The sequence below is a fragment of the Micromonospora sp. NPDC049102 genome, assembly GCF_043197485.1.
In the GTDB taxonomy this organism is placed as follows: domain Bacteria; phylum Actinomycetota; class Actinomycetes; order Mycobacteriales; family Micromonosporaceae; genus Micromonospora.
Window position 1 is genome coordinate 426,783 of sequence record NZ_JBICTE010000001.1, and the last position, 112,353, is coordinate 539,135.

Below are 112,353 nucleotides of genomic sequence, written 5' to 3' on the forward strand. Positions count from 1 at the left end.
CTGTCGCGTGCTCGGCGACGAGATGACGAGCCGGCAGCACCAGGACGAAGTCGGCGGCACCCGGGGCGACAATTCGTCCCCCGCCATCGATGGGCAGGGTTCTGTTGTTCCCCGCGAAAGTATTTCCTGGCATGCGCACCGGTAGGCGCAGGGTGTCCGCACGCGTGGTCGCCGCGGCCAGATCGAGAGCGGTGGCGACCGAGGCCGACGGAGACTCCACCATTCGCGCAACCACACCCAGCGGCTGCGCCAACAGCGTGGCGGCTGCGACTGCGGAGCCGAACAGGTCTGCGGCGACGTGGACCATGTGCAGTCCGGGCACCCGCTCAGCGACACAGACCTCGGCAGCCATCAGGGCTGCGGGCCCAACATACTCGCCAGAGGGCACCCACGTCCTGACGAACTCGGGACATGCGGACGGCGTCAACTCGGTTTCGGACGCGAGGCGGGGCGACACAGAAGATTTATATGCCTGGATTGCGGTATGAGGCTATGGAGTACCGGACGATGACCGGCGGGTATCCGATTGCCGGGTGACCCGCAGCACTCGAAAGCCCTTCTGGCTGGCGTGCCGCTCGACCTGCCAGCCCTGGTCGGTTAGCCAGCGTTGGAGCGAGTCGCCGCCGAGGTGCCGGGCGACGACCAGCCACCCCACGCCGTCCGGGGCGAGTCGGGGCAGCCAGCGCAGCAGCAGCTCGTGCAGCTCGTCCTTTCCGATGCGGATGGGTGGGTTGGACCACAGCTCGGCGAACGTCAGGTCCGCCGGTACGTCGTCCGGCGCGCTCACCCGGACCCGGTCGCCGGCACCGATCCTCGCCGCGTTGGCGGTGGTGAGGTCGCGGGCGCGGGCGTTGACGTCGACCGCCCAGACGGTGCTCGCCGGTGCCACGTCGGCCAGGACGCACGCGATGGGGCCGAACCCACAGCCGAGGTCGAGCAGGTCGCCGGTGGTGTCGGCGGCGGGCAGGTCGGCCTTGCGCAGGAGTACGGCGGTGCCGGGGTCGAGACGGCTGGCGGAGAAGACACCACCGGCCGAGACGAGCCGGTAGTCGCGGTCGGCGACGGAGAATTCGACCTCGCGCGCCGGTGCGTCGCTGGCGGGCTGCGCGGTGAAGTAGTGGTCGCCGGTCACGCGGCAATTCTCGCACCGGCTCCGGCGGGTCACGACACTGCCCACACCTACATTTCCCCAATATTATCCCCTAAAGGGACAATCACTCCTACTCTGGGCGACATGGTGTATCGGTACGAGTCCGAAGAGGACGCATTCGAGGACCCCGAGCCCGGGTCCGACCTGGACGTGCTCGGCGCCGGTCCGCCCCCGCCGGCCGGCCCCTCACCGTCGCGGTTCCCCGCGCCGTCGCTGCCCCGACCCAACCAGTTGGTGCTGCCGTCGACCCAACCGCCGCCGCCCGCCCGCGTCAGCGCCCCGATCGCGGCTCCCCGCAGCCAGGTCTACACGTCCGCCCAACCGGTGGAGACGCCCGCGCGGCGCAGCGGCGGCAGACTCTGGCAGGTACTGGTCGGCGGCGCAGCCGTCCTCGTGCTCCTCGCGCTCTGCGGTCTGGGCGCCGCCGCGCTCCTGGCGGATCGCGATCCGGCCCCTCAGCCCACCCCGACATACCAGCCGGACGCCGCCGCGTCCGCTCCCGCCCAGCGGCAGGATCTGGACTCGCGGGACACCGACCAGGCGCCGCTCACCGCGAAGGAACTCTTTCCCGGCAAGGAGCTGAAGCTCGCCGACGGACAGGCCGCCTACCAGGTGCTCAAGACCCAGTCCAGCGGCAGTTGCGCCGTCGCCGCCACCGACGAGGTCGCCAACCTGCTGACCCTGCTCGGTTGCAACCAGGCCGTCCGGGCGACGCTGCGGTCCCCCGGTGGCGACCACCTGATCACCACCGGCCTGTTCAACCTCACCGACAAGGTCAGCGCCGAGCGGGCCCGGGACCGTATCCGGCAGATCCTCGACGACCGCCGGGGCCGGTTCCGTGGGCTCACCGCCGGCACCGACACCGACGCGCTCACCAGCGCCCCGGCACGCGTCGGCTGGCAGGTCCGGGGCCACTACCTGGCGTACGCGCTGGTGGTCCGCGCCGACGGCACCGCGGTCAGGTCCGGCGACACCAAGATCCGGGAAATCCTGTTCGACATGATCGAGGTACACCTGAGCCGCGGGGTCCTGCAACGGCGAGCCGAGACCGGCACGGCCGAGCAGCCGACGCCAGCGCCCACCCAGGGCAGCGGCAGCCAGAACGGCAGCGGGGACGACGAACTGCCCGGCGACTGATCCGTCACCGCGTCTCAACGGGTGTGCCGCCGAGAAGGTGGCACACCCGTCGTCGTCCCGGCCCGGCCTGCGCGGTCCCGGTGCCGATCGGATGCGACAGTCGTCAGCCCTCGACCGGTACGCGCAGCCGACGCGTCAGGTCCGCGCGTCGGGCGTAGTCGGCCGGGTCGTCGGGGTAGCCGACCGCCACCAGCGTCAACCCGTGCGCCGGAGCCACCGTCACCTCGCTGGATCGCTCCTGCCGGTCGAGCAGACTGCCCGGCCACCGCACCGGCCGGCGACCGTCGCCGGCCGCGAGCATCGCCCCCACGAGACTGCGCACCATCGCCTGGCAGAACGCGTCGGCCTGCACGGTGGCGACCAGGACGCCGTCCGGGTCACGCCGCCAGTCCAGTCGGGTCACCTCGCGCAGCGTCGTCGCGTTCTCCTTGCGCCGGCAGTACGCGGCGAAGTCGTGCTCACCCACCAGACCCTCGGCAGCGGTGTTCAGGGCCGCCAGGTCCAGCGCGCGCGGCCAGGCCAACACCTCGTGCCGGCGCAGCGGCTCCGCGCCGTACGGGGCGTCGGTCACCCGGTACTCGTACCGTCGGAAGGTGGCCGAGAAGCGGGCGTCGAAGTCCGTGGGCACCTCGGTCATCGCCCGCACCCGCACGTCGGTGGGGAGCAGCCGCGCCAGCCGGCGCAGCAGCCGTCCCTCGTGCTCCCGCCACACCTCGACGGGCAGGTCCAGGTGGCAGACCTGACCGGAGGCGTGCACCCCGGCATCGGTCCGACCCGCGACGGTCAGACCGGTCGCGGTGCCCGCTCCCAGGACCAGATCCAGGGTCTCGACGAGCACCCCGGCGACGGTCCGCCGCGTTGGCTGGGGCGCCCAGCCGGAGAAACCCGCGCCGTCGTACGAGACGTCCAGCCGCAGCCGGATCCGCTCGTCCACCTCGTACCTCCTGTTACGGGTCGGGCCCGACACCCCCGAAAGGGGTGCCGGGCCCGCACTGATGCCCGAGGTCAGGCCTTGTTCTCCTCGGTGGCGAGGTCGCTGTCCTCGCGCGCCTCGGCGGTGTCACCGGAGGCCGACACCGGCGCCTCGGAGTCCTGGTCGACGTCGGCCGACTTCGGAGCCTCCTCGGCCGGGGCGAGCGCCTCGACCTTGTCCTGCTGCGCGGCCTTGCGGGCGGCGGTCTTCTTGTTCGCCTTCGGCTCGGCGACCTGAAGCTCCTCCACCAGCTCGATGATGGCCATCGGCGCGTTGTCACCCTTGCGCGGACCGGTCTTCACGATCCGGGTGTAACCGCCGGGGCGGTTGGAGTACCGGGGCGCGATCTGGTCGAACAGGGCGTAGACGACGTCCTTGTCCTTGACGACACCCAGCACCCGCCGCCGCGAGGCGAGGTCGCCGCGCTTGGCCTTGGTGATGAGCTGCTCGGCCAGCGGACGCAGCCGCCGGGCCTTCGTCTCGGTGGTCTGGATCTTGCCGTGCTGGAACAGCGCGGTGGCCAGGTTGGCGAGCATCAGCCGCTCGTGCGAGGGGCTGCCGCCGAGGCGGGGGCCCTTGGTGGGCGTGGGCATTTTTGGTGCTCCTCAGTTGTGGCGGCAGCGCGGACTAGAGCTGCTCGGTCTCGCGGTAGTCGTCGGTGTCGTAGTCGGCCTCGCCGAAGGTGTCCACGACGTGCGCCGGGTCGAAGTTCGGAGCCGAGTCCTTCAGCCCGAGACCCATCCCGGCGAGCTTCATCTTGACCTCGTCGATCGACTTCTGACCGAAGTTGCGGATATCGAGGAGGTCGGCCTCGGTACGCCCGATGAGCTCACCAACGGAGTTGATGCCCTCGCGCTTGAGGCAGTTGTAGGAGCGGACGGTCAGGTCCAGCTCCTCGATCGGCAGAGCGAGGTCAGCCGCCAGCTGGGCGTCCTGCGGGGACGGCCCGATGTCGATGCCCTCGGCCGTCTCGTCCAGCTCACGGGCCAGCCCGAACAGCTCCACCAGCGTCGAACCGGCGGAGGCCAGCGCGGTACGCGGGCCCATCGACGGCTTGGTCTCGACGTCGATGATGAGCCGGTCGAAGTCGGTGCGCTGCTCGACGCGGGTCGCCTCGACGCGGTAGGTCACCTTCAGCACCGGCGAGTAGATCGAGTCCACCGGGATGCGGCCGATCTCGGCACCGGACTGCTTGTTCTGTGCGGCCGTCACGTAGCCCCGGCCCCGCTCGACGGTCAGCTCCATGTCGAGCCGGCCCTTGCCGTTCAGGGTCGCGAGCTTGAGGTCCGGGTTGTGCACCGAGACGCCGGCCGGGGGCTGGATGTCGCCCGCCGTCACGTCGCCCGGGCCCTGCTTGCGCAGGTACATGCTGACCGGCTCGTCGTGCTCGGAGCTGACGCACAGCTCCTTGATGTTCATGACGAGCTCGACCACGTCCTCCTTGACACCGGGGATCGTGGTGAACTCGTGCAGCACGCCGTCGATCTTGATCGAGGTGACCGCCGCACCCGGGATCGACGACAGCAGCGTGCGCCGCAGCGAGTTGCCCAGGGTGTAGCCGAAGCCCGGCTCGAGCGGCTCGATGGCGAACCGCGACCGGGTCTCGTTGATCGACTCCTCGGAGAGGGAGGGTCGCTGGCTGATGAGCATGTTGTCTCTTCTCTTCCGGGACGCCCGCTATTTGACGTCCGCGACACAAACTGTTCCGGTGGCCCGCCCCGAAGGGCGGACCACCGCAACGAGCCCGACTACTTGGAGTAGAGCTCGACGATCAGCTGCTCCTGGACCTGCGTGTCGATGACCTGCCGGGCCGGGAGGGAGTGCACGAGCACCTTCATCTGGCTGGGGATTGCCTCCAGCCAGGCCGGCACCGTCTTCGAACCGGCCTGAGCCTGCGCCACCACGAACGGGGTGAGCTCCTTGCTCTTACCCCGGACCTCGATGATGTCGTGCTCCTTGACGCGGTACGACGGGATGTCGACCTTCTTGCCGTTCACCGTGAAGTGACCGTGCTTGACCAGCTGGCGGGCCATGTCCCGCGAGTGGGCGTAGCCGGCCCGGTAAACGACGTTGTCCAGCCGCGACTCGAGGATCTGCAGGAGGACCTCACCGGTCTTGGCCTGCTTGCCGACGGCTTCCTCGTAGTAGCCACGGAACTGCTTCTCCAGCACGCCGTAGACGCGGCGGGCCTTCTGCTTCTCGCGGAGCTGGAGCAGGTACTCCGTCTCCTTGGTGCGGCCTCGGCCGTGCTGCCCGGGCGGGAACGGCCGGGACTCGAACGGGCACTTCGGACCATCGCACTTGCTGCCCTTGAGGAACAGCTTCATCTTCTCCCGCCGGCAACGGCGGCAGTCAGCACCGGTGTAACGAGCCATCTCTCTCTACCTCTCAGACCCGGCGACGCTTCGGCGGACGGCACCCGTTGTGCGGCTGCGGGGTGACGTCGGCGATCTGGCCGACCTCGAGGCCCACGGCCTGCAGCGAACGGATGGCGGTCTCCCGGCCGGAGCCGGGGCCCTTGACGAACACGTCGACCTTGCGCATGCCGTGCTCCATGGCGCGACGCGCGGCGGCCTCGGCGGCCAGCTGCGCGGCGAACGGAGTCGACTTGCGGGAGCCCTTGAAGCCCACCTGGCCAGCGGAGGCCCAGGAGATGACCGCACCGGTCGGGTCCGTGATGGACACGATGGTGTTGTTGAACGTGCTCTTGATGTGCGCCTGCCCGTGGGCGACGTTCTTGCGTTCCTTGCGCCGGACCTTCTTTACTGCGGCTCCGGCACGAGCCTTCGGTGGCATAAGTCTGTGCGCTCCTAGTTGACTTTCCGGACTGGGTTGCGGCCTGGCCCGCCTCGACGGCGGCCGACCCCGTCATCCGGGTAAGAACTACTTCTTGCCGGGCTTCTTCTTGCCGGCGACGGTCCGCTTCGGGCCCTTGCGGGTCCGCGCGTTGGTCTTGGTCCGCTGGCCACGCACGGGCAGGCCCCGGCGGTGCCGGATGCCGGCGTAGCAGCCGATCTCAACCTTGCGGCGGATGTCAGCGGCGACCTCGCGGCGCAGGTCGCCTTCAACCTTGTAGTTGCCCTCGATGTGGTCGCGGAGCTGCACGAGCTCCTCGTCCGTGAGGTCCCGAGCGCGCTTGTCCGGCGAGATGCCGGTAGCGGCGAGTGTCTCCAGGGCGCGGGTGCGACCGACCCCGAAGATGTAGGTGAGCGCGATCTCCATCCGCTTCTCGCGGGGGAGATCCACGCCGACTAGACGTGCCATGTGCGGGCGTACTCCTCGTGATGTGTGGCGGAGGTGTGGACCCGTCCCACCCCGCTACCGGCCGTCCCGTCCTTCCGACGCTGTCAGCGCCGGCGACCGGGATCGGTCGCTGCCCAAGCGGGCCCCGGCCTCCGACCGGGGGTCAACCACGACTGAGTACGCGCTGCGTACCGCTCGCGGCTGGGACGAGCATGTGCTGTGCTGCCTGGATCTGCGGCCGGGACCGATCCGACCGGCCGTATCACGGCCGGTGGGACTGAGTCAGCCCTGGCGCTGCTTGTGGCGCGGGTCGCTGCAGATGACCATGACCCGGCCGTGCCGGCGGATAACCCGGCACTTGTTGCAGATCCTCTTGACGCTCGGCTTGACCTTCACGGTTGCCTTACTTCCCATCTGGCCCGGCAACGCGCCATGCGCGAGACCGGACGTCGAAGACGGACACGGGACTTCCCGGCCGCCGTCAGGACTACTTGTAGCGGTAGACGATGCGCCCGCGGGTCAGGTCGTACGGCGAGAGTTCGACGACGACTCGGTCCTCCGGCAGGATGCGGATGTAGTGCTGCCGCATCTTGCCACTGATGTGAGCCAACACCTTGTGGCCGTTCGCGAGCTCCACCCGGAACATGGCGTTCGGCAGGGGCTCGATGACCCGACCCTCGATCTCAATGGCTCCGTCTTTTTTCGGCATGTCCTCCGCTGTCCTGACGTCGATTGCTCCGGGCGGCCCACAACGTCTTACACGGAAATCTGACCAAAATCAGAAGCCCGCGCCAGCCGCGGCTCCAGCTCCCACCGAAGCGCAGGGTGGGCATGCCGGAGTGGACGCTGTGCGCCGATCTGAAAGTGTACGCCCGCCTGCGGGCCGTAGCAAAACCGGCCACCCCACCCGCGTTCCACCGCGCCACCAACCCGCGTTGATCATGAAGTTGTTGCCCTCAATCACGGCGTGTCGCGACAACAACTTCATGATCGACCGTGGGGGCGGCGCTCCCGCTCGATGGCCGCACGTCGTGGCTCGCCCCGGGTCAGGCCCGCGACCGTGCGGACCGCCAGCACCGCCCCCCACGGCCCAGCCACCCAGATCGGCCAGAAGTACAGCAGCTCGCCACTGAGCAGGGAGGTCGCCGCCCAGACGGTCACCACGACGGCAATCACCCGCAGGTACGGCAACCAGACGTCAGCCAACCACCGGGCGGTCACCGTGCGCACCACACCGGCGGCCGGCTCGTCGGGACTGCCGACCGGCACACCGGCGGCCGGCACCGCCTCCAGGGCGGACCGCTGCTTCGGCGTCACCGGCGGCAGATCGGTCAGCAGCGCGTCCAACTCGCCGTACGTGCGCGCGGCAAACGCCCGTTGCAGCCGCTCGTCGTACTCGTGCAGGTCCAGACGGCCCTCGTTGAGCGCTACCCGCAACCGCTCGGCCACCGTCTCCCGGTCCGCGTCCGCCGCCCGCATCTCGTCGCGCCCGCCCATGCCGGCAAGCATGCCACCGCCGCGCCAGCGGTGCCCGACCCGCCGGTCGGCCCCGGGACCGAGGGCAGATGATCCACTCCACATCGCCGATCTCGGGGTGATCCAGCGATCTGATGCCGCCACAGCGGCGATACGGAGTCGATCGACACGCTGCCGCTGGCGTCACGCGGCGAGGGTCGCTGGCGCGGCCGGAGGTCAGGAGGTCGTCGACTCGGCGGGCTGGCGGGCCGTCACGAGGTCACCCAGGCGGGCTCGGCCCCCGTCGAAGGCGGTGAGCACCCAGACGCCGTCGGGCAACAGCGCCATCGAGTGCTCGACGTGCGCCGCGATCGACCCGTCCCGCGTGACGACCGTCCAGCCATCGGCCAGTTCGACCGTGCGCGGCGAGGCCATGGTGATCATCGGCTCGATCGCCAGCGCCATGCCGGGGACCAGACGCGGCCCCTTGCCCGGCCGGCCATGGTTGAGCACGTGCGGATCCTGGTGCATCTCAGTGCCGATGCCGTGCCCGCCGTAGCCGTCGACGATGCCGTAACGGCCGCCCTTGCGAACGGCGGTCTCCACAGCGTGCGAGATGTCGGTGAGGCGGCCCTTGCCGTTGGCCGCACCGCGGGCGGCGGCGGCGATGCCGGCCCACATGGCGTCCTCGGCGACCTCGGCCATCTTCAGCAGCGCCGGGTCGACGTCACCGACCCCGACCGTGATCGCGGAGTCGCCGTGCCAACCGTTCAGCACCGCGCCGCAGTCGATCGAGATGAGATCGCCGTCGGCCAGAACCTGGTTCGGCGAGGGGATCGCGTGCACGATCTGCTCGTTCACTGAGGAACAGATCGACGCCGGGAAGCCGTGGTACCCCTTGAACGACGGGACGGCACCCGCCTCCCGGATCGTCGACTCGGCGATGGCATCCAGATCGGCAGTGCTCACGCCCGGCGCCACCGCCTCGCGCATGCGACGCAGGGCCTCGGCGACCACCAGACCGGCCGCGCGCATCTTCTCGATCTGGTCAGGGGTCTTCAGCTGGATGTCCAGCTGGGGACGACGCATGGAGCGGTTACCTTTCGTTGCCGAAACAGCGGGGCACGTCTCGCGTACCCCGCTGTTCGCACTCTATCCGCCGCGATGCGGCGGGACCTCAGCCGCCGTACGACCGCAGCGCGTCTATGGCCCGGGTGGTGACGTCCTCCACGGGGCCCGTGGCGTCGATCCCGACCAGCTTGCCCTGGGCGCCGTAGTAGTCGACCAGGGGGGCGGTCTTCTCGCTGTACTCCCGCAGGCGGGTCGAGATGGTCTCCGGCTTGTCGTCGTCGCGCTGGAACAGCTCGGCGCCACACCGGTCACAGATGCCCGGACGGGTGGTCGCGTCGAACTCGACGTGCCAGATCTTGCCGCATCCCCGGCAGGTACGCCGGCCGGAGAGCCGCCGGATCACCTCGTCGTCGTCGACCACCAGCTCCAGGACCAGATCCAGCGCGGTGCCCAGGTCAGCGAGGAGCTTGTCCAGAGCGGCAGCCTGCGGAGTGGTCCGCGGGAAGCCGTCGAGCAGAAAGCCCTCGCTGGCGTCGGGCTCGGCCAGCCGATCTCGGACCATGTTGATGGTGACCTCGTCCGGGACCAGCTCGCCAGCGTCCATGTAGCGCTTTGCCTCGACACCGAGTGGCGTGCCCTGAGTGACGTTCGACCGGAAGATGTCCCCGGTCGAGATCTTGGGCACCGAGAGGTGTGCGGCGATGAACTCGGCCTGTGTGCCTTTGCCCGCGCCGGGCGGGCCAACCAGAACGAGTCTCATCTACCGCAGGAACCCTTCGTAGTTCCGCTGCATCAGTTGGCTCTCGATCTGCTTCACGGTCTCCAGACCGACGCCGACCATGATGAGCACAGCGGTGCCACCGAACGGGAAGTTCTGGTACTGCTGGTTGTCCAGCCAGATGAAGAAGAAGTTCGGCAGGATCGAGATGACGCCCAGGTAGAGCGCACCCGGCAGGGTGATCCGGCTGAGGATGAAGTCCAGGTAGTCGGCGGTCGGCTTGCCCGGACGGATGCCCGGCACGAACCCGCCGTACTTCTTCATGTTGTCCGCGACCTCGGTCGGGTTGAACGTGATCGACACGTAGAAGTACGTGAAGAAGATGATCAACAGGAAGTAGACCGTGATGTAGATCGGGCTGTCCGGGGCGACCAGGTTGTTCTGGATCCAGGCCTGGACCTTGCCCGGGTCGTTCTGGTCGAAGAACTGGAGAGCCAGCTGCGGCAGGTAGAGAAGCGACGAGCCGAAGATGACCGGGATCACGCCCGCCTGGTTGACCTTGAGCGGAATGTAGGTCGAGGTGCCGCCGTACATCCGCCGGCCGATCATCCGCTTGGCGTACTGCACCGGAATCCGGCGCTGCGCCTGCTCGATGAAGGTGACCGCGGTGATGACCACGAGGACCAGCGCGATGACCAGGGCGAACATGTCCCAGCCCTTGCTGGTCTTGATCTGCCAGCCCTCGCTGGGCAGCCGGGCCGCGATCGAGGTGAAGATCAGGACCGACATGCCGTTGCCGACGCCGCGGTCGGTGATCAGCTCGCCGAGCCACATGACCATGCCGGTACCGGCGGTCATGGTGATCACCAGGATGGACAGCGTCAGCCAGTCCGGGATGCCGGTGCCCTCGGGGATGATCGGGAACTGGTCACAGCGGTTCTGGAACAGCTGGCCGGAACGGGCCAGGGCCACGAACGCCGACGCCTGGAGCACACCGAGGCCCAGGGTCAGGTAGCGGGTGTACTGCGTGATCTTCGCCTGGCCGGCCTGGCCCTCCTTGCGGAGCTGCTCGAGGCGCGGGATCACGACGGTCAGCAGCTGCAGGATGATCGACGCGGTGATGTAGGGCATGATGCCCAGCGCGAAGACCGAGAGCTGGAGCAGCGCCCCGCCGGAGAAGAGGTTGAGCAGATTCAGCGGGCCCGTCGTATCGCCCGAGATGGAGTCGAGGCACTTCTGCACGTTGCCGTACGAGACGCCCGGGCTGGGCAGCGTGGCACCCAGCCGGTAGACCGCAATGATGCCTACTGTGAACAGCAGCTTCTTGCGCAGGTCAGGCGTACGGAACGCACTGAGAAAGGCGGACAGCAACTTCTTCCTCCTGCGCGAGGCGGGCCGCCGGTGATCCCTGGCGGGTCGGGGTGCATCCCGGGCGAGTGCCCGGAATCCATGGCTGGGATGGGACTCTAACAGCCCTGTCCCGCTCCGGGCAGGTGCGCCCGGCTACATAAACCGATTCCGATATTACCGGGCGCATGGGCCCCAGGCAGACCTAGGCGCCCGCCAGTTGCTCGCAACTGGACGGGCGCCGAGGTCGTACGCCTTACAGCTCGGTGACGGAGCCACCGGCGGCGGCGATCTTCTCCTTGGCCGACGCGCTGAACGCGTGCGCCGACACCTGGAGCGCCACCCCGCCAAGGTCCCCGGTGCCGAGAACCTTGACCGGCTGGCCCTTGCGGACCGCGCCGGCCTCGACCAGCTCGAGCGGGCCGACCTGGCCGCCGTTCGGGAACAGTTCGGCGAGCCGGTCCAGGTTGACCACCTGGAAGACCACCTTGAACCTGTTCTTGAAGCCCTTCGTCTTCGGCAGACGCATGTGGATGGGCATCTGCCCACCCTCGAACGCCGCCGAGATGTTCTTGCGGGCCTTGGAGCCCTTGGTACCGCGACCGGCGGTCTTGCCCTTGGAACCCTCACCGCGACCCACACGGGTCTTCGCGGTCTTGGAACCGGGCGCCGGGCGCAGGTGGTGCACCTTGATCGTCATTACTCGACCTCCTCGACCTTCACGAGGTGGTTGACCGTGAAGATCATGCCGCGGATCTCGGGCCGGTCCTCCTTGACCACCACGTCGTTGATCCGCTTGAGACCGAGCGAACGCAGCGAATCACGCTGGTTCTGCTTGGTCCCGATACCGGACCGGAGCTGGGTGACCTTCAGGCGTGCCATCAGCGCGCCACCCCCGCACGCGACGCCAGCATGGCGGCCGGCGCGACGTCCTCCACCGGCAGACCACGACGCGCCGCGACCTGCTCGGGGGACTCAAGCCCCTTCAGGGCCGCCACGGTGGCGTGCACGATGTTGATCGGGTTGGACGAGCCGAGGCTCTTGGAGAGCACGTCGTGGATACCCGCGCACTCCAGCACGGCACGCACCGGACCACCGGCGATGACACCCGTACCGGCCGAGGCCGGCTTGAGCAGCACCACGCCGGCCGCGTCCTCACCCGTCACCGGGTGCGGGATCGACTGGCCGATCCGCGGAACCTTGAAGAAGTGCTTCTTGGCCTCCTCGACACCCTTGGCGATCGCCGCGGGCACCTCCTTGGCCTTTCCGTAGCCCACGCCGACCGTGCCGTCGCCGTCGCCCACGATCACCAGGGCGGTGAAGCTGAAGCGACGACCACCCTTCACGACCTTGGCGACGCGGTTGATCGCGACGACCCGCTCAAGGTGCGGGGTCTTCTCGACGGGCGCGTTTCCACGGCCGCCCTCACGGCGGTTGTCGCGGCGACCACCCTCGTTGCCACCGGACCCGCCGCCACGGCGCTGTTGACCTGGCATCAGCAGCCTTCCTTATCTCTCGTGACGGGGTTGTTAGAACTCGAGCCCGGCTTCGCGGGCAGCGTCGGCAAGCGCGGCGACTCGCCCCGCGTACCGGTTGCCACCGCGGTCGAAGACGACCTTGGAGACGCCGGCGGCCTTGGCCCGCTCGGCGAGCAGGGAGCCCACCTTGCCGGCGAGGGCGCTCTTGTCGCCCTCCGCACCGCGCAGCGAGGCGTCCAGGGTCGACGCCGACGCCAGGGTGTGACCCTTGGTGTCGTCGACGATCTGGGCGACCATGTGCCGCAGCGAACGGGTGACGACCAGGCGCGGACGCTCGGCCGTACCGCTGACGTTCTTGCGGACGCGGAAGTGCCGACGCGCACGCCCAACGGCGCGCTTGGCGGCGACGCCGCGGCGGCGCTTGAGCAGCGTGGCGCTCACTTCTTACCTGCCTTTCCAGCCTTGCGGCGGATGACCTCGCCCTGGTACTTGACGCCCTTGCCCTTGTAGGGCTCCGGCGGGCGGATCTTCCGGATGTTGGCGGCGACCTCACCGACCTGCTGCTTGTCGATGCCGGCCACGTGGAACAGGGTCGGCCGCTCCACCGTGAAGGTGATGCCCGCCGGGGCGGGGACGACCACCGGGTGCGAGAACCCGAGCGCGAACTCGAGGTCCGAGCCCTTGGCAGTGACCCGGTAACCGGTGCCGGCGATCTCCAGGCTCTTACGGTAACCCTCGGTCACGCCGACGATCATGTTGGCGACCAGGGTACGGCTCAGGCCGTGCAGTTCCTTGGCCTTGCGCTCGTCGTTCGGGCGGCTGACGTTCAGCTGCCCGTCCTCCGCGCGCTCGACCGTGATCGGCTCCGCGATGGTGTGCTGGAGCTCGCCCTTCGGGCCCTTGACCTTGACGGTCTGCCCGTCGATCGTGATGTCGACGCCGGATGGCACCGGGATCGACTTACGTCCAATTCGCGACATTTCTACCAGTCTCCCGTTACCAGACGAAGGCGAGGACTTCCCCGCCAACACTCCGCTTGCGGGCCTGCCGGTCGGTCAGCAGCCCCTGGGACGTCGAAATGATCGCCACGCCCAGCCCACCGAGCACCCGCGGGAGCCCGTCCGACTTGGCGTACACCCGGAGACCGGGCTTGGACACGCGCTTGATGCCGGCCAGGCTCCGCTCCCGGTTCTGGCCGTACTTCAGCTCGACGACCAGTCGCTTGCCGACGGCGCCCTCCTCGGGCTCCTCGACCGACCAGGTGGCGATGTAACCCTCGGCCTTCAGGACCTCGGCGATGTTCGCCTTGATCTTGGAGTAGGGCATCTTCACCTGATCGTGGTACGCCTGGTTGGCGTTACGCAGACGCGTGAGCATGTCTGCGATCGGGTCGGTCATCGTCATGGATTTCGTCAGCCTTTCTCGCCGGGGTTCCCGGGGCATCAGCCCCGGGCCTACGGCGAAGAGCAATACCTAATCGGTACAGGAGTTCCCGGCCGGAGCCGGGAAGCGGTCGCCCTTACCAGGAAGCCTTGGACACACCCGGCAGCTCACCGCGGTGGGCCATCTCCCGGATGCAGACCCGGCAGAGCCCGAACTTGCGGTAGACCGCCTTCGGACGCCCGCACCGCTGGCAGCGGGTGTACGCGCGAACCGAGAACTTCGGCTTCGCGGCCGCCTTGAGGATCAGCGCCTTCTTGGCCATCTCAGTTCTCCTTGAACGGGAAGCCCAGGAGCTTGAGCAGCGCCCGACCCTCGTCGTCAGTCGTGGCGGTGGTGACCACCGTGATGTCCATGCCCCGCTGGCGATCGATCCTGTCCTGGTCGATCTCGTGGAACACCGACTGCTCGGTCAGACCGAACGTGTAGTTGCCGTGCCCGTCGAGCTTGCGCCCGTCCAGACCGCGGAAGTCACGGATACGCGGCAGCGCGATGGACAGCAGCCGGTCCAGGAACTCCCACATACGGTCGCCGCGGAGGGTCACCTTCGCGCCGATCGGCATGCCCTCGCGGAGCTTGAACTGCGCGATGGACTTGGTCGCCCGCCGCACCTGCGGCTTCTGGCCGGTGATCGTGGCGAGGTCACGGACCGCGCCGTCGATCAGCTTGGCGTCGCGAGCAGCCTCGCCGACACCCATGTTGACGACGATCTTGACCAGCCGCGGCACCTGCATGGGGTTGCCGTAGCTGTTCTGCTCACGCAGCTGGGCCACGATCTCGTTGCGGTACCGCTCCTTGAGGCGCGGCATGGTCTTTTCGGTAGCCGTGGTCATCACAGGTCCTTACCGGTGCTACGCGCGATGCGGACCTTCTGGCCGTTGTCGTCGAACCGGTAACCGACGCGGGTCGGCTTGCCGTCGGAGTCCAGGACCTGCACGTTCGAGACGTGGATCGGGGCCTCCTGAGTGACGATGCCGCCGGTCTTGGCGCCACGCTGGGTGGTGCTGATTCGGGTGTGCTTCTTGACCCGGTTCACGCCCTCGACCAGGACCTTGTCCTGCCGCGGGTAGGCCGCGATGACCTTGCCCTTGGCACCCTTGTCCTTGCCGGCGATGACGACGACCGTGTCGCCCTTCTTGACCTTCACGGTCACAACACCTCCGGCGCGAGGGAAATAATCTTCATGAACCGCTTGTCCCGCAGCTCCCGACCCACCGGGCCGAAGATGCGGGTACCGCGCGGGTCCCCACCGTCCTTGATGATGACGGCGGCGTTCTCGTCGAAGCGGATGTACGAGCCGTCCGGCCGCCGCCTCTCCTTGGCCGTGCGAACGACGACAGCCTTGACGACGTCGCCCTTCTTCACACCGGCACCCGGGATCGCGTCCTTGACCGTGGCCACGATGACGTCGCCGATGCTCGCGTAGCGCCGACCCGAGCCACCGAGAACCCGGATGCACAGGATCTCCCGAGCACCCGTGTTGTCGGCGACGCGCAGTCGCGACTCCTGCTGAATCACGTCTATCTCCTATGTCTGCCGGTTCTCCGGCCGCCGGAGCGGCCGGAGCCTGGCGGAACCTACGCCCGACGCAGCGCCGGGCTCGAGCCTTCGCTACTTGGCCTTTTCCAGGATCTCCACGATCCGCCAACGCTTGGTGGCGCTCAGCGGCCGGGTCTCCATAATGAGAACCCGGTCACCGGTGCCAGCGGCGTTCTGCTCGTCGTGCACCTTCAGCTTGGCCGTCCGGCGCATGATCTTGCCGTACAGCGCGTGCCGAACCCGGTCCTCGACCTCGACAACGACGGTCTTGTCCATCTTGTCGCTGGTCACCAGGCCCTCGCGGACCTTGCGGCGCGACCGCGCGGCGGCGGTGGCAGTCTCTTCGGTCATGATGCAGTCACCTCAGTCGGCGCGGCCGAGAGCCCCAGCTCGCGCTCACGCATGATCGTGTAGATCCGGGCGATCTCCCGACGGATGACCTGCAACCGCCGGTTGTTGTCCAGCTGCCCGGTTGCGGCCTGCACGCGGAGGTTGAACAGCTCCGCCTTGGCCTCCCGCAGCTTCGTGACCAGCTCCTCTTCGGAGAGCTCACGCAGCTCGGTCGCCTTAACGCCCGCTGCCATCAGGATTCACCCACTTCGCGCGTAACAATGCGGCACTTCATCGGGAGCTTGTGGATCGCGCGACGCATGGCCTCTCGCGCGGTCTGCTCGTTGGGGAAGGACATCTCGAAGAGAACCCGCCCCGGCTTGACGTTGGCGACCCACCACTCGGGGGAACCCTTACCGGAACCCATCCGGGTCTCGGCAGGCTTCTTGGTGAGGGCCTGGTCCGGGAAGATCGTGATCCAGACCTTGCCACCACGCTTGATGTGGCGAGTCATCGCGATACGTGCCGACTCGATCTGCCGGTTCGTCACGTACGCCGGCTCGAGAGCCTGGATCCCGAACTCGCCGAACACCACCCGGTTACCACCCTTGGACGCGCCACTGCGGTCCGGGTGGTGCGGCTTGCGGAAGCCCTTCGGGGGCTTGCGCGGCATCAGCATCTGTCAGCCCTCCTGCTGCGTCTCTGCCGGAGCAGCAGCGGCGGCGACAGCAGCGCTGTCGACCGGCTCGCCGCTCGGCGTCTCGGCCTGCTGCGCGATGGTGGTCGCAGCAGCGCGACCGGCCTCGGTGCCACCAGCCGTGGTGCCGGACGAACCCGACCGACCACGGCGCGGACGCTCGGGACGGTCGCCGCGCTCACCACGACGCGGGCGGGACGGACCGGCCTCGGCCGGAGCCTCCCGGCCCGGGACGGCGTCGCCCTTGTAGATCCAGACCTTCACACCGATCCGACCGAACGTGGTACGAGCCTCGAAGAAGCCGTACTCGATGTTGGCCCGCAGCGTGTGCAGCGGAACCCGGCCCTCACGGTAGAACTCGGTCCGGCTCATCTCGGCGCCGCCGAGGCGACCCGAAACCTGAACCCGGATGCCCTTGCAGACCGGGTTCTTCATCGCCGACTGCATGGCCTTGCGCATCGCCCGGCGGAAGCTGACCCGGCTGGACAGCTGCTCGGCCACGCCCTGCGCGACGAGCTGAGCGTCCGACTCGGGGTTCTTCACCTCGATGATGTTGAGCTGGACCTGCTTGCCGGTGAGCTTCTCCAGCTCGCCGCGGATCCGGTCGGCCTCCGCACCCTTACGGCCGATGACGATGCCCGGCCGGGCGGTGTGGATGTCGACCCGGACGCGGTCGCGGGTGCGCTCGATGTCGACCTTGGAAATCCCGGCACGCTCGAGGCCCTTGGACATCATGCGGCGGATCTTGACATCCTCGCCGATGTAGTCCTTGTAGAGCTTGTCCGCGAACCAGCGGGACTTCCAGTCGGTCGAAATGCCGAGCCGGAACCCAGTGGGGTGAACCTTCTGACCCATTACTCGGCATCCTCCGTCTTGCTCTGCGCTTCGGCCGGTGCGGCCTCCGTGGCCGGAGCGGCCTTCTTGGCCGCGGCCTTCCTCGGCGCTGCCGGCGCGACCGCCTCGACCGCCACGGTGATGTGGCAGGTGCGCTTGCGGATCCGGTACGCCCGACCCTGCGCCCGCGGCTGGAACCGCTTCATCGTCGGGCCCTCGTCCACGAACGCCTCGCTGACGAGCAGCGCGTCGGGGTCCAGCCGCTCGTTGTTCTCCGCGTTGGCGATCGCGCTAGCGAGCACCTTGTACACCTGCTCGCTCGCAGCCTGCGGCGCGAACTGCAGCACCGTGAGCGCCTCCTTCGCGGGCAGGCCGCGGACGAGGTTGACCACCCGGCGCGCCTTCATCGGCGAGATGCGCACGTGCCGCGCAACCGCCCGCGCGCCCGGAAGCACCGGAGCGTCGCCCTTTCCTGGCATCGCTGTAACCCCTTGTTCCCTCTATCCGTATGCCTGGCGGCGTCAGCGCCGACGGCTCTTCCGGTCGTCCTTCTCGTGACCCTTGAAGGTGCGGGTCAGCGCGAACTCGCCGAGCTTGTGCCCGACCATCGCCTCGGTCACGAACACCGGGACGTGCTTGCGTCCGTCGTGCACGGCGATCGTGTGCCCGAGCATCTCGGGGATGATCGTCGAGCGCCGCGACCAGGTCTTGATCACGTTCTTGGAGCCCTTGTCGTTCTGAACTTCCACCTTCTTGAGCAGGTGGTCGTCGACGAACGGGCCCTTCTTCAGGCTGCGAGGCATGTCTTATCTCCCTCAGCCGCGCTTACGCGTGGCGTAGCGGCGGCGGACGATCAGCTTGTCGCTCGCCTGGCCCTTACGGCGGGTGCGGCCCTCGGGCTTACCCTGCGGGTTGACCGGGTGGCGACCACCGGAGGTCTTACCTTCACCACCACCGTGCGGGTGGTCGACCGGGTTCATGGCGACACCACGGACGGTCGGGCGCTTGCCCTTCCACCGCATACGGCCAGCCTTACCCCAGTTGATGTTCGACTGGTCGGCGTTGCCGATCTCGCCGACGCTGGCCCGGCAGCGCACGTCCACACGCCGGATCTCGCCGGACGGCATACGCAGGGTCGCGTACGCGCCCTCACGGCCGAGCAGCTGGATGCCGACGCCGGCCGAGCGGGCCAGCTTGGCCCCGCCACCCGGACGCAGCTCCACGTTGTGGATCGTCGTACCGACCGGGATGTTGCGCAGCGGCAGGTTGTTACCCGGCTTGATGTCGGCGCCCGGACCGGACTCGACGCGGTCGCCCTGCTTCATGTCCTTCGGCGCGAGGATGTACCGCTTCTCGCCGTCGGCGTAGTGCAGCAGCGCGATGCGCGCCGTGCGGTTCGGGTCGTACTCGATGTGAGCGACCTTCGCCGGCACGCCGTCCTTGTCGACCCGCTTGAAGTCGATCAGACGGTACTGGCGCTTGTGACCGCCACCGTGGTGCCGCGTGGTGATCCGGCCGTGGGCGTTACGCCCGCCCTTCTTCGGCAACGGAGCCAGCAGCGACTTCTCCGGCGTGGACCGGGTGATCTCGGCGAAGTCGGCGACGCTGGAGCCACGACGGCCCGGCGTCGTCGGCTTGTACTTACGGATAGCCATTGTCTACACCCCTCAGCTGACCGGGCCGCCGAAGGCCTCGATACGGTCACCGTCAGCCAGCTTCACGATCGCCCGCTTGGTCGCCTTGCGCTGACCGAAGCCGGTCTTGGTGCGCTTGCGCTTGCCCTGGCGGTTGAGCGTGTTGACCGTCAGGACGCGGACGTCGAAGATCTGCTGGATAGCGATCTTGATCTCGGTCTTGTTCGCGTCCGGGTGCACCAGGAAGGTGTACCAGTTCCGGTTCAGCTCGCTGTAGCTCTTCTCCGAGACGACCGGCGCCACGATGATGTCGCGCGGGTCGGCGATCGTGCTCACTTGCCACCCTCCTCGGTGGTCTCGGCGGGCACGCCCAGGAACTCGTCCAGGGCGTCCTTGGTGAAGACCACGTCGTCGGCCACGAGCACGTCGTACGTGTTCAGCTGGCCGGACTCGATCAGGTGCACCCGCGGCTCGTTGCGCAGCGACACCCAGTTCAGCTCGTCGGTGCTGCTCAGCACGACCAGGACCCGACGGGCCTCGGTGAGCTTGGTCAGCGTGGCCAGAGCGGCCTTGGTCGACGGCTTCTCGCCCGAGACGAACGCCTCGACGACGTGCACCTGCCCGGCGCGGGCCCGGTCGGAGAGGGCACCCCGCAGCGCGGCGGCCTTCATCTTCTTCGGGGTCCGCTGGGTGTAGTCGCGCGGCACGGGACCGTGCACCACGCCACCGCCGGCGAACTGCGGCGCGCGGATCGAGCCCTGCCGGGCGCGACCGGTGCCCTTCTGCTTGTACGGCTTCTTGCCGCCACCGGCGACCTCGCCGCGGGTCTTGGCCTTGTGCGTGCCCTGTCGGGCCGCCGCGAGCTGGGCCACCACGACCTGGTGCATCAGCGCGACGTTGGCCTGCACGTCGAAGATGTCCGCCGGCAGCTCCACGGAGCCGCTGGTGGTGCCCTCAACGGTGCGCACGTCAACGGTGGTCACTTGGCCGCACCGCCCTTCTTCACCTTGCTCTTGGCCGCGGTACGGACCAGAACCAGCGCGCCCTTGGGACCAGGAATGGCACCCCGGACGAGCAGCAGGTTGTTCTCGGTGTCGACCGCCTGGACGGTGAGGTTCTGCACGGTGTAGCGCACGCCACCCATGCGGCCGGCCATCCGGGTGCCCTTGAAGACACGGCCCGGGGTGGCGCAGGCGCCGATGGAACCGGGCGAGCGGTGCTTGCGCTCGACACCGTGGCTGGCGCGCAGACCGTGGAAGCCGTGCCGCTTCATCGGGCCGGCGTAGCCCTTGCCCTTGGTCTTGCCGGTGACGTCGATGGTGACGCCGACCGGGAACTCCTCGACCGTGACCTCCTGGCCCAGCGAGTATTCCCCGGCGTCCGTGGTGCGCAGCTCGACGATGTGCCGGCGCGGCGCCACGTCCGCCTTCGCGTAGTGTCCGCTGACCGGCTTCTTGACCTTGCGCGGGTCGATCGTGCCGTAGGCGAGCTGGACCGCGGAGTAACCGTCCTTCTCGGCGCTACGAACCTGGCTGATGACGCACGGGCCGGCCTCGACCACGGTCACGGGAACAACTTTGTTGTTGTCCCAGACCTGGGTCATGCCGAGCTTGGCGCCCAGGATCCCCTTGACTTGCCTGTCCATTTGTCCGGTCCCTACAGCTTGATCTCGATGTCGACGCCAGCCGGCAGGTCGAGGCGCATGAGCGAGTCGACCGTCTTCGGGGTCGGGTCGATGATGTCGATCAGCCGCTTGTGCGTGCGCATCTCGAAGTGCTCGCGCGAGTCCTTGTACTTGTGCGGCGAGCGGATAACGCAGAAACGGTTGATCTCCGTGGGCAGCGGCACCGGGCCCGCGACCTGCGCCCCGGTGCGCGTCACCGTCTCGACGATCTTCCGAGCCGAGGAGTCGACGACCTCGTGGTCATAGGCCTTGAGCCGGATGCGGATCTTCTGTCCCGCCATGGTGGCTTCTGTTCCTTCTCTCGATGCCGCTGTGTTGCGGGCGCCTGTACCGGCTGGCACAGGCCCACTTCGCCGACCCCCGCGGTCGGGCGTGTCGCGCCCTCGGGCCAGGCTCCGCCCCGTGGTTCCGGAGCGGTGCTGACCGCGCGGTGGGTCAAGGCGCCGATCGCACTACCGCGACCTGAACGCCGTGCGAGGGTGGTTGGCGACTGGGCCGCCAACCACCCTACGCTCGACTGTTTCGTCACCCGGAGGTTCAGCGCAAGCCGAACACAGGCGACGAACTGTCGTTACGCAACCTGACTAGTATGCCGCACGACCGGCGGCGGGCCTAATCGGGGTTACCCAGGTCACTTCTGGATCTTGGTGACGAACCCGGCGCCGACGGTGCGGCCACCCTCGCGGATCGCGAACTTGAGGTTCTCCTCCATGGCGATGGGCTGGATCAGCTTCACCGACATGGTGGTGTTGTCACCCGGCATGACCATCTCGGTGCCCTCGGGGAGGGTGACGACACCGGTGACGTCCGTGGTCCGGAAGTAGAACTGCGGGCGGTAGTTCTGGAAGAACGGGGTGTGGCGGCCACCCTCCTCCTTGGAGAGGATGTAGACCGTCGCCTCGAACTCCGTGTGCGGGGTGTTCGAGCCCGGCTTCACGACGACCATGCCGCGCTCGACCTCGTCGCGCTTGGTGCCACGCAGCAGCAGGCCGACGTTCTCGCCTGCGCGGGCGTCGTCCAGGGTCTTGCGGAACATCTCGATCGCGGTGACCTTGGTCTTGAAGCTCTTCTCCTTGATACCGACGAGCTCAACATCCTCGTTCGGCAGGAGAACGCCGCGCTCCACGCGACCGGTGACGACGGTGCCACGACCGGTGATCGTGAAGACGTCCTCGACCGGCATCAGGAACGGCTTGTCGACCTCGCGCTCCGGCTGCGGAATCGAGGTGTCGACAGCGGTCATCAGGTCCAGCAGCTTGCCGGTCCACTCGGGGTCACCCTCGAGGGCCTTCAGCGCCGAGACCCGGACGACCGGCAGGTCGTCACCCGGGTACTCCTGCGAGGAGAGCAGCTCGCGGACCTCGAGCTCGACGAGCTCCAGGAGCTCCTCGTCGTCGACCATGTCGCTCTTGTTGAGCGCCACGACGATGTACGGCACGCCAACCTGACGCGCGAGCAGCACGTGCTCACGGGTCTGCGGCATCGGGCCGTCGGTCGCCGCGACCACCAGGATCGCGCCGTCCATCTGCGCGGCACCGGTGATCATGTTCTTGATGTAGTCCGCGTGGCCGGGGCAGTCCACGTGCGCGTAGTGCCGCGACTCGGTCTGGTACTCGACGTGCGCGATCGAGATCGTGATGCCGCGGGCCTTCTCCTCCGGCGCCTTGTCGATCTCGTCGAACGGCGTGTAGGGGTTCAGGTCCGGGTACTGGTCGTGCAGGACCTTGGTGATGGCCGCCGTCAGCGTCGTCTTACCGTGGTCGATGTGACCAATGGTGCCGATGTTGACGTGCGGCTTAGTCCGCTCGAACTTAGCCTTCGCCACTGGTGTCCTCCTGTGGACTTCTTGGTTCGTACGCCCGGCGCGCCGGTCGGCGCTTAGGACTCTGTCGACAGCCTTTCCGGCCTGACGGCCGGAGAGCCATTGTGGGTTCTGCGGCGATGAAGCCTACAGGCCCGGTCTCACGCGATCCGATCGTGGTGGCCGCGGGCGGGAAAACCACCCGCGACCGACCACGAATCACCTGCTCGGGGAAGTTACTCGCCCGTCGCCTTTGCGATGATCTCCTTCGCGACGCTCTGCGGAACCTCGGCGTAGGAGTCGAACTGCATGCTGTAGCTAGCCCGGCCCTGGGTCTTCGACCGCAGGTCGCCGACGTAGCCGAACATCTCCGACAACGGCACCAGAGCCCTCACGATGCGGGCGCCGCTGCGCTCCTCCATCGCCTGGATGATGCCGCGGCGGGAGTTGAGGTCGCCGATGACGTCACCCATGTTCTCCTCCGGAGTGGTGACCTCAACGGCCATCATCGGCTCGAGCAACGCGGGGTCGGCCTTGCGGGCCGCGTCCTTCATCACCATCGAGCCGGCGATCTTGAATGCCATTTCCGACGAGTCGACCTCGTGGTACTGACCGTCCAGCAGCGTCAGCTTCACACCGACGAGCGGGAAGCCCGCGAGGATGCCGTACTGCATGGCGTCCTGCGCACCGGCGTCGACCGACGGGATGAACTCCCGCGGGATGCGACCACCGCTGACGGCGTTGGCGAACTCGTAGGTCGGCGAGTCGTTGTCCAGCGGCAGCGGCTCGACGCTCACGATGACGCGGGCGTACTGGCCGGAACCACCGGTCTGCTTCTTGTGGGTGTACTCGACCTTGTCCACCTTGCGGCGGATGGTCTCGCGGTACGCCACCTGCGGCTTGCCGACGTTGGCCTCGACGTTGAACTCGCGGCGCATCCGGTCGACCAGGATGTCCAGGTGCAGCTCACCCATGCCGGAGATGACCGTCTGACCGGTCTCCTCGTCCAGCTGGACGCGGAAGGTCGGGTCCTCCTCGGCCAGGCGCTGGATGGCCGTGCCCAGCTTCTCCTGGTCGGACTTGGTCTTCGGCTCGATCGCCACCGAGATGACCGGCTCCGGGAAGGTCATCGACTCGAGGATGACCGGGTTCGCCGGGTCCGAGAGCGTGTCGCCGGTGGTGGTCTGCTTGAGACCCTGCACGGCGATGATGTCGCCGGCCTGCGCCGACGGACGCTCTTCACGCTTGTTGGCGTGCATCTGGTAGATCTTGCCGATCCGCTCCTTGCGGTCCTTGGTGGAGTTGACCACCTGGGAGCCGGAGTCGAGCGTGCCGGAGTAGACGCGCACGTAGGTGAGCTTACCGAGGTGCTTGTCCGTCTGGATCTTGAAGGCCAGACCGGAGAAGGGCTCCGAGTTGGACGGCTTGCGCAGCAGCGGGGTCTCACCGTCGGTGGCCGTACCCTCGATCGCCGGAACGTCCAGCGGCGACGGCAGGAAGTCGACCACGGCGTCGAGCATGGGCTGGACGCCCTTGTTCTTGAACGCCGAGCCGCACAGCACCGGGTTGGCCTTGCCAGCGATGGTGGCACGCCGGATGGCGGCCTTGATCTCCTCGACGGAGACCTCCTCGCCCTCCAGGTACTTCTCCATCACCGAGTCGTCGACGTCGGCGAGGGTCTCCATCAGCTTCTCGCGCCACTCGGCCGCGGAGTCGGCCAGCTCAGCCGGGATCTCCTCGATCGCGTAGTCATCACCCTTCTGGGTCTCCCCGCGCCAGGTGAGGGCGCGCATGCCGACCAGGTCGACGACACCGATGTGGTCACCCTCGAGCCCGATCGGGATCTGGAGAACCAGCGGGGTGGCGTTCAGCCGGTCGATCATCATCTGCACGCAGCGGAAGAAGTCAGCACCGGTCCGGTCGAGCTTGTTGACGAAGCACATGCGCGGGACGTTGTACTTGTCGGCCTGCCGCCAGACGTTCTCCGTCTGCGGCTCCACGCCGGCGACACCGTCGTAGACCGCGACCGCACCATCCAGGACACGCAGCGACCGCTCGACCTCGACCGTGAAGTCGACGTGGCCAGGCGTGTCGATGATCTGGATCGTGTGGCCCTTCCACTCACACTTGGTGGCAGCGGAGGTGATGGTGATACCACGCTCCTGCTCCTGCTCCATCCAGTCCATGACGGCGGCGCCCTCGTGGACCTCACCGATCTTGTACGTGATGCCGGTGTAGAACAGGATTCGCTCGGTGGTCGTGGTCTTACCGGCATCGATGTGCGCCATGATGCCGATGTTGCGTACGTTGGCGAGCGCGTCTGCGGCGGCCACTTCAATCCCTACTTATCGTCGTCTCGACTCAACTGGTGGCGGTTCCGGCGCCCGGGGGACGCCGGAACCTCAGGTGTTACCAGCGGTAGTGCGCGAAGGCCTTGTTGGACTCGGCCATCTTGTGCGTGTCCTCGCGCCGCTTGACGGCGGCACCGAGGCCGTTGCTCGCGTCCAGCAGCTCGTTCATCAGCCGCTCGACCATGGTCTTCTCGCGGCGGGCGCGGGAGTAGGTCACCAGCCAGCGCAGGCCCAGGGTGGTCGCCCGGGTGGGACGGACCTCGACCGGAACCTGGTAGGTGGCGCCACCGACTCGACGGCTGCGCACCTCGAGGGTCGGCTTGACGTTGTCCATCGCCCGCTTGAGGGTGACGACCGGGTCGGTGCCGGACTTCTCGCGGCAGCCCTCGAGGGCCGCGTACACGATCGTCTCGGCGAGCTGACGCTTGCCGCGCAGCAGGATCTTGTTCACCAGCTGGGTGACCAGCGGCGAGTTGTACACCGGGTCAGCGACCAGTGGCCGCCGCGGAGCGGGTCCCTTACGCGGCATGTCAGCTCTTCTCCTTCTTCGCGCCGTAACGGCTGCGCGCCTGCTTGCGGTTGCGGACACCCTGGGTGTCCAGCGAGCCGCGGACGATCTTGTAACGCACGCCGGGGAGGTCCTTCACACGGCCGCCACGCACGAGCACGATCGAGTGCTCCTGCAGGTTGTGGCCGACACCCGGGATGTACGCGGTTACCTCGATCTGGCTGCTGAGCTTGACACGAGCGACCTTGCGCAGCGCCGAGTTCGGCTTCTTCGGGGTGGTGGTGTACACGCGGGTGCACACGCCGCGCCGCTGGGGAGACCCCTTGAGCGCAGGGGTCTTGGTCTTGGTCGTCTTGGCCTGACGGCCCTTTCGGACCAGCTGCTGAATGGTGGGCACCGGGTTTCTCCGCTCCCTTCGGCCGCTGTCCGCGGCCGCGCCGTCTGCTCGTTAGCCAGCCTGATGACCGGCTCTCCTACATTCCGGCCAGGGTCACCTTGCGGAGGCCCCGGCACCCGCGGTCGGGCGTGTCGCCCAACTCACGGTTCCGGTACGGACGCTGTCGCGGGCGTACCGGGTTTCTGTCACCGGCACGCGGATCGCCCCGCTCCGGATCTTTGGCTTGTCGTGCCGCCGTCCGGACTCCGGAACCAGCGCACGCACGAGTTGCCCGGGCACGCCCGGGCACAAGGGGAAAGAGTACCTACCACAGCCGCCGAGGTCAAAACGGAATGGGTCGGCGAACGTCTTACACTCGCCGGCCGGATCGCGTCCCGCCTCGTCGCCCGCGATGGGCACCTACCGATACAAGTGTACCGGCTTCCCCACCGAAGCACCCGTCGCCCCCGGGCAGGCACCCAGGGCCCGCGCCCCCACCGGCGCCACGGCTGCGGTCCGGTGGCCCGAAGTCACGTCAGGCTGATCAGCAACCCCAGCCCCAGACCCAACAGGCTGAGCAGCGCGCCCGCCGCGCCACAGCTGACGCCGGCCACCGCGAGCCCTCGGCCGGTGAACCGCACCGCCGACGGGGCAGCCGGCCGGCGGATCTGCCGCCGACCGAGCAGACCGGTGACGATCGCCGCCACCCCCGCCAGCACCCCCAGCACCGTGAAGGCACCGGAGACCCACACACCACCGTCGGCCCCGAAGGCCACACCGATGCAGATCACCAGCAGCGAGACCAGGATCGAGGCGATGCCGGCCACCAGCGACCCGGTCGCCAACCCGGCGGTGACCGGCGGCACGTCCAGGTGCACCACGCCGAACGGGGTGCCGGGCACCGATTCCACCCGCTTCGGCGGCCGCCGCTGATCGTCGGTGGGCGGCGGCACCGGCCGCGCCACGGCCGTACCCCAACCCGGGAACTGCCCCGGCGCCGGCTGCCCCCAGGCGCCGGGCGTGCCCGGCCCGGACGACGGCGGGCCCCAGCCGTGCGGCACGGCGGGCTGCGACGGCGGGTGCCCCCAACCGGCGGGCGCACCGGGCCCCGGCCACGGCTGGCCCCAGCCGGGCGGCACGGCCGGTTGCGACGGTGGCTGGGCCCAGCCGTACGGCGGCGGTGTTCCGGGGGCGGGATGGGGCTGCCCGTAACCGGGCGGATAGACCCCGCCCCACTGGGCCGTGGGCGGACCCCACGCCGGCGAGGGCGGCGGGCCCCATCCCGAGGGCGGCGCATCCGGAGCCGGCGCAGAGGGAGTCGCGTCCGGAGCCGGCGTGCCGGAAGCCGCGTCCGGAGCCGGCTCGCCAGGATGCCCGGCTGGTTCGTCCGCCGGGGGCCGCGCCGGTTCCGTCACGAAATTCTCCTGTCGAGAGGGCCGCCAGCGCGCGCGGCGGACACCGGCCAGGCTACCGCCGGAGACGGCGCCGTCCGCGCCGGGCGCGGTCGCCGGATGGTCAGTCCATGTTCGCCGGGTAGTCATGGCCCAACGGCGCGCCGGCCAGCCGGACCACGCCGATCACCACGACGACGACCACGCTGACCGCGGCCAGCACGAGACCGGTCCAGGCCAGCCGCTCCCCCCGTCGCAGCCAGACGCTTCCGGTCAGGAACCCCCCCGAGGCGTACGCCTCCCGCCGGGCCTCCCGAGCCAGTTGGAGCGCCACCGTCGCGGGTACCACCCCACCGATGAACAGCCCGGTCAGCATGCCGAGCAGCCCCAGCGCGAAGACCGCCCGCGCCTTGGTGGCACGGGCCGGGTCCGGATCGAGCGGGTGTCGCAGGCCCGAAGAGGCGACGGACACCTGCCCGGATGCGGTCGTCATGTCTCCATCATGCCCAACCCGGACCGCTGCCACGGCGGTCCGCACACGACGAGGCCCCCGGCGGCTGCCGGGGGCCTCGTCGGTATCGGTGCTTTAGCGGTACGACCCGAAATCGAAGTCGTCCAGCGGCACAGCCTGCCCACTGGCCGGCCCGAACCCGTAGTCGGTCTCCGGGTAACCGGTCATCGAGTAGACCTTGGCCTTGGCCTCCTCGGTCGGCTCGACCCGGACGTTGCGGTACTTGCTGATGCCCGTACCGGCCGGGATGAGCTTACCGATGATCACGTTCTCCTTGAGGCCGACCAGCGAGTCGCTGCGCGAGTTGATCGCAGCGTCGGTCAGCACCCGCGTGGTCTCCTGGAAGGAGGCCGCGGAGAGCCAGGAGTCGGTGGCCAGCGAGGCCTTGGTGATACCCATCAGCACCGGACGGCCGGCGGCGGGCTCGCCACCCTCCGACACGAGTCGGCGGTTCTCCGACTCGAACAGCGCCCGGTCGACCAGCACGCCCGGCAGGAACTCGGTCGAGCCGGAGTCGATGACCGTCACCCGCTTGAGCATCTGGCGGATGATGATCTCGATGTGCTTGTCATGGATGAGCACACCCTGCGAGCGGTAGACCTCCTGGACCTCACTGGTCAGGTGGACCTGGACCGCCCGCGGACCCATGATCCGCAGAAGCTCGTGCGGGTCGATGGTGCCCTCGGTCAGCTTCTCGCCGACCGCGACGTGGCCGCCGTCGTGGGTCCGGAGCTTGACGCGCTTCGAGATCTTGTCGTAGACGATCTCTTCGCTGCCGTCGTCCGGCACCACGATGATCTTCCGCGAGCGCTCGCCGTCCTCGATGCGGATCCGACCGGGGGTGTCGGCGATGGGCGCCTTACCCTTCGGGACCCGGGCCTCGAAGATTTCCTGCACACGCGGCAGACCCTGGGTGATGTCCTCACCCGCGACACCACCGGTGTGGAAGGTACGCATCGTCAGCTGCGTACCCGGCTCACCGATGGACTGGGCGGCGATGATGCCGACGGCCTCACCGATGTCGACCGACTTGCCGGTCGGCAGCGAACGGCCGTAGCAGGCCGCGCAGACGCCCAGCTTCGACTCGCAGGTGAGCACGCTGCGCACCCGGACCGTCTCCACACCAGCGGCGACGATCTTGTCGACCCCGATGGAGTTGACGTCCTGGCCGCGCTCGGCCACCACGGTGCCGTCCGGCCCCTTGATGTCGTCGGCCAGGGTCCGGGCGTGCACGCTGGTCTCGGCGTGGGTGTGGACGACGAGCTTGCCGTCGAGCTTCTCGCCGATCTGCATCGGGATCGCCCGGTCGGTGCCGCAGTCCTCCTCGCGGATGATCACGTCCTGGGAGACGTCCACCAGACGACGGGTCAGGTAACCCGAGTCGGCGGTCCGCAGCGCGGTGTCGGCGAGACCCTTACGGGCACCGTGCGTGGAGATGAAGTATTCCAGCACGGACAGACCCTCCCGGTAGCTGGCCTTGATCGGCCGCGGGATGATCTCGCCCTTCGGGTTGGCCACCAGACCACGGATCGCCGCGATCTGCCGGAGCTGGAGCAGGTTACCGCGAGCACCCGAGTTGATCATTACCCACAGGGGGTTCTCCTGCGGCAGCGCGGTGTCCATCTCCTTGGCGACCTCGTTGGTCGCCTTGGTCCAGATCTCGATGAGCTCGCCGCGACGCTCCTCGGCGGTCATCAGACCACGCTGGTACTGCTTGTCGATCCGGTCGGCTTCCTTCTCGTACTTCGCCAGGATCTCCGCCTTGCGCGGCGGAGCGATGACGTCCTCCATGCCGATCGTCACGCCGGACCAGGTGGCCCAGTGGAAACCGGCCTCCTTGAGCCCGTCCAGGGTGGCGGCCAGCGCCACCTTGGGGAAACGCTCGGCGAGGTCGTTGACGATCGCGGAGAGCTGACCCTTGCGGATCTCGTAGTTCACGAAGCGGTAGCCCTGCGGCAGCGTCTCGTTGAACAGCACCCGACCCAGGGTGGTCTCCACGGTCAGCGGGTCACCCTCGACCCAGCCCTCCGGGGCGGTCCACGCCTCGGCGCCAGAGCCGTTGTCGACGCCGACCACGTCGCGCAGGCGGATCTTCACCGGCGCCTGCAGGCCCAGCTCACCGTTGTCGAAGGCCATCTGCGCCTCGGCGTCCGAGCTGAACACCCGGCCCTCGCCCTTCTCACCGGGGGTGAGGTGGGTGAGGTAGTACAGACCGATGACCATGTCCTGGGTGGGCATGGTGACCGGCTTGCCGTCGGCCGGCTTGAGGATGTTGTTCGACGACAGCATCAGGATCCGCGCCTCGGCCTGCGCCTCGGCGGACAGCGGCACGTGCACCGCCATCTGGTCACCGTCGAAGTCGGCGTTGAACGCGGTGCAGACCAGCGGGTGGATCTGGATGGCCTTGCCCTCGACCAGCTGCGGCTCGAAGGCCTGGATGCCCAGGCGGTGCAGGGTCGGCGCCCGGTTGAGCAGCACCGGGTGCTCGCCGATGACCTCTTCCAGCACGTCCCACACGACCGGGCGCTGACGCTCGACCATCCGCTTGGCGGACTTGATGTTCTGCGCGTGGTTGAGGTCCACCAGCCGCTTCATCACGAACGGCTTGAACAGCTCCAGCGCCATCTGCTTGGGCAGACCGCACTGGTGCAGCTTGAGCTTCGGGCCGACCACGATGACCGAACGGCCGGAGTAGTCGACGCGCTTGCCCAGCAGGTTCTGGCGGAACCGGCCCTGCTTGCCCTTGAGCATGTCGGACAGCGACTTGAGCGGACGGTTACCCGGACCGGTGACCGGCCGGCCACGACGGCCGTTGTCGAACAGCGCGTCGACGGCCTCCTGGAGCATCCGCTTCTCGTTGTTGACGATGATCTCGGGCGCGCCGAGGTCGATCAGCCGCTTGAGGCGGTTGTTCCGGTTGATCACGCGGCGGTACAGGTCGTTGAGGTCCGAGGTCGCGAACCGGCCACCGTCGAGCTGCACCATCGGGCGCAGGTCCGGCGGGATGACCGGAACGCAGTCCAGCACCATGCCGAGCGGTGAGTTGCGGGTGTTCAGGAACGCCGCGACGACCTTGAGCCGCTTGAGCGCCCGGATCTTCCGCTGGCCCTTGCCGGACCGGATGGTCTCGCGCAGGCTCTCGGCCTCGGCGTCGAGGTCCATGTTCTGGACCAGCGCCTTGATGGCCTCGGCGCCCATCGAGCCGGTGAAATACTCACCGAACCGGTCGCGCAGCTCGCGGTAGAGCAGCTCGTCGGTGACCAGCTGCTTCGGCTCCAGCTTGCGGAAGGTGTCCAGCACCTCGTCCAGGCGGTCGATCTCGCGCTGGGCCCGGTCGCGGATCTGGCGCATCTCGCGCTCTCCGCCCTCCTTGACCTTGCGCCGGACGTCCGCCTTGGCACCCTCGGCCTCCAGCTCGGCCAGGTCGGCCTCGAGCTTGGCGGCCCGCTTCTCGATCTCCGAGTCGCGGCTGTTCTCGGACTGCCGCTTCTCGGCGAGGATCTCGTTCTCGATCGTCGAGAGGTCGCGGTGACGCGACTCGGCGTCCACGCTCGTCACGACGTACGAGGCGAAGTAGATGATCTTCTCGAGGTCCTTGGGGGCGAGGTCCAGCAGGTAGCCCAGCCGGCTCGGAACGCCCTTGAAGTACCAGATGTGGGTCACCGGAGCAGCGAGCTCGATGTGCCCCATCCGCTCACGACGGACCTTGGAGCGGGTCACCTCGACGCCGCAGCGCTCGCAGATGATGCCCTTGAACCGGACGCGCTTGTACTTACCGCAGTAGCACTCCCAGTCCCGCTGCGGACCGAAGATCTTCTCGCAGAAGAGTCCGTCCTTCTCCGGCTTCAGGGTGCGGTAGTTGATGGTCTCAGGCTTCTTGACCTCGCCGTGCGACCACTGACGGATGTCGTCGGCGGTGGCGAGACCAATGCGCAGCTCGTCGAAGAAGTTGACGTCGAGCACTATGTCCCCTATGTCGTCGTCTTTACAGCTAGATCACGGGCGGGGTTGGGGGCCGGAGGGCCCCCAACCCGCACCACTTACACCTCTTCGACCGAGCTCGGCTCGCGCCGGGACAGGTCGATGCCCAGCTCCTCCGCGGCCCGGAACACCTCGTCGTCGGTCTCGCGCATCTCCAGGGCCACACCGTCGCTGGAGAGCACCTCAACGTTGAGGCACAGCGACTGCAGCTCCTTGAGCAGCACCTTGAACGACTCCGGGATGCCCGGCTCCGGGATGTTCTCGCCCTTGACGATGGCCTCGTAGACCTTCACCCGGCCGAGCACGTCGTCGGACTTGATCGTGAGCAGCTCCTGCAGGGCGTAGGCAGCGCCGTACGCCTGCATCGCCCAGCACTCCATCTCACCGAAACGCTGACCACCGAACTGCGCCTTACCACCCAGCGGCTGCTGCGTGATCATCGAGTACGGGCCGGTCGACCGAGCGTGGATCTTGTCGTCGACCAGGTGGTTGAGCTTCAGGATGTAGACGTAACCGACCGCGATCGGGTCCGGCAGAGGCTCACCGGAACGACCGTCGAACAGCTGCGCCTTACCGGTACGACCGATCAGCTGCTTGCCGTCCCGGTTGGGCAGGGTCGACTCGAGCAGACCGGAGATCTCCTCCTCGCGGGCACCGTCGAAGACCGGGGTGGCCACGTTGGTGTCGCCCTCGGACTCGTGCGCGTCGATCGAGCGGAGCTGGCGCTTCCACTCGGCGTCGTCGCCCTCGACCTTCCAACCGGTCTTGGCGACCCAACCGAGGTGGGTCTCCAGAACCTGGCCGATGTTCATCCGGCTCGGCACACCGAGCGGGTTGAGCACGATGTCGACCGGAGTGCCGTCCTCGAGGAACGGCATGTCCTCGACCGGCAGGATCTTGGAGATGACGCCCTTGTTGCCGTGCCGGCCGGCGAGCTTGTCGCCGTCCTGGATCTTGCGCTTCTGGGCGACGTAGACCCGGACCAGCTCGTTGACGCCCGGCGGCAACTCGTCGCCGTCCTCGCGGGAGAACGTGCGCACGCCGATGACCGTGCCGGTCTCGCCGTGCGGCACCTTCAGCGAGGTGTCCCGAACCTCACGCGCCTTCTCACCGAAGATCGCGCGGAGCAGTCGCTCCTCCGGGGTCAGCTCGGTCTCACCCTTGGGCGTGACCTTGCCGACCAGGATGTCGCCGGGGACGACCTCGGCACCGATCCGGATGATGCCGCGCTCGTCGAGGTCGGCGAGCATTTCCTCGCTGACGTTCGGGATGTCGCGGGTGATCTCCTCCGGACCGAGCTTGGTGTCCCGGGCGTCGACCTCGTGCTCCTCGATGTGGATCGAGGTGAGCACGTCCTGCTGCACGAGGCGCTGCGACAGGATGATCGCGTCCTCGTAGTTGTGACCCTCCCAGCACATGAACGCCACCAGCAGGTTGCGTCCGAGTGCCATCTCGCCCTCGTCGGTGCACGGACCGTCGGCGATGACCTGACCGGCCTCGACGCGGTCGCCCTCGAAGACGACCGGCTTCTGGTTGACGCAGGAGCCGGCGTTGGAGCGGCGGAACTTGTGCAGCAGGTACGTCCGGCGGTGGCCGTCATCCTGGTGGATGGTGACGTAGTCGGCGCAGAGATCCTCGATCACACCGCCGACCTCGGCGACCACCACGTCGCCAGCGTCGACCGCGGCCCGGTACTCCATGCCCGTACCCACGAGCGGTGCCTCGGCCTTGACCAGCGGCACCGCCTGGCGCTGCATGTTCGCGCCCATCAGTGCCCGGTTGGCGTCGTCGTGCTCGAGGAACGGGATCATGGCGGTCGCGACCGAGGTCATCTGCCGGGGCGAGACGTCCATGTAGTCGACGGCACCGGGGACGACGTCCTCGGTCTCGCCGCCCTTACGACGGCAGAGCACCCGCTCCTCGGCGAACGTGCCGTCCGCCTTCAGGCGCGCGTTGGCCTGGGCCTTGACGAACCGGTCCTCCTCGTCCGCGGTCAGGTAGTCGATCTGGTCGGTGACCCGACCCTCGACGACCTTCCGGTACGGCGTCTCGATGAAGCCGAACGGGTTGACCCGGGCGAAGGTGGACAGCGCGCCGATCAGGCCGATGTTCGGGCCTTCCGGCGTCTCGATCGGGCACATCCGGCCGTAGTGGGACGGGTGCACGTCGCGGACCTCGAAGCCGGCCCGCTCCCGGGACAGACCACCCGGGCCGAGCGCGCTCAGCCGACGCCGGTGGGTCAGGCCCGCCAGCGGGTTGGTCTGGTCCATGAACTGGGACAGCTGGGACGTACCGAAGAACTCCTTGATCGCCGCCACCACCGGGCGGATGTTGATCAGGGTCTGCGGCGTGATCGCCTCGACGTCCTGCGTGGTCATCCGCTCGCGGACGACACGCTCCATCCGGGAGAGGCCGACCCGAACCTGGTTCTGGATCAGCTCGCCCACGGTACGGAGGCGCCGGTTGCCGAAGTGGTCGATGTCGTCGGCCTCGTAGCCGTCCTCACCGGCGTGCAGCCGGCACAGGTACTCCACGGTGGCGACGATGTCGTCCTCGGTCAGCGTGCCGGTGGTGATCGGCACGTCGACTTCGAGCTTCTTGTTGAACTTGTAGCGCCCGACCTTGGCGACGTCGTACCTCTTCGGGTTGAAGAAGAGGTTGTCGAGCAGGGTCTGGGCGTTCTCGCGCGTCGGCGGCTCGCCAGGGCGCAGCTTGCGGTAGATGTCTAGCAGGGCCTCGTCGGCGCCGGCGATGTGGTCCTTCTCGAGCGTGGTCATCATCAGCTCGGACCAGCCGAACTTCTCACGGATCCGCTCGGCCGACCATCCGATGGCCTTGAGCAGGACCGTGACGGCCTGCCGGCGCTTACGGTCGATACGTACGCCGACCGTGTCGCGCTTGTCGATGTCGAACTCCAGCCAGGCACCCCGACTCGGGATGACCTTGACGCTGGAGAGGTCGCGGTCGGAGGTCTTGTCCGGCTGCTTGTCGAAGTACACGCCCGGAGACCGGACGAGCTGGCTGACCACGACGCGCTCGGTGCCGTTGATGACGAAGGTGCCCTTGGGCGTCATCATCGGGAAGTCACCCATGAACACCGTCTGGCTCTTGATCTCGCCAGTGGTGTTGTTGGTGAACTCCGCGGTCACGAAGAGCGGAGCGCAGTAGGTCAGGTCCTTCTCCTTGCACTCCTCGATCGAGGCCTTGACCTCGTCGAAGCGCGGCGCCGAGAAGGAGAGTGACATGGTGCCGGAGAAGTCCTCAATGGGACTGATCTCTTCAAGGATCTCCGCGAGACCCGAGCGTGCGTGCGGGTCGTCCGCCGACCGGCCCTGCCAAGCCTCGTTGCCGACGAGCCAGTCGAAGGACTCGTTCTGGATGGCAAGGAGGTTGGGGACCTCGAGGTGTTCGGTGATCCTGCCGAATGAAACTCGGCGGGGAGCGAATGCGCTCGACGTACGACTGGTCTTCGCAGGGCGGGAAGCTGCCAAGATGCGTCCTTCCGAGGACCGGTGCTGCAGAACGGCTGGTACGCGTGCACTCCAATGACCCCACCAGAATTATCCGTAAACGGACATTTCCGAGCAGGGGTCAAGTCGGAAGGCAGCGCAAACTAGCAGTGTAGCCGAGAGGCTAACCGCTGTCCAGCCCACCCCGCAGGTCGTTTGCGGAACGCGCCTCGGCCCCCGTGAACCGGGGTCTGCCGGGCCGCTCAGAACGCAACTCCCCACTGGGCCGCTCGGGTGACCGCGACCGATGGTGCCGTCGCTGCCATTACCCACATCGTGGCCGTCGCAAGCGCGGTGTCTTGCTGGTGTCAGCGTGCCTGGCAGGCCGGTGCCACGTCAAGGGCCGGTATCCGGGTCGTCGGTTCTTTCCCACCTGAGGGCGATCCGGACGCTCGTCCTCCTGGTCCGTCGACGACCATCGGTGCCCAGCTCAGGACGGTTGTCGCCGGTTCCACGAAACACGGCGGGCGGTGACCCGTGTCGGATCACCGCCCGCCGCGACGCGATCGTGTCCCAGCTCACCGAGCCGGGTACGCGCAGGTGGAACGTCAGGTCACTTGAGGGTGACCTTGGCGCCCTCACCCTCGAGCTTGGCCTTCGCCTTCTCGGCGGTCTCCTTGTTGACCTTCTCCAGGATGGCCTTCGGCGCGGACTCGACCGCGTCCTTGGCCTCCTTGAGGCCCAGGCCGGTCAGCTCACGCACGACCTTGATGACCTGGATCTTCTTGCCGCCGTCAGCCTCGAGGATGACGTCGAACTCGTCCTTCTCCTCCTCGACCGGAGCAGCGGTGGCACCGCCGCCGCCACCCTGGGCGACCGCGACCGGAGCCGCAGCGGTGACCTCGAAGGTGTCCTCGAACTGCTTCACGAACTCGGAGAGCTCGATCAGCGTCATCTCCTTGAACGCGTCGAGCAGCTCGTCGGTGCTGAGCTTCGCCATGTCTGGCGTCCTTTCCTGAATCTGTTAAGTAAGAACGTGTGCGCCGGGAGGGCCTCAGGCCGCCTCGGCGCCCTCCTGCTCGCGCTTCTTGTCCGCCAGGGCGGCCGCCGCACGGGCGGCCTTGGCGAGCGGGGCCTGGAACAGGGCCGCGGCCTTGCTCAGGTTGCCCTTCATCGCGCCGGCCAGCTTGGCCAGCAGCACCTCGCGGGACTCCAGGTCGGCAAGCTTCGTGACCTCGGCCGCGGAAATGGCCTTGCCCTCGAAGACACCGCCCTTGATGACGAGCTTCGGGTTGGCCTTCGCGAAATCACGAAGCCCCTTCGCCGCCTCGACGACGTCGCCCGAAACGAAAGTCAGCGCGGTAGGACCGGTGAACAGCTCGTCGAGGCCGGTGATGCCCGCGTCCGTCGCGGCACGCTTCGCCAGCGTGTTCTTCGCGACCGTGTAGCTGGTCTCGGCACCGAGCGAGCGCCGCAGCTGGGTGAGCTGGGAAACCGTCAGACCGCGGTACTCGGTCAGCACGGTGGCACCCGCGCTGCGGAAGCTCTCGGTCAGCTCAGCGACGGCCGTGGCCTTGTCGGCTCGGATCGGCTTGTCCGCCATGTCCCTCCTCTCTCGTTACTCGAGGCTGGTCCCCGAACGGCCGAAGCCGAAGCGGGGGCGGAGGCAGCACGACAACGAAAAGCCCCGGCGCAGGGCGCACGGGGCGAGGGCCGGCGGATCGTCATGGTCGGCGGACCACGCTCACTGCCGAGTTACGCTTGCCGCCCTACGCGGGTCGCCCGATGTCGCGGGACCTTCGACCGTGCCGAAACACGGTGACCAGCGGTCTCTGGGTGGTTCTCCATCCGCAACAACACGGATGACACCTGAAGACTACGCGCCGGCACCACCAGCGCCAAATCGCCCCCGGTGAGCCGGATCACGTCACCGGTGCCGCTCAACCCTGGGCCCGGCGCCGCCACAGGTAGGCGACGGTGACCGCCGCGCTCCACGCCAACGCCCACACCGTGAGCCCGAGCAGGGTCAGCGCGGCGGCGTCGCCCGCGGTCGTCCGTGCGGTCGCCATGATCGGTGGTACCAGCCAGGGCGCGACCGAGCCGCGCAGGCCGAGCGCCACCGCGCCGACACCGCCGAGCGCCAGCACCGCGACGCCGTACGCGGCACCGCCCACGGACGCCCGGCTGGCCAACGCGCCGAGAGCGACAGCGGCCGGTACGGCGAGCAGGTGCGCCCACAACCCCAGCGCGATGCCGACCAGCACCGACCGGTCCCCCGGCTCGACCGGGCCGGTGACCCCGCCCACCAGCCACGGGAAGGCCAGCGCGACGGCCACCGCGACCAGCGCCGCCACACCGGCCGCCAGGAGGCCGGCCAGTCGCTCCCGGGCCACCCCGACGGTCACCTGGGCGAGCCGGCGCTGCACGTCCGGCTCGATGTCCAACAGGATCTTGGTCTGCCACGCGAGCACCGGGAAGAGCACCACGGCAGAGACGCCGTACGCCTCCGCCGGCTGGGACCGGCCGCCGCCGTAGAGCGTGCCGAGTACGACCAGGCCCGCGAGCAGGGGTGCCAACGCTCGCCCGGTACGCAGGAAGCCGGCCAGCCGCATCCGCACCAGGGCGCTCACCGGCCCTCCCCCGTGCTCGGCTCGACCACCGCGTCGGCCGCTCCCGGTCGCCCCGTCGACGTCGACGGGGTGGGCCGTTGCGCCTGGGGTGCCACGGTGGAGGCGTCGGCGCGTACCCGAAGAATCTGATGCCCCTCGGCCCGCAGCCGGGCGACGGTGCCGGCGACCCGCGCGGCCGGCACGGCGACCTCGACCACCGCGATGGCCTCCTCGTCCGTCGGCGCGGTCTCCTCGGTCAGCGAGCCGGCGGCCACCGACCAGCGACGCGCGGCGGGCAGCCGCACCGTCTCGCCCCGGTGGTCGCTGACCAGGACCGTGCCACCGTCGGCGAGCACCTCGTCGATCAGCTCGGGGACCAGCTCGCGGGTCGCGGCGTCCAGGCCCTCCCACGGCTCGTCGAGCACCAGCAGGCCCGGTGCCCGCAGCATGGCCTGGGCGAGGCCCACCTTCTGCGCGGTGCCCTTGGAGAGCTCGGCAAGCCGCACCGAACTGAACGCGCCCAGCCCGAGCCGCTGCGTCCAGGTCGTGACCGCCGCGTCGGCCGCCGACGGCCCGAGCCCGGCCGCGCGGGCCATTCCGGTCAGATAGCGGGACACGGTGAAAGGCTGGTCGGCCGGGAAGCGCTCCGGCACCCAGCCCACCCGGGCCGGCCGGTCGGCCACCCGGCCCCGGCCCGGCCGCAGCACCCCGGCGGCCACCTGGAGCAGGGTCGACTTGCCCACGCCGTTGCGGCCGAGGACGACCGCGACCTCACCCGGGCCGATCCGCACGTCCACGCCCCGCAGCACCCACGGACCGCGCCGGTGGTACCGCAACCAGACGTTCTCCAGCCGCATGCGGTGAGCTTGCCACACCCCGGACGCGCCGGGGCGCCGCCACAATCGTGGCGGCGCCCCGGTACGAGCGAGCTGTCGACTCAGGCGTCGGCCGAGTCCTCGCGGATGTTCTTCACCAGGTTCGGGTCGATCGGAACGCCCGGACCCATCGTGGTGGTGAGGATGACCTTGCGCAGGTACTTGCCCTTGGACGCGGACGGCTTGGCCCGCAGGACCTCGTCGAGCACCGCAGCGTAGTTGTCCACCAGCTGGGTCTCCGAGAAGGAGGCCTTGCCGATGATCAGGTGCAGGTTGGAGTGCTTGTCCACCCGGAAGGTGATCTTGCCGCCCTTGATGTCCTGCACCGCCTTGGTGACGTCCATGGTCACCGTGCCGGTCTTCGGGTTCGGCATGAGACCGCGCGGGCCCAGGATCCGCGCGATCCGGCCGATCTTGGCCATCTGGTCCGGCGTGGCGATCGCCGCGTCGAAGTCGAGCCAACCACCCTGGATGCGGGCGACCAGCTCGTCGGTGCCCACCTCGTCCGCACCCGCCGCGGCGGCCTCTTCGGCCTTCGCGCCGCTGGCGAAGACGATCACGCGGGCGGTCTTACCGGTGCCGTGCGGCAGGTTGACCACGCCGCGGACCATCTGGTCCGCCTTGCGGGGGTCGACGCCGAGGCGCATGGCGACCTCGACCGTGGCGTCGAACTTGACGTTGGTGGTCTCCTTGGCCAGCTTCACGGCCTCGGCGGGGGTGTAGAGCTTCGACCGGTCGATGACGTCGGCGGCCTTGCGGTAGCTCTTGCTGCGCTGCATTGCTGATTACTCCTGTGGTCTCTGGCGGGCCGCTCGGCGCGTGCCCTCCCACGATCGGTGCGTTGGCGGGAAGCCGACGTCAGTCGTTGACGGTGATGCCCATCGACCGGGCGGTGCCGGCGATGATCTTCTCGGCCTGGGCCAGGTCGTTGGCGTTGAGGTCGGCCATCTTCTTCTCGGCGATCTCACGCAGCTGGGCACGGCTGACCGAGCCGACCTTCTCCGCCTGCGGGACGCCGGAGCCCTTCTGTACACCGGCGGCCTTGATCAGCAGCCGGGCGGCGGGCGGGGTCTTCAGCACGAAGGTGAAGGACCGGTCCTCGTACACGCTGATCTCGGCGGGGACGATGTCGCCCCGCTGGGACTCGGTCTGCGCGTTGTAGGACTTGCAGAACTCCATGATGTTCACGCCGTGCTGGCCGAGCGCGGGGCCGACCGGCGGCGCCGGCGTGGCCTGGCCCGCCGGCAGCTGAAGCGTGAACGTCTTGACGAGCTTCTTCTTCGGAGGCATGTCACTTCCTGGGGCTTGGAGCTGGGAAAATGCGGCCGTCACCGCTCTCGGGGCGCGCACGGTCAGCACGGTGCGACAACGGCGACGTTCAAGAGTAGCGCAGACCGCAGCCCGCTCGTCCGCCGAGGTCGAGCGGGAGGGCGCACGCGACGTCGGCGGCGGGCCGGGCCCGCCGCCGACGACCGGTCAGATCTTGGCGACCTGGTTGAAGTTGAGCTCCACCGGGGTCTCCCGACCGAAGATCGACACCAGCACCTTGAGCTTCTGCTGGTCGGCGTTGATCTCACTGATCGTGGCCGGCAGCGACGCGAACGCGCCGTCGGTGACGGTGACCGAGTCACCGACCTCGAAGTCGAGGACCTTGATCTCCGGCTTCGCCTTCTTCTGCTCGGTCTCGACGGCCGGCGCCAGCCACTTCAGCACCTCGTCGAGCGACAGCGGCGCGGGCCGGTCGGCCCGGTCGGTCGCGCCGACGAAGCCGGTCACGCCCGGGGTGTTCCGGACACACGAGTACGACTCGGCGGTCAGCTCCATCCGGACCAGGATGTAACCGGGGAAGACCTTGGCCTGGATCTGCGAACGCTTACCGTTCTTGACCTCGACCTCTTCCCGGGTCGGCACCTCGACCTGGTAGATGAAGTCCTCCATGTCGAGGCTCGTGATCCGGGTCTCGAGGTTGGTCTTCACCTTGTTCTCGTAACCGGCGTACGAGTGCACCACGTACCAGTCACCCGGCGCGTAACGCAGCTTCTGCCGCAGCTCGGCGACCGGGTCGTAGTCCTCGTCCGGCGCAGGCTCGGTGGTGGGGAACTCCGGCTCGCTGGCGGCCTCAACCGACTCGTCACCAGCCGCCGTCGCGACCGTGGACTGCTCGTCCACTTCTCCGGCGGTCTCGTCGTACTCAGGCACGCTCGCTCACTTCCGTCACTATCGGCTGGAGACAGCCGGTCAGTCCGAGTTGCCGAAGACGAACAACACGGCCTTGGCGAAGCCGTAGTCCAGCACGCCCACGATCGTCAGCATCACCGCGACGAACGTGACCACCACGGCGGTGTACGTCAGCAACTCCTTGCGGGTCGGCCAGATGACCTTACGCAGTTCGGCAACGACCTCGCGGAAAAACCGGGCGATGCGGCCGAACACGCCCACCCGACCGGTTTCCGACCTCGTGGTCGGCCGGCTGTCCGCCGATTCCGCCCGGGCGCGGGCCCGCGTCGCGGTGCCTCCCCGGGAGACCGGCTCGTCCGCGCCGGTGGCGTCGTCGTCGGCTACGTCGTCGACGATCTCGTCGTCGAGACGATCGTCGCCGGCGTCCTCGCCGCGCCGCTTGTTGTCGGCCACTTCGCCCTCCGTCGCGGAATCTCGGGTCGCACGCCGGGCGGCGTACGCGGCGCTGGTCACGCCTGCCGGACCCAACCGTCCCGCGACGGGCCGCGGCCGGTGGTTCGACCGGGAGCCCCGATTGCCTCGGAGCCACCCCGCCGATGCCACCACCACGGGCCGGACGCCGCCTTGTCGGCGGCGCGACCCACGGGAACGGTCAGGCCTGAGGCGCAGGGGTGACAGGACTTGAACCTGCAGCCTGCGGTTTTGGAGACCGCTGCTCTGCCAATTGAGCTACACCCCTGTGCGGCAACACTCGCCCCACCCGGTCACAGACGACCAAGCAGGGGTCACTTGCCCCACGGCGGACCAGTGTACGGGTAGGCGCCCGACTTTCCCAACCGGTCTCCCCACCACGCGTGGCGAAGCCGATTCAGCGTGGCAACGGGGGCGCCTCAGCGTGTCGTGCGGATGGTCGCCCGCGCCTGTGACAGCACCTTGTCGCCCAGACAGGTCGCGGTCACCTCGAGCCGGGTGAGGCCGTCCTCGGTCAGCTCGCGGACCCGCGCGGTCACCTCGACCTCGGTCCCCTGGTCGTCGTCGGGGACCACCACCGGCCGGGTGAATCGAACGCCGTACTCGACCACCGCGTCGGGCGCGCCGGCCCACTCGGTGACCGCCCGGCCGACCAGCGCCATGGTGAACATGCCGTGCGCGATGACCCCGGGCAGACCCACCTTCGTGGCGACCCGGTCGCTCCAGTGGATCGGGTTGAAGTCGCCCGAGGCGCCGGCGTAGCGGATCAGGTCCGCTCGGGTCACCCGGAACGTCTTGGTTGGCAGTTCCATCTCAGGCCTCCCCACGAATGACGTACCGGGCCCAGACGGCGACCACCGGCTCCCCGGCGACGGTGCTCACGTCCGTACGGGTGGTCAGGAGGCCGTGCCCGCCCCGGTTGGTGACCTCCTCGATGGTGTTGGTGCACACCAGCTCGTCGCCCGCGACCACCGGCCGGGTGTACGCGAAGCGCTGGTCCCCGTGGACGAGGCGGCTGTAGTCGACTCCCAGGTCCGGGTCCTCGATGATCTGGCGGGTCGCGGCCATGGTGACGATCACCGGGAAGGTCGGCGGGGCGACCACGTCCGGGTGGCCCAGGGCCTGCGCCGCGGCCCGGTCGTGGTGAGCGGCGTCGGTGGCCCCGATGGCCGTGGCGAACTCACGGATCTTTTCTCGGCCCACCTGGTAGGGGGCGGTCGGCGGGTACGTCCGGCCGACGAATGAAGGGTCCAAGGACATGCCGCGAACCTACACGGAAAGCACAACCGCCGATCTGGTCGGTAGGCTGCGGCGATGCCGCGCCGTACCGGTCAGATCGGCGGCTGGGAAAGCTTCGACGGTGGCCGGCGTGTGCCGGCCAGCGGTCAGCGGGTCTCGCGGTGAACCGTGTGCCGGCCGTCGCGCGGGCAGAACTTCTTCAGCTCGATGCGGTCGGGGTCGTTCCGGCGGTTCTTGCGCGTGATGTAGTTGCGCTCCTTGCACTCCACACACGCCAAAGTGATCTTCGGCCGGACATCGGTAGCCTTCGCCACGGCGGAGTGCCTTCCTCGCTAACGGAAACAACTACGACGCGTCAGCCTAGACGCTGACTGCGCGGACATGCAAAGTGGGCGCCAGTGGCGCCCACCTCAACGACCACCGAGAACGAGCTCGGAAGACGAGAGTAGCGGTGGCCGGACTTGAACCGGCGACACAGCGATTATGAGCCGCTTGCTCTACCATCTGAGCTACACCGCCGCGGTGGGTCCAGCTGAACCCTCGAGCCCCCTTACGGAATCGAACCGTAGACCTTCTCCTTACCATGGAGACGCTCTGCCGACTGAGCTAAGGGGGCCTGCGCGATCTCCCCGTGGGGCGCGCAGAAGTAGAATACACGGCACCGGTCGGCAGGTGAAATCGGATCCCTGGCGACCGTATATGCCCAGCTCAGGGCACCACGCGCAGGCGCGGAAGCTCCCCGCCGGACCCGGAAATCGTCTCCGGGTCCACCTGTGCCCCGAACCAGGCGGCCAGCCGCTCGTACGGCAGCGGTCGGCTGAACAGGAAGCCCTGACCGATCTCGCATCCGATGTCCTGAAGAAGCTCCAACGTCAGTTCGCTCTCCACACCCTCGGCGACCACGGCCAGGCCGAACTGCTGGGAGAGCGTCACCACCGCGTTCACGATCGCCAGATCCCCCGGATCGGTCGCCATGCCCTGCACGAAGGACCGGTCCACCTTCACCTCGTGCACCGGCAACCGGCGTAGGTGGGCCAGCGAGGAGTCGCCGGTGCCGAAGTCGTCCACCGACAGCCGGACGCCGAGATCGCGGAGCCGACGCAGCGTCGGGATGGGCCGGTCCGTGCCGTCCAGCACGCCCGACTCGGTGATCTCCAGGGTGAGACGCTGCGCCGGCACCCCGTACTCGGTCAGCAGCTCCTGCACCCGGTCCGGGAAGTGCTGATCGGTGAGCGTACGGGCGGCGAGGTTGACCGCGATGGGCAGCGGCTGGTTGGCCTCGGCCCAGTCCCGGCTGCGCCGCAGACCCTCGCGGAGCACCACCTCGGTGAGCCGACTCAACTGGCCGGTGTGCGCGGCCACCGCCACGAAGTCCTCGGGAGCGACGGTGCCGTGCGTCGGATGCTCCCACCGGGCCAGACACTCGACACCGACCAGACGGCGGTCCCGCAGGGTCACCTTGGGCTGGAAGTAGACCTCCAGCTCGTCCTGGTCCAACGCCTGACGCAGGTCACCGGCGAGACCCAGCCGGCGCAGCGACCGGGATTCCAGGCCCGGGTTGAACAACTGCACACTGCCGGGCACCGATTTGGCGGCGTTCGCCGCCAAGTCGACTCTCAGCAGCAAGGTCGCGGCATCGCTGCCATGATCCGGGTGTACGGCCACCCCGACGGCCGTGTTGACGTCGAGGGTGAGCGCGTCGAAGACCATCTCGTCGCGGATCTGGTCGCGGAGCTGCTCTGCCAGCTCCAGCGCCGCGTCGGCGTTCTCCAAGCGCAGGGTCACCAGGAACTCGTCGCCACCGACACGACCCACCAGGGCCGACGACGGTGCGCTGGCCCGCAGACGGTTGGCGACCTCGACGAGCACCTTGTCACCGGCGGCGTGGCCGAGTGACTCGTTGACCTGCTGCAACCCGTCGACGTCGAAGAGCAGCAACGCCACCACCTCGTCGGGCGCGCCGATCTTCACCGACTCGTCCAGCGCCCCGGTGACCCGCCGCCGGTTGGGCAGCCGCGTCAGGGTGTCGTGGTAGGCGTCGTGCCGGAGGCGGTCGACCAGCCGGGAATTCTCCAGCGCCACCGCCGCGTGCGCCGCCACCGTCTCGAAGATGGGAATGTCGCCAGGGGCGAAGTGCCCGATGTCACTGAGCCGGTTCGCCACCTCCAGGGTGCCGATCACGGCCTGCCCGGAGCGCAACGGCACCACGATCACGTCTTTGATCTCGCTGGCGCTGATCTCGCGACGCAGCGCCCCCTCGTCACCCAGCAGACGCCCCATCGACAGGGTCTTCGCCAACTCCCGTGTCCGCTCACGAAGAATCGACGGCGTCGGAGCGACATCGAGCAGCCCCGGCGTGTCGACCCGGGCCGTCAACAGCACCTCCGGATGCCGCCCCTGGGCGGGCAGCCACAGCGTCGCCGACTCTGCCTGCATGAGAGCACGAACCCGGTCGAGCAGGACGTCGGCAAGTGCCGCGTCGGCGCCGCTCGTGGTGATCAACCGAGCCAGGTCGTACATCCCGGTCAGGGTGCGGTGTTGCCGGAAGAACTGGGCGTACGACCGGTAGACCAGGGCGAGCGCCGCGAACAGGGCCGCCAACAGCAGCGCCGACCACCAGGTCTTGCGCAACGCGATCAGCACGAGGAGACCGACGGATGCGTTGATCGAGGTGGTGAGGAACACCGACGGCGTCGTCCGCAGCGCCTCGCGGCCGGCCTGCCAGCCCTGGAGGAGCACGTGTACGCCGACGACCGAGACGAGACTGACCAGGGTGATCGTGTTGACCGCGAGGAAGAGACTGATCCATGTCCCCGGACCAACGTCGTGCAGCGGCGGCAGCCGCAACAGGAGCAGCCCGGCCAGCGACGTGGCCGCCGCAGCACGCGCGACGTTGAACCAGAACTTCGCCGGAGCGAAGCGCTGCCTGGCGCTCCAGATCAACGAGGCCAGCGTGTAGATCAGGACCACCGTCAACGGCGGCAGGAAGAACAGCGCCACCACGAGTGGGATCTCCGTGAGCGTCACGCCCACGGACTGCCGCCGGACGACGAAGTTCAGCACCGGAATGCTGATGCCCGTCATCGCGATGAAGATCAGGAAAGCCAGTCCCCAGTCCCCGTAGGGACGGTGTGAGATGACACTGATCGCGGTGCAGGAGAGGATGGCGATCAACGCCATGGGGCCGGTGATGAGCCAAGCGTGGTCCGTGGACTTACGCCGTTGGTCACGCTCGGCCATACCGCTCCCTCTGAAAGACGCCGCCCGCCAGGGCTGCCCTCACGGGCGACGCCCCGTGAGTCACCGGGAAGCGGCGACGCCCCACACGACATCGCCCAGACCCGCGCCCCACACGACGTCGGTCATCTGGGCGTAGCCCCCGCTAGCGAGGGCGTCAACACCGATCAGTCCACCGAGGACAGCGGCGAGCACGAGGAGCGAGCCGAGTGACCGGCCCAGCCTTCGACCAGACATGTTGGCTCCTGTCGGGGAAGTGTCACAGGGATGGTGGAGGTTCCACGATCGTGCCACACGCAAGGTACGCAGGAAAGCGGTGATGGCCGCACCCATCCGAGCGTTGGTGAGGTCGCGCCCTTCGGCCCACTGCGCCTCCACGAGCCGGGCCAGATCAGGGCCCCTTCCTGCGACATCAGCGCTTCACCCAGCGCTTGATGCGACCTACGGCACAATTCACCCAGGCGATCGGAGGGATCCGCTGTCCAATCCTGCCCGATCGCTCTCCGTGACGAATGCGATGGTCTGGAAGCGCACCGACGCGGCCCAGACATCGACCACCATACCTTCTTCCCGCAAAGACACAAGCAGGTGGACGCGACCCGATTCGCCCTCCTTCTGCCGTCGGCGGTCGTACCGCTCCCGGGCGGGCGGCGAAGCGCGGGATGGGCCGGGCCAGCCTCACAGGCAGATAAGCGGGCGACAGCGGGGACCAGCCGGCAGATCATGTACCGGTGCACGATGCCCTCGCCCGCCGCCAGGACGCCGCCACCCTGTGGAGCGTCAGGCCGAGCACGGCGGCCGACGTGATCGCGGCAGCATGTGACTGCCTCACGGCAGGCATGGACGGCCTGAATCTCCGGATCCTCGCAGGCATCTCGCCAACGAAGGGCGGCGAGAGCGACGAACTGCGGCGTTGGCTTGCAGACACCCTCGCGGAACTCTCGTTGACCTACTACCCCGAGGGCACCCGAGAGGGCCAGGAGGAAGCCCTCCGGATCATGGCCCGCCGCCTGCTCGCACAGACCATCACGCCCCCCGACCTCACCTCCTGGGCGTACCAGTTCATCACCTGGGACGGCACTCCCCTGGCGGAGGAACTCATCGGCCTTGCCATCGCCTACGACATCCTTGACTCCGGCTATGAAGGACACGAGGACAGCGGCAGCACCCGTGAGGATGTCGGCGCAAGCGTGATCGCCGAGGCGCGTCGCCTGATCGGTGGGGCCGCCATACCGTCCGAGCCGACCCCGTAGTTCTCGGCGTACGAGCACAGCAGCTCGATGAGGCGGCGCGGGATCGGAGCCGCACCAGCCCCGGCCCTTCAAGGCTTGACCACCGCCAGGTCCTCATCGACGTGCCCACGGCCAGTCGTCACTAGGTGGACCGAGCGGACCAAGCCGGACGAACGACAACGGCCCCCGATCAGCATCTCTGCTGGTCGGGGGCCGTGTCTGCACCTGGTGGCGGGTAGAGGATTCGAACCTCTGTAGCTTTCGCGACGGATTTACAGTGCGCCACTCGCACGCGCTTGACCTGCGCAAACAGTCAAGATGAACTAGTTCCTGACACGTCCGTGACACGTGCGGGCGGCCGAGACCCACCCGGCATGCTCCTCCCGCCGCAAGGTCAGGCTTGCCGCGCGGCATCGAGAAAGTTACACACCTCTAACGTATGGTCGGACCGTGACGACGCGCCTACCAGCTGGTCAGGTCTTCAAGGCCGGCGGCCTGCCCGAGATCACCTACAACCCCCGGACCCAGCTTGGGCTTGAAGAGATGGTGCAGGACTATCTCGACGAAAGACACCGAATCCTGTCTATCTCTGGACCCACGAAGACTGGCAAGACGGTCTTGGTCCGAAGGGTGCTGCGAGATCTTGACGCCATCAGAGTGTCCGGCGGCGACATCAAGAGCGCGGCGGACCTGTGGATCAACGTCGGTGACGACCTTGGTCTACAGACAGTCTATGAGAGCAGTCGCCAGTACACAGACACCGAGACTCGCACCCTGACGGGCGAACTGCAGGTGCCCGCCATCGGCAAGGCGTCGAGATCGGGCCAAGAGTCGACGGCTACGGCCCTAGCCGACAAAACTGGCAGAAGCAGACCAATCGAGGTAGCGGCACGGAGAGCCCTCCGGGAATCGCTGATACCCCTGGTGATCGACGATTTCCACTACATACCAGTAGAGGTTCAGACGGAAATCGTTCGCTCCCTCAAGGATTTGGTCTTCGATGGGCTGCCCGTGATCGTAATTGCGGTGCCGCACCGGGCATACGACGTAATCCGAGTCGAGCGAGAGATGACCGGCCGCGTCCAGCAGATGAAGATTGACTTCTGGTCCCAAGACGAATTGCGCGGCATTGCAAGTAAAGGGTTCGACGCCCTTAATGTAATTGATGAATCTGGGGTTATCGGCGAGCGCCTCGCTAGAGAATGTTTTGCCAGCCCCCACCTCATGCAAGACTTTTGCCTGCAAGCCGTAAAGCAGAGTGACGTTAGAGAGCGTCAGGAGAGTCCGAAGCTCCTACAAGAGCCACTGTGGGATTCCTTTTTCCAGGAGCGCTCAACTGCCGCCTCGAAGACGGCATTCGACATGCTCGCTAGAGGACCCCGCCAGCGTACCGACCGAAAGCCGAGGCGTCTCAAGAACGGCATGGTCGTGGACATCTACGGCGCTGTGTTGATGGCGATCGGCCGCACTGGTCCGCTGACAAGCATCACGTACGAGACTCTCCGTGCTGCCATGCGAGATATCGCAGGAGAGGAAGCCCCTCGCGGACAGGAGATTGCACGCATCCTCGACGAGATGTCGAAGATCGCGCGAGATCAAATCGATGGCGAGCCTGTGGTCGACTACGACGCCAAACTCACCACCCTGCATATCTCCGACCCGTACTTCGCCTTTTTCCTTCGCTGGAGAGCGGCGACCGAACTAGCCGAGCGGGTTGGCACGGTTCAAACCATGTTTCCCGAGTCAGAGACGATGAACAGCAGCCCAGCTACTCAAATTGCTGCCCTCAAGAAAGTTCCGGTACCCCCCAAGGTCAAGCCGAATCCGACATCGAAGTTCAAGGGGATTGGTAATAGGCGACGCAAAGGCCGTCGATAGGCGCCTCATGCAGGCATGAGTATCGCGGCACCTCAGCATTCCGAGGTGCCGCGAGCGCTACAACTCTGGCGGCAGCAGAGCGTGGGCTAGATCGCCCATGCTCGTGATGACTGCGTCAGCGCCAGCAAGCTGGAACGCTGCGATCTTCGGCACACGATTCGCGTATCCGATTACCCTAATCCCGGCGGCTTGAGCACCCTCAATGTCCGAGAGAGAGTCGCCAACAAGCACGCAGAGGCGCGGCGGTATTTCGAGAGTGCGGGCGGCTTGCAGGATCGGTTCGGGGTTGGGCTTCATGCGGGCCGGATCGGCGTACGCCCGGCCGATGACCGGTGACACGTGCTCGGCGAGCCGGTGCGCCGTGAGGTAGGCCGTCACCGCGCCGGCCGAGTTGTTACTCACCGCCGCCACCGGCATCCCGACCTGCCGGGCCGCCACGATGACCTCCCGGCCGTACGGCGTCGGTGCCGCAGTCTCGACGGCCCGGCGCTCAGCCTCGCAAAGCGCATCCTCCACCGCCCGCGTGACGCCGTGGTCGCCGGCCGCGCCTATGCGGCGCAGCACTTCGAGCGGGTCCGGCTCGCTGGCGAGGTCCGGTGGCACGTCGACCCCGCGCCGCCGAAGTACGTCCACCAGTTCGGCCGCGACCTGCGGCGCGGGATACCCGGCGAAGATGCTGCACACCGGCCCGTCGAAGTCGAGCAGCACCGCGCCGATCTCGCCGAGCAGGTGGCGTAGGTCGGCGCTCATCCGTCGTACCGGTAGGCGATGGTCGACCACACCGAGTCGAACCACTGGCGGGACGCCTCCACGAACTGCGTGCCGTGAGACGTGTCGTCGTCGGTCACGGCGTAGTGGAACAACGGCACGTCCTTGCCCATGAGGTCGTAGATCGCCATGGGCTCACCCTTGATCGAGACGGTGCGCTCGACCACCGGATAGAAGCCGTAGAAGACCTCTTCCCCGTTCAGGATGTAGAGCTTGAACAGGGGCGATGCTCGGTGCATCCGCACCTCTACCGTGGTTGAGCGGATCAGGCCGAGGTCGCCCAGCTCGGCTACCTGGTCGATGATCCCGTCAGCCGCCCGGCGCGTGATGCGCTCGGCACGCTCTCGCACCGCCGGATCGTCGGCCTGAGTCTCGGCCCGAGCCGGCAGCGCCATGGGCGCCGTCATGTCGGAGATCAGGACCCGCACCGCGATCGTCTCCGGCGCGAGCCTGCCAACCCGCACCTTGTCGAGCGCCTCGGCGAGCGCGTCTCGCAGCGTCTCGCCGGAGAACCCAGCGAAGTCGATGGTGACGTGCGGCCTCTCGAACGAGGCTTCGATGTGTGGCCGCAGCTCGACGGCCCGCTGCGTCTGCGCGCGGACAAACGCCCCGCTGCCCTGCCGGGACACGATCAGCCGCTCTGCTCGGAGCAGGTCCAAGGCTCGCTTGACCGTCTCCCGCGCCACGCCGTAGCGGGCGGCAAGGTCGGGCTGCGACGGCAGTTTGTCGCCGGGCGCGAGCCGGCGCGTGAGGATGGCCGCCCGCAGCTTGTTCGCGATCTGCTGCGAGGCCTGTTTGGGGTCGTCGGGGTCCAGCTCGCCGAGGAAGTCAAGGTTCTCACTCACCCGCTCACGGTAGCGCTGACTAGCCAAGTTGGGAAAGTTCGCCGCGCCCTCTTGACCTGACTAGCCAAGCCGGCTTACGTTCGTCGCGTTGCACCTGGCTAGCCAGGTACGACAAGCCGAACGGAAGTCGGAGAAGGTGGCGCACTGCGCTGCGCGCTCACGGGCCGGTCGTGTGGTCGTTCATTGAGAACTGAACAGCAGAAGCGCCGCGTAGATCCGTCTGCGGCATCCCCGCCTTGAGCCACACGGTGGCCGACCCCGGTAGATCCCGGGCGAGCGGGGCGAGCGGGCCGGATCTGGCGCGCGGTTGCTTCTGCCCCTGATTCCTGTTCGCCCGGGGTGCGGCCGATCTGGTCGCACCCCGGGGCTTTCCCCACTTCATCGACACACCGGAGGTTTCCCCGTGCGTACGCACCTTGCCGCCGCCACCGCCGAGCCGACCGCCGCCGACCTGGCCGGCATCGAGTCGGAGTGGCCGCTGATCGCGGCCGAACTGGACCTGCTCGACGCGGAAATCACGCTGATTTACGCCGAGGACCACGGCGGCCCGACCGCGCTGGACTGGCGGCGGTTGCGCCGGGCCGAGGCCCGCGTCACCCGCGCCGCCGACCTGACCGCCCGTACCGACCCGCGCCGCGCGGCCTGATGGCCCGCATCCGCGCCGCCTTCCACGACCCGGACGGAGCGCGGTACGGCATCCCCACCTACTGGTGGAAGGGTGCCCCGCCCGGCTACGCCACCCGCCGCCAACTGACCGCCGCTGGCCTACGCCCCGCCGGTCAACCCGTCGCCGCTCAGATCCTTTGGCGCGGCGTCGGCGGCACCCGCGCCGCCTACCTCTACCGGGTCGACCTGGCCGCGCCGAAACGCACCGCCACCCCCGCACAGCGCGCCGCGATCGGCAAGGCACTCACGGCCCGCCGCACCTGCCCGACCTGCCGCCAAGTGCGGCCCTACTTCATCCCGCGCTCGCTGGGCGAATGCCTCGCGTGCGCCTTCCCCCAGGAGGACGCAGCATGACCGCCCCCACCATCAACGGCACCCGCTACCCGCAACCGATCGAGGATCTGTTGCCCGCCGCCCGCACGCTGGACCTGCCGGACGGGGAGGTGTTCCCGTCGCGCAACCGGCTCATGCGGGAGTTCCGCATCGGAGCGCCGAAGGCTGCCGAACTACTGACGCTGCTCAAGACCACGCCCGCCGCGCCGCCGGCCGACACCACCGAGCCGGCCACCCCGGACCCGGCACCCGCGCCGGCCGCACCCGAGCCCGCGCCGCCGGTCGTACCGGACCCGACGCCCGCGCCGGAGATCACGCCGCCCGAGCCGGTCGAGCAGGTCGCGCCGGTCAGTCGCCCGGACACGCCTGCACCGCCCGCGCCGGCCCGGTCGGCGGTGGTGTGGCCGGTGGTGTTGCTGGCCCTGCCGGCGTTCGTCGCGATCTGGTCCGGGTGGGTTGGCCTCGGCGGACTCACCGGGTTCGGCATCGTGCACCCGCTCCCGGGGATCTGGGACAGCTTCTCCATCAACAGCGCGATCACGCTCCCGATCGGCGTGGAGACCTACGGCGCGTACGCCCTCTACGTGTGGCTGTCGGGTCGGGTGCCGGACCGGGCGCGGACGTTCGCCAAATGGTCCGCCCTCGGTTCCCTCGCCATCGGCGCGCTCGGCCAGGTCGCCTACCACCTGCTGGAGGCCGCCGGAGTCACCTCGGCCCCGTGGTGGATCACCACCGCCGTCGCGTGCCTGCCGGTCGCGGTGCTCGGCATGGGTGCCGCCCTCGCGCACCTCGTTCGCACGCACGACTAGCGCCGCCCGGCGGCACGGCCCCTGGCTCGCAACCTGTGCCGTGCCGCCGGTCCTCTGCCCATCCGCCAGATGACATCAGGGAGAGAACACCCATGATCCCCCGCCGCGCGGCCTCCGCGCACTCCTACACCGTGCTGCTTCCGTGTGGCAAGCACTACGCCACGGTCTGGGGCAACGCCCCCGCGCCTACCACCTGCGACGACTGCCCGCCCCACACCCGCTGACCGGAAGGGAGCGCCCCATGTCCGTACGTCCAACCGTCCCCACCGTGCACGCGCACAGCCGGCACTTCACCGCTTCCGCCGTCGTCATCGACCCGGCTACCCGGCGGGTGCTGCTGATCGACCACAAGGCATCCGGACTCCGGCAGTTCCCCGGCGGGCACGTCGACCCCGACGAGACCGGCGATGAGGCCGCGATCCGGGAAATCCACGAGGAAACCGGCGTGGTCGCCACCGTGTGGACGCCGGGCGGCTACGACGTGCCCGGTGCCCGCCGGGTGCATCCGGTGCCGTTCATGGTCGCCGAGTTCGTCGCGCCGCCGAAGCCGCACAAGGGCGAACCGGCACACCACCACATCGACCTGCTGTACATCGCCACGGCCGACAGCACCGCCCCGATCACCACCCAACCGGCCGAAGTCGACGGCGCGGTCTGGCTACCACTCGACACGCTCACCACCGCCGCCGCGCGGGCCGACGTGCCGCCGGTCGCCGCCGCCGCGTGGCAAGCCCTCACCGGCCAGACGCTCTGACCGCTTCCGCCGTCACCGGCCCACCGTCCGGTGACGTGCGGTGGCCGCCGGACCCTCTGGCCGCCGGAAAGGACATCCCCGTGACCGCCCTGACCTGCCCTGCCTGCGGCAACCGCACCAACTGGCGCAACGTCACCGTCACCAGCTCCGGCGTCACCGCGACCTGCGGCGACTGCGGCACCACCGTCAGCCGGTGATCCTGCCCGGCGGCGCGGCCTCACGGCCTCGACAACCTGGCCGCGCCGCCGGCCCTCACCCCCGACCCTCACGGATCAGATGGAGGAAACACCATCATGACGTCCCCCCGAGATGATGACCGTTTCGACTGGCAGGCCGCCGAAAACGACCTGACCGACCCGACCGCCGGCCCGGACGCCGAGGTGGTCGACCTGGACGCGGCGCGGCGGCGGAAGCCGGATGCGCGGACGTTCGCGGTGGACCTGGATGACGAGTCCGACGACCTGGACGACGACACGCCGCCGCTGGTGGACCCGCCCGCGGTTTCCGAGCCGTCGGGTTTCGCGGCGGTGTTGGCGGGCCGTTCGGCGATGCGCCGGCCGATCGTGCCGGCGTGGCTGCGGTCGCGTTCCGAACTGCTCACGGCGGGCCGGTGGGCGCTGTCGCACACCGCGCACGTGTCCGCGTACCACCTGACCCGCGCGCCGAAGTACGCCGGGCGGTTGACCTGGCGGGCACCGTTCGGTGTGGCCCGGCTGCTCGGCGCGACGCTGCGGTGGGCATCGGACGCCGAAGGCATTCCGGTCCGCCTCGCCGCCGTACGGCAGGAGAACGCCGAGCTGTACTTGAAGCTGTCGCGCCAACGTGACGCGCGGGTGCGGTGGCGCTCGCTGGTCGTGTCGGCGGTGCTGCTGCTCGGCCTGCCGACGGTGGCGGTGCTGGCGGTGCTGGCCGGGTCGTGGCAGCGGTGGCTGATGCTGGCCGCCGCCGTGGCGGTGTTCGGGCTGGCCGGGTCGCCGAAGGACAAGCCGCTGCTCGACGTGGCGGCGGTGACGCCTCGGGCGCGGCGGCTGTCGGCCGACGTGGTGACTCGGGCGTTCCTGGCCGCTGGGCTCTGCAAGCCCGATGACCTGATCACGTTCCCGATGCCCATCATGCGCGACGGTCCGGGCTGGCGGGCGGTGGTTGACCTGCCGTTCGGCATCACCGCTGACAAGGCCGTGAAGCGGCGTACCGAGCTGGCCGCCGGCCTGGACCTGGATGAGGTGCAGGTGTGGCCGGAGCGGGTGCGTGGCACCACCGGATCGGCGCGGCGGCTGTCGTTGTGGGTCGCCGATGAGGACCCCTACGCCACGCCGTCGGGGCTGTGGCCGCTGATCGACAAGGGCATCGTGGACATCTTCACGGCGTTCCCGTTCGGTCAGGACCAGCGCGGGCGGGCCGTGCCGCTGCTGCTGATGTTCACGTCGCTGCTGGTCGGCGCGATCCCGCGCATGGGTAAGACGTTCGCCGCGCGCCTGCCGGTGCTGGCCGCCGCGCTGGACGCGTCGGTGGAGCTGCACATCTACGACGGCAAGGGTGGTCAGGACTGGCGGGCGTTCGAGCGCATCGCCCACCGCGCCGGGTTCGGTGTGCGTGATGACGTGGTGCTCGCCTTGGTGGAAGACCTGCAGGCGCTGGTGGCCGACATGAACCGCCGCTACGACACCATGGCCACCCTGCCGCCGGACCTGTGCCCCGAGTCGAAGGTGACCCGCCAGATCGCCGACAAGCGGTCGCTCAAGCTGTGGCCGGTGCTGGTCGCGATCGATGAGTTCCAGCGCTACAGCGGGCACGCGGAGTACGGCAAAGAGATCGTGGAGTTGCTGACCGAGCTGTGCAAGGTCGGCCCGTCGGTCGGGATCATCATCCTGCTCGCCACCCAGAAGCCGGACGGCAAGGCCGTGCCGACGGACCTGCGCGACAACATCGGTACCCGCTTCGCGCTCAAGACCATGACCTGGCAGTCATCCGAGGCGGTGTTGGGTGCCGGGTCGTACCCGGCCGGCTACGACTCGTCGCGGTTCCAGCGCGCTCACAAGGGTGTGGGCATCCTGCTCGGCGCGGACGACTCCGGCGCGGTGGAAGAGGCCGTGACGGTGCGGACGAACTTCGCCAAGACCGAACACGTGGAGCGGGTCATCACTCGCGCTCACGCGCTCCGGCAGGCCGCCGGCACCCTCACCGGCCACGCGATCGGGCAGGCACCCGAGGTGGCCGCCGGCACGGCGGACACCCTGCTCGACGACATCCTCGCCGTGGTCCCGCCGACCGAGCCGAAGGTGTGGTCCGAGACGGTCGTCGCGCGGCTGGCCGAGCTGCGACCCGACCTCTACGACGGGTGGGAGCCGGGCCAGTTGGCCGCCGCGCTCAAGCCCTACCGGGTGCCCGTCGGCCGGCAGGTGTGGGGCACCGACCCGAGCACCGGCAAGGGTGCCAACCGCAAGGGCATCCATCGCGACGACATCACCACCGCCGTAACCGAGCGTGACCGCAAGCGGAAGGCCGGCTAGCCCAACGCGGGCCGCTAGGTCTAGCGCCTCGATCCGCTAGACCTAGCGGCACCGCTAGCCCTTAATCCCAAACCCCATCAGGACGCTAGCGATCTAGCGGCCTAGCTGCTCTACACCCGAAAACCCCCCGTGGAGGCACTTGTGGACTCCCTTGCCATGATCGCTAGCGCCCCCTGCCTCATCCTGACCGTGCTCACGCTCGGTTACCTCATCCGGTGCGCGGCCGACCCGTTCGGACCCTGCCGACGCTGCAACGGCACCGGCCGACTGCGCACCATCACCGGCCGCCGCACCTCGCCGTGCCCCCGCTGCGACGCCACCGGCCGCCGCATTCGCCTCGCCGTGCACGTCTTCAACCGCATTCAAGACGAACACCGCCGGGGCAACCGATGAACCGCCGACCCCGCGACGGACACACCGACTGGTGCGGCCAAGACCACCGCTGCGGCCTCGGCGAGCACCGCTCCGACGAAATCGTGGTCGACGTCGCCGGCCTCTCCCGCGCCGTACTCGTACGCGTACGCACCGCCTCGGGGCGCGAGCACGCCGAGGTGCGCGTCAGGGTCGCGCTCGCGTCGTCCGACCTGGCCGCCCGCCGGCAGTTGGTCGGCCTGCTCGGCGACCTGCGGCACGCGGTGACCCGGGCCGCGCTCACCGCACAGCCGCGACCCGGGCGGGCCGGGCGGTGAGCGGCGGGCGGTGCGGCCACTGGATCGGCCCCGCCGGCCGCTACTGCCACAACCCGGACCATCTGCGCCCGTACCTGCAAGGGCTGCGCTGCCCCGCCCACACCCCGGCCGCGCTGGCCGGGCGGCCCGAGCCTGCGTCGATTCCACTGCACCCGTTCACCAGCAAGGAAGGGAGGCACCCCGTGCCGACCACCGACCTACTCACCGCCGCGCTCGCCCACGCCGGGCGCGGCTGGTACGTCTTCCCGCTGCGTCCCGACGACAAGCGGCCCGCGTTCCCCGACCACACCGCCGACGACTGCACCGGCCGCGACCCGCGCTGCCGTGCCGCCGGGCACCACCTCGGATGGGAACCGCGCGCCACCACCGACGCGGACCGCATCCGCCGCGCGTGGACGCACCGCCCGTACGGGATCGGCCTGGCCTGCGGCCCTTCCCGTCTCGTGGTGGTCGACCTCGACACCCCGAAGGACAACGCCACCGGGCCGACCGGCCTCGACACCCTCGCCCACCTGGCCGCCACACACGCCACGGTCATCGAACCGACGTACACCGTCACCACCGGGCGCGGCGGCACGCACCTCTACTACCGGCACCCGGACGACGGGCCGGACCTGCGCAACACCGCCGGGACGCTCGGGCCGCTGGTCGACACCCGCGCTCACGGCGGCTACGTCGTGGCCGCCGGGTCGACGGTGGCGGGTCGGCCGTACCACGTCGACCTGGATACCGACCCCGCGCCGCTGCCCGGGTGGCTCGCCACCCGTCTGGCACCGGCGCCGCTTCCGCCGCAACGCCCGGTGGTGGTGTCCCTGCCCACCGACCGCAGCGGCGCGTACGTCCGGGCCGCGATCACCCGTGAAGTCGACCGAGTGACCACCGCGCCGGCCGGAGAGCGTAACCGCTGCCTCTACATCGCCGCCGTGGCGCTCGGGCAACTCGTGGCGGGCGGCGCGCTCGCCGAGGACGACGCACACAGCGTGCTGGAACAGGCGGGGGTGACGGCCGGGCTGCGCACCGCCGAGGCGTACCGCACCGTCCGATCCGGCCTCACCGCCGGTGCCCGCCGGCCCCGGCAGGTGGCCGCATGAGCGCCGCCCGACTGCACCTCGTCACCGACGCACCCGACGCCACCGGCGAGCCGGCCACGGGCGGCCCGCTGTGGGATGTTCCAGTGCCCCTGAACGGGCCGACCACCGCGCCGCCGCCGTTCCCGGTCGACGTGTTCCCCCGCTGGCTCGGCGACATGGTGACCGGCGTCGCCCGCTTCACGCAGACCGATCCGGCGATGGCCGGCACCCTCGCCGTCGCCGTGCTCTCCGCGTGCGCGGGTGGCCGCCTGGAAGTCGAGCCGGTCGGCGGGTGGCGCGAGCCGGTCAACGTGTTCGCCGCCGTCATCGCCGGCCCCGGCGAACGCAAGTCACCCGTCCACCGGGCCATGACCGCGCCGCTGTTCGCCGCCCAATCGACCCTCGGCGAGGCGATGCGGCCTCGAATCGCCGAGGCTGCGGCGTTGCGGGACATCGCCGACCGGCACGCCGAACAGGCCAAAGCCGCAGCGGCCAAGGCCAGCGACCCGGGCAAGCGCGATGAGGCCGCCGCCGAGGCGGTAGCCGCCGCTATCGCGGCCGAGGCGATCACCGTTCCCGGCCTGCCCCGCCTGATCGTGGACGACGCCACCCCCGAGGCGCTCATCGGGTTGATGGCCGCCAACGGCGGACGCATGGCGATCATCAGCGATGAGGGAGGCATCTTCGACACCCTCGCCGGCCGCTACTCCGGCGCACCGAACCTTGACCCCTACCTCAAAGGCCACGCGGGACAGCCAATGAGCAACGAACGGCAGACCCGCGAGGGTGCCTCGGTCGACAAACCGGCGCTGACCGTGTGCGTGATGGCGCAACCCTCGGTGCTGCGCAAGTTCGGCGGGAACGCCGACCTCGCCGGGCGTGGCCTGCCGGCCCGGTTCCTGTTCGCCCTGCCCCGGTCGCTGGCCGGGTATCGGTTGGTCGATACCGAGCCGGTGCCCGAGCAGGTGACGGCCGGCTACCGGCACCGGGTGCACGACCTGGCCGCCACCCTCGCCGAGTGGGAAGACCCCGCCGTCGTCACCCTCACCCCCGAGGCCGGACGGGTGCGCCTCGCCGCCGCACAGGAGGTGGAAGCGCAGCTACGCCCCGGCGGAACGCTGCACGACATGCGCGAGTGGGGCAACAAACTCTCCGGCGCGACGCTGCGCCTAGCCGGGTTGCTGCACGTCGCCCACCACCCCGCCGACGCGTGGCGACGCCCCATCGACGCCGACCGGATGACCGACGCGGTGAGGCTGGCCGAGTTCTTCGCGGCGCACTACCGAACGGCGCTGACCACGATCGGCAGCGACACCGCGATGGAGAACGCCCGGTACGTGCTCGGCGTGCTCACCACCAAGGGCATGACCACGTTCACCCGCCGGGAACTACACCGCAAGGTGTCCCGCCGGCTGCCGAAGTCGGACGAGGTGTCGGCGGTGCTCGCCGAACTGGCCGCCCTGGGCTGGGTCCGCAACGGGCCGGACGGCCGGTACGAGTTGCACCCCCGCGCCGTTGCGGAGGACCCCAGAAGCGTTGACACGTTGACACCAGCCCCAACCGGCGACGTTTCCGCAGCTCAGGCCACGTCCGAAGGTGTCAACGCCCCCCGTTGACAGCCGTTGACAGGCGTTGACAACCCGCCGCCGGCCCAACCGGTGTCAACGGGTGTCAACGCCTGTCAACGCCCCCCGTTGACACCACCACACCCGCCCTCACCTGCGGAAACGCTCGCCCGGCCGCCGATTGTCAACGTGTCAACGCCTCCCGACCCCTCCCGGCAGCGCCGGACGGCCGACCCGGCCGCCGGCACCCCCGAAACGGCCCGCTGAGAGCGCCTGAGAGCACTAGGCCCTACGCCTTACACCAGGACGCTCCGAATCTTGGCTCTACGACGCTCTCAGCGGGCCGCTCTACGCCCTTCTGCCGCGATGCCTAACCAACCCTCCACACGCGACCCGTGCCGACCGGAAGGCGCTCACCGTGCGAATCAGGCTGCACGGCACACCCGCTGAAACAGCCGCAGCGCTCGCCGCCATCGCCCAAGTGCTGCACATCCAGCAGGTCAGCCGGCCCTACCCCGACCGCCGATCCCCGCTGTTCCAGCGCATCTACCTCCACGCCACCCCAAGGGAGGACACCCGACCATGACCACCGCCCGCCGCACCCCGACCGGGAACCTACTCACCCTCGCCGAAGTCCTGGACGAACTACGCGTACCCCGCTCGACCTTCTTCCGCTGGAAGGCCACCGGCCGCGCCCCCCGAACCATCAAGTACCCAAACGGCAGCCTGTACGTCCGCCGCCGCGACCTTGACAACTGGCTCAACGACCACGAAGAGGCAGCATGAGCACCTACGACGTACGGGTCTACAGCATCCAGAAACGGCAGCTCACCAAGGGCTTTTCCTACGGCGTGCGCTGGAAGGTCGCCGGCAGGCCGTTCCGCGACACGTTCGCCACCCGCGCGCTCGCCGAGAGCTTCCGGTCGAAGCTCGTGGTGTCCCAGCGGGAAGGCGTGGCGTTCGATGAGGCCAGCGGCCTTCCCGAGCCGATGGCGCGCGCGCTCAACGCCCGGTCGTGGTACGAGCACGCGGTGGCCTACGTCGACATGAAGTGGCCGCGCGCGTCGGCGAAGCACCGCAAGGGCATCGCCGAGACGCTGGCCACCGTCACTCCGGCGCTGCTGGCGACCGACCGGGGCGTGCCGAGCGAGAAGGCGATCCGTGCAGCGCTCTATGGCTGGGTGTTCAACAGGGCTCGCCGAGACGCTGGCGAGCCGCCCGCCCATCTGGCCGCCGCCGTGCGCTGGCTCAAGGCCAACACCGTCGACCTGACGGCGCTCGCCGACGCTGCCTTGGTGCGGAAGGCGCTCGACACGCTTGCCCTGCGGATGGACGGTGCTCCCGCGTCGCCCAGCACGATCGCCCGTAAGCGGGCTGTCTTCTCCGGCGCTCTCAAATACGCCGTTGAGCTGCGGCTACTCGACGCGCATCCGATGACCCTGGTGAGCTGGACCGCGCCGAAAATGGCCGATGAAGTCGACCGGGGAGCGGTGGTCAATCCCGATCAGGCTCGGGCACTGCTCGCCGAGGTAGGACGCAGCGTGCCCGAACTGGAAGCGTTCTTCGGGTGCATGTACTACGCCGCGCTGCGGCCCGAGGAAGTGCTCCACCTGCGCGAAGACGAGTACGAGCGACCCGCTCAGCCTGACGGGTGGGGCGTACTGCACCTGACCGGCTCGACGGTGGCCGTGGGACGGGATTGGGGCGATGGAGACGACACAGCCGAGGAACGAGGGCTCAAGCATCGGGCAAAGGCAGCGACGCGGGACGTGCCAGTTGCGCCCCCGCTGGCGCGGTTGCTCGATCACCACATCAAGGAGTACCCGCCGGGATCGAACGGCAAGCTGTTCGTGACCCGACGCGGCCCCGGCGGGCGGTACGTCCCCACCGCCGGTCAGCCGATCCCGAATAACACCTACGGGAAGGCGTGGCGCGACGCGAGGGCAAAGGTGCTCACCCCTGCACAACAACGCTCCCCGCTGGCCCGGCGACCGTACGACCTGCGGCACGCCGCCGTGTCGCTCTGGCTCAACGCGGGGGTGCCGGCTACCCAGGTCGCCGAGTGGGCCGGGCACAGCGTCCACGTCCTCATGCGGGTCTACGCCAAATGCGTTTACGGGCAGGAAGAAGCCGCACGAATGCGGATCGAATCCGCCCTCAAAGGGGAGCAGTAAAAGTGTTGGAGGTCACATTTCAGGATCGGCGCGTCACGCAGAGTTGCGCCATACCGGCCGGTTACCCTGCTGCGGTGCTGCGAAGCGTTTAGCACCGCAGCAGGAGCAGTCAAGAGGGTTTGACGATAATTATCCGGTCAAACTGGACGACCTTTGGTTACGCTCCGTGCAATACCATGCGTGTTTTTATGACTCTCCGTACTTGCGACGCCGTTACGGACGCGCTGCAATAGAGGCAGCGAGCGGAGAGTCGCCCATCTAGGCACAAAAAAGCGGCACCCGGCTGGACCCCGGATGCCGCTGCGGCTCTCTGCTTCAGAACGCCCGCTGAGGAATTCGGAGCAAGGAGACCATGTGCCGAAGCTAGCAAGGCCGGCAAACGGAAGCAATGCGCGTTCTCGCCGCGCCCAGACGCGTTGCAACCATCCGAACTACTGGATGAAGGCGTTGCCGGGAGTCCTCACCAGTCTCGCCATGGTCATCGGAGCTGTGACCGGACTCGTGCGGCTGTTCCTCTAGCAGCGGGACGAGGGGAGACGGAATCGACTTGATCTCGGTGACACGCATGTGACACAGCCAGCGAGATCGAGCGGGCTAAAGCAGGACTGAGTGAGACTCACAGAAAGAGGCCCCTGACCGGCGTTCACGCTGGTCAGGGGCCTCTTTCTGCACCTGGTGGCGGGTAGAGGATTCGAACCTCTGTAGCTTTCGCGACGGATTTACAGTCCGCTCCCATTGGCCGCTCGGGCAACCCGCCAGGGCACCCCACCGCGTCGCAACGCGGCGGCGGAAGCAAGGATAGCGGCTCGCCCCGGGACCGGTGCAACCGGGTACGGTCAGGGGGTCGTGCCGCTGGTCGGCGGCCGACTGCACGTCCCAGACCGCCGGACAGCAGGAGCAGAAGCATGCCAGCGAACCCGTCTTTCGACATCGTGAGCAAGGTCGACCGCCAGGAGGTCGACAACGCCCTCCGGCAGGCGGAGAAGGAGCTCGCGACGCGGTTCGACTTCCGCGGCACGGGCGCGGAGATCTCCTGGTCGGGCGAGGAGGCGATCGGCCTTCAGGCGGAGACCGAGGAGCGGGTGCTCGCCGCGCTGGACGTCTTCAAGGAGAAGCTGGTCAAGCGCAACATCTCGTTGAAGTCGCTGGACGCGGGTGAGGCGCGCCCGTCCGGCAAGGTGTTCAAGATCGACTGCAAGGTGATCCAGGGCATCGAGACGGACAAGGCCAAGGCGATCAGCAAGAAGATCCGCGACGAGGGCCCGAAGGGCGTGCAGGCGCAGATCCAGGGTGACCAGCTGCGCGTCACCGGCAAGAAGCGGGACGACCTCCAGGCGGTCATCTCCCTGCTCAAGGGCGAGGACTTCGGCGTCGCCCTCCAGTTCACGAACTACCGGTAAGCGCGGGGTCGTCGACCGTCAGCGGTCGACCCGGTACCAGTGAGCGGTCTCCCCCGGGATCGGCGTCAGTCGGACGCGGGCGCCGCCCGGGTCGTCGAGGATGCGTACGCCGTCGCCGAGCAGCACCGGCGCGAAAAAGATCAGGATTTCGTCGAGCAGGCCGGCTCGCAGGCACTGCTTGGCGATGTCCGCGCCGAGCACGTTGACGTACCTGTCGCCGGCGGCTTCCTTGGCCTGTGCGACGGCGCGGTGCAGGTCGTCGGCGAAGGTGACGCCTTCGGGCGGGTCGTCGGGTGGACGGTGGGTGAGGACCACCACCGGCCCGTGGTACCGGCCGCCGAAGGCGCCTTCGCTGTCGGTGCCACGGTTCGGGTCGTCGCCGCCGAAGGTGCGATTGCCGGCGAGGATCGCGCCGACGTTGGCCAGGACACGGTCCGCGGTCGGGTTGTCGCCCGTGATGTGTTCGGTCAGCCAGGACATGTCACCGCCGGGGCCGGCGATGTAGCCGTCGAGTGACGCGGTCGCCGAGTAGAGCAGCTTTGCCATGGTTCCCCTCTCGTCGACGACCAGTCTGGTGCACCACACCGACAGTCCCCGGAAAACGCGGGAGAAGGTCAGACCGGAACGGGCTCGTCGGCGCGTACCGCCTGGTTCTCCGCGCGGGCGATGGGCCCGGCGGGCAGCGCGGCGACCGCGGCTCCGACGGCCACCGCCGCCCCGGCGAAGACGAAGGCCCACGGCACCCCGCCGGCGTGGTCCACGATCAGGCCGGCCACCGCGCCGCCGGCGGCGCTCGCCGCCACGGCGACCGTTACGACCCAGGTGTACGCCTCGTTCAGCATGCCCGTCGGGGCGATCCGCCCGACCAGGGTGTTCTCCAGGGTCAACGCCGGCGCGATGGTGGCCCCGCCGACGACCAGGGCGACGCCGAGCGCCAGCGGCGTGGGCATCACCGCGAACACCACGAAGGTGCCGGCCAGCGCGGCGAGCAGCAGGGCGAACTGGCGGGTCATGTTCGGCGACGGCCGGCGGACACCGAACCAGAAGCCGCCGATCGCGCTGCCGATCCCCCAGACGGCCAGGAGCAGCCCGGCGAGGCTCTCCGGGTCGTTGGTGGTGGCGTTGCTCGCGTACGCGGGGACGATGACGCCGGCGGCGCCGAACGCGATGCCCAGCCCGGCCACGCAGACCAGCAGGGCCGGGAAGCCGCCGACGCGCAGTGGGCCGAGTCCGCGGGCGTGGTGTTCGCTCGGGTGTGGACGCCAGCCGCGCATCACCCGGCCGAGGGCGACGGCGGCGGTGCCGACCAGGGTGACGACCGCTGCCCCGATCAGCGCGGCGGCCGCGTCGGCGACCAGCACGAAGCCGGCCACGAGCAGCGGGCCGAGCACGAACACGATCTCGAACAGTGAGGTCTCCGCGGCAAGGGCGGTGTTGCGTAGGGCGTACCGGCCGGAGGCGGGGCTGGTCAGCTCGTTCCAGGCGCCGCGGATGGCGGCGGTCAGCGGCGGGTACGTCGCACCGGCGACGCCGGCCGTCAGGTAGATGGCGGCGAGGGCGTCGTCACCCGAGCGGCTGGCCAGCAGCAGCCCGATGAGCGCGAGCGGGTGGGCCACGGCGGTGACGAGCAACACGGGGCTCGGGCCGACCCGGTCGGCGATCCGACCGGCCACCGGGCTGAGTGCGGCACCGGCGACGGCGTAGATGCCGCCGGCGACGGCGGCCAGCGCGTACCGGCCGGTCACCTGCTCGACCACCAGCAGCAGCGCCAGCGGCGTCATGCCGATCCCGAGCCGCCCGATGATGCCGGTGACCAGCAGGATCGGCGCACCGGGAATCCGCCAGACACCCAGGTACTGGCGCAGTGCGGCCACGGGATACACCTCCGCCGGGACAGGTAACGGGTAGAAGCCTTGTCGACCCTAACTCCCGAGGTCAGGCCATGGATGGTCGATCCGCTCACAGGAGCGCAGTGGGTGGGACTGACCGAGCAGTCACAAAGGGGGTAGGTTGCTGATCGAATTGGGTCCATACGCCGGCACCGCACGATGAGGCAGGAGGTCCGATGTCCGGGACTACCACCGCACCTCTGCGAGTCGAGATCTATTCGCTGTACGGCGATGCCAAACCCAGTGAAGCGGCCTCGCCCAGCCTGCGCGGCTCCCTGCCGGCCCGGGCCGTCCAACAGTGCCCGCCGGTCGCCGCCGGCTCGGGATTCGGCTGGTACGTCTACCCGCCGGCCGACTTCGCGCTCCGCTGGGACGGTCAGGACACCGAGTGGACCCTGCTGGAGGAGAACGAGCCGACAGGATGGCGTTCGCTCGCCGGCGGTTACGACGGCAAGCTGCCGGACGCGGCCGGCCAGTTGCAGGCGGCGCCGGAGCAGTTCCACGGCGACCTGGACATCTTCGACCGGTACGGCGCGAGCATCCCGTTCCTGGATGCCGACCCGCGCGCCGCCAACACGGTCGAGCTGGTCAGCGGCGTGGTGGCGCGTACGTCCCCGGGCTGGTGCCTCATCGCCCGAGGCGTGCCGAACTGGCCTGCCCAGCGTGGCCTCCAGCTCTACGAGGGCGTGGTGGAGACCGACTGGTACACCTCGCTCCTGCCCACCATCCTGCGACTCACCGAGGTCGGGCAGGTGGTGCGCTTCTACCGGAACATTCCCCTCATGTGCCTGCAGCCGGTGCACCGGTCGACGTTGGAGGCTTTCCGCGACGCCGAACTGGCCACCGGGGAGGGGCTGCCGGCGTGGCCGCAGGACGTCTGGTCGGACTTCGTGGCGCTGCGCCGCCGCCGCCAGGACCCGGAGATCCGCAGCAGCTACCGCCGGGAGCAGGCCCGCCGGTCCCGGGACAACGCCTCCTACCAGCCAATCGGGGTAGTGGAAGCCGACCAGACGACCTGATGCGCGACACTGAAGAACAGCTCACCCCTTCGCCCGGCTACCGGGCACTGTTCCGACATCCGGTCGCCTCCCGACTGGTCATCGCCCGCGGCATCTCGGAGCTGGGTGACTTCGTGGGCCTGGCCGCTCTGCTGCTGCTCGCGTACGACCAGACGAACTCCGTCCTCGGCCCGGCCGCGGTCTACGCCGCGCGTACCCTGCCGGCCCTGCTGGTCGCCACCGTCTTCAGCGGCTGGTTGGACGTGCCGGCCCGCCGTACCCTCCTGGTCTGGCTGTCGGTGGTCGGCGCCGCGCTGATCGCCGTGCCCGCGGCGGTCCCCGAGCCGGTGCCGGCGATCGTGGCGGCCGGTCTGCTCGGGGCGGTACGCGCCGCCTACGCGAGTGTCAACGTCGCTGTCGTCGCCGAGGCGGTGGACTCTCCGCTGCGGCTGCCACTGTTCGGCCTCAGCGCCTTCGCCAACCAGGCGGGTCAGGTGGTCGGCCTGCTCGCGGGAGCCAGCCTGACCGTGGCGCTCGGCTCCCGGGTGGCGCTGCTTATCGACCTCGCCTCGTTCCTGGTCGCCGCGGTCGTCCTGGCCGGGCTGCCGAAGCGACCCCACCGCGTACGCGGACCTCGTCCGCCGGCGACCGCGGGTGTCCGGATCATCGCCGGTCACCCCGTGCTGCGGGGCGTCGCTGTGCTCACGCTGGCCACGGTGCTGTCCGGCGCGCTGCCCGAGACCCTCGCACCGGACCTCGCCCGTGGGGCCTGGCGTCCCACCCTGCTGGCGGCGTCGGCGCTGGGAGGGGCGGTCTTCGTCCTGTGGGTGGGCCGATCCCGCTGGCTGGGTCGGCTGGCCGGCCAGGTGGTCGTGGCCGCCGCGCTGTCCGGAGCGTTGCTGCTGACCGGTGTGCTGGTCGCCGTCGACGCGCCGCTGTGGGCGCTGACGGTGGGCAACGCGTTGATCGGCGCGGGTGGTGGGTGGCTGATCGGTGCGCAGGCCACGTTCGCCCGGTTGGCCCCTCCCGAGCGGATGGGGCAGGTCGAGGCGACGATCGTCGCGGCCAACATCGTGACCTCGGGAATCGGCATCTTCCTGTTGGGTGGTGTGGCCGCCGTGCTCTCGCCCGCCGCGTCGTACCTCACGGCCGGTGTCGTCCTGCTCGTCGTCGTGCTGCTGACCCGACCGGATCGGCCGTCCGTACCGGATTGACCCGGAGACGACTCCACCCGCGTCCGTCGCGGACGCGGGTGGAGTACGGGATTCGACGGGTCAGCGCTGGAACTGCACCGGCCCCGAATTGGCGGCCATCCGCTCCAGGCGGGCGACCCGGTCCTCCATCTTGGGGTGGGTGGAGAAGAGGGCGGCCACCGCGCCACCGGCGAACGGGTTGGCGATCATCAGGTGGGCGCTGCTGGTGAGCGTGCCCTGAGCCGGCAGCGGGCGTCGCCGGGCCACCGCGTCGATCTTGCGCAGGGCGCTGGCCAGCGCCAGCGGGTCCCGGCTCAGCTCCGCACCCGACTGGTCCGCCTGGAACTCGCGGCTCCGGCTGATCGCCAACTGGATCACGGTGGCCGCGATCGGGCCGAGGATAAGGGTCAGCAGCAGCACGGCCGGGTTCGGCGAGTCCTCGTCGTCCCCACCGCCCAGGGGGATGAACCAGGCGATGTTCGCCAGGAACGTGATGATGCCGGCGAGACCGGCCGCGACGCTGGAGATCAGGATGTCCCGGTTGTAGACGTGGGACAGCTCGTGCCCGATCACACCACGAAGCTCCCGGTAGTCCAGGACCTCGGTGATGCCCTGGGTCACGCAGACCGCGGCGTGCTGCGGGTTACGCCCGGTGGCGAACGCGTTGGGCTGCGCGGTCGGGCTGACGTACAGGCGCGGCATCGGCTGTCGAGCCTCGGTGGCCAGCTCGCGCACCATGCGGTACAGCTCGGGGAACTGTGCCTCGGTGACCGGTTGCGCCCGCATCGAGCGCAGCGCGATCTTGTCCGAGTAGAAGTAGGAAACGCCGTTCATGACCAGCGAGATGAGGACGGCGATGACCAGGCCGCCACTGCCACCGAACCCGTAGCCCACCGCGAGGATCAGCGCGGTGAGCAGGCCGAGCAGCGCGGCGGTCTTCAGACGGTTGTGGTGCACGATCTCTCCTTCGGTGCGCGGATCGCCTCGATCCGCTGACCGGTACAACAACCCGATACCCGTCAACCATCCGTCGGAACGCTGAGAGTTGACTGAGACCCGCGTCAGCGGGCGGCGAGATCCAGCACGAGCTGCGGGGCGACCCCGAGCACCACGGCGGCCACGGTGGCCACCGCCAGCACCACCGCCACCACACCCACCAGGGGTACGGCCACCACACCGTCCGCGCCCGCCGAGGGCGTCGACGTCGGCGTGGGCGTCGCCGCCCAGAGGCCGGCGGTCACCCGCAGGTAGTAGGCGAGCCCGATCACCGCGTTCAGCGCCACCACCAGCGCCAACCAGGCCGCGCCGCCGTCCAGCAGCGACCGGACCACCGTCACCTTCGCGAACAACCCGGCCAGGCCCGGCGGCAGACCCGCCAGGCCCACCAGCGCGAGGCCGAGGGCGGCACCCCGCCACGGGTGTCGGCGGGCCGCGCCGCGCAGGTCGTCAAGCGTCCCGCCGTCCGCCCCCACCGGGCGCAGCGCGGTCACCCCGGCGAACGCCGCCAACTCCAGCACCACGAAGAACACGGCGTACGCCACCGCTGCGGCGTACGCGGCCGACCGCGCCTCGCCCGTACGGCCGGCGGCCAGCGCCAGCGCACCCAGCGGGGCGAGGATGTAACCGGCCTGCGCGACCGAGGACCAGGCGAGCAGCCGGACGGTACGCCGCTGACGCAGTGCCACCAGGTTGCCGACGGTCATCGTGAGCACCGCCAGTAGGGCGAGCACCGGCCCGGTCTGGTCCGCCGGCAACGCCCGCTGCACCACGGCCAGCAACGCCACCAGGCCGCCCAGCTTGGACGCCGTCGACAGGTACGCGGCGACCGGCAGCGGAGCGCCGTCGTAGGTGGCCGGCGCCCAGGCGTGGAACGGCACCGCCGCCACCTTGAAGGCCAGTCCGAGCAGCAGCAGCGCCACGGCGGCGGTGGTCAGTGGCAGGTCGCGCAGCTCCGGGCGCTCGGCCAGCAGCGCGCCGACCCGGTCGAGGTGCAGGCCGCCGGTCACCGCGTACAGCAGCGCCGCGCCGAGCAGCGTCAGCGTGGTGGCCACCACGCTGACCACGAAGAACGTCACCGCCGCCTCGGCGCTGGCCAGGCTGCCCCGGCGCAGGCCCACCAGCACGTACAGCGGGAGGGTCAGCGTCTCCAACGCCACGATCAGGGTGATCAGGTCGCCGGCCGCGCCGAGCACCACGCCGCCGGTCATCGAACAGGCGAGCAGGAAGGCGTACTCCCCCACCGGTGACCGGCCGGCCCGCAGCGCCGGCACCGACAACCCGAGCACGCCCAGGGTGAGCAGCGCCACCACCGTGCCGACCAGGGCCGCCCGGCCGCCGAAGACCCACGAGCAGTCGCCGGCGACGCAGAACGTCCGCCGCTCCCCGCCCGCACCGACCAGCGCCGAGCAGACGGCGGTACCGAGCGCCCCGAGCGCGGCCACCGCGACAGTGGCGCGGGGCCGCGCCAGCACGAGGTCGACGACCAGCACGAGTACGGCGGTGCCGGCGGCCAGGTACGCCGGCAGCAACGCCACGCTGTCCACGCTCTGCACGACGCTCATCGGACCACCCTCGGTCCCGGACGCGGCGCTTTCCTCGTGCTCACCTGTGGATCACCTCGATGAGGGCGTCGACGGGTGCCTCGGCAACGCCCAGGACCAGCGCCGGAACCAGGCCGATGGCCAGCGCGAGCAGCACCAGCGGCGACCACGCGGTCAACTCCGCGCCGGCCAGTCCCGCGCCGACGCCGCTCACCGGAGGGCTCGGCCGGCCGTGGGTGACCTGACGCAGCAACCGCAGGAAGTACGCGGCCGTGAGCGCGCCGCCGATCGCCGCCAGCACCCCGAGGGTCAGCCACAGCGGGCCGCCCACCTGGATCGCCGCGACCACCGCGAACGCCTCCCCCCAGAAGCCGGCCAGCCCGGGCAGGCCCAACGACGCGATGGCCGCGAACGCCAGCAGGCCGGCCAGCCGGGGCGCGGTCTCCCGCAGGCCGGACAGATCGGCGAGAGCACCCGTACCGGTGCGGTCCTTCACCGCACCGGCCAGGAAGAACAGCAGGCCGGTGATCACACCGTGCGCGACGTTGCCGATCAGGGCAGCCTGAATGCCGGTGGCGGTCAACGTGGCGACGCCCAGCAGGACGAAGCCCATGTGCCCCACGCTGGAGTACGCGATCAGCCGTTTCACCTCGGTCTGGGCCAGGCAGACCAGCGAGCCGACCAGGATCGCCGCGACCGCCAGCACACCGAGCACCGGCGCGGCCCAGCGGGCACCCTCCGGCGCCACCCCCACCGCCACCCGGATCAGCCCGTACGTGCCCATCTTGAGCAGCACACCCGCCAGCACCACGCTGCCCACCGTCGGGGCCTGCGTGTGCGCGTCGGGCAGCCACGAGTGCAACGGCCAGAGTGGACTCTTCACCGCGAACGCGAGCGCGAACAGCGTGAACGCGGCCAACTGGGTGCCCCGGGACAGCCCTGCCCCACCGGTCAGCGCCACCACGTCGGCGGTGCCCGCGGCGGCGACCACGACGTACACGCCGACCAGCAGCAGCACCGAACCGACGAGCGTGTAGAGCACGAACTTGCGGCCGGCCCGACGCCGGTCGGCACCGCCCCAGCCGGCGATGATCGTGTACATCGGCAGCAGGACGACCTCGAAGAAGAGGAAGAACAGCACCAGGTCCAGGGCGAGGAACGTGCCGAGGATGCCCACCTCGACGAGCAGCAGCAGCGCCACCAGCGCCCGGCCGCTGCCGCCGTCGGGCACCCGCCACAGCGAGTACGCGCAGCAGAGCAGCGTGAGCAGCGCGGTCAGCACCACCAGCGGCCAGGAGATGCCGTCGACGCCGAGGTGGAACCGCAGATCCAGACCGGGCACCCAGGGCAGGTCCACCTGGTGCCAGGGGCGCACCGCAGGCGTACCGGCCGACCAGGCGAACCACCCCCGCCCACCGGACACCAGTGCCACGGCCGCCAGCAGGGTCAGCGCCGCCGCGACCGTGCCGACGACCCGCGCCGCCCGGTCCCGGGGTGTCGCCGCCACCGCGACCGCGCCGAGCGCCGGCACCACCAGCACGGCGACGAGCAGAACCTGCCCCAACGTCATCGGACCGCCTCTGTTCGCGACTGCGGGGCTCGCAAACCCGGCTCACTCCTCGCACTCACTGGACCACCCCCAGCACGGCGGCGGCCAGGCCGATCAGCAACGCGCCGGCCAGCACACCGGCGGCGGCCCGGGGCAGCGCCGCCCGGTGCAGCGCGGCCAGTCCGGCGCCCAGGCCCGTGGCGACCCGGCCGCTGCCCTCGACGGCCCCGTCCACCACCACCTCGTCACCGGTGCGCGCCAGGCGAGCCAGCGCACGGACGGGGCGTACGACAAGGGTGTGCTGGACGTCGTCGAGCCGGAACGCGCGGGCGAAGACCGGCCGCAGCGGGCCCAGCGTGGCCGCCGGATCGGCGGCCGTGTCCCGACGCCAGCGCGCCCACACCAGCCCCGCGCCGACCACCAGCAGCGCCAGCGGCAGCAGCAGCCCCGGCCCGACGTGGACCAGGCCGTCCTCCGCGCCCGCGACGGGCACGGTGGCGAACCGCAGCCGATCGGCGAACGCTCCGACGAACCCGGCCAGGCCCAGCAGCGCGGCCGGCACGGCGAGCAGCAACACGGGCCAGCGCAGTACCGCCGGTGGGTCGTGCGGGTGCACCAGCGGCAGTCGGGGCTCGCCGAAGAAGGCCCGCAGCAGCAGTCGACCCGCGTACCAGGCGGTTATCGCCACACCGAGCAGCCCGGCCAGCCACACCAGCCAGCCCACCCACGACGGCGCGGGGCCGGTGCCCTCCATCGCGGCCGACTCGGCGACCGTCAGCACGCCGTCCTTGCTCCAGAAGCCGGCCAGCGGCGGCACCCCGGCCAGAGCGCCGAGGCCGATCATCGTGCACCAGAACGTCACAGGCATGCTCCGGCGCAGACCACCCATCTCCGACATCAGCGTGGTCCCCACCGAGTGGATCACCGCACCGGCGGCGAGGAACAGCAGCGCCTTGAACGCGGCGTGGGTGAGCAGGTGGAACAGCGCCGCCGACGGCGAGCCGACGGCCAGCGCGCCGGTCATGTAGCCCAGTTGGGAGACGGTCGACCAGGCCAGCACCCGCTTGATGTCGTCCTGGGCGGTGGCGGCGAGCGCCCCGAGCAGCAGCGTGATCGCGGCGAGGACGCCGAGCACCGTCAACGTCACCGGCGCGGCGGTGAACAGCGGGTACAGCCGGGTCACCGCGTACACGCCGGCGGCGACCATCGTCGCGGCGTGGATCAGCGCGGAGATCGGCGTCGGGCCGGCCATGGCGTCCGGCAGCCACGTGTGCAACGGGAACTGGGCGCTCTTGCCGGCCACCCCGGCGAGCAGCAGCAGGCCGGCGGCGGTCAGCGTCGCGCCGGAGTGGTCGTGTGCGAGCACGTCGGCGATGCGGAAGCTGCCCGTCGACACGCCGAGCAGCGCGATGCCGAGCAGGAAGCCGACGTCACCGACCCGCGTCACCAGGAACGCCTTCATGGCGGCGGCCGGCGCGCCCGCGAGCCGGCGGTCGTGGGCGATGAGCAGGTACGAACAGAGGCCCATCACCTCCCACCCGACCAGCAGCATGATCAGGTCACCGGCGACCACCACCAGCAGCATCGCGCCGGTGAAGAGACTGATCTGGGCGGCGTACGGCGGATAGCGGTGGTCGACGTCGACATCGTCGTGCGGGCCACGCCGCAGGTAGCCGATCGAGTAGACCTGCACGGCCAGGGCCACCGCGGTGACCGCGACGGCGACCAGCGCGGCTGCGCCGTCCAGTCGTACGCCGAGGGTCACCGCCAACCCGCCGATGTCCACCCAGGTCGTCGACGTCTCGGTCGGACCGTCGACAGTCAACAGCAGGGCCACGGCCAGCGCCAGCGCCCCGGCCGCACCGGACACGCCGATCGCCACGGCGGTCGCGCGGGCCCGATAACCGCCGGCATGGCGTGGGGCCGGCGGCAGCAGCAGACCGAGCAGACCGGCGAGCAGCGGTACGGCCGGCAGCGCCGCCCCGAGCAGCCCGGTCACCGGCTCGCCTCCGCGTCCTGCTTGACGGCCCCGGCCGGCTCGGTCAACGGCACGTCGTCCACCGCCACGGTCGACCGCAGGCGGTAGAGCTGGAGGACGATCGCCAACCCCACCCCGATCTCCGCAGCGGCCAGCACGATGACGAACAGCGCGAACACCTGCCCGGAGTGCGGCAGCACCGCGCGGGCCGTGGTGTCCGCGGTGACCAGGACGAGGTTCACCGCGTTGAGCATCAGCTCGACCGACATCAGCACCAGCACGGCGTTACGTCGCCGCAGCACGCCGTACACGCCGAGACCGAACAGCAGCGCGGCGGTGACGTACGGGATGACCGGCCTCACCGACGCCCCCCGGGAGCCACGTTCTCCGCCGGCGTCTGCACGTGCACGTCGTCGGCGCGCCGACCGATGTCCGGTCGGGACAGCACCACCGCGCCGACCAGAGCGGACAGCAACAGGACGGAGAGCACCTCGAACGGCAGCACCCAGGAGGTGAAGATCTGCTCCCCCAGCCGCTCCGCCGTACCCGCGTCGGGCAGCACGACGGTGCTCCACCGGTACGCGTCGACCAGCAGCACGCTCAGCCCCAGCCCGGCACCGCCGCCGATCAGTGCGGCGGGCCAGCCGGGCCGGTCCAGGTCGTCGGACGCCCCGATCGGAGCCCGCGTCAGCATCACCGCGAACAGCAGCAGCACCACCACCGCGCCCACGTAGATCAGCACCTGCACCCAGGCGACCAGCTCGGCGCCGAGCACCAGGTAGTCGCCGGCCAGCGCGCCCAGGCAGACCACCAGGTAGAGCCCGGCCCGGACCAGGTGCTTCGTGGTCACCACCAGCACACCGGCGCCGACCGCCACCGCGCCCAGCGCGAGCAGCAGCAGATCCGCGCCGGTCACCGGGCCGCCCCCGCGGCTCGGACGGTCACGACGCCGGGCCCTCGTCGGCGGGGCGTACCGCCGGTGGAACCGACCGCGCGGCCTTGCGCGCGGCGGCGGTCTCCTCCTTGGCCGGCTCACCGTTGGGATCGTGCGCGGGCGGCGGCGGAACCGTCGCCATCCACTGGCCGAGGTGGTCCTTGTCGTGCAGCAGGTCCTTGATGTCGTACTCGGCGTACTCGAACTCCGGCGACCAGTAGAGCGCGTCGAAGGGGCAGACCTCGATGCAGATGCCGCAGTACATGCAGAGCGAGAAGTCGATGTCGAACCGGTCGAGCACGTTGCGCTGGCGGGGACGGGCGGCGCCCGGAACCGCCACCTCCTCCTTGTGCGAGTCGATGTAGATGCACCAGTCCGGGCACTCGCGGGCGCAGAGCATGCAGACCGTGCAGTTCTCCTCGGACAGCGCGATCACTCCGCGCGAGCGCGGCGGCAGCTCGGGGGCGACGTCCGGGTACTGCTGCGTGGTCGAGCGGCTGGTCATCGTCTTGAGGGTGACCGCCAGCCCCTTCACCAGACCGGCGCCGGGCAGGCCGCGCTCGCTGGCGCCGGCGGCCGGATCGCCGCGCTCGCTGGAATCGGTCATGTGGACCATCCTGCCCTGTGGCCCCGGCGCGCGCGACCACCACCCACAGGTCCGAGGCGGTACCGTGGTCGCGGGGAGAACGACCGCACCCGGAAGGACCCGCCATGACCGCCGCGCTGCAGAACGACCACCCGCCCGAGAGCGAGTGGACGACTGACGATCTGGACGCGCAGCCCGAGGATGGCCGTCGCCGGGAACTGCTCGATGGAGTGCTGCTGATGTCCCCCTCCCCCACCCGTACCCACCAGAGCATCGCCGGCCGGCTGATGGCCGCGCTCGACGAGGGCTGCCCCGACGGCTACGACGTGACCCAGGCGGTCGAGGTACGGATCAACCGCACCCGCTCCTTCATCCCCGACGTGCTGATCACCACGGCCGCTGCGGCAGCTCGCGAGCCGTCGAGGTACCAGCCGCACGAGGTCGTCGTCGCCATCGAGATCGTCTCGCCGAGTACCCGTTCGATCGACCGGGTACTCAAGCCGGCGCTGTACGCCCAAGCCGGCATCCCCTACTACTGGCGGATCGAGACCCTGGACGGCGACCTGGAGGTCGTGACCTACCGGATCGACGCGGTGAACGAGGTCTACACCGAGACCGGGCGGTGGACCAAGTTCGTCGACACCGGCGAGCCGTTCCCGATCAACCTGCCGATCAGCCGGATCACGCCGCGGACCCGGTGAGACCGCCTGCGGGCGGCACCATCTCGACGCCGAGCTGCTGAAGGAGCTGGAGCAGCTCGTTGCAGCTCCACACCTCGACGATCCGACCGTCGGTGTCGAAGCGCAGGAACGTCGCCCCGGAGTAGCTGACCACCTGACCGGTCGGCGGCACCGGCCCGAACTGCCCGGCGTGGGTGCCGGCCGCCCGCCAGTGCACTGCCACCCGCTCAGCCGCGGCGACCACGTCGACGATCTTGTAGCGGAGGTCCGGGAAGGCCGCCCGACGCTCGCGGTGCCAGGCCAGCATCGCATCCGGCCCCGTCCCGCCCAGCCCGGGGCACTCACCGGCGATCAACTCGTACGCCGACTCCTCCCGGCGGGCGTTCCACACGTCGGCGATGAAACGCCGGGCCGCCGTCTCCACATCCGTCATGACGGCAGGGTAGCCAAGAAGGACCCGCCTCCGGACCAGCACCGGGAGCGGCCGAGGTTGGCCCGCACCGAGCCGGAGTTCCGGATTTCGGCAAGGATGGCGGTGAGGGCAACCGGAGCGGAGGGCGAACGACGTGGCGGAGACAGGCGGGAAGTACGTCGAGCCGGGCGGCGAGTTCACCCGGGATCAGCGGTACATCGCCACACGGATCACCGCGGACGGGCGGGACGGGTACCCGGTGGAGCCCGGCCGGTACCGACTGGCGGTCAGCCGGGCCTGCCCGTGGGCCAACCGCCTGATCATCGTCCGGCGGCTGCTCGGCCTGGAGGACGCCATCTCGATGGCGGTGGCCGGCCCGACCCACGACGCCCGGAGCTGGACCTTCGACCTCGACCCGGACGGGCACGACCCGGTGCTCGGCATCGAGCGCATCCAGGAGGCCTACTTCAAGCGCTTCCCCGGTTACGAGCGCGGCATCACGGTCCCGGCGCTCGTGGACGTGCCGACCGGGCAGGTGGTGACCAACGACTACGCGCAGATGAGCCTGGACCTGTCCACCGAGTGGACCCCGTACCACCGCGAGGGCGCACCGCAGCTCTACCCCGAGCACCTGCGCGAGCAGATCGACGAGGTCAACGCGGTGGTGTTCCGGGACGTCAACAACGGCGTGTACCGGTGCGGGTTCGCGGGCAACCAGGAGTCGTACGACAAGGCGTACCACCGGCTGTTCGACCGGCTGGACTGGTTGACCGAGCGGCTGACCGACCAGCGGTACCTGGTCGGCGACACCATCACCGAGGCCGACGTGCGGCTGTTCACGACGTTGGTCCGCTTCGATCCCGTCTACCACGGGCACTTCAAGTGCAACCGGCAGAAGCTGAGCGAGATGCCGGTGCTGTGGGCGTACGCCCGGGACCTGTTCCAGACCCCCGGTTTCGGCGACACCGTCGACTTCGACCACATCAAGCGGCACTACTACGAGGTGCACCGCGACATCAACCCGACGGGCATCGTGCCGCTCGGCCCCGACCTGTCCAACTGGCTCACGCCACACGACCGGGAGGCCCTGGGCGGCCGCCCCTTCGGCAACGGCACCCCACCCCCACCCCCCGCCGAGCCGGTAGACCCCCAACACACCCCGCTCCGCTGAAACTTCATGATCGGTGGGCAAGGCTGGGCGGGGGTCAGGGCTGGGGGCGGGGGCTGGGGGCGGGGGTTGCGCTTGGGGCTGTTAGAGGGCTACGCGGACGGCTGCGGTCAGGACCAGTTGGGCCAGGGAGGCGGGGACCAGGACCAGCCAGCAGAGGCGTTGGAGCTGATCCTCGCGCAGGCGGGGGTAGGACACCCGGAGCCAGATGATCACGAATGCCACCGCGAAGATCTTGAGCAGTGTCCAGAGCCAACCGAGCTGGTCGTCGGCGAACGGGCCCTGCCAGCCGCCGAGGAACAGCACCGTGGTCAGCGCGGCGATCACCACGATGCCGACGTACTCGGCGAGCAGGAAGAACGCGAACCGCAGGCCCGTGTACTCGGTCATGTAACCGAACACCAGCTCCGAGTCGGCCACCGGCATGTCGAACGGCGGCCGGCGGATCTCGGCCAGCCCCGCGACGAAGAAGATGATCATCGCGGGTGCCTGCCAGAGCAGCCACCAGGGCTGCCACGCGGCGACGATGCCGGACAGGCTCAGTGTGCCGGCCGCCATCGCCACCGACGCGGCGGCCAGCACCAGTGGCAGCTCGTAGCCGAGTAGTTGGGCGGCCCCGCGCAGCCCGCCGAGCAGGCTGTACTTGTTGGCCGACGCCCACGCCGACATCAGCACCGCCACCACGCCGATGCCGACGACGGCCAGCACGAAGAACAGGCCGATGTCCAACGGTTGCCCGACCAGGTCGTTCGGGCCGAGCGGGATCACCAGCAGCACCAGCAGGTAGGGCAGCAACGCCACCGCGGGGGCCAGTCGGAACACCGCCCGGTCCGCCTCACGCGGGGTGATGTCCTCCTTCTGCACGAACTTCACGCCGTCCGCCACGAGCTGCGCCCAGCCGTGGAAACCGCCCGCGTACATCGGGCCGAGCCGGCCCTGCATGTGCGCCATCACCTTGTGCTCGGCCTGGCCGACCAGCAGCGGCAGGGTGAGGAACGCGACCACCACGCCGCCGATCCGGACCACCAGCTCCACCCAGAGCGGCATCAGCGCGTACCCCCGTCGTCGTCGCTGTCGTCGCGCGCCGCCGGGTCCGCGACCGGCTCGCCGCCGGCAACCCGGGGAGTACGCGCCGGACGGGCCCCCGGCGCAGGCCGCGCGGGTCGCTCGCCGGCCGGTCGGGCCGGGGTACCGCCACGCGGCCCCTCTCCCACACCACCCGCGCCGGCCGGGGTCGGCGTCGTTCCCCACTCACCCGGAGCGGGCACGCCCGGCGGGCGGATCGGTCGACGGCCACCGCCGGCCTCCGACTCGCCCGGTTCCTTCGCGCCCGGCCAGGGCTTCGCCACCCGGGAGGCCAGCACGAACTCCTTGCGCAGCGGATTGCCCTCGAACTCCGGCGGCAACAGCAACGGCCGCAGCTCCCCGTGCCCGTCGAAGCCGATGCCGAACATCTCGTGGGTCTCCCGCTCGTGCCAGGCGGCACCCGGGTAGATGTCCACCACCGAGGCGACCGAGGGCGCGTCGCGCGGTACCCGGGTGCGCAGCAGCACGCCGTGCCGCAGCCGGGTCGACCAGAGGTGCGCGACCACGTCGAAGCCCTCGGTCAACTCGTCGACGGCCGAGAGCCAGTCGAAGAAGTCGCAGGCCAGCTCGGTGTCGTCGCGGGCGACGCGGACGGCGGCCGACCAACTCGCCGGGGGTACGTCGACGGTGGCCCGGGCGAACCGCTGCCCGCCGGAGACCGACGCGGTCGCCTCGACCGGCGCGAGCAACGCGACCAGCCGAGCGCCGACCTCTTCTGACGTCATGCCGCTGATCCTAGGGTCACCGACCCGGCCCGCGGTCCTCGACCGAGCCCCGGTGATCTGCCCGCTTCACCAGCGGTGGTCCCGTCGACGGGGAAAGATGAGGGCGTGCGCGCTGTGACGGTGAAACCTGGGGTCGCCAACTCGCTGAGCCTCGCCGAGGACCAGCCCGAGCCGGCGCCCGACGAGGGCGCGGTCCTGGTCCAGGCACTGGCCGTGGGCATCTGCGGCACCGATCAAGAGATCATCTCCGGCGACTACGGCGAGGCGCCGCCGGGCGCGGACCGCCTGGTGATCGGGCACGAGTCGTTGGGCCGGGTGCTGGAGGATCCGACCGGCACGCTGCAGGCCGGCGACCTGGTGGCCGGTATCGTCCGGCATCCCGACCCGGTGCCCTGCCCCAACTGCGCCGTCGGCGAGTGGGACATGTGCCGCAACGGGCAGTACACCGAGCACGGCATCAAGGCGCTCCCCGGCTTCGCCCGGGACCGCTGGCGGATCGAGCCTGAGTTCGCGATCCGGCTCGACCCGGTGCTGGCCCAGGTCGGCGTGCTCCTGGAACCGACGAGTGTGGTGGCCAAGGCGTGGGACCACATCGAACGGATCGGGCACCGCGCCGAGTGGCAGCCGCAGACCGTCCTGGTGACCGGGGCCGGGCCGATCGGGCTGCTGGCCGCGCTGCTCGGCAGCCAGCGCGGGCTCACCGTCCACGTGCTGGACCGGGCCACCGACGGGCCGAAGCCGGAGCTGGTCGCCGGGTTGGGCGCGACATACCACGCGGTTCCGGTCAACGACCTGCCCTTCGAACCGGACGTGGTGATCGAGTGCACCGGCGCGCCCAGCGTCGTCCTCGACGTCATGTGCAAGGCGGCGCCGAACGGGATCGTCTGCCTCGCCGGGGTGTCCAGCGGCGGTCGGAGCATCGACTTCGACGCGGGGGCCCTGAACCGTGCGCTGGTGCTGGAGAACAACGTGGTGTTCGGCTCGGTGAACGCCAACCGCCGGCACTGGGACACGGCGGCCCAGGCACTCTCCCGCGCCGACCAGGTCTGGCTCTCCTCCCTGATCACCCGGCGCGTGCCGGTGAACAGGTACGCCGACGCGTACACGGCCGGGCCGGACGACATCAAGGTGGTGCTGGAGTTCGCCTCCTAGCTAGATCCCCGGCAGCCGGCCGTTGCGGAACAGGTCCACGAAGAGCTGGTGATCCTGCCGGGCGCGCACCCCGTACACGTGCGCGAAGTCCACCAGGTGGGTGACGAACCCCGGCTCGTCGGCGTCCACGGCCGCGACGATCGCCTCCTCGGTGGAGTAGTCCACGAGGTCGTGGCTGGACTCGTCGTCGGCGACCGAGTGCATCCGGGCCACCGCCCGGCCCAGATCGGCCAGCACCCCGGTCAGCTCGTCCGGCTCGTTGACGTCGGACCAGTCCAGGTCGGCGGCGTACGGGGAGACCTCGGCGACCAGTTGGCCCGCCCCGTCCAGCTCGGTGAAGCCCAGCCACGGATCGGCGTGCGCCTGCAACGCCCGCTGCGACTCGGCGGTCCGGTGGCCCTGGTGCCGGAAGTAGCCGGCCACCGACTCGTCGGTGCTGTAGCGGGCCACCGCCGGCACCTGCGCCTGCTTCATGTAGATCACGACGTCGTTCTCCAACGCCTGGGTGTGCCCCTCCAGCAGCAGGTTGTACGACGGCAGCCCAGCCGAGCCGATGCCCACCCCCTTACGCAGCACCACGTCCTTGATCCGGGCAGCTCCCGGCCGCAGCCGGGCCGTGGCGGCGGGCAGGGTGCCCAGGTACTCCTCGAAGGCGGCGAGCACCTTGTCCCGGGTCGCGGCGTCGACCTCGAAGACGCCGTCGGTGACGGAGAACCGCCGCTCGTAGTTGTCGACGGTGGTCTGCGCGGCGAGCAGGTCGACCCGCGTGTTGAGGCGGGCCTGCTGGAGTACCCGACGCAGCACCCCGTCGGCGTTGTCCAGGGTGATCGACCCGATGGCGTCGTCCCCGCCGGCGGCGATCGCCCGCAGCTCGGTCAGGTAGGCGCGGGCGAAGCCGGTGACCAGCTCGCCGATCACCGTGTCGGAGAGGGCCTTGCTGTAGCCGAGCAGCGCCACGCTGGCCACGAACCGCCGCAGATCCCAGGTGAACGGCCCGACGTACGCCTCGTCGAAGTCGTTCACGTTGAACACCAGTTGCCCGGAGGCGTTCATGTACGTGCCGAAGTTCTCGGCGTGCAGGTCACCGTGGATCCACACCCGGCCGGTCCGCTCGTCGAGGAAGCGGTCGTCGGCGAAGTCACCCCGCTGGTCGGCGTAGAACAGCGCGGCGCTGCCCCGGTAGAAGGCGAACGGCGACGCGGCCATCTTGCGGAACTTGCGGCGGAAGGCCGCCGGGTCGACCGCCATCGACGCGCCGAACTCCGCGCTGAGCACGTCGATGATGTGGGCGGACCGCTGATCCACGGAGTTGCTCATGATGCGCAGGCTAGTGCGGTGGGTCCACAACGGGGTGGCGAACCGGCCATCCACCGATCATGCTGCCTGGGTCACGGCGTCAGGCTGAACGGCCCGGTGACCGAGTTCCCCGGAGGTGACGGCAACCTCCGGGTACCGGTGACGATCCGCTACGGCGGCGACGCGCCGCACAACAGCTTCTGGGTGCAGGCCAACTCCCTGCCGGCCGGCTCGGTGTTCTGGCACACCGACCCGGGCAGCGGCCCGGTGGGTAGCGATGGCGCCCTGGTGCCGCTGCCTGAGCTCCGGTTGATGCCGGGCGAGGAGTACAGCTTCGCAGTGGTCATCAGCCCGCCGACAGATCCGGCCGACGCCACCAAGCTGGTCGACATCGAGTTGACGACCAGCTGGTACCCGGAGACTCCCGACATCGACCCTAGCGACAACGTCGTGCGGACCACGCTGGCTGTCGACACCAACGGCTGACCGGTTGCTCCCGGCCGCCGCTTCGGACTCGTCCGGGCGGCGGCCCGGCCGCCGTCAGGTGGCGGCGGGCGGGCGTACCGGTGGGGCGGTGAGCGAGTCGACCGAGCGCGGGGCGGCGGCCTCGATGGGCGCGGCATCCAGCGGCGCGGCCAGCAGGTCCCGCTGCGGCACACCGCCGATCCCGGACTGCTCGGCCGCGATCTTCTCCTGTAGGCGCAGGATGCCGTGCAGCAGCGCCTCCGGGCGGGGCGGACAGCCGGGCACGTAGACGTCGACCGGGATGAGCTGGTCGACACCCTTGGTCACCGAGTACGAGTCCCAGTAGGGGCCACCGCAGTTGGAACACGCGCCGAACGAGATGACGTACTTCGGCTCGGGCATCTGGTCGTAGAGCCGCTTGATGGCCGGGGCCATCTTGTCGGTCACCGTGCCGGAGACCACCATGAGGTCGGCCTGTCGGGGGCCGTGGGCGAACGGGATCACGCCGAGCCGGATGAAGTCGTGCCGGCCCATGCTGGTGGCGATGAACTCGATCGCGCAGCAGGCCAGGCCGAAGTTGAACACCCAGAGCGAGTAGCGGCGCCCCCAGTTCAGCACGAAGCGGATCGGCTCACCGAGCACTGCCGGTAGCTGCACGGACGTCCCCTCTCCTCACCCCACAGTGAATCACAGCCGGTTGTCACGGACCGGACAGGCAACCGCACCGGTTCCCACCGCAACCGGCGGGCGCAGCCGAGTGTGTGACCGGTGCTGGCGAACACGCCGCCTGCGGCCACCACGGGGAGGACGAGTGCTTGTGACAAGAGAAGTACGGGTGGGCGGTCCGCCCCCCGACCCGGGAAGCCCCGTCCCCGCGCCTGCCGAACTCGTCTTCGACGACTTCTACCACGCCCACTTCCGCTCGCTGGTCGTGCAGCTCACGGCGTACACCGGCGACCGTGGGCAGGCGCAGGACCTGGTTCAGGAGGCGTTCTGCCGGGCGTACGCCAACTGGGCCCGGCTAGCCCGGTACGACGATCCACTGGCCTGGGTGCGCCGGGTCGCCTGGAACCTCGGCCACAACCGCTGGCGGCGGCTGCGGACCGCGCAGGCCTGGCTGCTGCGGCAGCGCGAGACACACGTCGCCGAGCCGAGCCCGGACCGGGTGGCCCTGGACACCGCGTTGGCGAAGTTGCCGCCGAAGCAGCGACGGGCCGTCGTGCTGCACTACCTGGCCGACCTGACGGTCGCCGAGATCGCCGCCCAGGAACGGGTCGCCGAGGGGACCGTCAAGTCGTGGCTGCACCGGGGCCGGGCGGCCCTCGCGACGCACCTGCGTGACACCACCGAGGAGGTGCGAGATGTCTGAGCAGGAGACCCTCGGCCTCGCCGAGGAGTTCGCCCACTACCGCCGTACCGTGCTGGCGGAGGTCGAGGTGCCCGGACCCGCCGCCGTGCGGCGGACGGCGCGGGGACGCGGCCGTCGCCGGCTGGCGACCACCACCGCGACGGTGCTCGCGCTGTTCGGCGGGGCCACCCTGGGATACGCGGCGATGAGCGGCGGCCCGGATCGCGAGCCCGGCCCGGTCGACCCCACACCCACCATCTCCGCGTCGTCCGCCCCGAGCGGCTCGGCGAGCCCGGCCCCCAGCCCGTCCGTCACGACCGGCAGCCCGACGGCCACCCCGCCGAGCGGGAAGATCAGCCGAGCCCAACTGCTCGACGCGTCGGTGACCCTGCCCGCGTGGCGAGCAGGGCCCGGGTGCCCCACGTCGGGCATCCGGCTCAGCGGTGACGACCGCGAGGGCGTCAACTGGCTGCTGGCGTTCGACCAGGGGGACGTCGACGGAGACGGCGCGGTGGAGGCGGTGGGGCTGGTGCAGTGCGTGCTCGGCTCCGGCGGACCCATGCAGGTGGTCGCCTTCGACCGCGACCAGCAGGGCAGGATCGTCACGCTGGGTCGGGTGGTCGCGACGAGCATCGACAAGCCGCAGTGGCTGTTCGCCCTCGACGTGGTGGACGACGGCACCGTGCGGGTGCAGGTCGGCGACATCGCGCCCGGTGGTGGCTGGCCCGGTGAATGGTCACAGCGACAGTGGCGGGGCTACCGCTTCACGGGCGGGTCCTTCGCGCAGGTCTCCGGGCCGACGAGCTTCGGACCGAACCAGCACGACGTCAACCTCGTCGTCACCGCCTCGAACCTGGTGCTGGCCGACGCCCCGGACGGCTCCCGGACCGGCACGATCACCGTGCGCATCCGCAACGGAGGTCACGGACCCGCCGCCTACGTGGATCTACGGATCGGCCTGCCGGCGGCGGTCCGCCCGGATGGTGACGGCTGGGCGGCCTGCCGCAACGACCCGGAGCAGACCGGGCAGCCGTTGTCCTGCGACCTGAACCAGCTCGGGGCCGGTAAAGAGGTCCGGCTCACCCTGGGCTTCCGGGTCGCCGCGGGCGCCACGGCCGGCACCGGGAAGGCCGACGTGGACGCCCGCCCGATGAACGCGAGCTTCGACTTCGTGGAGGAGGTCTACGACCCGGACAACACGGTGGTCATCACCTACCGGTGAGCCGCGCGCCCGGTGCCCCGCCCCGATTCCGGGTGGGGCACCGCCGTTCACCCGGCCGATTCCCAACTCGGGCGTTGCAGGAGACCGACGAACTCGACAAGCAACCGTTCGCGCATCGCCGGCGGGGAGGCGTCGAGCAGCGTGTTCACGACAGCCATCCGATCCGGCAGCGGACCGGCGCCGCCACCACCCAGGCCCAGCCCGGCGGCCAGGCCGGCCACCACCTCCGGCGTCAGGGCCTCGGGGGTGAGGGCGCCGACCAGGGACGCCAACTCGGCGGGCAACCGCACCGGGCCGGTCGCCCGGGCCGCCGCCACGGCGGCGACCAGATCCGGGCCGAACTCGGCCACCCGGGGCGCGACCGAGGCGGTCACCGTGAGGTGCACGCTGGCCGGCAGATCGGCGTACGACAGCTGGGGCTGGGTGTGCCAGCCACGCGCGGTCAGCTCGTCGACCAGGACGAACAGGTCGGGGCCACCCTCGGTGGCGGTGAAGCAGACCACCGTGGACTCCGGCTCGACCATCAGCCGTAGCCCGTCGACGGCGCGGACCGCGTCGGCCAGACCGGTGACCGCCTCCCGGGTGGTGGCGGCCAACCGCAGGTAGCCGGCGTCACCGAGGTGTCGCAGGGTGGCGTACGCGGCGGCGATCGGGCCGCCCGATCGGGTGGACGCGATCACCGGGTTGATCATCGTGTAGCCGGGCCAGTCGGCGTACGCGAAGTACTGCGGCGCGCGTCCCGCCGCGTCGCGGTGCAGCAGCACCGACACGCCCTTCGGCGCGTACGCGTACTTGTGCAGGTCGACCGAGATCGAGGTGACACCGGGGACCGTGAAGTCGAACGCCGGCACCGGCGCGCCGAGGCGACGCAGGTACGGCAGGGTCCAGCCGCCGAAGCAGGCGTCGACGTGGCAGCGCACCCCGGCCTCGGCGGCCACGGCGGCGATCTCGGCGACCGGGTCCACCACGCCGTGCGCGTACGAGGGCGCGGAGCAGGCGACGAGTACGGTGTCCGGCCCGATCGCGGCGGCCATCGCGGCGGGCTCGGGACGCAGCGTGTCCGGCGAGACCGGCACCACGTCCAGTGCCACCCGCAGGTAGTGCGCCGCCTTGGCGAACGCGGCGTGCGCCGTCGACGGCACCACGATCCGGGGCGCGCCGATCTCCGGGTGGGCGTCCCGGGCCGCCTTGACGGCGAGGATCAGTGACTCGGTGCCGCCGCTGGTGACGCTGCCGACGACGTCCGGCGCGATCGTGCCCGGGCCACCGCCGAGCACTCGGCCGGCCGCGCCGACGAGCGCGTTCTCCATGGCCAGCAGGGAGGGGAACGCGGTCGGGTCGAGCCCGTTGACGTGGGCGCTCTCGGAGTGCGCGGCGGCGGTGAGGTCGTCGAGCCCCGGCACCGCCGGGTCGTAGACATAGGCGAACAGCCGCCCGCCGTGGGTGGGCCGGTCGCCCCCACGCAGCCGCCGGACCTCGTCCAGCGCCTGTTCCGCGCTGACCCCGTCGCGGGACAACGCGCCCGCCCCGAGCGTGTTCTCGTCGATCATGGAGTCATGGTGCCCTTCTCGTAACGGTCAACGGCTTTCGTCCCCCACCACAACTCCATGACCGACCCCGAGGGTGGGGGCGGCGAGGGTGTACTGGCGGAGCAGGAGGATGGGGGGAGCTATCAGGAGGGCCGGGATCAGGGTGAAGCCGAGCAGCACGCCGAGCCTCGCCGTGTCGGACTGGGCGGCGGCCGTGCCCGTGTCGGAGGAGACGTAGCCGGAGATCTGCAGCACGAGGCCGTAGATGCCGGGGCCGAGAGCCAGGCCGAAGGTCTCCCCGGCGGTCCACAGGCCGGTGAAGACACCCGCCTGCCGACGGCCGGTACGCGCCGCCTCGTCCGCGATGCAGTCGGGCAGCATCGCCAGCGCGAACACCTGCTGCCCGGCGTACCCGACGCCCAGCACCGCGACCACCAGGTAGACGACGACCGGGGGCAGTGCCGGGGCGGCGACCAGGGCGAGCGCCCCGGCGGCGAGGATCAACCCGGCGATCACGAGTGCGGCCCGCTTGCCCAGTCGCGCGCCCGCACGGGCCCACAGCGGCATCACCAGCAGCGCCGGCCCGACGAAGCAGGCGAAGAGCAGCGTCGGCCCGTTGCGGTCGTCGCGCAGGATCTGCCCGGCGAAGTAGTTGACCCCGGCGAGGATGGTCGCCACCCCCGCGGACTGCACCACGAAGCAGATCAGCAGTGCCCGGAACGGCCGGTTGGCGGCGGCCACCGCGAGCTGGGCACGCAGCGTCGGCTCGCTGGCACCGGTCACACCAGCGGGTGCGGACCGGGTGCCGAGGAACGCGCCCAGCGCGCCGACGGCGATGAGCGTCGCCACGAACAGACCCATCCAGCGGTGCCCGGGCACACCGTCGCCGCCGGCCTTTACCACCAGCGGGGCGACCGCGCCGGAGATCAGGATGGCCAGCGCCAGCGCGGCGATCCGCCAGGTCATCAGCCGCGTACGTTCGGTGTAGTCGTCGGTCATTTCGGCGGGCATCGCCATGTACGGCACCTGGAAGAAGGCGAATGCGGTGGCCGTGGCCAGGAAGGCGAGCGCCACGTACGTCGCGGCGGCCGGTCCGTTGTCGAACGGCGCCGCGAAGATGGCCGCGAAGAGCACGGCGAGCGCGAGACCAGCGACGAGGAGGTACGGGCGGCGTGCGCCCCAACGCGACCGGGTGCGGTCGGAGATTCGTCCGGCGACCGGGTTCACCAGCACGTCCCACGCCTTGGGCAGCAGCACCAGCAGGGCGGCCACCCCGGCGGCCACGCCGAGCGTGTCGGTCAGGTACGGCAGGAGCAGCAGGCCGGGCACGGTGCCGAACGCGCCGGTGGCCAGCGAGCCGAACGCGTATCCGACGTGCACCGGGCGGGGCAGCCGACCGGTGGCGGGCAGGCCGGCAGCACCCGGCGGCTGGTTCATGGGGCCGAATGTTACTCACGTTATATCGGGGGTCACATCCCCTCCTCGGGCGACCAACCCGCCGCCGTGATGTCGACTCCCTCGCCGCGCAACGGTGCACCCTCGGCCCGCAGCCGGGCCCGCGCCTCGCGCTCGTGCCCCGGTGGCAACCGGCCACCCGCGGTCACCACCCGATGCCAGGGCACCGAACCACCGTGCCGGGCCATGATGCTGCCCACCAGTCGCGCCGAGGAACGACCCGAGCGTTCGGCCAGCGCGTCGGCGATCGCCCCGTACGACATCACCCGAGCCTCCGGAATCCGCTCCACCAGGTCCAGCACGGCCTCGACGTACTCGTCAGGAGTCACAATCGGCCACCATATGGGAACGCCACCGGGCCGCGCGGGCGTGAGCACGCAGAATGGGCGGGTGCGCGACGCAGTCACGGCCGCTCGGCGGATCGTCGTCAAGATCGGGTCTTCCTCGTTGACCACCGCCACCGGCGGTCTGGCCGACGAGCGGGTCGACGCGCTCGTCGACACCCTGGGCCGGCTCGGTGCCGAGGGCCGCGAGGTCGTCCTGGTCTCCTCCGGCGCGATCGCCGCCGGCCTCGCGCCGCTCGGCCTGACCCGACGTCCGCGCGACCTGGCCACCCAGCAGGCCGCCGCCAGCGTCGGCCAGGGCCTCCTGATCGGCAGGTACGCGGCAAGCTTCGCCCGGCACGGCCGCACCGTCGGGCAGGTGCTGCTCACCGTCGACGACGTGACCCGGCGGGCGCACTACCGCAACGCGTACCGCACCCTGCGCAAACTGCTCGATCTGCGGGCGGTGCCGATCGTCAACGAGAACGACACGGTCGCCACCGAGGAGATCCGGTTCGGCGACAACGACCGGCTGGCCGCCCTGGTGGCCGCCCTGGTGCACGCCGACCTGCTGGTGCTCCTCTCCGACGTGGACGCGCTCTGGACCGGCGACCCGGCCCGTTCCACGTCGGTGCGGATCGCGGAGGTCCGCAGCGAGCAGGACCTGACCGGCATCACCATCGGCGGCACCGGCCGGTCCGGCGTCGGCACCGGCGGCATGGTGACGAAGGTCGAGGCGGCCCGGATCGCCACCGGCTTCGGCATCCCCGTGGTGCTCACCTCCGCCGACCTGGCCGCGCCGGCGCTGACCGGCGAACCGGTCGGCACGCTGTTCCACCCGCAGCGGCAACGGCCGACCGCTCGGCTGTTCTGGCTGGCCCACGCCACCTCGCCCCGAGGGCGCCTACACCTGGACCCGGGCGCGGTGGCCGCCGTCGTCGGGCGGCGTAAGTCGCTGCTGCCGGCCGGCATCACCGCCGTGGACGGCACCTTCACCGCCGGCGACCCGGTGGACCTGGTCGACACCGCCGGTGCTCCGGTAGCCCGTGGCCTGGTCAACTACGACGCGGTGGAGTTGCCGGGACTACTCGGCCGTTCCACCTCCGAACTCGCCGCGGCGCTCGGCCCGGCGTACGAACGGGAGGTCGTCCACCGCGACGATCTCGTGCTGCTGTGAGCCCTTCCCGAGGATGAGGAGTTGTGCCGGCATGAGTGTCGTGGAGCAAGCGGAGCGGGCGCGGGACGCCGCCGCCGAACTGGCCGTGGCCACGCGTACCACCAAGGACGCCGCGCTGGTCGCGATGGCGGACGCGCTGGTGGCGCGTACCCCGGAGGTCCTTGCCGCGAACGAGGCGGACCTGGCGGCCGGGCGCGAAGCCGGGCTGAGCGCGGCCGTGCTGGACCGGCTCGCCCTCGACGAGGGCCGAGTGGCCGGCATCGCCGGCGCGCTGCGCGAGATGGCCGCGCTGCCCGACCCGGTCGGCGAGGTGGTCCGCGGGTCCACGCTGCCCAACGGGCTGGAACTGCGCCAGATCCGGGTGCCGTTCGGGGTGGTCGGCATCATCTACGAGGCGCGGCCCAACGTGACGGTGGACGCCGCCGGGATCTGCCTCAAGTCCGGTAACGCGGCGCTGCTGCGCGGGTCGTCGTCGGCCGCGCACTCCAACGCCGCGCTGGTAGCGGTCCTGCGCGACGCGATCGCCGAGAGCGGTCTGCCGGCCGACGCGGTGCAACTGCTCGACGCCAGCTCCCGCGACTCGGTCAAGGAGCTGATGCGCGCCCGAGGACTCGTCGACGTGCTCATCCCGCGCGGTGGCGCGTCGCTGATCCGCACCGTGGTCGAGGAGTCGACCGTGCCGGTGATCGAGACCGGGGTGGGCAACTGCCACGTCTACGTCGACGCCGCCGCCGACCTGGCCAAGGCCGTCGCGGTGACGTTGAACGCCAAGACCCAACGGCTGTCCACCTGCAACACCGCCGAGTCGCTGCTGGTGCACGCCGACGTCGCCGACGCGTTCCTGCCGCCGATGCTGGCCGCACTCGCCGAGGCCGGGGTGACCGTGCACGGCTCCCCCGAGGTGGCCGCCCACTCCGCCGCCGTGGTTCCGGCCAGCGAGGAGGACTACGCGACGGAGTACCTGTCCGCCGACATCTCGGTGGCGGTGGTCGACTCGCTGGACGCGGCGGTCGCGCACATCCGTCGCTTCGGCACCGGACACACCGAGGCGATCATCACCGACTCGACGACGGCGGCCCGGAAGTTCGTCGCCCGGGTGGACGCGGCGGCGGTGATGGTGAACGCGTCGACCCGGTTCACCGACGGGGGCGAGTTCGGCTTCGGCGCGGAGATCGGCATCTCGACGCAGAAGCTGCACGCCCGCGGCCCGATGGGCCTGCCCGAGTTGACCAGCACCAAGTACGTCGTCACCGGCGACGGTCACGTGCGCTGATCGCCCGGGCGGCAGGCCCTGATCGCGGACAGCGTGGAGTGCACGTCGAACTGGTGGCCGTCGTCGCTCTCCCACCCACCGTCGCTGCGCTGTGTCTCGGCGAGCCGCCGCAGGGCACGCGTCATGACCCAGTCGTGCGAGTCGATGCCAACCCGGCGCAGCGTGGCCGCCAGCCACGCCACGTCCCCCGCCGACATCGTGGCCATCCGTTCGGCGAGGACCACCTGGATCCGCGCCGACTCCTGGAACATGTCCTGACGGTGCAGTACGGCCGCGCTCAGCCAGCCGGCGGCGAGGAACGACGGCCAGCTCCCGTCCGGGCGCAGCCGCGCGACGATCGACTGGGCCGCGGCCTGCACCACACCGGCGTACGCCCCACCGACCCGGTGATCGAGCGGACCCGAGGCGCGGGCGTCCAGACCGGCGACGGTGAGCCAGAAGCCGGCGTTGGCGGTGAGGAAGAGTTTGGCCTCGGGGTCGCCGGGTCGGGCCCACTCGGGCGCCGAGCCGGCCAGCGAGAGGTCCTCGTCCCAGCCGCCGTCGGCCTGTTGCCGGGACGCCAACCAGTCCAGTGCCCGGCGGGCGGCGGGACGACCCAGCGCGCCGAGGTCGTCCAGCTCGACGAGCCGGAAGCAGGTGGCGTCGACCGAGGCGACCTCACCGCCCCAGGTCGCCGGCCAGCCACCGTCGGGCGACTGGCTGACCTCGGCCGCGTCCAACAACTCGGGCGGTGCTGGGGTGCCGTTGCGCAGCCAGGAGAGACGGGCGCGTTCCACCGCATCCCCGTGCGCCACGACGAACCCGATCGCCGCTTCCAAGTCGACCACGGCGGAGACGCTACCTGCGCAGACGCGATCCCGCTTCGGGGAATCGGCCAGCCGGAAATGGCTGCGTCGCTCTGCGGGCCGGCCTGGTCGGAGCCGTTTGCGTCGATTGACGGGACGGGCCGGAGCCGGGACGACGGGGTCGCCCCGGCTCCGCCGATCAGTACGCGGGCAGCGACGGGTCGATCTGCTTGATCCAGGAGAGCACGCCGCCCTGCACGTGGACGGCGTCCTTGAATCCGGCCGCCTTGAGCGCGGCAAGCGCCTCGGCGGAGCGGACACCGGACTTGCAGTGCAGCACGATCTGCCGGTCCTGCGGCAGCTTCGCGAGAGCCTCGCCGGAGATGACGTCGCCCTTGGGGATCAGGGTGGCGCCGGGGATCCGCACGATCTCGTACTCGGCCGGCTCCCGCACGTCGACGAGGAAGATGTCCTTGCCGGCGTCCTGCCACTCCTTGAGCTCCAGGGCGGTGATTGTCGAGTCGAGCGTCGCCTCCTGGGCCTCGACCGAGACCGCGCCGCAGAAGTCCTCGTAGTCCTCGAGCAGGTCGGTGACGGTCGGGTTCTCGCCGCAGAGCACGCAGTTCGGGTCCTTCCGGACCTTGATCTTGCGGTACTCCATCTCCAGGGCGTCGTAGACCATCAGCCGGCCGACCAGGGGCTCGCCGATGCCGGTGAGCAGCTTGATCGCCTCGTTCACCTGGATCGACCCGATCGACGCGCAGAGCACGCCGAGCACGCCACCCTCGGCGCAGGAGGGAACCATGCCGGGCGGCGGCGGCTCCGGGTAGAGGCACCGGTAGCAGGGGCCGTGCTCGGCCCAGAACACCGACGCCTGACCGTCGAAGCGGTAGATCGAACCCCAGACGTACGGCTTGCCGAGGAGCACCGCCGCGTCGTTGACCATGTAGCGGGTGGCGAAGTTGTCGGTGCCGTCGACGATCAGGTCGTACTGGGCGAAGATCTCGCGGACGTTCTCCCGGTCCAACGCGGTGTTGTGGATCTCCACGTTGACCAGCGGGTTGATCTCGCGGATCGACGCGGCGGCGGACTCGGCCTTCGAGCGGCCGACATCGGACACGCCGTGGATGACCTGGCGCTGGAGGTTGGACTCGTCGACGGTGTCGAAGTCGATGATGCCGAGCGTGCCGACCCCGGCAGCGGCCAGGTACAACAGGGCCGGCGAGCCGAGGCCACCGGCGCCGACACAGAGCACCCGGGCGTTCTTCAGCCGCTTCTGACCGGCCACCCCGACGTCCGGGATGATCAGGTGGCGCGAGTAGCGGCGGATCTCGTCAACTGTCAGCTCGGCGGCGGGCTCGACGAGCGGGGGCAACGACACGGTGGACTCCCCGGGATCGGCGGTGTGAACCGCGCCATTGTTGCTCGCCGGGGCCCCGCTCGGCCATGAGGGAGGACACGTGGTCCGCGATGCGGGAGCGGGAATATCTCAGGGGACGACGTCGCCCGCGTAACGACGGCCATCGAGATAGGGCCAGGCGTTGGCCACACAGCCGCGCAACCCGTACGTCTGCTGCTGCATCACCGGGGCGAGTTCCCCCGGGCCGGGGCACGCCTCGTGCTCGTGGCCGAACTCGTGGCCGACCTCGTGGTTGATGACGTAGGTGCGGTACGTCTCCAGCGACGCGCCGTAGTCGGGCACCGCCTCCTGCCAGCGGGCCAGGTTGATGACGACCCGGCCGGGCAGCCGGCAGGAGGTGTAGCGCTCGGTGGTCAGCCCACCCTCGGCGCACATCCGCTCCGACGTGACCGGGGTGGCGAGGTAGATGGTGAAGTCGGCGGCCCGGACGTCGGCCACCCGTTGCACCCGCAGTTCGCCCGAGGCGATCCAGCTCCGCGGGTCGGCCAGCACCTCGTCCACCCGCTGGGCGAACGCGTCGGCGTCCTGCCCGCTGTCGCGCTCGACCACGACGCGGTATCGCCGCAACGGCCCGTCCTCGCCGTGCACGGCGGTACCGGAGTCGGCGGCGGTGAACCGCCCCGCGCCGACCGACGGGTAACCGCTGGGCGCCGGGTGGGCCTCCCCACCGCCCACGCCCATGCCGCCCTGGGTGGGGGTGGGGGGCGCGTCGGCCGGCGGTTCGGCACCGCGTGCCACTGTCACGCCGACGGCCGCGGCGACGACGAGCACGCCGAGCAGGACACTCCGGCGGCGGCGACGGCGCATCCGCACGAGCGTGGGACGCGTGCCCTCGTACGCCGATCCCTCGGGCGGGTCGGACGACTCGGGCGGGCCGTAAGGGGACGACGGCGTCATGACGTCCAGCCTGCCAGATTATTCGGGCAATTCTCCGCCTTTGCCTTTTATCGTCGCAATACGTCTTTCCGGCTGCCTCAGAGCGCCGGCCCCGCGTAACGCCGGCCGTCGACGTACGGCCACGGGTTGACCCGGCACCCGTTGAGGAAGAGCGTCTGCTGCATCATCACCGGCGCCGGCCGCCCCGCCCCCGGGCAGCGCTCGTGGTGGTGCCCCAACTGGTGACCGACCTCGTGGTTGACCACGTACGTCCGGTAGACGGACAGCGGCACGCGCGCCGAGACGTAGTGCGGCACCGACAACCGCCACCGGTCCAGGTTGATGATCACCTGACCCGGCGCCCGGCAGGAGGTGTACGGCCGCCCGTCGACCCGGATGTCCACGCCACCCTCGGCGCACATCCGGCCCGCCGTACGGGCGGTCGCCAGATAGACGGTGAAGTCGCGGGGAGCGTCCCCCGGCACCTGTTGCAACCGCAGTCGGCCGCTGTCGATCCAGCTACCCGGTCCGGTGAGCGCCACCTGGACAAACTGGGCGAAAGCGGCAGCGTCCTCGTTGCTGCCCGACTCGACAGCCACCCGGTAGCGACGCAGCTCGCCAGCACGGCCCAGGACCGGGCCGGAGCGGTCGTCGTGGCTGAACCGGCCCGTCCCCGCGCTCGGGACCGGACCGGGCATCCGCAGCACCGGCGACGGGCTCGGCGACGCCGCCACCGTGGCGCTCGGCGACGCGGCCGCCGACGGCGGCAGGCCCGCCAACAGCGGCGGCGGACCGGTCTCCTCGGCGGCCAACCGGCCGGGCGGCTCGCCCTTACCCTCGGCGATCACGGTCACCGCCGCGCCGACCGCCAGCCCCACCGCCACCAGTTGGGCGATCAGTGCGAAGCGTCGGTGGCGGCGAGCAGACCTGAACATCCCGGTCAGCCTGCCAGATCGGACAGCCGAACGGTCTCCCCCTTTTCGGTGAGCAGGCCGAGCACCGCACGGGCGACCAGCCGGGGAACCTCCAGCTGTGCCACGTGGCCGACACCGTCGAGCATGAGCAGGCGGCTGTCCGGGATGACCCGGGCGGTCTGCGGCGCGACCCGGACGTCGACCAGCCGGTCCTGCCGACCTCCGACCACCAGCGTCGGCGCGCGGACCGCGCTGGCGAGTCGCCACAGCGAACCCGCCCCCGGCAGGTACGCCCGCAGGAAGCTGGAGACCAGGCCCCGGAACGTCCGGACGTACGCGGCCGCGTAGTGCTCCGCCTCGTACCGCACCCGGATCTCCTCCAACGCCTCCTCCCGCCGCTGCGCACAGATGCGGCTCAGATCGGCGACGCACGCCTCGAGCACCTGCTCGGCCATCACCTCCGGAGCAAGCTGGGTGAGCCGCCGGGCGACCAGTCGCTCACCCCCCGGAATGGCCAGGACCGGCAGCATCCTGCCCTGCAACGACCGCCGGAAGTCCAGGAACGGCAGCGCCGGGGAGATCAGGGTGAGGGTGCGGACCAGGTCCGGGCGCAGCGCCGCCACCTGGACCGAGACCGCGCCGCCCAGCGAGTTGCCGAGCAGGTGGACCGGTCCCCGACCGGAGTGCTCGATCCACCTGATGACCAGGTCCGTGAAGGCCGGAATCGTGTACCGCCGGCCCGGCTCGCTGCGACCGAACCCGGGCAGGTCGATGGCCTGGCCGTCCAACCGGTCGGCGAGCAGTCCGGCCAGGTCGGTCCAGTTCTGTGACGAACCACCGAGCCCGTGCACGAACAGCGCCGGCTCGGCGTCCACGGTCGTCCCCGGGGTGTCCCGCACGTACGTGACAGTGCCGTCGAGGTTGACCTTCCGGCCCGGCCACGGCGGCGGCACACCGGCATCGCGAAGGAGATGGTCCGGCCAGAGGGTGGCGCGCTTCATGCCCCCCAGTCTGCCTCGCACCACTCAGGACAGCAGCGCCTCCAACCGACGGTTGACCGCCGCCAGCGTGGCCCGGACCACCGCCTGCCGCGGATCGCCGGCCACCAGGGCCGAGCCGGCGAGCTGCTCGACCCAGCCGTCACAGACCAGGAGCACCACCACGGTCGCCACCTCACAGTTGCCGAACGGCACCACCGCCGCGTGCTCCACGAAGCAGCGACCACGCTCGGCGTTCTCGCCCCCGCGCAGCAACTCGTCGACGGCGGCGGCCGCGGCCACCGCGCACAGACGCAGCACGTAACCGTCCACCGCCGGCCCGGTCGCGTACCCGGCGGCGTTGTCGTCGCCGGCCAGCAGCCGTACCTCCACGTTGGCGTCCAGACCGAAGGTGCTGACCTGCACGTGGTCGATGACCACGCGCGGCCCCGGCGCGCCGCCGGTGTCCAGAGGTCGGGAGGGCGCCGACTCCGTCGTGGTCACCTGACCACCGGAGTACGACGTACCGACCGTCGCCGGGCTGCCGGTGGCTCCACCAGCGGGTACGCCTGAGACCGAACCGGGCTCCTCGACCGTGGCACGGCCCCGGTGCGGCGCGGTCGTACGCCGGGGACGCGCGACCTCCGAGCCGGTCCACCGCTCGGTGCCCGCCGGTGCGGCCGCCGCCGAGCCCCCACTCGACCGGCCGATCGTGGGTGCCTCGGCGGCGCGCGAGTCCGCGCCGGTGTTGCGCGGTTCGGCGGGCCGGGCCTCGGCGGATCGCGCGTTGGCGGATTTCGCGCCAGCCGGTCGGGGCTCGGCGGGTCGGGGCTCGCCGGCGCGGCGACGGACCGGTGGCGGGGCCGGAGTGGTGGGCAGGCCGGGCACGTTCTGCGGGGCGGCGGCGAGGCCCATCCGTTCCTGGAGCAGCCGGGCGACCTGTCGACTCACCTCGGCCGGGTCCGCGCCGTCGGCCAGGTCCAGTCGCAGGCTGTGCGCACCCGCCGGGGTACGACGCAGCGCCGCGTCGCGGACGCCGGCCACCTCCCGGACGGCGTCCAGGATGGCGTTGACGTCGAATCCCTCGGGACGCTCCCGCAACGGAGCAGGCTCGTCGTCACGGCGCAGGTGGGTGGCGATGCGAGCGAGCTCGGGAGTTTCGGCGGGTGGCTCCACGGCTGGCGGCTCCGGCACAACGGGCACGTCCGGTTCCGCGGGGACGCGCTGCGGCAGCACCGCCGGCGTGTCGGGCCGTCGACCGCTGGCGGCGGACTCGGCCGGCGACGCCGGGTCGGGTGCGGATCGACGAGCCGCATAGGGAGAGGCGGACGCGGGTGACGGTCGGTCGGGGCGGCCGGGACCGCCGGTGGCGGAGGCCGGACCGGCCGACTGCGGTGGGGTGCCGGCGGCGGAGGGGCCGGCTGCCGTCGGGGCGGTGCGGGCCGGACCGACGGTCGAAGGGTCGGGCGGCTCGGGGGTAGCCGGCCGGAGCCGGAACGGCCCGGTTGGTCGGACCGGGCCGGTCGAATCTCCGGTGTCGCTCGCGCGGGCGGGGCTCGCCGGTCGGGTGGCCGGCCAGGACGGACGATCGGACGGAGCGGCTGCCGGGATGCGCCCCTCGGACCAGTCGGTTCGCTCGGTTGCCGCGTTCACCACGGGCGATGGCGAGCCCCCGGCCCAGGAGGGCCGCTCGGCCGCCGGACGCACCGGCACCGCCGGCGGCGGCGTGACCTGCGGCGGCGCGTCCGCCACCGTCGCCGGTGGGCCGGCGGGCGCGGGCGGTGGGTCGGCCGGCGCTGACGGATCGACCGGGTCGGCCCAGGACGGACGCGGACTCGCAGGCGTGCCAGCGGAGGCCGGATCGCCGGCCCAGGACGGGCGCGACGCCGGGAAGCTGGTCGGCGCGGGGGCCGACTCGCCGGCCCAGGAGGGGCGCGGCGGCGGGAGGGCCGATGCCGGACCGGCCCAGGACGGACGCTCGACAGCAGGCGGACCACTGGTCGGCACGGAACCACCGGCCCAGGACGGACGCTCGGGAGCCGGCGGCTCGGCACGCGGCGGCACGGGTGGGCCGCTGGTCGGGGCGGGGTCCGCGCCACCCGTGCGGAGTGACGGGTCGGTCGGCACGCTTGTCGAGACCGGCGCGGCCCACGACGGGCGGTCCGCCGAAGGCGCAGCGGCCGGCTCGGACGTCGACCCGCCGGCCCAGGTCGACCCGCCGGCCCAGGAGGGCCGCTCGGGCGGCTCGGGCCGGGAGGCTGCCGGCGGCACGCTGATCGGGGTCGGGACCGGACGCTCGCCGGCCCAGGACGGGCGCGTGGACCGGTCGCGACCGGAAGCCGCTTCGGCGTCGGGGGCGACGTCGTACGGGCGCGGTGGCTCGGCGTCGTACGGGCGGCTCGGCTCGGCGGCCAACGGCTCGTACGGGCGGGTCGGCTCGGCACGCACCGCCTCGTACGGCACGCTCGGCTCGGCTACCCAACCCGGCGCGGACTCGTCCCGCGTCGGCCGGTCGGCCGGCTCGCCGTCCTGGCGGGACCAGGGTGGCGCCCACCCGCTGCCCCAGCTCGGGCGGTTCCAGCTGGGCCCGGACCAGTCCGGCTCGATGGAGGAGGATTCGCCAGCGCGGCGCCCGTCCCCGACGGGGCGCTCCGGCTCGGGGTCGTCGCCGCGCCCCGACTCGGCCGAGCCCTCCGGCGCGAGGTCTTCCGGTCGGGCGCGCGACACGGCCGGCGGGTCGTCGACGGTCGACCGGTCGCCGGTGGGCGCGCGGAGACCGGGTGGCACCTCGAAGCCCGAGGCGGCCGCGCCGACGGGCGGCACCTGGATGGGTGCCGTGCCGGGCACACCGGGCTCTGACCAGCGGGCGCCGTGCGGTGCGGCGGGGTCGGCGGTCAGGTGCCGGGCCCGGCCGGTGTCGGCCTCCCCCGACCCCTGCTCCGTCGGCGGCGCGGGGCGCTGGGCGGGCACCGCGAGGCGGCCGGCACCCAGGTCGGGCCGGTCTTCGACGGTCCGCCCCGGCGGCGCGCTCACCGGCGTCTGGCGACCGGACGACGGCCCGACGCCGAGCACCTCGGCGTCGGCGTGGTGGACCCCGTCGACCTCGCCGTCGCCGTCGACCTCGGCATGGTGGACGCCGTTGGTGTGGTTGCCGTTGACTCTGGCCTGCCGCTCGGAGTCCCCGTTCACTCCGGGTAGCGGGGCCGGCAGGTCACCGTGCCTCGTGGAGGTGGTGCGCCAGCCGGACGCGGGGTCGGACTGCCATCGTGGCGCCTGCTCCCCGGCCGTTTCGCGCTCGCCGGACGGGGACCACCCGCCCGTCGAGGGCGCCCACCCGCCGCCGGAACGGCCCGGATCGTCGTGCTGACCCGCTCCGTCACCGTGCTCTCCCGGGGTGGCGGCTCCGGGTTGCCCTGTTTCACTCACCGCGCGCTCCTTGGTCGCCCTCGCTGAGGCTACCGTGTGGGGAGAGTGGCGATAAGTTACAGCGGCGGGCCAATTCCACGACGCGGTCGGGGGCCGCCCCGTCTGGGGGGAAAATGCCGGCTCGTACGGAGAACTCGGAGGAGCCCATGACCGCTGTGGGGAACGGCGCACAGACCGCAGGCAGGCCCACGCGCCTGCCCCGCTCCGCGCGTCGTAAGCAGCTGCTCGCGGCGGCGCAGGAGGTGTTCGTCGCGCAGGGCTACCACGCTGCGGCGATGGACGACATCGCCGAGCGGGCCGGGGTCTCCAAGCCGGTGCTCTACCAACACTTCCCCGGCAAGATGGACCTCTATCTGGCCCTGCTGGACACGCACTGTGACGCCATCGTCGCTCAGGTGCGCGAGGCGATGCGCGGCACCAGTGACAACAAGGAGCGGGTCGGCGCGTCGGTGCGCGCGTACTTCGACTTCGTCGATCACGAGAGCGAGGCGTTCCGCCTCGTCTTCGAGTCGGACCTGCGCAACGACCCGGCGGTACGGCAGCGGGTCGAGCGGGTCGAGCAGGGCTGCATCGCGGCGATCACCGACACCATCATTTCCGACACCGGCGTGAGCCGGTCGCACGCCGAACTGCTCGCTTCCGGGCTGGTCGGCGCGGCGGAGACGGCCGCGCAGTTCTGGCTCGCCGGCGGCCGGCAGGTGCCGAAGGCCGAGGCCGAGGCGCTGGTCGCGGCGCTGTCGTGGCGGGGCATCGCGAGCTTCCCGCTGCAAGGTGAGTCAGCCTGACCGCCAACCCCGTGATCGGATAGCCTTCGCAGGGCGGTTATCGCCCAGTTGAGGAGGCACAGTGGAGGTCAAGATCGGCGTGCAGTACGCGCCGCGCGAGCTGGTTCTGGACAGCGCGCAGTCGCCGGCCGAGATCGAGCAGATCGTGACCGACGCCTTCGCCGGCAACGGCGGCACGCTCTCCCTGACCGACGAGAAGGGCCGGCGGGTCATCGTTCCGGTCGAGAAGGTCGCCTACGTCGAGATCGCCGAGGCGTCCCCCCGAGCGGTCGGTTTCACCGTCCGCTGACCGGTCCGGCCGTCGCGGCAGGTCGGCGTCCGGCCACCTGCCGCGGGCCGGCACCGCGGAGCGCGCCCCAGGGGTGGGCGCGCAGTTGTTCGGCCCGAGAGCCGCCATTCCTGCGGTGTGCCGCGTGAAAACTCCGCGACGATATGTGAGGCAGCTCACATTCACTTGCCCCGCGTGGCGGCTGGCCGACCGGGAATCGGGACGTGCGCTTGCCTGTTCGGGTAGCATAGAGCAGTTGCCGCGGGCGCCGATCTGATCGACGTTCAGCCTGCGGTGCGCGTGCGGCCCGGTCCGGCTCGGCAGTCTGCCCCCGACCGTGTGGCCCGCGTCATACCGACCGCGCCCTGAGGACATGACGGGGCGCACCCACGAGAGGGCACCCCCACATCCACATGAGCGAGTTGACTCAAGATTTGCTGGACGGCCAGGAACTGGCCCCCACCGCCCCGGTTCGACCGGAGGCCCCCACGTTCGCCGAACTCGGCGCCCGCGCCGAGACCGTCGAGGCCCTGGCCTCGGCCGGCATCACCCGCGCGTTCGCCATCCAGGAGTACGCGATCCCGATCGCGCTGCGCGGCGTCGACCTCATCGGCCAGGCGCCCACCGGCACCGGCAAGACCCTCGGCTTCGGCGTACCGCTGCTGGACCGGGTCTTCGCGCCGGGCGAGGGCAGCGACGGCGTCCCCCAGGCGCTGGTCGTCGTCCCCACCCGTGAGCTGGGCATCCAGGTCGCCAAGGACCTGGCCGCCGCCGGCCGGACGCGCGGCGTCCGCGTGCTGCCGATCTACGGCGGCGTGGCGTACGAGCCGCAGATCGACGCGCTGCGCAAGGGCGTCGAGATCCTGGTCGGCACCCCGGGCCGACTGATGGACCTCCAGAAGCAGAAGCACCTGCGCCTCGACCGGGTGCACGCCCTCGTCCTCGACGAGGCCGACCGGATGCTCGACCTGGGCTTCCTCGACGACGTCGAGAAGATCCTGGCGATGCTGCCGGAGGACCGGCAGACGATGCTCTTCTCGGCGACCATGCCGGACCCGATCGTCACCCTGTCCCGGCGTTTCCTGCGCCAGCCGATGACGATCCACGCCGGCCACACCGCCGAGACCGGACCGTCGCCGCAGACCCAGCAGCTGGTCTACCGCACCCACTCGATGAACAAGGTCGAGGTGGTGGCGCGCATCCTCCAGGCCGAGGGGCGTGGGCTGACCATGATCTTCACCCGCACCAAGCGGGCCGCCGACCGGGTCGCCGAGGATCTCGACTTCCGCGGGTTCGCGGTCGCCGCGGTGCACGGTGACCTCGGCCAGGGCGCCCGGGAGCGGGCCCTGCGGGCCTTCCGCGCCGGCAAGATCGACATCCTGGTCGCCACCGACGTCGCGGCCCGAGGGCTGGACGTCACCGGCGTCACCCACGTCATCAACTACGACTGCCCGGAAGACCAGGACACCTACACCCACCGCATCGGTCGTACCGGTCGGGCCGGGGCGACCGGCGTCGCGGTGACCTTCGTCGACTGGGACGACATGCCGCGCTGGCGGATCATCGACAAGACCCTCGGTCTGGAGATGCCCGAGCCGCCGGAGACGTACCACACCTCTCCGCACCTCTACACCGACCTGCACATCTCGACCGAGGTCAGCGGCACGCTGCCCACCGCCGAGCGGACGCGCGCCGGGTTGTCCGCCGAGATCGAGGAAGACCTGGGCGGCACGACGCGCTCCCGCCGCGGTGACGGCGGTGGCCGGGGCTCCCGACGCGGTGAGAGTCGTGGCGAGGGCAGGGGCGAGCGCCGTGGTCGGGGCGACGGTCGCCGGGACCGCAGCGACGCCGGCACGCCGGCCGCCGAGGCGCCCGCGGACACCGCCGGCGACGAGGCCACCGGCACCCCGCGCCGCCGGCGTCGCCGCCGGGCCGGCGAGACGGTGACGGGTGAGCCGACCGCTGTGATCACCGCCGACGCAGCGCCGGCCGAGGCCGCCGACGCGACCGAGGGCGAGGTGTCGAAGCCGCGCCGCCGCCGCCGCCGTCGTGGTGGTGGCGGTTCCGACGCGGGTACGCCGGCCGAGGCGACCGCGGACTGACGCAACGAGATCCATCCGACATCCCCCGCACCGCCCGAGCGCGGTACGGGGGATGTCGCCTTCTTCCCACCCCACCTGCCGAAGATGGAACGATGCCGCAACCACTGGACGCTGCCCTGACCGAGGTTCGAGCGCTACTGCGCGACCCCGCGCTGACCCGGGCGGTCGCCGCCGGACGCCGCCGCGGCCGTCGCCCCACAGTCGAGCGGGCCGAGCTGCGGCCGGTGACGCTGAAGGCCGGGCCCCGACTTCAGGTCACCACCTCCGACGGCGTACGCCCGTACACCCGCAATGTCGCTCCCGGTCCCGAGGCCGACGCGGCGGTCGACGAACTGCTGGCCGAGCCCTTCGGCAACTGGCACGTGGAGACGACCGACGAGACCCTCCAGCTACGGGTGACCAAGTCCGGCGAGGCGCAGGTGCACCGGGCGGCGACGGCGCGACCGGCGGCGAAGCCCGGTGGAAACGACCGGGCCAAGGAGTACCTGCTCGATCCCGGCGACCCGATCTTCGCCGAGATCGGTGGCTCGGCGGCCAAACGGCGGCAGGTCGACGCGTTCCTGCGCGCCCTGGCGGCGACCCTGCCCGACGATCTGACCGGCCCGCTACGGGTGGTCGACCTGGGCTGCGGCAACGCCTACCTGACCTTCGCCGCCTACCGTTACCTGGCGAGCCGGGGGCTCGATGTCGAGCTGGTCGGCGTGGACGTCCGCGAGGACCAGCGCCGCCGCAACACCGAACTGGCGCAGCGACTGGGCTGGGCCGACAAGGTCAGCTTCGTCGCCGGCACGATCGCCGAGGCCGTCGTCGACCCCTCGCCGGACCTGGTACTGGCGCTGCACGCCTGCGACACCGCCACCGACGAGGCGCTGGCGCGCGCGGTGCGCTGGCAGGCCCGCTGGGTGCTCGCGGCACCGTGCTGTCACCACGACCTCGCCAAGCAGCTACGCGCCGCGCCCACCCCGGCACCGTACGAGCTGTTGACGCGGCAGGGCATCCTGCGGGAGCGCTTCGCCGACGTGCTCACCGACGCGTTGCGCGCCGGGTTGCTGCGGGCGCACGGGTACCGGACCGAGGTGGTGGAGTTCGTCGACTCCCAGCACACGCCCCGCAACCTGCTGATCCGCGCCCGCCGCACCGACGCCGTCGACCCACGGCAGGCGGACTACCGCGAGCTCGTCGACCAGTGGCAGGTCACGCCCCGGCTGGAGGTCCTGCTGGCCTCCGACGAGCAGCACGCCGGCCGGTCGTAGCGCTGGCGGGCTGCCCGCCGGCCGGTCGTAGCGGCTAGCGCCGGCGGTCGGTGTTGCCGCCCCGGTCCCGGCTGCCGGAACGGTCGAAGACCGACACCCGGTCCCCGGTGTGCCGCGTCGCGCGGTCGTCGTCGATCGGGCTGCTCGGGAAGGGCACCACCTTGCCCGAGCTCTCGGCGTTACCGGCAGCCGTGAACGCGTTCCAGGAGATGTCGACGAGCAGCTTCTTCGTCTCGGCGTGCCGGACGGCGGCGTTGTGCTGCAACGCCATCCGCGCACCCAGGACCACGGCGACCAGCGTGGTGGTGATCGCGCCGGTGGCGGCCAGCACCTGGGCGCCGGTCGCCGCATCCGTGCGGAGCACCAGGACCAGCAGCCAGATCCAGAACCCGGCGGCGAAGACGCCGGCCTTGACGACGAAGAAGAGGCTCACCGCACCAGGCTGGTACGGCTGCGGACGGCGCGATTCGGCCATGGTGCTCCTCGGCGGTGGTCCGGGCGAACGCGGCAGGCGCGCGTGCGCCGTGCCGGGACGGGCACCGAGCTTAGTGGAAGAACGATGATGATCGCTCGGCACCGGTCCGAATACTGCCCGAGGTGGAGTCTCATCCGTGGGACAGTTTGTGCGGTCAGTCAGTGGTTTCCGATCCTCGGCGTACTACGCTCGAAGGCGCATCTTCCCAGTGCTCGGCCGGGAGGGAAAGACATACCGGAATGGGTTCCGCAGACGTAACACCGCAGATGGCGTTCGCCCGCTTCGTCCGGCGGGCCATCGACGACGCCCGCGAAGAGCGCGGGTGGACCGTGACCGATCTCGCCGCACACACGGGCGTGGGCCGCTCCACCGTGTTCCGTTGGCTCGCCGGTGACTGGCAGGACTATCCGGAACTGGCCAAGGTACGCGGCTTCTGCGCCGCGCTGGACCTGCCGGTGGCGGCCGCGTTCCGGGCGCTCGGGCTGCCCGACGCGGGTCCGACGCCCCGACGGCGCAGTGACGACGGCCCGGTCGACGCCGACGTCCGCGCCATCCTGGACCGCCTGGCCGACCCCGCCGTGCCCGCCGAGGAGAAGCACCACATCCGCGATCTCCTCCGCTACCTCGCCCGCCGCCCCACCCGCCAAGCCGGCTAACCCCCCACCCCCCCACCCCCACCCCCACCCCACCCCACCCCCACTGCGTTGATCATGAAGTTATTGCCGCGACACGCCGACGCGAGCGGCAACAACTTCATGATCAACGCGGTTGGGGCTTACGGGATGGTCAGGGTCAGTTCGGCGGTGTGGACGTTGGCGGCCACCTGGAAGTCCAGGTAGAGGCGGTAGCTGCCGGGGCTGGGGATCGTCAACCAGAACTTGACCTGACCGTCGACCAACTCCGGCTCGGGGTGCACGTGCAGGTAGCCGAGGTCGCCCTCGCGCAGCGTCACCAGGTGCCCGTACGCGCCCAGGTAGCGCTCCAGCACCGCGCCACCGGTCGGTCCGTCGATCCGGAAGGTCAGCGGCACCGTCACCCCTGCCTGGGGACTGCCCTGGTAGCCGACCGTGAACCCGTGGACCGTCGTCGAGGTCGCCGGCGCGGGCAGCGGACGCGGCTGGTACGTACCCGGCACGACCAGGTCCACGCCGAGGGTCACGGCGCTCTGGCCACCGCTGTCAGCGACCGCCGTGAAGTCCGCATACGCCCGCCAGACACCGGGCTGCGCCAGTGTCACGGGTACCGACCAGGTGCCGTCCGGCGCCATCGTCGGATGCAGGTGCTGGTAGCCGGTCAGGTCCCGACGGACCACGATGACGTGCATCGGCTTGTCGTGTACGACGGCGAAGCGGGTGACCGGCCGACGTTGCGCGTCGCGTACCTGGAAGCGGAGCTGCCCGGGGCGGCCGGCCGGGAACTCGGTGGCCAGCGGCACGAGCGTGTACCCGCTGGAGCTGACGGACAGACCGCCGGGCTCGGTGGCCGCACCCTGGTCGGTGCCCGCGACGGACCCGTGGTCGTGGGCCGCCGTGCCCGCCGGATGTGTGTGGTCGGGGGTCAGCGCCGTACCGCCGGTGGTGCCGCCGCCGACGTTGGTGCCGCCGTTCAGGCGACCGAGGCCGAAGCCGAGCAGGACGGCGAGCACCAGCCCGCCCACCACCAGCGCCAACCGGACCGTGCTCCGGTCCGGCCCACCGGCGACACCACGGTCCGGGACCTCGGCCTGGTCCGGGACGGCCGCCTGGTCCGACGCGACGGCATCCAGCTCGGGCACGGCCGCGCCCACCCTGCTTGACGCGACGGCGCTCCCGGCCGGCATGGCCGCGCCCGCGCCCGACGCGTCGACGCTCCCGCCTGACACGGCCGCGCCCGGCGCGACGGCGCTTCCGGTCGCGCCAGCCTGGTCAGGCACCGCCGGCGTCCAGCTCGTAGCCGGCCTCGTCGACCGCCGCCCGCACCGACTCGTCGGGCAGCGGCGCGTCGCTGGTCACCGTGGCGGTGCCGGTGGCGAGGTCGACCTGGACCTGCCGCACACCGGGCAGCGTCGACAGCTCGCCGGTGACCGCACTCACGCAGTGTGCGCAGGCCATGCCCGTGACGGCGTACGCGCGGGTGACGAGCTGCTGATCGGTCATCCCGCCACCGTACCGCCGCGCCCGGCCGGTTCCGGTCGACGCCGGGACAGCGTGGCGGCCGTCGCACTCTGCCCGCCCCGGGAACTTTCCGCCGCAGCCGTCGCCGGCTGCCCGGCGATGACAGGTGCGGCTCAGCCGGCCACGGCGAGGGCGAACGGAAGCACGTCGGGCGCACCGGCCCGCCGCAGTTCACGGGCCACCATCGTCATCGTCCAACCCGAGTCGACCAGATCGTCGACGAGCAGCACCGGACCGTCCAGCGCGGCCAGCGCGGCGGCCAGCTCGGACGGCACGACGAAGGCGTCGTGCAGCGCGCGTACCCGCTGTGCGCTGTTGCCGCGCGGCCCGCCGGGGCCAACCGGGCCGGTCGCGGCGACCGCGCCGAGCAGCGGCAGCCGGCCCACGGCGGCGATCCGCTCGGCCAACGAACCGACCAGCCGGGGGCGACGGCGGGAGGAGACCGCGACCACCGCCACCGGGCGGCGGGGCCACGGGTTGTCGCCGTGCGCCCAGGCCTTCAGCACCTCCACCACCGCGCCGGCCACGTCGTCCGGCACCGGGGCGTCGGGCGCCTCCGGGCCGACCAGATCCCGCAACCGGCCACCCCACCCCAGGTCGGACAGGCGGCCGACCGCGCGGCCGGGCAGCGCCTGGTCCGTCGGGGCGATCCGGCCCTTGAGGGGTACGCCCACCGCGTCCAACCCGGTCGGCCAGAGCTTCTTGGGCGCGATCTCCACGCCGGGGCGGCCCAGGAAGGTCTGCGCGGCGGTGAGCGCGGCCGTCGAGACGTCCGCGTCGAACAGTGGGCCGGCACACCTGTCGCACCGACCGCAGTCGGCCGCCCCGGTGTCGTCGAGGCGTTCCCGTAGATATCGCATCCGGCAGTCGCCCGTCGACGCGTACTCCCGCATGGCCTGTTGCTCGACGGTGCGTGCCTCGGCGACGCGGCGCAACCGGGCCTCGTCGTAGACCCAGGGCTCGCCGGTGGCGAGCCAGCCACCGCGCACCCGGCGGACCGCGCCGTCCACGTCGAGGACCTTGAGCATCAGCTCCAGGCGGGCCCGGCGCAGGTCGACGAGGGGTTCGAGGGCCTGGGTGGAGAGCGGTCGGTCGGTGTGCAGGGCGGCCAGCACGGCCCGGACCTGCTGTTCCGGTGGGAACGCCAGCGAGGCGAAGTAGCGCCAGATGGCGGCGTCCTCCGCGCCGGGCAGCAGCAGCACCTCGGCGTGCTCGACGGCGCGGCCGGCACGGCCGACCTGTTGGTAGTACGCGATCGGTGACGGCGGCGCGCCGAGGTGGACGACGAAGCCCAGGTCGGGCTTGTCGAAGCCCATGCCGAGCGCGCTGGTCGCCACCAGCGCCTTGATCTTGTTGTCGAGCAGGTCCTGCTCGGCGGCCCGCCGGTCGGCGTCGTCGGCCTGGCCGGTGTACGACGCGACCGGGTAGCCCCGGGAGCGCAGGAACTCGGTGGCCTCCCCGGCTGCCGCGACGGTCAGCGTGTAGACGATGCCGGAGCCGGGCAGCTCGTCCAGGTGGTCGGCGAGCCACGCCAGTCGGTGCGCGGGGCTGGGCAGGTCGAGGACGCCGAGCCGCAGCGACTCGCGGTCCAACGTCCCGCGCAGGACGAGCGCGTCGCCCAACTGCTCGGCGACGTCCTGGGTGACCCGGGCGTTGGCGGTGGCGGTGGTGGCGAGCACGGGCGTGCGCTCGGGCAACTCGGCGAGGAACGTCCGCAGCCGCCGGTAGTCCGGCCGGAAGTCGTGCCCCCAGTCCGAGACGCAGTGCGCCTCGTCGACCACCAGCAGACCGGTCGTCGCGGCCAGCTTCGGCAGCACGCCGTCGCGGAAGTCGGGGTTGTTGAGGCGCTCCGGGCTGATCAACAGGACGTCCACCGCGCCGGCCTGGATCTCGGCGGTGATCTCGTCCCACTCGTCGAGGTTCGCCGAGTTGATCGTGCGCGCACGAATGCCGGCGCGGGCCGCCGCCTCGACCTGGTTGCGCATGAGGGCCAGCAGCGGCGACACGATGACTGTCGGGCCGTGCCCGCCGCCGTCGCCCCCGCCGGTCTGCTCGCGGTCACGCAGCAGCGCGGTGGCCACGAAGTAGACCGCCGACTTGCCCCAACCGGTCCGCTGCACGCACAGCACCCGTCGCCGGTCGACGACCAACGCCTCGATGGCCCGCCACTGGTCCTCGCGCAGCCGGGCGTGCTCACCGGCCAGCCGGCGCAGCACCGCCTCGGCCCGCTCCCGTACCGCCGCCCGTTCGTCGCCCATCCGGCATTTCTACCAGCGCCGTACGTCAGAACCCCCGGCCGCGCGCGAGGTTCCCGTCACGATCCCTGCCTTCGTGCCTCGTCGGACTGGGACGCCGGCGGAAGAAAGAGCAACAGGTCCCGAAGGGGCTCGGTCCCGCTCGGAGGCAGCAGGCAGCGCGCCGCGAGCTCCTCCATCGAGGCGTACGGGCCGCGCAGCCAGCGGTCCACGACGATCTGCCGGCCCTGCTCGGGTGTCAGGCCGGGCAGGGTGGTGAGCACCTGCTCGGGAACCGCGTTGACGTCGACCAGACCACCGTCGTCGAAGCTGCGGGCCAGGTCGGGCCGGCCAAGTCCCAGCTCGGTCCGGGCCGCCGGGTAGTGGTAGAGCAGGTAGCGGGCGTGCTCGCGCCGGATGCGCCGCTCCTCCTTCGCGCGACCCCGGGCGCTGTCCGGCCGTGCGGTGATCGCCTCCCAGAGCCCACGGCTGAGCAGGACCACATGCACCGCACCGGCGAGCCAGGTGATGACGGCCAGACCGAGGAATGTCACCGCCTCCGGGCCGGGCACCTCGGCGTCCGGATTCTCCATGTCGAGCATGGTCACCTCGACGACGACCAGCACCAGGTAGCCGACGCCTGCGACAGCGAGGCGCCAACTCCGCCGCCAGACCGCGTACGCCAGGATCACCAGCCAGGTCAGGCAGCCGAACGAGAGCAGGACGAGCAGCGTACCGAGGATCGTGACGGTCCTGCTCGCCCAGTACGGCGCCTCCCGCCGCGCGGGCTTCGTGGCAGTGGCCGGAGGCGGCGGAAGCAGCGGCGGAGGCGCTGAGACGACGGCCGGCGCCGGTTGGGTGGGGATGAGACCCGCGGGTGCGACCATCGGCGTCGCCGGTTCGCGCACCGTGGCCGCCACCGGTGGCGGCGCCTCCGGTTCGGTGGGTTCCGCCATCACGAGCGTCGGGTCGGAACGCAGGATGCGCCGGTGCAGTTCCTGCAACGCCCCGCCCGGCTCGATGCCGTACTCCTCGCGGAGCAGCTCGCCGAACTCCCGGTAGGCGGCGAGCGCCTCGGCCTGCCGCCCGCTGCGGTAGAGCGCGAGCATGAGCTGGTGTCGCAGCCGTTCCCGGACGGGAAACTCGGCCACCAGCTCCACCAGCTCACCGACCGTCTCGCGGTGCCGTCCGAGGTCCAGCCTCAACTCGGCCCGGGTCTCCAACGCCACGGCCCGCAACTCCACCAACCGCTGCCGGGCCGCCTCGAAGATCGGGCCGGTGAAGCCGGTGAACGGCTCCCCGTGCCAGAGGTACAGGGCGGTCGCCAGTTCGCCCAGCGCCTGCTCCGCAAGCCCGGACGCGTGTCGCTGGCGGGCGGCCTGCACACCCCGCTCGAAACGGACCGCGTCCACCGCCTCGGGATCCACCCGCAGCAGGTAACCGGCGTCGGTCAGGCTGAGCACCTGTCCGGGCGTCCGTGGGGACCGGTCCGGTTCCAGCACCCGGCGCAGCCCGGCCACGTATTTCTGCACCACGTTGGGACCGTTCGCGGGCGGCTCCTCGGGCCAGACCGCGTCGACGATCTGCCCGGTGGACACCGGACGGCCGGCAGCGAGCAGGAGCACGGCGAGCACCGCCCGCTGCTTACCGGGACCGAGGTCGATCTCTTGGTCGGCGTACCAGGCCCGCTGAGGACCGAGAATCTCGAAACGCAGTTGGCCTGACATGCGAGTTTCCGCTCCTGACACCCCCGGGACAGCCGGACGGCAGTGCCCGGCAGCCGGACGGCAGCATATCGGCAGCCGAACCGCCGTGCCGGCCGGCAGCATCCTCCTCCGCACAAGCCACGCAGCGAGAAAGAGAAATGCGATGACACAGGCAACGGGCACCGCCGGCACCATCCGACGGACGGTTGGTACGGCCGCCGCCGTGCTGGCCGCGACCACCCTGCTCGCGGGTTGCGGGCCGAAGAGCGAGCCCCCCGCGGCACCGCAGAGCAGCCCGTCCGCCAGCCCGAGCGTCAGTCCGAAGGAGGCGCTCCTCGACGCCGTCCCGGACGGCACGGAGGGGGCGTTCCGGTTCAGCGGCAAGGACGCGTCGAGCACGATCGACGGCCGGATCGACCCGGCGGCGAAGGCGTTCGAACTCAACATGGTCATGCCGCCCGACGAGGGCGTCGTGGTGAAGATGTCGTTCCTGGTGATCGAGGACCAGAACTGGGTGAAGGCGAAGTTCAGCGGCCGTCCCGGGCTTCCGAAGTTCCCCGACAAGTGGATGAAGCTGGACCGCGCGAAGCTGACCGATGCCACGAGCATCCCGACGTACGACGGCGTGGACCAGGGCAACGCCGGTCCGCTGATCCAGGCGGCCACCTCGGTCGAGCAGAAGAGCCCTGGTCAATACGTCGGGTTCATCGACGTGAGCGCCGGAGAGGCGGCGAAGGCGCTGGAGGACGGCGAGGCGGCGGCCCTCGGCGAGGCCGGCAAGAAGGTGCCGTTCACGGCCGTGGTCGGTGCGGACAAGCACCTGGCGTCGCTGACGCTGAAGATGCCGGCAGCCGGAAAGGCGAAGGCGTACGACTACGTCGTCAGGTACGCCGACTACGGCAGCGCGCCGAAGATCACCGTGCCGACCGGCGCCGCCACCACGAAGGCCCCGGCAATGGCGTACGACCTGCTGAACGGCTGACCCACGACACAAAGGGCGGCGGCCACACGGGGGGCCGCCGCCTCGTCGTCGTCTGCGGACGCTGGCGTGGTCAGCGACCGAGGACCGAGCCGCCGTTGACGCCGAGGACCTGCCCGGTCACGTAGCCGGCGGCCGGACTGGCGAGGTAACGGATTGCCTCGGCGATCTCGTCCGGCAGTCCGGGACGCTTGACGAGCGTCTCCGCGACCCGCTTCGCGTACCCCTCGGGGGTCATCCGGTCGCCGAAGAACTCGGTCTCGGCGACGTAGCCCGGGCTCACCACGTTGACCGTGATCTGTTCCGGGCCGAGCTGCGCCGCCAGGGTGTACGCCCAGCCGTGCAGAGCGGCCTTCGCCGCCGCGTACGGGTCAGCGCCGCCCCGCTGGGCGGCGATCGAACTGACCATGATCACCCGACCGCCGGGCCGACGCAGCGCCGGCCGCAGCGCCTCGGTCAACAGCACCGCGGTGAGGACGTTGGCGTCGAGGTTGGCCCGCCAGTACGCGGCGGTCCCGGCCAGCGTCCCGGTGTCCCCGGCCAGGTAGCTCCCGGCGTTGTTGACCACCGCGTCGACCGGCCGGCCGGCGACCGCCGCCACGACCCGCTCGAGCTGCTCCGGATCGGTCAGGTCCGCGGTCACCGGGGTGACCGCGCCCGGCCGTCCACAGTCGACACTGAGGCGCTCGGCGGCGGTGGCCAGGGCATCCCCGCGCCGCCCGACGACAAGAACGTCGTACCCGTCCCGCGCGAACGCGGAAGCAACCGCCGCCCCGATCCCGGTCGCACCCCCACTAACGACAGCAAGCCGCGAATCCATGTGCATACCCTCCCTAGGCCGAACCCCGTCGCAGAACCCCGTCGCAGAACCCCGTCGCAGAACCCCGTCGATCATGAAGTTATCGCCCTCCCGCACGGCGTGTCGGGGCAATAACTTCATGATCGACGGGGTGGGGTGGGGGTGGGTGGGGTGGGACGGGGGGTGGGGGGTGGGTGGGGTCAGGGACGGGGGCGGAGGGCTCTGGTCAGGGCGGTCAGGCGGGGGCGAGGCTCGTCAGGCCTCCGGGGAAGAAGTAGACAGCCAGGATGAAGACCGTGCCGAGGACGAACAGGGGCTGACTCAGCGGGTGACTGAGGACGGCCGGCAGGTTGTCGACCGCGTCGCTCGTACCGAAGGCGGTGAGCCGGTGGTCCAGGTACATGTAGAGGACGCCGCCCAGCACCGGTCCCCACCGGGTGCCTGGCCCACCGAGCACCACCATGACCAGCAGTGACAGGGTCAGCTCGGAGGACGTGATGTGCGGCGACGCACCGCCGACGATCAGGACGTAGACCACCCCGCCGGCCGCGGCCAACCCGCCGGCCAGGGTGAACGCCACCAGCTTGTAGCGGTACGGGTCCAGCCCGAGCACACCGATCCGCCGCTCGTCGTCGCGCAGTCCGGCGAGCACCCGACCGGTCGGCGACCCGCTGACGCGGTGCACCACGAAGACCACCAGGGTCAGGTACGCGAGCGCCAGCCAGTACAGGTTGACCGTGTTGGTCACCCCGACCAGCCCGGCGGGCAGGCCGGACACGTCCAGCGGAAGACCCTCCTCGCCACCGGTCAGCCCACCGAAGTCCCGGGCCACCAGGATCGCCCCGACCTGGGCGAATGCGAGCGTTACCATGGCGAACGCGATGCCCACGGTCCGCAGCGCCACCGCGCCGAGCAGCGCGGCGAGGATGGTGCCGCCGGTGATGGTCAGCAGCGCCGCCTGCCACAGCGGCAGACCGGCCCGGGTGACGAGGACGTCGGTGCCGTACACACCGGCCGCGAAGTAGAGCGCGTGCCCGAACGAGAGCATGCCGGTCCGGCCGAAGAGCAGGTCGTACCCGGCGGCCAGCCCACCGAAGATCAGGCAGATGGCGAGGATCTGCAGGGTGCCGGGTGAGTTGACCGGCCCCTCGAAGATCCCCGGCAGGGAGATCGTCGAGTACGGCAGGATCGCCAGCACGACAAGCGCTACCAGCGGCAGGAACGGGCGGACCCGTTGCCACCGCCCCCGCTGCGGGGTCAACTCGTCGGGCACCTGCGCGGGAGGAGCGTCGATCACCGTCATGCCGTTGCCACCTTTCCGGCGATGCCCTGCGGGCGTAGCAGCAGCACCACGGCCAGCAGCCCGACCACGCAGATGTCGCCGAGCCCGGATGTGCCGTAGTAGTTGACGAACTGCTGCACCAGCCCGACCACGACCGCCGCGTACGCGGAGCCGACCACCGAGCCCATCCCGCCGATCACCACCACGATGAACGCGAAGATCAGCAGCGAGCCGCCCTGGCCGGGCGAGACGGTGCCGAAGTAGACCCCGCCGAGCGCCCCGGCGAGCGCGGCCGCCGCCCCGCCGATCGCGAAGACCAGGGTGAACGCCTTGCGGACGTCGATGCCGAGCGCGGTCACCATCTCCCGGTTCTCCACCCCGGCCCGGATCACCAGGCCGTACCGCGTCCAGCGCAGGAATGCCAGGATCGCGCCGAGCACCAGCACCGCCGCGATGATCAGCAGCAGGCCGCCGTTGGGCACCTGCGCGCCGAGTATTCCGGTCACCTGCCGCGTCCATTCCGGACGCGGGAACGGCCGCG

The 112,353-nt window shown here is 70.5% G+C and carries 120 protein-coding genes, 4 tRNA genes and 2 pseudogenes (2 of these 126 running past the window's edge); 33 read left to right on the plus strand and 93 right to left on the minus strand.

Translation table 11 applies throughout. The features are described 5' to 3' along the window. Positions 1-307, minus strand: partial view of a hypothetical protein gene (locus tag ACGFH9_RS01975; RefSeq protein ID WP_393213897.1) — the start only. Its footprint begins 2,939 nt before the window's first position; 307 of the gene's 3,246 nt are visible here — the first part of the coding sequence; the start codon lies at positions 305-307; the stop codon falls past the left edge of the window. A gap of 183 nt (positions 308-490) precedes the next feature. Beyond that, positions 491-1,132: a class I SAM-dependent methyltransferase gene (locus ACGFH9_RS01980; protein WP_393213900.1), complete on the minus strand. Its 642-nt coding sequence runs from the start codon at positions 1,130-1,132 to the stop codon at positions 491-493. Positions 1,133-1,234: 102 nt separating this feature from the next. On the opposite strand from ACGFH9_RS01980, the gene ACGFH9_RS01985 reads away from it, so the two are divergent. Next, positions 1,235-2,287, plus strand: coding sequence for a hypothetical protein (locus tag ACGFH9_RS01985; protein ID WP_393213903.1), 1,053 nt, complete (start codon positions 1,235-1,237; stop codon positions 2,285-2,287). A gap of 103 nt (positions 2,288-2,390) precedes the next feature. On the opposite strand, the gene truA is transcribed toward ACGFH9_RS01985, so the two are convergent. From truA to ACGFH9_RS02270, 57 genes are all read right to left on the minus strand, one after another. Further along, entirely contained in the window at positions 2,391-3,221 is an 831-nt protein-coding gene (gene truA / locus ACGFH9_RS01990) for a tRNA pseudouridine(38-40) synthase TruA (RefSeq protein ID WP_393213906.1), read from the minus strand. Positions 3,222-3,292: 71 nt separating this feature from the next. Then, positions 3,293-3,853 (minus strand): 50S ribosomal protein L17, encoded by a 561-nt coding sequence (gene rplQ / locus ACGFH9_RS01995; protein ID WP_355242124.1) that lies wholly within the window; start codon positions 3,851-3,853, stop codon positions 3,293-3,295. A gap of 34 nt (positions 3,854-3,887) precedes the next feature. After that, entirely contained in the window at positions 3,888-4,910 is a 1,023-nt protein-coding gene (locus ACGFH9_RS02000) for a DNA-directed RNA polymerase subunit alpha (RefSeq protein WP_007465227.1), read from the minus strand. Positions 4,911-5,008: 98 nt separating this feature from the next. Further along, positions 5,009-5,635, minus strand: a complete 627-nt coding sequence (gene rpsD / locus ACGFH9_RS02005; RefSeq protein ID WP_007465229.1) for a 30S ribosomal protein S4 — start codon at positions 5,633-5,635, stop codon at positions 5,009-5,011. 13 nt (positions 5,636-5,648) lie between these two features. Then, complete coding sequence (gene rpsK, locus ACGFH9_RS02010) at positions 5,649-6,056, minus strand: 30S ribosomal protein S11 (protein WP_030329919.1); 408 nt, start codon at positions 6,054-6,056, stop codon at positions 5,649-5,651. 87 nt (positions 6,057-6,143) lie between these two features. Then, entirely contained in the window at positions 6,144-6,524 is a 381-nt protein-coding gene (rpsM, locus tag ACGFH9_RS02015) for a 30S ribosomal protein S13 (protein ID WP_007465236.1), read from the minus strand. A gap of 261 nt (positions 6,525-6,785) precedes the next feature. Beyond that, positions 6,786-6,899, minus strand: a complete 114-nt coding sequence (rpmJ, locus tag ACGFH9_RS02020) for a 50S ribosomal protein L36 (protein WP_043965539.1) — start codon at positions 6,897-6,899, stop codon at positions 6,786-6,788. A gap of 91 nt (positions 6,900-6,990) precedes the next feature. Further along, on the minus strand, positions 6,991-7,212 hold the full coding sequence (gene infA, locus ACGFH9_RS02025) for a translation initiation factor IF-1 (protein WP_007073013.1): 222 nt from the start codon (positions 7,210-7,212) through the stop codon (positions 6,991-6,993). Between the two features lie 275 nt (positions 7,213-7,487). Beyond that, a complete protein-coding gene (locus ACGFH9_RS02030; RefSeq protein WP_393213913.1) occupies positions 7,488-8,000 on the minus strand; it encodes a DUF1707 domain-containing protein in 513 nt (170 codons plus the stop codon). Between the two features lie 195 nt (positions 8,001-8,195). Then, a complete protein-coding gene (gene map, locus ACGFH9_RS02035) occupies positions 8,196-9,047 on the minus strand; it encodes a type I methionyl aminopeptidase (RefSeq protein ID WP_393213916.1) in 852 nt (283 codons plus the stop codon). An 88-nt stretch (positions 9,048-9,135) separates the two neighbouring features. Further along, complete coding sequence (locus ACGFH9_RS02040) at positions 9,136-9,789, minus strand: adenylate kinase (RefSeq protein ID WP_393213919.1); 654 nt, start codon at positions 9,787-9,789, stop codon at positions 9,136-9,138. Then, positions 9,790-11,118, minus strand: a complete 1,329-nt coding sequence (gene secY / locus ACGFH9_RS02045) for a preprotein translocase subunit SecY (RefSeq protein ID WP_355050755.1) — start codon at positions 11,116-11,118, stop codon at positions 9,790-9,792. A 232-nt stretch (positions 11,119-11,350) separates the two neighbouring features. Beyond that, the gene (rplO, locus tag ACGFH9_RS02050) at positions 11,351-11,794 is read right to left on the minus strand and encodes a 50S ribosomal protein L15 (RefSeq protein ID WP_393213922.1); all 444 of its coding nucleotides are present in this window, start codon (positions 11,792-11,794) and stop codon (positions 11,351-11,353) included. Next, positions 11,794-11,976, minus strand: a complete 183-nt coding sequence (gene rpmD / locus ACGFH9_RS02055; protein WP_030329904.1) for a 50S ribosomal protein L30 — start codon at positions 11,974-11,976, stop codon at positions 11,794-11,796. The genes rplO and rpmD overlap by 1 nt, the downstream gene beginning before the upstream one ends. Next, the gene (rpsE, locus tag ACGFH9_RS02060; RefSeq protein WP_007465263.1) at positions 11,976-12,590 is read right to left on the minus strand and encodes a 30S ribosomal protein S5; all 615 of its coding nucleotides are present in this window, start codon (positions 12,588-12,590) and stop codon (positions 11,976-11,978) included. Before rpsE ends, rpmD begins: the two co-directional genes overlap by 1 nt. 33 nt (positions 12,591-12,623) lie before the next feature. After that, entirely contained in the window at positions 12,624-13,013 is a 390-nt protein-coding gene (rplR, locus tag ACGFH9_RS02065; RefSeq protein WP_030489594.1) for a 50S ribosomal protein L18, read from the minus strand. Further along, complete coding sequence (gene rplF, locus ACGFH9_RS02070; RefSeq protein WP_393213927.1) at positions 13,010-13,552, minus strand: 50S ribosomal protein L6; 543 nt, start codon at positions 13,550-13,552, stop codon at positions 13,010-13,012. Before rplF ends, rplR begins: the two co-directional genes overlap by 4 nt. A gap of 16 nt (positions 13,553-13,568) precedes the next feature. After that, entirely contained in the window at positions 13,569-13,976 is a 408-nt protein-coding gene (rpsH, locus tag ACGFH9_RS02075) for a 30S ribosomal protein S8 (protein WP_007465270.1), read from the minus strand. Positions 13,977-14,091: 115 nt separating this feature from the next. Next, the gene (locus ACGFH9_RS02080) at positions 14,092-14,277 is read right to left on the minus strand and encodes a type Z 30S ribosomal protein S14 (RefSeq protein WP_007073023.1); all 186 of its coding nucleotides are present in this window, start codon (positions 14,275-14,277) and stop codon (positions 14,092-14,094) included. Between the two features lies 1 nt (position 14,278). Further along, positions 14,279-14,845 (minus strand): 50S ribosomal protein L5, encoded by a 567-nt coding sequence (gene rplE, locus ACGFH9_RS02085; RefSeq protein ID WP_355050758.1) that lies wholly within the window; start codon positions 14,843-14,845, stop codon positions 14,279-14,281. Continuing rightward, positions 14,845-15,165 carry a 50S ribosomal protein L24 gene (rplX, locus tag ACGFH9_RS02090; protein ID WP_355242147.1) on the minus strand — a complete coding sequence of 107 codons (321 nt, stop codon included), beginning with the start codon at positions 15,163-15,165 and terminating at the stop codon, positions 14,845-14,847. Before rplX ends, rplE begins: the two co-directional genes overlap by 1 nt. Then, on the minus strand, positions 15,162-15,530 hold the full coding sequence (gene rplN / locus ACGFH9_RS02095) for a 50S ribosomal protein L14 (protein ID WP_007465279.1): 369 nt from the start codon (positions 15,528-15,530) through the stop codon (positions 15,162-15,164). The genes rplX and rplN overlap by 4 nt, the downstream gene beginning before the upstream one ends. Positions 15,531-15,623: 93 nt before the next feature. Further along, positions 15,624-15,902: a 30S ribosomal protein S17 gene (gene rpsQ, locus ACGFH9_RS02100; protein WP_355242152.1), complete on the minus strand. Its 279-nt coding sequence runs from the start codon at positions 15,900-15,902 to the stop codon at positions 15,624-15,626. Next, positions 15,899-16,135 (minus strand): 50S ribosomal protein L29, encoded by a 237-nt coding sequence (gene rpmC / locus ACGFH9_RS02105; protein WP_007465283.1) that lies wholly within the window; start codon positions 16,133-16,135, stop codon positions 15,899-15,901. The genes rpsQ and rpmC overlap by 4 nt, the downstream gene beginning before the upstream one ends. Next, entirely contained in the window at positions 16,135-16,560 is a 426-nt protein-coding gene (gene rplP, locus ACGFH9_RS02110; RefSeq protein WP_053653940.1) for a 50S ribosomal protein L16, read from the minus strand. Before rplP ends, rpmC begins: the two co-directional genes overlap by 1 nt. Before the next feature lie 3 nt (positions 16,561-16,563). Next, positions 16,564-17,433, minus strand: coding sequence for a 30S ribosomal protein S3 (rpsC, locus tag ACGFH9_RS02115; RefSeq protein WP_007465294.1), 870 nt, complete (start codon positions 17,431-17,433; stop codon positions 16,564-16,566). Beyond that, the gene (gene rplV, locus ACGFH9_RS02120) at positions 17,433-17,891 is read right to left on the minus strand and encodes a 50S ribosomal protein L22 (protein ID WP_007465297.1); all 459 of its coding nucleotides are present in this window, start codon (positions 17,889-17,891) and stop codon (positions 17,433-17,435) included. The genes rpsC and rplV overlap by 1 nt, the downstream gene beginning before the upstream one ends. Before the next feature lie 42 nt (positions 17,892-17,933). Continuing rightward, positions 17,934-18,215: a 30S ribosomal protein S19 gene (gene rpsS, locus ACGFH9_RS02125; protein ID WP_007465299.1), complete on the minus strand. Its 282-nt coding sequence runs from the start codon at positions 18,213-18,215 to the stop codon at positions 17,934-17,936. 12 nt (positions 18,216-18,227) lie between these two features. Continuing rightward, positions 18,228-19,067, minus strand: coding sequence for a 50S ribosomal protein L2 (gene rplB / locus ACGFH9_RS02130; RefSeq protein WP_393213936.1), 840 nt, complete (start codon positions 19,065-19,067; stop codon positions 18,228-18,230). Positions 19,068-19,079: 12 nt separating this feature from the next. Next, a complete protein-coding gene (gene rplW / locus ACGFH9_RS02135; protein WP_088998352.1) occupies positions 19,080-19,382 on the minus strand; it encodes a 50S ribosomal protein L23 in 303 nt (100 codons plus the stop codon). Continuing rightward, a complete protein-coding gene (gene rplD, locus ACGFH9_RS02140) occupies positions 19,379-20,029 on the minus strand; it encodes a 50S ribosomal protein L4 (RefSeq protein ID WP_393213939.1) in 651 nt (216 codons plus the stop codon). Before rplD ends, rplW begins: the two co-directional genes overlap by 4 nt. Then, positions 20,026-20,691 (minus strand): 50S ribosomal protein L3, encoded by a 666-nt coding sequence (gene rplC / locus ACGFH9_RS02145; protein ID WP_393213943.1) that lies wholly within the window; start codon positions 20,689-20,691, stop codon positions 20,026-20,028. The genes rplD and rplC overlap by 4 nt, the downstream gene beginning before the upstream one ends. A gap of 11 nt (positions 20,692-20,702) precedes the next feature. After that, entirely contained in the window at positions 20,703-21,011 is a 309-nt protein-coding gene (gene rpsJ / locus ACGFH9_RS02150; RefSeq protein WP_007073037.1) for a 30S ribosomal protein S10, read from the minus strand. Positions 21,012-21,361: 350 nt separating this feature from the next. After that, positions 21,362-22,555: an elongation factor Tu gene (tuf, locus tag ACGFH9_RS02155; RefSeq protein WP_355242165.1), complete on the minus strand. Its 1,194-nt coding sequence runs from the start codon at positions 22,553-22,555 to the stop codon at positions 21,362-21,364. 212 nt (positions 22,556-22,767) lie between these two features. Then, positions 22,768-24,864: an elongation factor G gene (gene fusA / locus ACGFH9_RS02160; RefSeq protein ID WP_393213946.1), complete on the minus strand. Its 2,097-nt coding sequence runs from the start codon at positions 24,862-24,864 to the stop codon at positions 22,768-22,770. A 76-nt stretch (positions 24,865-24,940) separates the two neighbouring features. Further along, positions 24,941-25,411 (minus strand): 30S ribosomal protein S7, encoded by a 471-nt coding sequence (gene rpsG / locus ACGFH9_RS02165; protein WP_030489583.1) that lies wholly within the window; start codon positions 25,409-25,411, stop codon positions 24,941-24,943. A gap of 1 nt (position 25,412) precedes the next feature. Further along, positions 25,413-25,787: a 30S ribosomal protein S12 gene (rpsL, locus tag ACGFH9_RS02170; RefSeq protein ID WP_007465318.1), complete on the minus strand. Its 375-nt coding sequence runs from the start codon at positions 25,785-25,787 to the stop codon at positions 25,413-25,415. 509 nt (positions 25,788-26,296) lie between these two features. Next, entirely contained in the window at positions 26,297-26,677 is a 381-nt protein-coding gene (locus ACGFH9_RS02175; protein ID WP_393214238.1) for a hypothetical protein, read from the minus strand. A gap of 604 nt (positions 26,678-27,281) precedes the next feature. Then, a complete protein-coding gene (locus ACGFH9_RS02180; RefSeq protein WP_393213949.1) occupies positions 27,282-27,650 on the minus strand; it encodes a hypothetical protein in 369 nt (122 codons plus the stop codon). Between the two features lie 93 nt (positions 27,651-27,743). Further along, positions 27,744-31,631: a DNA-directed RNA polymerase subunit beta' gene (locus tag ACGFH9_RS02185; RefSeq protein WP_393213952.1), complete on the minus strand. Its 3,888-nt coding sequence runs from the start codon at positions 31,629-31,631 to the stop codon at positions 27,744-27,746. A gap of 77 nt (positions 31,632-31,708) precedes the next feature. Then, complete coding sequence (locus ACGFH9_RS02190) at positions 31,709-35,140, minus strand: DNA-directed RNA polymerase subunit beta (protein WP_393213955.1); 3,432 nt, start codon at positions 35,138-35,140, stop codon at positions 31,709-31,711. Positions 35,141-35,711: 571 nt separating this feature from the next. Next, positions 35,712-36,098: a 50S ribosomal protein L7/L12 gene (gene rplL / locus ACGFH9_RS02195; protein ID WP_393213958.1), complete on the minus strand. Its 387-nt coding sequence runs from the start codon at positions 36,096-36,098 to the stop codon at positions 35,712-35,714. Positions 36,099-36,152: 54 nt separating this feature from the next. Next, entirely contained in the window at positions 36,153-36,701 is a 549-nt protein-coding gene (rplJ, locus tag ACGFH9_RS02200; protein WP_355242184.1) for a 50S ribosomal protein L10, read from the minus strand. Positions 36,702-37,038: 337 nt separating this feature from the next. Next, positions 37,039-37,728: a hypothetical protein gene (locus tag ACGFH9_RS02205; protein ID WP_393213962.1), complete on the minus strand. Its 690-nt coding sequence runs from the start codon at positions 37,726-37,728 to the stop codon at positions 37,039-37,041. After that, the gene (locus ACGFH9_RS02210) at positions 37,725-38,564 is read right to left on the minus strand and encodes an ATP-binding cassette domain-containing protein (protein ID WP_393213965.1); all 840 of its coding nucleotides are present in this window, start codon (positions 38,562-38,564) and stop codon (positions 37,725-37,727) included. The genes ACGFH9_RS02205 and ACGFH9_RS02210 overlap by 4 nt, the downstream gene beginning before the upstream one ends. An 80-nt stretch (positions 38,565-38,644) precedes the next feature. Next, positions 38,645-39,361 carry a 50S ribosomal protein L1 gene (gene rplA, locus ACGFH9_RS02215; RefSeq protein WP_355242194.1) on the minus strand — a complete coding sequence of 239 codons (717 nt, stop codon included), beginning with the start codon at positions 39,359-39,361 and terminating at the stop codon, positions 38,645-38,647. Between the two features lie 79 nt (positions 39,362-39,440). Continuing rightward, the gene (gene rplK, locus ACGFH9_RS02220; protein ID WP_334498718.1) at positions 39,441-39,872 is read right to left on the minus strand and encodes a 50S ribosomal protein L11; all 432 of its coding nucleotides are present in this window, start codon (positions 39,870-39,872) and stop codon (positions 39,441-39,443) included. A 186-nt stretch (positions 39,873-40,058) separates the two neighbouring features. Next, complete coding sequence (gene nusG / locus ACGFH9_RS02225; RefSeq protein WP_030329862.1) at positions 40,059-40,781, minus strand: transcription termination/antitermination protein NusG; 723 nt, start codon at positions 40,779-40,781, stop codon at positions 40,059-40,061. 39 nt (positions 40,782-40,820) lie between these two features. Continuing rightward, positions 40,821-41,213 (minus strand): preprotein translocase subunit SecE, encoded by a 393-nt coding sequence (secE, locus tag ACGFH9_RS02230; RefSeq protein WP_357134040.1) that lies wholly within the window; start codon positions 41,211-41,213, stop codon positions 40,821-40,823. A gap of 213 nt (positions 41,214-41,426) precedes the next feature. Then, positions 41,427-41,499: transfer RNA gene (locus tag ACGFH9_RS02235), tRNA-Trp, on the minus strand. Between the two features lie 151 nt (positions 41,500-41,650). Further along, positions 41,651-42,043 (minus strand): MaoC family dehydratase, encoded by a 393-nt coding sequence (locus ACGFH9_RS02240; protein ID WP_393213971.1) that lies wholly within the window; start codon positions 42,041-42,043, stop codon positions 41,651-41,653. A gap of 1 nt (position 42,044) precedes the next feature. Further along, complete coding sequence (locus ACGFH9_RS02245) at positions 42,045-42,491, minus strand: MaoC family dehydratase N-terminal domain-containing protein (protein WP_393213974.1); 447 nt, start codon at positions 42,489-42,491, stop codon at positions 42,045-42,047. A 125-nt stretch (positions 42,492-42,616) separates the two neighbouring features. Beyond that, on the minus strand, positions 42,617-42,784 hold the full coding sequence (gene rpmG / locus ACGFH9_RS02250) for a 50S ribosomal protein L33 (RefSeq protein ID WP_007073056.1): 168 nt from the start codon (positions 42,782-42,784) through the stop codon (positions 42,617-42,619). 132 nt (positions 42,785-42,916) lie between these two features. Beyond that, positions 42,917-42,989, minus strand: a tRNA-Met gene (locus tag ACGFH9_RS02255). Between the two features lie 24 nt (positions 42,990-43,013). Continuing rightward, a tRNA-Thr gene (locus tag ACGFH9_RS02260) sits at positions 43,014-43,086 on the minus strand. Positions 43,087-43,178: 92 nt separating this feature from the next. Next, positions 43,179-45,710: a putative bifunctional diguanylate cyclase/phosphodiesterase gene (locus ACGFH9_RS02265; RefSeq protein ID WP_393213978.1), complete on the minus strand. Its 2,532-nt coding sequence runs from the start codon at positions 45,708-45,710 to the stop codon at positions 43,179-43,181. A 60-nt stretch (positions 45,711-45,770) separates the two neighbouring features. Beyond that, positions 45,771-45,944 (minus strand): hypothetical protein, encoded by a 174-nt coding sequence (locus tag ACGFH9_RS02270; protein ID WP_355242212.1) that lies wholly within the window; start codon positions 45,942-45,944, stop codon positions 45,771-45,773. A gap of 494 nt (positions 45,945-46,438) precedes the next feature. Between ACGFH9_RS02270 and ACGFH9_RS02275 the strand changes: the two genes are divergently transcribed. Beyond that, positions 46,439-46,960 carry a hypothetical protein gene (locus ACGFH9_RS02275; RefSeq protein ID WP_393213981.1) on the plus strand — a complete coding sequence of 174 codons (522 nt, stop codon included), beginning with the start codon at positions 46,439-46,441 and terminating at the stop codon, positions 46,958-46,960. Positions 46,961-47,389: 429 nt separating this feature from the next. After that, the gene (locus ACGFH9_RS02280; RefSeq protein WP_393213984.1) at positions 47,390-48,817 is read left to right on the plus strand and encodes an AAA family ATPase; all 1,428 of its coding nucleotides are present in this window, start codon (positions 47,390-47,392) and stop codon (positions 48,815-48,817) included. Between the two features lie 57 nt (positions 48,818-48,874). Here ACGFH9_RS02280 and ACGFH9_RS02285 read toward each other — a convergent pair whose 3' ends face one another. Then, on the minus strand, positions 48,875-49,567 hold the full coding sequence (locus ACGFH9_RS02285) for an HAD family hydrolase (protein ID WP_393213987.1): 693 nt from the start codon (positions 49,565-49,567) through the stop codon (positions 48,875-48,877). Further along, complete coding sequence (locus ACGFH9_RS02290; RefSeq protein ID WP_393213990.1) at positions 49,564-50,430, minus strand: GntR family transcriptional regulator; 867 nt, start codon at positions 50,428-50,430, stop codon at positions 49,564-49,566. Before ACGFH9_RS02290 ends, ACGFH9_RS02285 begins: the two co-directional genes overlap by 4 nt. A gap of 403 nt (positions 50,431-50,833) precedes the next feature. On the opposite strand from ACGFH9_RS02290, the gene ACGFH9_RS02295 reads away from it, so the two are divergent. From ACGFH9_RS02295 to ACGFH9_RS02355, 13 genes are all read left to right on the plus strand, one after another. After that, a complete protein-coding gene (locus ACGFH9_RS02295) occupies positions 50,834-51,076 on the plus strand; it encodes a DUF6284 family protein (protein WP_393213993.1) in 243 nt (80 codons plus the stop codon). Then, positions 51,076-51,450: an RRQRL motif-containing zinc-binding protein gene (locus ACGFH9_RS02300; RefSeq protein WP_393213996.1), complete on the plus strand. Its 375-nt coding sequence runs from the start codon at positions 51,076-51,078 to the stop codon at positions 51,448-51,450. The genes ACGFH9_RS02295 and ACGFH9_RS02300 overlap by 1 nt, the downstream gene beginning before the upstream one ends. Continuing rightward, positions 51,447-52,238, plus strand: a complete 792-nt coding sequence (locus tag ACGFH9_RS02305; RefSeq protein ID WP_393213999.1) for an ABC transporter permease — start codon at positions 51,447-51,449, stop codon at positions 52,236-52,238. The genes ACGFH9_RS02300 and ACGFH9_RS02305 overlap by 4 nt, the downstream gene beginning before the upstream one ends. 92 nt (positions 52,239-52,330) lie before the next feature. Continuing rightward, complete coding sequence (locus tag ACGFH9_RS02310; RefSeq protein ID WP_393214002.1) at positions 52,331-52,462, plus strand: hypothetical protein; 132 nt, start codon at positions 52,331-52,333, stop codon at positions 52,460-52,462. A gap of 17 nt (positions 52,463-52,479) precedes the next feature. Continuing rightward, a complete protein-coding gene (locus ACGFH9_RS02315) occupies positions 52,480-52,992 on the plus strand; it encodes an NUDIX hydrolase (RefSeq protein ID WP_393214005.1) in 513 nt (170 codons plus the stop codon). A 293-nt stretch (positions 52,993-53,285) separates the two neighbouring features. Continuing rightward, positions 53,286-55,502, plus strand: a complete 2,217-nt coding sequence (locus ACGFH9_RS02320; protein WP_393214008.1) for a cell division protein FtsK — start codon at positions 53,286-53,288, stop codon at positions 55,500-55,502. A 156-nt stretch (positions 55,503-55,658) separates the two neighbouring features. Then, a complete protein-coding gene (locus ACGFH9_RS02325; protein ID WP_393214011.1) occupies positions 55,659-55,895 on the plus strand; it encodes a hypothetical protein in 237 nt (78 codons plus the stop codon). Then, positions 55,892-56,191, plus strand: coding sequence for a hypothetical protein (locus ACGFH9_RS02330; RefSeq protein ID WP_393214014.1), 300 nt, complete (start codon positions 55,892-55,894; stop codon positions 56,189-56,191). Before ACGFH9_RS02325 ends, ACGFH9_RS02330 begins: the two co-directional genes overlap by 4 nt. A 146-nt stretch (positions 56,192-56,337) precedes the next feature. Then, positions 56,338-57,282: a bifunctional DNA primase/polymerase gene (locus tag ACGFH9_RS02335; RefSeq protein WP_393214241.1), complete on the plus strand. Its 945-nt coding sequence runs from the start codon at positions 56,338-56,340 to the stop codon at positions 57,280-57,282. Continuing rightward, positions 57,279-58,877 (plus strand): YfjI family protein, encoded by a 1,599-nt coding sequence (locus ACGFH9_RS02340; RefSeq protein WP_393214017.1) that lies wholly within the window; start codon positions 57,279-57,281, stop codon positions 58,875-58,877. The genes ACGFH9_RS02335 and ACGFH9_RS02340 overlap by 4 nt, the downstream gene beginning before the upstream one ends. 367 nt (positions 58,878-59,244) lie before the next feature. Then, entirely contained in the window at positions 59,245-59,412 is a 168-nt protein-coding gene (locus ACGFH9_RS02345) for a hypothetical protein (RefSeq protein WP_393214020.1), read from the plus strand. Next, complete coding sequence (locus tag ACGFH9_RS02350; RefSeq protein ID WP_187691360.1) at positions 59,409-59,612, plus strand: AlpA family transcriptional regulator; 204 nt, start codon at positions 59,409-59,411, stop codon at positions 59,610-59,612. The genes ACGFH9_RS02345 and ACGFH9_RS02350 overlap by 4 nt, the downstream gene beginning before the upstream one ends. Then, the gene (locus tag ACGFH9_RS02355; RefSeq protein ID WP_393214023.1) at positions 59,609-61,000 is read left to right on the plus strand and encodes a tyrosine-type recombinase/integrase; all 1,392 of its coding nucleotides are present in this window, start codon (positions 59,609-59,611) and stop codon (positions 60,998-61,000) included. Before ACGFH9_RS02350 ends, ACGFH9_RS02355 begins: the two co-directional genes overlap by 4 nt. A gap of 673 nt (positions 61,001-61,673) precedes the next feature. Here ACGFH9_RS02355 and ACGFH9_RS02360 read toward each other — a convergent pair. Further along, positions 61,674-61,757, minus strand: a tRNA-Tyr gene (locus ACGFH9_RS02360). Between the two features lie 148 nt (positions 61,758-61,905). Between ACGFH9_RS02360 and ACGFH9_RS02365 the strand changes: the two genes are divergently transcribed. Continuing rightward, the gene (locus ACGFH9_RS02365; protein WP_355624422.1) at positions 61,906-62,400 is read left to right on the plus strand and encodes a YajQ family cyclic di-GMP-binding protein; all 495 of its coding nucleotides are present in this window, start codon (positions 61,906-61,908) and stop codon (positions 62,398-62,400) included. Between the two features lie 18 nt (positions 62,401-62,418). On the opposite strand, the gene ACGFH9_RS02370 is transcribed toward ACGFH9_RS02365, so the two are convergent. After that, positions 62,419-62,946, minus strand: coding sequence for a dihydrofolate reductase family protein (locus ACGFH9_RS02370; RefSeq protein WP_393214026.1), 528 nt, complete (start codon positions 62,944-62,946; stop codon positions 62,419-62,421). Positions 62,947-63,014: 68 nt separating this feature from the next. Beyond that, the gene (locus ACGFH9_RS02375) at positions 63,015-64,274 is read right to left on the minus strand and encodes an MFS transporter (RefSeq protein ID WP_393214029.1); all 1,260 of its coding nucleotides are present in this window, start codon (positions 64,272-64,274) and stop codon (positions 63,015-63,017) included. Positions 64,275-64,465: 191 nt separating this feature from the next. Here ACGFH9_RS02375 and ACGFH9_RS02380 point away from each other — a divergent pair, with 191 nt between their 5' ends. Both ACGFH9_RS02380 and ACGFH9_RS02385 read left to right on the plus strand, forming a co-directional pair. Then, a complete protein-coding gene (locus tag ACGFH9_RS02380; RefSeq protein ID WP_393214032.1) occupies positions 64,466-65,308 on the plus strand; it encodes a DUF6065 family protein in 843 nt (280 codons plus the stop codon). Beyond that, positions 65,308-66,501, plus strand: coding sequence for an MFS transporter (locus ACGFH9_RS02385; protein ID WP_393214035.1), 1,194 nt, complete (start codon positions 65,308-65,310; stop codon positions 66,499-66,501). Before ACGFH9_RS02380 ends, ACGFH9_RS02385 begins: the two co-directional genes overlap by 1 nt. Positions 66,502-66,561: 60 nt before the next feature. Here the strand turns inward: ACGFH9_RS02385 and htpX are convergent, their stop codons facing one another. The 7 genes and pseudogenes from htpX to ACGFH9_RS02420 form a co-directional block, all read right to left on the minus strand. Next, positions 66,562-67,437: a zinc metalloprotease HtpX gene (gene htpX / locus ACGFH9_RS02390; protein ID WP_355242233.1), complete on the minus strand. Its 876-nt coding sequence runs from the start codon at positions 67,435-67,437 to the stop codon at positions 66,562-66,564. Positions 67,438-67,541: 104 nt separating this feature from the next. Then, on the minus strand, positions 67,542-69,041 hold the full coding sequence (locus tag ACGFH9_RS02395; protein WP_393214039.1) for an NADH-quinone oxidoreductase subunit N: 1,500 nt from the start codon (positions 69,039-69,041) through the stop codon (positions 67,542-67,544). Between the two features lie 40 nt (positions 69,042-69,081). Then, the gene (locus tag ACGFH9_RS02400; protein ID WP_393214042.1) at positions 69,082-70,590 is read right to left on the minus strand and encodes a NuoM family protein; all 1,509 of its coding nucleotides are present in this window, start codon (positions 70,588-70,590) and stop codon (positions 69,082-69,084) included. 55 nt (positions 70,591-70,645) lie between these two features. Beyond that, a complete protein-coding gene (locus tag ACGFH9_RS02405; RefSeq protein WP_393214045.1) occupies positions 70,646-72,568 on the minus strand; it encodes an NADH-quinone oxidoreductase subunit L in 1,923 nt (640 codons plus the stop codon). Next, positions 72,565-72,909, minus strand: a complete 345-nt coding sequence (gene nuoK / locus ACGFH9_RS02410) for an NADH-quinone oxidoreductase subunit NuoK (RefSeq protein WP_393214048.1) — start codon at positions 72,907-72,909, stop codon at positions 72,565-72,567. Before nuoK ends, ACGFH9_RS02405 begins: the two co-directional genes overlap by 4 nt. After that, positions 72,906-73,463 carry an NADH-quinone oxidoreductase subunit J gene (locus tag ACGFH9_RS02415; protein ID WP_393214051.1) on the minus strand — a complete coding sequence of 186 codons (558 nt, stop codon included), beginning with the start codon at positions 73,461-73,463 and terminating at the stop codon, positions 72,906-72,908. Before ACGFH9_RS02415 ends, nuoK begins: the two co-directional genes overlap by 4 nt. A gap of 28 nt (positions 73,464-73,491) precedes the next feature. Continuing rightward, positions 73,492-74,088, minus strand: a pseudogene (locus ACGFH9_RS02420) (NuoI/complex I 23 kDa subunit family protein); the annotation flags it as partial. A 104-nt stretch (positions 74,089-74,192) separates the two neighbouring features. Here ACGFH9_RS02420 and ACGFH9_RS02425 point away from each other — a divergent pair. Next, positions 74,193-74,768 (plus strand): Uma2 family endonuclease, encoded by a 576-nt coding sequence (locus ACGFH9_RS02425; protein WP_393214054.1) that lies wholly within the window; start codon positions 74,193-74,195, stop codon positions 74,766-74,768. Here the strand turns inward: ACGFH9_RS02425 and ACGFH9_RS02430 are convergent. Next, on the minus strand, positions 74,749-75,180 hold the full coding sequence (locus ACGFH9_RS02430; RefSeq protein ID WP_393214057.1) for an ester cyclase: 432 nt from the start codon (positions 75,178-75,180) through the stop codon (positions 74,749-74,751). The two genes, ACGFH9_RS02425 and ACGFH9_RS02430, sit on opposite strands and share 20 nt — an antisense overlap. Before the next feature lie 133 nt (positions 75,181-75,313). On the opposite strand from ACGFH9_RS02430, the gene ACGFH9_RS02435 reads away from it, so the two are divergent. After that, positions 75,314-76,330, plus strand: a complete 1,017-nt coding sequence (locus tag ACGFH9_RS02435) for a glutathione S-transferase family protein (RefSeq protein ID WP_393214060.1) — start codon at positions 75,314-75,316, stop codon at positions 76,328-76,330. An 81-nt stretch (positions 76,331-76,411) separates the two neighbouring features. Here the strand turns inward: ACGFH9_RS02435 and ACGFH9_RS02440 are convergent, their stop codons facing one another. Further along, positions 76,412-77,374 carry an NADH-quinone oxidoreductase subunit H gene (locus ACGFH9_RS02440; RefSeq protein WP_393214063.1) on the minus strand — a complete coding sequence of 321 codons (963 nt, stop codon included), beginning with the start codon at positions 77,372-77,374 and terminating at the stop codon, positions 76,412-76,414. Next, positions 77,374-78,138, minus strand: coding sequence for an NADH-quinone oxidoreductase subunit C (locus tag ACGFH9_RS02445; protein WP_355242265.1), 765 nt, complete (start codon positions 78,136-78,138; stop codon positions 77,374-77,376). The genes ACGFH9_RS02440 and ACGFH9_RS02445 overlap by 1 nt, the downstream gene beginning before the upstream one ends. Positions 78,139-78,243: 105 nt before the next feature. Here ACGFH9_RS02445 and ACGFH9_RS02450 point away from each other — a divergent pair, with 105 nt between their 5' ends. Next, positions 78,244-79,290, plus strand: coding sequence for a glucose 1-dehydrogenase (locus ACGFH9_RS02450; RefSeq protein WP_393214067.1), 1,047 nt, complete (start codon positions 78,244-78,246; stop codon positions 79,288-79,290). Here ACGFH9_RS02450 and ACGFH9_RS02455 read toward each other — a convergent pair whose 3' ends face one another. Further along, positions 79,291-80,607 carry a DUF2252 domain-containing protein gene (locus ACGFH9_RS02455; protein WP_393214070.1) on the minus strand — a complete coding sequence of 439 codons (1,317 nt, stop codon included), beginning with the start codon at positions 80,605-80,607 and terminating at the stop codon, positions 79,291-79,293. It abuts the gene before it with no gap. A gap of 96 nt (positions 80,608-80,703) precedes the next feature. Here ACGFH9_RS02455 and ACGFH9_RS02460 point away from each other — a divergent pair, with 96 nt between their 5' ends. Continuing rightward, positions 80,704-81,072 (plus strand): hypothetical protein, encoded by a 369-nt coding sequence (locus ACGFH9_RS02460; RefSeq protein ID WP_393214073.1) that lies wholly within the window; start codon positions 80,704-80,706, stop codon positions 81,070-81,072. A 54-nt stretch (positions 81,073-81,126) separates the two neighbouring features. Here the strand turns inward: ACGFH9_RS02460 and ACGFH9_RS02465 are convergent, their stop codons facing one another. Then, positions 81,127-81,708 (minus strand): NADH-quinone oxidoreductase subunit B, encoded by a 582-nt coding sequence (locus ACGFH9_RS02465; protein WP_393214076.1) that lies wholly within the window; start codon positions 81,706-81,708, stop codon positions 81,127-81,129. A 178-nt stretch (positions 81,709-81,886) separates the two neighbouring features. On the opposite strand from ACGFH9_RS02465, the gene ACGFH9_RS02470 reads away from it, so the two are divergent. Both ACGFH9_RS02470 and ACGFH9_RS02475 read left to right on the plus strand, forming a co-directional pair. Further along, positions 81,887-82,420 carry a SigE family RNA polymerase sigma factor gene (locus tag ACGFH9_RS02470; RefSeq protein WP_355242279.1) on the plus strand — a complete coding sequence of 178 codons (534 nt, stop codon included), beginning with the start codon at positions 81,887-81,889 and terminating at the stop codon, positions 82,418-82,420. Further along, positions 82,413-83,621, plus strand: a complete 1,209-nt coding sequence (locus ACGFH9_RS02475) for a hypothetical protein (RefSeq protein ID WP_393214080.1) — start codon at positions 82,413-82,415, stop codon at positions 83,619-83,621. The genes ACGFH9_RS02470 and ACGFH9_RS02475 overlap by 8 nt, the downstream gene beginning before the upstream one ends. A gap of 47 nt (positions 83,622-83,668) precedes the next feature. Here ACGFH9_RS02475 and ACGFH9_RS02480 read toward each other — a convergent pair whose 3' ends face one another. From ACGFH9_RS02480 to ACGFH9_RS02490, 3 genes are read right to left on the minus strand one after another with little or no spacing between them, the layout of a single operon-like run. After that, on the minus strand, positions 83,669-85,171 hold the full coding sequence (locus tag ACGFH9_RS02480) for a pyridoxal phosphate-dependent decarboxylase family protein (RefSeq protein ID WP_393214083.1): 1,503 nt from the start codon (positions 85,169-85,171) through the stop codon (positions 83,669-83,671). Positions 85,172-85,198: 27 nt separating this feature from the next. Continuing rightward, entirely contained in the window at positions 85,199-86,587 is a 1,389-nt protein-coding gene (locus ACGFH9_RS02485; protein WP_393214086.1) for an MFS transporter, read from the minus strand. 32 nt (positions 86,588-86,619) lie between these two features. Beyond that, entirely contained in the window at positions 86,620-86,934 is a 315-nt protein-coding gene (locus ACGFH9_RS02490; RefSeq protein ID WP_393214089.1) for an MGMT family protein, read from the minus strand. 13 nt (positions 86,935-86,947) lie between these two features. Here ACGFH9_RS02490 and proB point away from each other — a divergent pair, with 13 nt between their 5' ends. After that, the gene (proB, locus tag ACGFH9_RS02495; RefSeq protein WP_393214092.1) at positions 86,948-88,105 is read left to right on the plus strand and encodes a glutamate 5-kinase; all 1,158 of its coding nucleotides are present in this window, start codon (positions 86,948-86,950) and stop codon (positions 88,103-88,105) included. Between the two features lie 31 nt (positions 88,106-88,136). After that, positions 88,137-89,378, plus strand: a complete 1,242-nt coding sequence (locus tag ACGFH9_RS02500; RefSeq protein ID WP_393214095.1) for a glutamate-5-semialdehyde dehydrogenase — start codon at positions 88,137-88,139, stop codon at positions 89,376-89,378. Here ACGFH9_RS02500 and ACGFH9_RS02505 read toward each other — a convergent pair. The 6 genes from ACGFH9_RS02505 to ACGFH9_RS02530 form a co-directional block, all read right to left on the minus strand. Next, on the minus strand, positions 89,366-90,256 hold the full coding sequence (locus tag ACGFH9_RS02505; RefSeq protein ID WP_393214244.1) for a prenyltransferase/squalene oxidase repeat-containing protein: 891 nt from the start codon (positions 90,254-90,256) through the stop codon (positions 89,366-89,368). The two genes, ACGFH9_RS02500 and ACGFH9_RS02505, sit on opposite strands and share 13 nt — an antisense overlap. Positions 90,257-90,362: 106 nt before the next feature. Next, positions 90,363-91,544 carry an adenylyltransferase/sulfurtransferase MoeZ gene (gene moeZ, locus ACGFH9_RS02510; protein WP_393214098.1) on the minus strand — a complete coding sequence of 394 codons (1,182 nt, stop codon included), beginning with the start codon at positions 91,542-91,544 and terminating at the stop codon, positions 90,363-90,365. 108 nt (positions 91,545-91,652) lie between these two features. Then, entirely contained in the window at positions 91,653-92,480 is an 828-nt protein-coding gene (locus tag ACGFH9_RS02515) for a DUF3152 domain-containing protein (RefSeq protein ID WP_393214101.1), read from the minus strand. A gap of 77 nt (positions 92,481-92,557) precedes the next feature. Then, a complete protein-coding gene (locus tag ACGFH9_RS02520) occupies positions 92,558-93,394 on the minus strand; it encodes a DUF3152 domain-containing protein (protein WP_393214104.1) in 837 nt (278 codons plus the stop codon). 5 nt (positions 93,395-93,399) lie between these two features. Beyond that, positions 93,400-94,374, minus strand: a complete 975-nt coding sequence (locus ACGFH9_RS02525; RefSeq protein ID WP_393214107.1) for an alpha/beta fold hydrolase — start codon at positions 94,372-94,374, stop codon at positions 93,400-93,402. 24 nt (positions 94,375-94,398) lie between these two features. Continuing rightward, a complete protein-coding gene (locus tag ACGFH9_RS02530) occupies positions 94,399-96,414 on the minus strand; it encodes a hypothetical protein (protein ID WP_393214247.1) in 2,016 nt (671 codons plus the stop codon). A gap of 1,508 nt (positions 96,415-97,922) precedes the next feature. On the opposite strand from ACGFH9_RS02530, the gene ACGFH9_RS02535 reads away from it, so the two are divergent. The 4 genes from ACGFH9_RS02535 (at position 97,923) to ACGFH9_RS02550 (ending at position 102,184) form a co-directional block, all read left to right on the plus strand. Then, positions 97,923-98,561 carry a TetR/AcrR family transcriptional regulator gene (locus tag ACGFH9_RS02535; protein WP_355242315.1) on the plus strand — a complete coding sequence of 213 codons (639 nt, stop codon included), beginning with the start codon at positions 97,923-97,925 and terminating at the stop codon, positions 98,559-98,561. Between the two features lie 61 nt (positions 98,562-98,622). Further along, positions 98,623-98,850 (plus strand): DUF3107 domain-containing protein, encoded by a 228-nt coding sequence (locus ACGFH9_RS02540; RefSeq protein WP_030329796.1) that lies wholly within the window; start codon positions 98,623-98,625, stop codon positions 98,848-98,850. 392 nt (positions 98,851-99,242) lie between these two features. Next, complete coding sequence (locus tag ACGFH9_RS02545; RefSeq protein WP_393214112.1) at positions 99,243-100,931, plus strand: DEAD/DEAH box helicase; 1,689 nt, start codon at positions 99,243-99,245, stop codon at positions 100,929-100,931. 92 nt (positions 100,932-101,023) lie between these two features. Then, on the plus strand, positions 101,024-102,184 hold the full coding sequence (locus ACGFH9_RS02550; protein ID WP_393214115.1) for a class I SAM-dependent methyltransferase: 1,161 nt from the start codon (positions 101,024-101,026) through the stop codon (positions 102,182-102,184). Positions 102,185-102,218: 34 nt separating this feature from the next. Here the strand turns inward: ACGFH9_RS02550 and ACGFH9_RS02555 are convergent, their stop codons facing one another. After that, the gene (locus tag ACGFH9_RS02555; RefSeq protein ID WP_393214118.1) at positions 102,219-102,659 is read right to left on the minus strand and encodes a hypothetical protein; all 441 of its coding nucleotides are present in this window, start codon (positions 102,657-102,659) and stop codon (positions 102,219-102,221) included. A 239-nt stretch (positions 102,660-102,898) separates the two neighbouring features. Here ACGFH9_RS02555 and ACGFH9_RS02560 point away from each other — a divergent pair, with 239 nt between their 5' ends. Beyond that, positions 102,899-103,315, plus strand: coding sequence for a helix-turn-helix domain-containing protein (locus tag ACGFH9_RS02560; protein ID WP_393214121.1), 417 nt, complete (start codon positions 102,899-102,901; stop codon positions 103,313-103,315). Between the two features lie 119 nt (positions 103,316-103,434). Here the strand turns inward: ACGFH9_RS02560 and ACGFH9_RS02565 are convergent, their stop codons facing one another. From ACGFH9_RS02565 to ACGFH9_RS02580, 4 genes are all read right to left on the minus strand, one after another. Beyond that, positions 103,435-104,433, minus strand: a complete 999-nt coding sequence (locus tag ACGFH9_RS02565) for a hypothetical protein (protein WP_393214124.1) — start codon at positions 104,431-104,433, stop codon at positions 103,435-103,437. Positions 104,434-104,563: 130 nt separating this feature from the next. Further along, the gene (locus ACGFH9_RS02570) at positions 104,564-104,794 is read right to left on the minus strand and encodes a heavy-metal-associated domain-containing protein (RefSeq protein WP_393214127.1); all 231 of its coding nucleotides are present in this window, start codon (positions 104,792-104,794) and stop codon (positions 104,564-104,566) included. A gap of 131 nt (positions 104,795-104,925) precedes the next feature. Then, positions 104,926-107,070, minus strand: a complete 2,145-nt coding sequence (locus ACGFH9_RS02575) for a DEAD/DEAH box helicase (protein ID WP_393214130.1) — start codon at positions 107,068-107,070, stop codon at positions 104,926-104,928. Between the two features lie 56 nt (positions 107,071-107,126). After that, positions 107,127-108,773: a BTAD domain-containing putative transcriptional regulator gene (locus tag ACGFH9_RS02580; RefSeq protein WP_393214133.1), complete on the minus strand. Its 1,647-nt coding sequence runs from the start codon at positions 108,771-108,773 to the stop codon at positions 107,127-107,129. A gap of 142 nt (positions 108,774-108,915) precedes the next feature. Here ACGFH9_RS02580 and ACGFH9_RS02585 point away from each other — a divergent pair, with 142 nt between their 5' ends. Then, positions 108,916-109,734 carry a hypothetical protein gene (locus ACGFH9_RS02585; protein ID WP_393214136.1) on the plus strand — a complete coding sequence of 273 codons (819 nt, stop codon included), beginning with the start codon at positions 108,916-108,918 and terminating at the stop codon, positions 109,732-109,734. A gap of 70 nt (positions 109,735-109,804) precedes the next feature. On the opposite strand, the gene ACGFH9_RS02590 is transcribed toward ACGFH9_RS02585, so the two are convergent. The 3 genes and pseudogenes from ACGFH9_RS02590 to ACGFH9_RS02600 all read right to left on the minus strand — a co-directional run. After that, positions 109,805-110,551, minus strand: a complete 747-nt coding sequence (locus ACGFH9_RS02590) for an SDR family NAD(P)-dependent oxidoreductase (protein WP_393214139.1) — start codon at positions 110,549-110,551, stop codon at positions 109,805-109,807. Positions 110,552-110,730: 179 nt separating this feature from the next. Beyond that, a pseudogene (locus ACGFH9_RS02595) lies at positions 110,731-111,833 on the minus strand (branched-chain amino acid ABC transporter permease). Next, positions 111,830-112,353: the 3' portion of a branched-chain amino acid ABC transporter permease gene (locus ACGFH9_RS02600; protein WP_355245133.1), read on the minus strand. The gene runs 367 nt beyond the window's last position; only the last 524 of its 891 coding nucleotides appear in the window; its start codon lies beyond the right edge, outside the window; its stop codon occupies positions 111,830-111,832. The pseudogene ACGFH9_RS02595 and the gene ACGFH9_RS02600 overlap by 4 nt, the downstream one beginning before the upstream one ends.

Coding starts and splice junctions, on each gene's coding strand:
- ACGFH9_RS01985 (WP_393213903.1), top strand. CDS start 1,235: ATGGTGTATCGGTACGAGTCCGAAGAGGACGCATTCGAGGACCCCGAG.
- rplQ (WP_355242124.1), bottom strand. CDS start 3,853: ATGCCCACGCCCACCAAGGGCCCCCGCCTCGGCGGCAGCCCCTCGCAC.
- ACGFH9_RS02000 (WP_007465227.1), bottom strand. CDS start 4,910: ATGCTCATCAGCCAGCGACCCTCCCTCTCCGAGGAGTCGATCAACGAG.
- rpsD (WP_007465229.1), bottom strand. CDS start 5,635: ATGGCTCGTTACACCGGTGCTGACTGCCGCCGTTGCCGGCGGGAGAAG.
- rpsK (WP_030329919.1), bottom strand. CDS start 6,056: ATGCCACCGAAGGCTCGTGCCGGAGCCGCAGTAAAGAAGGTCCGGCGC.
- rpsM (WP_007465236.1), bottom strand. CDS start 6,524: ATGGCACGTCTAGTCGGCGTGGATCTCCCCCGCGAGAAGCGGATGGAG.
- infA (WP_007073013.1), bottom strand. CDS start 7,212: ATGCCGAAAAAAGACGGAGCCATTGAGATCGAGGGTCGGGTCATCGAG.
- ACGFH9_RS02030 (WP_393213913.1), bottom strand. CDS start 8,000: ATGGGCGGGCGCGACGAGATGCGGGCGGCGGACGCGGACCGGGAGACG.
- map (WP_393213916.1), bottom strand. CDS start 9,047: ATGCGTCGTCCCCAGCTGGACATCCAGCTGAAGACCCCTGACCAGATC.
- ACGFH9_RS02040 (WP_393213919.1), bottom strand. CDS start 9,789: ATGAGACTCGTTCTGGTTGGCCCGCCCGGCGCGGGCAAAGGCACACAG.
- rplO (WP_393213922.1), bottom strand. CDS start 11,794: ATGACGATCAAGGTGCACCACCTGCGCCCGGCGCCCGGTTCCAAGACC.
- rpmD (WP_030329904.1), bottom strand. CDS start 11,976: ATGGCACGCCTGAAGGTCACCCAGCTCCGGTCCGGTATCGGGACCAAG.
- rpsE (WP_007465263.1), bottom strand. CDS start 12,590: ATGCCAGGTCAACAGCGCCGTGGCGGCGGGTCCGGTGGCAACGAGGGT.
- rplF (WP_393213927.1), bottom strand. CDS start 13,552: ATGTCGCGAATTGGACGTAAGTCGATCCCGGTGCCATCCGGCGTCGAC.
- rpsH (WP_007465270.1), bottom strand. CDS start 13,976: ATGACGATGACCGACCCGATCGCAGACATGCTCACGCGTCTGCGTAAC.
- ACGFH9_RS02080 (WP_007073023.1), bottom strand. CDS start 14,277: ATGGCCAAGAAGGCGCTGATCCTCAAGGCGGCCGCGAAGCCGAAGTTC.
- rplE (WP_355050758.1), bottom strand. CDS start 14,845: ATGACCACGGCTACCGAAAAGACCATGCCGCGCCTCAAGGAGCGGTAC.
- rpsQ (WP_355242152.1), bottom strand. CDS start 15,902: ATGACCGAAGAGACTGCCACCGCCGCCGCGCGGTCGCGCCGCAAGGTC.
- rpmC (WP_007465283.1), bottom strand. CDS start 16,135: ATGGCAGCGGGCGTTAAGGCGACCGAGCTGCGTGAGCTCTCCGAAGAG.
- rplP (WP_053653940.1), bottom strand. CDS start 16,560: ATGCTGATGCCGCGCAAGCCCCCGAAGGGCTTCCGCAAGCCGCACCAC.
- rpsC (WP_007465294.1), bottom strand. CDS start 17,433: ATGGGTCAGAAGGTTCACCCCACTGGGTTCCGGCTCGGCATTTCGACC.
- rplV (WP_007465297.1), bottom strand. CDS start 17,891: ATGCCAGGAAAGGGCGACGCTCCGGTGCTTCCGGGCGCGCGGGCGGTT.
- rpsS (WP_007465299.1), bottom strand. CDS start 18,215: ATGCCTCGCAGCCTGAAGAAGGGCCCGTTCGTCGACGACCACCTGCTC.
- rplB (WP_393213936.1), bottom strand. CDS start 19,067: ATGGCTATCCGTAAGTACAAGCCGACGACGCCGGGCCGTCGTGGCTCC.
- rplC (WP_393213943.1), bottom strand. CDS start 20,691: ATGGACAGGCAAGTCAAGGGGATCCTGGGCGCCAAGCTCGGCATGACC.
- rpsJ (WP_007073037.1), bottom strand. CDS start 21,011: ATGGCGGGACAGAAGATCCGCATCCGGCTCAAGGCCTATGACCACGAG.
- rpsG (WP_030489583.1), bottom strand. CDS start 25,411: ATGCCGCGTAAGGGACCCGCTCCGCGGCGGCCACTGGTCGCTGACCCG.
- ACGFH9_RS02180 (WP_393213949.1), bottom strand. CDS start 27,650: ATGACGACCGCATCCGGGCAGGTGTCCGTCGCCTCTTCGGGCCTGCGA.
- rplL (WP_393213958.1), bottom strand. CDS start 36,098: ATGGCGAAGCTCAGCACCGACGAGCTGCTCGACGCGTTCAAGGAGATG.
- rplJ (WP_355242184.1), bottom strand. CDS start 36,701: ATGGCGGACAAGCCGATCCGAGCCGACAAGGCCACGGCCGTCGCTGAG.
- ACGFH9_RS02210 (WP_393213965.1), bottom strand. CDS start 38,564: ATGCGGCTGGAGAACGTCTGGTTGCGGTACCACCGGCGCGGTCCGTGG.
- rplA (WP_355242194.1), bottom strand. CDS start 39,361: ATGCAGCGCAGCAAGAGCTACCGCAAGGCCGCCGACGTCATCGACCGG.
- rplK (WP_334498718.1), bottom strand. CDS start 39,872: ATGCCTCCGAAGAAGAAGCTCGTCAAGACGTTCACGCTTCAGCTGCCG.
- ACGFH9_RS02240 (WP_393213971.1), bottom strand. CDS start 42,043: ATGGAACTGCCAACCAAGACGTTCCGGGTGACCCGAGCGGACCTGATC.
- ACGFH9_RS02245 (WP_393213974.1), bottom strand. CDS start 42,491: ATGTCCTTGGACCCTTCATTCGTCGGCCGGACGTACCCGCCGACCGCC.
- ACGFH9_RS02265 (WP_393213978.1), bottom strand. CDS start 45,710: ATGGCCGAGCGTGACCAACGGCGTAAGTCCACGGACCACGCTTGGCTC.
- ACGFH9_RS02270 (WP_355242212.1), bottom strand. CDS start 45,944: ATGTCTGGTCGAAGGCTGGGCCGGTCACTCGGCTCGCTCCTCGTGCTC.
- ACGFH9_RS02285 (WP_393213987.1), bottom strand. CDS start 49,567: ATGAGCGCCGACCTACGCCACCTGCTCGGCGAGATCGGCGCGGTGCTG.
- ACGFH9_RS02300 (WP_393213996.1), top strand. CDS start 51,076: ATGGCCCGCATCCGCGCCGCCTTCCACGACCCGGACGGAGCGCGGTAC.
- ACGFH9_RS02305 (WP_393213999.1), top strand. CDS start 51,447: ATGACCGCCCCCACCATCAACGGCACCCGCTACCCGCAACCGATCGAG.
- ACGFH9_RS02310 (WP_393214002.1), top strand. CDS start 52,331: ATGATCCCCCGCCGCGCGGCCTCCGCGCACTCCTACACCGTGCTGCTT.
- ACGFH9_RS02315 (WP_393214005.1), top strand. CDS start 52,480: ATGTCCGTACGTCCAACCGTCCCCACCGTGCACGCGCACAGCCGGCAC.
- ACGFH9_RS02320 (WP_393214008.1), top strand. CDS start 53,286: ATGACGTCCCCCCGAGATGATGACCGTTTCGACTGGCAGGCCGCCGAA.
- ACGFH9_RS02325 (WP_393214011.1), top strand. CDS start 55,659: ATGATCGCTAGCGCCCCCTGCCTCATCCTGACCGTGCTCACGCTCGGT.
- ACGFH9_RS02330 (WP_393214014.1), top strand. CDS start 55,892: ATGAACCGCCGACCCCGCGACGGACACACCGACTGGTGCGGCCAAGAC.
- ACGFH9_RS02340 (WP_393214017.1), top strand. CDS start 57,279: ATGAGCGCCGCCCGACTGCACCTCGTCACCGACGCACCCGACGCCACC.
- ACGFH9_RS02350 (WP_187691360.1), top strand. CDS start 59,409: ATGACCACCGCCCGCCGCACCCCGACCGGGAACCTACTCACCCTCGCC.
- ACGFH9_RS02355 (WP_393214023.1), top strand. CDS start 59,609: ATGAGCACCTACGACGTACGGGTCTACAGCATCCAGAAACGGCAGCTC.
- ACGFH9_RS02365 (WP_355624422.1), top strand. CDS start 61,906: ATGCCAGCGAACCCGTCTTTCGACATCGTGAGCAAGGTCGACCGCCAG.
- ACGFH9_RS02370 (WP_393214026.1), bottom strand. CDS start 62,946: ATGGCAAAGCTGCTCTACTCGGCGACCGCGTCACTCGACGGCTACATC.
- ACGFH9_RS02380 (WP_393214032.1), top strand. CDS start 64,466: ATGTCCGGGACTACCACCGCACCTCTGCGAGTCGAGATCTATTCGCTG.
- ACGFH9_RS02385 (WP_393214035.1), top strand. CDS start 65,308: ATGCGCGACACTGAAGAACAGCTCACCCCTTCGCCCGGCTACCGGGCA.
- ACGFH9_RS02395 (WP_393214039.1), bottom strand. CDS start 69,041: ATGAGCGTCGTGCAGAGCGTGGACAGCGTGGCGTTGCTGCCGGCGTAC.
- ACGFH9_RS02400 (WP_393214042.1), bottom strand. CDS start 70,590: ATGACGTTGGGGCAGGTTCTGCTCGTCGCCGTGCTGGTGGTGCCGGCG.
- ACGFH9_RS02425 (WP_393214054.1), top strand. CDS start 74,193: ATGACCGCCGCGCTGCAGAACGACCACCCGCCCGAGAGCGAGTGGACG.
- ACGFH9_RS02430 (WP_393214057.1), bottom strand. CDS start 75,180: ATGACGGATGTGGAGACGGCGGCCCGGCGTTTCATCGCCGACGTGTGG.
- ACGFH9_RS02440 (WP_393214063.1), bottom strand. CDS start 77,374: ATGCCGCTCTGGGTGGAGCTGGTGGTCCGGATCGGCGGCGTGGTGGTC.
- ACGFH9_RS02445 (WP_355242265.1), bottom strand. CDS start 78,138: ATGACGTCAGAAGAGGTCGGCGCTCGGCTGGTCGCGTTGCTCGCGCCG.
- ACGFH9_RS02455 (WP_393214070.1), bottom strand. CDS start 80,607: ATGAGCAACTCCGTGGATCAGCGGTCCGCCCACATCATCGACGTGCTC.
- ACGFH9_RS02475 (WP_393214080.1), top strand. CDS start 82,413: ATGTCTGAGCAGGAGACCCTCGGCCTCGCCGAGGAGTTCGCCCACTAC.
- ACGFH9_RS02480 (WP_393214083.1), bottom strand. CDS start 85,171: ATGATCGACGAGAACACGCTCGGGGCGGGCGCGTTGTCCCGCGACGGG.
- ACGFH9_RS02485 (WP_393214086.1), bottom strand. CDS start 86,587: ATGAACCAGCCGCCGGGTGCTGCCGGCCTGCCCGCCACCGGTCGGCTG.
- proB (WP_393214092.1), top strand. CDS start 86,948: ATGGGAACGCCACCGGGCCGCGCGGGCGTGAGCACGCAGAATGGGCGG.
- ACGFH9_RS02500 (WP_393214095.1), top strand. CDS start 88,137: ATGAGTGTCGTGGAGCAAGCGGAGCGGGCGCGGGACGCCGCCGCCGAA.
- ACGFH9_RS02515 (WP_393214101.1), bottom strand. CDS start 92,480: ATGACGCCGTCGTCCCCTTACGGCCCGCCCGAGTCGTCCGACCCGCCC.
- ACGFH9_RS02520 (WP_393214104.1), bottom strand. CDS start 93,394: ATGTTCAGGTCTGCTCGCCGCCACCGACGCTTCGCACTGATCGCCCAA.
- ACGFH9_RS02525 (WP_393214107.1), bottom strand. CDS start 94,374: ATGAAGCGCGCCACCCTCTGGCCGGACCATCTCCTTCGCGATGCCGGT.
- ACGFH9_RS02535 (WP_355242315.1), top strand. CDS start 97,923: ATGACCGCTGTGGGGAACGGCGCACAGACCGCAGGCAGGCCCACGCGC.
- ACGFH9_RS02545 (WP_393214112.1), top strand. CDS start 99,243: ATGAGCGAGTTGACTCAAGATTTGCTGGACGGCCAGGAACTGGCCCCC.
- ACGFH9_RS02550 (WP_393214115.1), top strand. CDS start 101,024: ATGCCGCAACCACTGGACGCTGCCCTGACCGAGGTTCGAGCGCTACTG.
- ACGFH9_RS02555 (WP_393214118.1), bottom strand. CDS start 102,659: ATGGCCGAATCGCGCCGTCCGCAGCCGTACCAGCCTGGTGCGGTGAGC.
- ACGFH9_RS02560 (WP_393214121.1), top strand. CDS start 102,899: ATGGGTTCCGCAGACGTAACACCGCAGATGGCGTTCGCCCGCTTCGTC.
- ACGFH9_RS02570 (WP_393214127.1), bottom strand. CDS start 104,794: ATGACCGATCAGCAGCTCGTCACCCGCGCGTACGCCGTCACGGGCATG.
- ACGFH9_RS02575 (WP_393214130.1), bottom strand. CDS start 107,070: ATGGGCGACGAACGGGCGGCGGTACGGGAGCGGGCCGAGGCGGTGCTG.
- ACGFH9_RS02580 (WP_393214133.1), bottom strand. CDS start 108,773: ATGTCAGGCCAACTGCGTTTCGAGATTCTCGGTCCTCAGCGGGCCTGG.
- ACGFH9_RS02585 (WP_393214136.1), top strand. CDS start 108,916: ATGACACAGGCAACGGGCACCGCCGGCACCATCCGACGGACGGTTGGT.
- ACGFH9_RS02590 (WP_393214139.1), bottom strand. CDS start 110,551: ATGGATTCGCGGCTTGCTGTCGTTAGTGGGGGTGCGACCGGGATCGGG.